Origin of the sequence: Pseudomonas sp. OF001 (assembly GCF_904426495.1) — a bacterium.
Classification (GTDB): Bacteria; Pseudomonadota; Gammaproteobacteria; order Pseudomonadales; family Pseudomonadaceae; genus Geopseudomonas.
Genome location: NZ_CAJGBM010000003.1, coordinates 1 through 112,751, shown reverse-complemented (window position 1 = coordinate 112,751; position 112,751 = coordinate 1). Strand labels below are relative to the sequence as shown.

Annotated in this window: 101 protein-coding genes and 1 tRNA gene (1 of these 102 running past the window's edge); 53 read left to right on the top strand and 49 right to left on the bottom strand. The window is 69.8% G+C overall.

The window, feature by feature from the left end; all coding sequences use genetic code 11:
* The 13 genes from metG to sstT all read left to right on the top strand — a co-directional run.
* Positions 1 to 1,567 carry the 3' portion of a methionine--tRNA ligase gene (gene metG / locus RA210_RS03475; protein WP_201485407.1) on the top strand. It extends 479 nt beyond the left edge of the window, so the window shows 1,567 of its 2,046 coding nt (coding positions 480-2,046); its start codon lies beyond the left edge, outside the window; it ends in the stop codon at positions 1,565 to 1,567.
* Positions 1,568 to 1,769: 202 nt separating this feature from the next.
* Positions 1,770 to 2,096, top strand: a complete 327-nt coding sequence (locus RA210_RS03470) for a hypothetical protein (RefSeq protein WP_136489231.1) — start codon at positions 1,770 to 1,772, stop codon at positions 2,094 to 2,096.
* Complete coding sequence (locus RA210_RS03465; protein WP_201485406.1) at positions 2,096 to 3,217, top strand: glutathionylspermidine synthase family protein; 1,122 nt, start codon at positions 2,096 to 2,098, stop codon at positions 3,215 to 3,217. The genes RA210_RS03470 and RA210_RS03465 overlap by 1 nt, the downstream gene beginning before the upstream one ends.
* A gap of 27 nt (positions 3,218 to 3,244) precedes the next feature.
* Positions 3,245 to 3,643: a DUF350 domain-containing protein gene (locus tag RA210_RS03460; protein WP_136489233.1), complete on the top strand. Its 399-nt coding sequence runs from the start codon at positions 3,245 to 3,247 to the stop codon at positions 3,641 to 3,643.
* A gap of 224 nt (positions 3,644 to 3,867) precedes the next feature.
* On the top strand, positions 3,868 to 4,452 hold the full coding sequence (rsxA, locus tag RA210_RS03455) for an electron transport complex subunit RsxA (protein ID WP_136489234.1): 585 nt from the start codon (positions 3,868 to 3,870) through the stop codon (positions 4,450 to 4,452).
* A complete protein-coding gene (gene rsxB, locus RA210_RS03450) occupies positions 4,449 to 5,024 on the top strand; it encodes an electron transport complex subunit RsxB (RefSeq protein WP_136489235.1) in 576 nt (191 codons plus the stop codon). The genes rsxA and rsxB overlap by 4 nt, the downstream gene beginning before the upstream one ends.
* Entirely contained in the window at positions 5,021 to 7,510 is a 2,490-nt protein-coding gene (gene rsxC, locus RA210_RS03445) for an electron transport complex subunit RsxC (protein WP_201485405.1), read from the top strand. Before rsxB ends, rsxC begins: the two co-directional genes overlap by 4 nt.
* 193 nt (positions 7,511 to 7,703) lie before the next feature.
* Positions 7,704 to 8,759, top strand: coding sequence for an RnfABCDGE type electron transport complex subunit D (locus tag RA210_RS03440; RefSeq protein ID WP_201485404.1), 1,056 nt, complete (start codon positions 7,704 to 7,706; stop codon positions 8,757 to 8,759).
* 4 nt (positions 8,760 to 8,763) lie between these two features.
* Positions 8,764 to 9,423: an electron transport complex subunit RsxG gene (gene rsxG, locus RA210_RS03435; protein ID WP_136489238.1), complete on the top strand. Its 660-nt coding sequence runs from the start codon at positions 8,764 to 8,766 to the stop codon at positions 9,421 to 9,423.
* Positions 9,420 to 10,136, top strand: a complete 717-nt coding sequence (locus tag RA210_RS03430) for an electron transport complex subunit E (RefSeq protein ID WP_136489239.1) — start codon at positions 9,420 to 9,422, stop codon at positions 10,134 to 10,136. Before rsxG ends, RA210_RS03430 begins: the two co-directional genes overlap by 4 nt.
* Entirely contained in the window at positions 10,133 to 10,771 is a 639-nt protein-coding gene (gene nth, locus RA210_RS03425; protein WP_136489240.1) for an endonuclease III, read from the top strand. Before RA210_RS03430 ends, nth begins: the two co-directional genes overlap by 4 nt.
* A gap of 108 nt (positions 10,772 to 10,879) precedes the next feature.
* Complete coding sequence (locus RA210_RS03420; RefSeq protein ID WP_136489241.1) at positions 10,880 to 11,065, top strand: PA3496 family putative envelope integrity protein; 186 nt, start codon at positions 10,880 to 10,882, stop codon at positions 11,063 to 11,065.
* Positions 11,066 to 11,302: 237 nt separating this feature from the next.
* Positions 11,303 to 12,526 (top strand): serine/threonine transporter SstT, encoded by a 1,224-nt coding sequence (gene sstT, locus RA210_RS03415; protein WP_201485403.1) that lies wholly within the window; start codon positions 11,303 to 11,305, stop codon positions 12,524 to 12,526.
* 44 nt (positions 12,527 to 12,570) lie between these two features.
* On the opposite strand, the gene RA210_RS03410 is transcribed toward sstT, so the two are convergent.
* Together RA210_RS03410 and RA210_RS03405 are read right to left on the bottom strand one after the other, a co-directional pair.
* A complete protein-coding gene (locus RA210_RS03410; RefSeq protein ID WP_201485402.1) occupies positions 12,571 to 13,938 on the bottom strand; it encodes a heavy metal sensor histidine kinase in 1,368 nt (455 codons plus the stop codon).
* Entirely contained in the window at positions 13,935 to 14,606 is a 672-nt protein-coding gene (locus RA210_RS03405; protein WP_201485401.1) for a heavy metal response regulator transcription factor, read from the bottom strand. The genes RA210_RS03410 and RA210_RS03405 overlap by 4 nt, the downstream gene beginning before the upstream one ends.
* A gap of 142 nt (positions 14,607 to 14,748) precedes the next feature.
* On the opposite strand from RA210_RS03405, the gene RA210_RS03400 reads away from it, so the two are divergent.
* The 3 genes from RA210_RS03400 to RA210_RS03390 all read left to right on the top strand — a co-directional run bounded on the left by RA210_RS03400 (position 14,749) and on the right by RA210_RS03390 (position 16,011).
* Positions 14,749 to 15,249, top strand: a complete 501-nt coding sequence (locus RA210_RS03400) for a GlcG/HbpS family heme-binding protein (RefSeq protein WP_201485400.1) — start codon at positions 14,749 to 14,751, stop codon at positions 15,247 to 15,249.
* Between the two features lie 33 nt (positions 15,250 to 15,282).
* Positions 15,283 to 15,693 (top strand): hydroxyisourate hydrolase, encoded by a 411-nt coding sequence (gene uraH / locus RA210_RS03395; protein ID WP_201485399.1) that lies wholly within the window; start codon positions 15,283 to 15,285, stop codon positions 15,691 to 15,693.
* 72 nt (positions 15,694 to 15,765) lie between these two features.
* Positions 15,766 to 16,011, top strand: a complete 246-nt coding sequence (locus tag RA210_RS03390; protein ID WP_201485398.1) for a DUF2790 domain-containing protein — start codon at positions 15,766 to 15,768, stop codon at positions 16,009 to 16,011.
* A gap of 59 nt (positions 16,012 to 16,070) precedes the next feature.
* On the opposite strand, the gene gloA is transcribed toward RA210_RS03390, so the two are convergent.
* The 4 genes from gloA to RA210_RS03370 all read right to left on the bottom strand — a co-directional run bounded on the left by gloA (position 16,071) and on the right by RA210_RS03370 (position 20,658).
* On the bottom strand, positions 16,071 to 16,463 hold the full coding sequence (gloA, locus tag RA210_RS03385; protein WP_201485397.1) for a lactoylglutathione lyase: 393 nt from the start codon (positions 16,461 to 16,463) through the stop codon (positions 16,071 to 16,073).
* A 113-nt stretch (positions 16,464 to 16,576) separates the two neighbouring features.
* Positions 16,577 to 17,632 (bottom strand): M48 family metallopeptidase, encoded by a 1,056-nt coding sequence (locus tag RA210_RS03380; protein WP_201485396.1) that lies wholly within the window; start codon positions 17,630 to 17,632, stop codon positions 16,577 to 16,579.
* Positions 17,629 to 19,089: a YjgN family protein gene (locus RA210_RS03375; protein WP_201485395.1), complete on the bottom strand. Its 1,461-nt coding sequence runs from the start codon at positions 19,087 to 19,089 to the stop codon at positions 17,629 to 17,631. Before RA210_RS03375 ends, RA210_RS03380 begins: the two co-directional genes overlap by 4 nt.
* A gap of 348 nt (positions 19,090 to 19,437) precedes the next feature.
* Complete coding sequence (locus RA210_RS03370; protein WP_201485394.1) at positions 19,438 to 20,658, bottom strand: argininosuccinate synthase; 1,221 nt, start codon at positions 20,656 to 20,658, stop codon at positions 19,438 to 19,440.
* A 158-nt stretch (positions 20,659 to 20,816) separates the two neighbouring features.
* Here RA210_RS03370 and pyrC point away from each other — a divergent pair, with 158 nt between their 5' ends.
* The 4 genes from pyrC (at position 20,817) to bfr (ending at position 23,520) form a co-directional block, all read left to right on the top strand.
* Positions 20,817 to 21,863, top strand: coding sequence for a dihydroorotase (gene pyrC / locus RA210_RS03365; RefSeq protein WP_201485393.1), 1,047 nt, complete (start codon positions 20,817 to 20,819; stop codon positions 21,861 to 21,863).
* Entirely contained in the window at positions 21,860 to 22,537 is a 678-nt protein-coding gene (gene rnt / locus RA210_RS03360; protein WP_136488832.1) for a ribonuclease T, read from the top strand. The genes pyrC and rnt overlap by 4 nt, the downstream gene beginning before the upstream one ends.
* 162 nt (positions 22,538 to 22,699) lie before the next feature.
* A complete protein-coding gene (locus RA210_RS03355; protein WP_136488831.1) occupies positions 22,700 to 22,918 on the top strand; it encodes a bacterioferritin-associated ferredoxin in 219 nt (72 codons plus the stop codon).
* A gap of 131 nt (positions 22,919 to 23,049) precedes the next feature.
* Positions 23,050 to 23,520: a bacterioferritin gene (gene bfr / locus RA210_RS03350; protein ID WP_136488830.1), complete on the top strand. Its 471-nt coding sequence runs from the start codon at positions 23,050 to 23,052 to the stop codon at positions 23,518 to 23,520.
* Between the two features lie 65 nt (positions 23,521 to 23,585).
* Here bfr and grxD read toward each other — a convergent pair whose 3' ends face one another.
* A complete protein-coding gene (grxD, locus tag RA210_RS03345; RefSeq protein WP_136488829.1) occupies positions 23,586 to 23,909 on the bottom strand; it encodes a Grx4 family monothiol glutaredoxin in 324 nt (107 codons plus the stop codon).
* A 307-nt stretch (positions 23,910 to 24,216) separates the two neighbouring features.
* Here grxD and argF point away from each other — a divergent pair, with 307 nt between their 5' ends.
* Complete coding sequence (argF, locus tag RA210_RS03340; protein WP_201485392.1) at positions 24,217 to 25,134, top strand: ornithine carbamoyltransferase; 918 nt, start codon at positions 24,217 to 24,219, stop codon at positions 25,132 to 25,134.
* Between the two features lie 20 nt (positions 25,135 to 25,154).
* Entirely contained in the window at positions 25,155 to 26,249 is a 1,095-nt protein-coding gene (locus tag RA210_RS03335) for an ABC transporter ATP-binding protein (protein WP_201485391.1), read from the top strand.
* A gap of 36 nt (positions 26,250 to 26,285) precedes the next feature.
* On the opposite strand, the gene glpK is transcribed toward RA210_RS03335, so the two are convergent.
* Together glpK and ybaK are read right to left on the bottom strand one after the other, a co-directional pair.
* Positions 26,286 to 27,779, bottom strand: a complete 1,494-nt coding sequence (glpK, locus tag RA210_RS03330) for a glycerol kinase GlpK (protein ID WP_201485390.1) — start codon at positions 27,777 to 27,779, stop codon at positions 26,286 to 26,288.
* 79 nt (positions 27,780 to 27,858) lie between these two features.
* Positions 27,859 to 28,329 (bottom strand): Cys-tRNA(Pro) deacylase, encoded by a 471-nt coding sequence (ybaK, locus tag RA210_RS03325; RefSeq protein WP_201485389.1) that lies wholly within the window; start codon positions 28,327 to 28,329, stop codon positions 27,859 to 27,861.
* A gap of 169 nt (positions 28,330 to 28,498) precedes the next feature.
* On the opposite strand from ybaK, the gene glpD reads away from it, so the two are divergent.
* Positions 28,499 to 30,109, top strand: a complete 1,611-nt coding sequence (gene glpD, locus RA210_RS03320) for a glycerol-3-phosphate dehydrogenase (RefSeq protein ID WP_201485388.1) — start codon at positions 28,499 to 28,501, stop codon at positions 30,107 to 30,109.
* Between the two features lie 57 nt (positions 30,110 to 30,166).
* Here glpD and mhpT read toward each other — a convergent pair whose 3' ends face one another.
* The 8 genes from mhpT to RA210_RS03280 form a co-directional block, all read right to left on the bottom strand.
* Entirely contained in the window at positions 30,167 to 31,414 is a 1,248-nt protein-coding gene (mhpT, locus tag RA210_RS03315) for a 3-(3-hydroxy-phenyl)propionate transporter MhpT (RefSeq protein WP_201485387.1), read from the bottom strand.
* An 82-nt stretch (positions 31,415 to 31,496) separates the two neighbouring features.
* A complete protein-coding gene (dmpG, locus tag RA210_RS03310) occupies positions 31,497 to 32,528 on the bottom strand; it encodes a 4-hydroxy-2-oxovalerate aldolase (RefSeq protein WP_201485386.1) in 1,032 nt (343 codons plus the stop codon).
* 11 nt (positions 32,529 to 32,539) lie between these two features.
* The gene (locus RA210_RS03305) at positions 32,540 to 33,475 is read right to left on the bottom strand and encodes an acetaldehyde dehydrogenase (acetylating) (RefSeq protein WP_201485385.1); all 936 of its coding nucleotides are present in this window, start codon (positions 33,473 to 33,475) and stop codon (positions 32,540 to 32,542) included.
* 38 nt (positions 33,476 to 33,513) lie between these two features.
* Positions 33,514 to 34,308 (bottom strand): 2-keto-4-pentenoate hydratase, encoded by a 795-nt coding sequence (gene mhpD / locus RA210_RS03300; RefSeq protein ID WP_201485384.1) that lies wholly within the window; start codon positions 34,306 to 34,308, stop codon positions 33,514 to 33,516.
* A 370-nt stretch (positions 34,309 to 34,678) separates the two neighbouring features.
* A complete protein-coding gene (locus tag RA210_RS03295; protein ID WP_201485383.1) occupies positions 34,679 to 35,542 on the bottom strand; it encodes an alpha/beta fold hydrolase in 864 nt (287 codons plus the stop codon).
* Positions 35,543 to 35,559: 17 nt separating this feature from the next.
* On the bottom strand, positions 35,560 to 36,117 hold the full coding sequence (locus RA210_RS03290) for a flavin reductase (RefSeq protein ID WP_201485382.1): 558 nt from the start codon (positions 36,115 to 36,117) through the stop codon (positions 35,560 to 35,562).
* A 70-nt stretch (positions 36,118 to 36,187) separates the two neighbouring features.
* Positions 36,188 to 37,384 carry an acyl-CoA dehydrogenase family protein gene (locus RA210_RS03285; RefSeq protein ID WP_201485381.1) on the bottom strand — a complete coding sequence of 399 codons (1,197 nt, stop codon included), beginning with the start codon at positions 37,382 to 37,384 and terminating at the stop codon, positions 36,188 to 36,190.
* A gap of 75 nt (positions 37,385 to 37,459) precedes the next feature.
* Positions 37,460 to 38,398, bottom strand: coding sequence for a 3-carboxyethylcatechol 2,3-dioxygenase (locus tag RA210_RS03280; protein ID WP_201485380.1), 939 nt, complete (start codon positions 38,396 to 38,398; stop codon positions 37,460 to 37,462).
* A 429-nt stretch (positions 38,399 to 38,827) separates the two neighbouring features.
* Between RA210_RS03280 and RA210_RS03275 the strand changes: the two genes are divergently transcribed.
* A complete protein-coding gene (locus RA210_RS03275; RefSeq protein ID WP_201485379.1) occupies positions 38,828 to 39,643 on the top strand; it encodes a DNA-binding transcriptional regulator in 816 nt (271 codons plus the stop codon).
* A 131-nt stretch (positions 39,644 to 39,774) separates the two neighbouring features.
* Here the strand turns inward: RA210_RS03275 and metE are convergent, their stop codons facing one another.
* Positions 39,775 to 42,078, bottom strand: coding sequence for a 5-methyltetrahydropteroyltriglutamate--homocysteine S-methyltransferase (gene metE, locus RA210_RS03270; RefSeq protein ID WP_201485378.1), 2,304 nt, complete (start codon positions 42,076 to 42,078; stop codon positions 39,775 to 39,777).
* 197 nt (positions 42,079 to 42,275) lie between these two features.
* On the opposite strand from metE, the gene metR reads away from it, so the two are divergent.
* Entirely contained in the window at positions 42,276 to 43,196 is a 921-nt protein-coding gene (metR, locus tag RA210_RS03265) for a transcriptional regulator MetR (protein ID WP_201485377.1), read from the top strand.
* 6 nt (positions 43,197 to 43,202) lie between these two features.
* Here the strand turns inward: metR and RA210_RS03260 are convergent, their stop codons facing one another.
* Positions 43,203 to 44,111, bottom strand: a complete 909-nt coding sequence (locus tag RA210_RS03260) for a prenyltransferase (RefSeq protein ID WP_201485376.1) — start codon at positions 44,109 to 44,111, stop codon at positions 43,203 to 43,205.
* A 165-nt stretch (positions 44,112 to 44,276) separates the two neighbouring features.
* Between RA210_RS03260 and RA210_RS03255 the strand changes: the two genes are divergently transcribed.
* On the top strand, positions 44,277 to 47,414 hold the full coding sequence (locus RA210_RS03255) for a transglycosylase domain-containing protein (RefSeq protein WP_201485375.1): 3,138 nt from the start codon (positions 44,277 to 44,279) through the stop codon (positions 47,412 to 47,414).
* 10 nt (positions 47,415 to 47,424) lie between these two features.
* Entirely contained in the window at positions 47,425 to 49,236 is a 1,812-nt protein-coding gene (locus RA210_RS03250) for a gamma-glutamyltransferase family protein (protein ID WP_201485420.1), read from the top strand.
* Here the strand turns inward: RA210_RS03250 and RA210_RS03245 are convergent, their stop codons facing one another.
* Both RA210_RS03245 and putP read right to left on the bottom strand, forming a co-directional pair.
* Complete coding sequence (locus RA210_RS03245; protein WP_201485374.1) at positions 49,237 to 49,461, bottom strand: VF530 family DNA-binding protein; 225 nt, start codon at positions 49,459 to 49,461, stop codon at positions 49,237 to 49,239.
* A 168-nt stretch (positions 49,462 to 49,629) separates the two neighbouring features.
* Positions 49,630 to 51,123, bottom strand: a complete 1,494-nt coding sequence (putP, locus tag RA210_RS03240) for a sodium/proline symporter PutP (RefSeq protein ID WP_201485373.1) — start codon at positions 51,121 to 51,123, stop codon at positions 49,630 to 49,632.
* 362 nt (positions 51,124 to 51,485) lie between these two features.
* Here putP and putA point away from each other — a divergent pair, with 362 nt between their 5' ends.
* The 6 genes from putA to cmoB all read left to right on the top strand — a co-directional run bounded on the left by putA (position 51,486) and on the right by cmoB (position 60,957).
* On the top strand, positions 51,486 to 55,421 hold the full coding sequence (gene putA / locus RA210_RS03235) for a trifunctional transcriptional regulator/proline dehydrogenase/L-glutamate gamma-semialdehyde dehydrogenase (RefSeq protein ID WP_201485372.1): 3,936 nt from the start codon (positions 51,486 to 51,488) through the stop codon (positions 55,419 to 55,421).
* A 180-nt stretch (positions 55,422 to 55,601) separates the two neighbouring features.
* Positions 55,602 to 58,004, top strand: a complete 2,403-nt coding sequence (gene lon / locus RA210_RS03230; protein WP_201485371.1) for an endopeptidase La — start codon at positions 55,602 to 55,604, stop codon at positions 58,002 to 58,004.
* 107 nt (positions 58,005 to 58,111) lie between these two features.
* On the top strand, positions 58,112 to 58,519 hold the full coding sequence (locus RA210_RS03225; protein WP_201485370.1) for a protease inhibitor I42 family protein: 408 nt from the start codon (positions 58,112 to 58,114) through the stop codon (positions 58,517 to 58,519).
* Between the two features lie 86 nt (positions 58,520 to 58,605).
* Complete coding sequence (locus tag RA210_RS03220; protein ID WP_201485369.1) at positions 58,606 to 59,175, top strand: hypothetical protein; 570 nt, start codon at positions 58,606 to 58,608, stop codon at positions 59,173 to 59,175.
* Between the two features lie 64 nt (positions 59,176 to 59,239).
* Positions 59,240 to 59,983 carry a carboxy-S-adenosyl-L-methionine synthase CmoA gene (gene cmoA, locus RA210_RS03215; RefSeq protein ID WP_201485368.1) on the top strand — a complete coding sequence of 248 codons (744 nt, stop codon included), beginning with the start codon at positions 59,240 to 59,242 and terminating at the stop codon, positions 59,981 to 59,983.
* Positions 59,980 to 60,957, top strand: a complete 978-nt coding sequence (gene cmoB, locus RA210_RS03210; protein WP_201485367.1) for a tRNA 5-methoxyuridine(34)/uridine 5-oxyacetic acid(34) synthase CmoB — start codon at positions 59,980 to 59,982, stop codon at positions 60,955 to 60,957. Before cmoA ends, cmoB begins: the two co-directional genes overlap by 4 nt.
* Before the next feature lie 123 nt (positions 60,958 to 61,080).
* Here cmoB and pdxJ read toward each other — a convergent pair whose 3' ends face one another.
* From pdxJ to rpoE, 11 genes are all read right to left on the bottom strand, one after another.
* Positions 61,081 to 61,827, bottom strand: coding sequence for a pyridoxine 5'-phosphate synthase (gene pdxJ, locus RA210_RS03205; RefSeq protein WP_136488802.1), 747 nt, complete (start codon positions 61,825 to 61,827; stop codon positions 61,081 to 61,083).
* A complete protein-coding gene (gene recO, locus RA210_RS03200) occupies positions 61,820 to 62,518 on the bottom strand; it encodes a DNA repair protein RecO (protein WP_136488835.1) in 699 nt (232 codons plus the stop codon). The genes pdxJ and recO overlap by 8 nt, the downstream gene beginning before the upstream one ends.
* A 94-nt stretch (positions 62,519 to 62,612) precedes the next feature.
* Entirely contained in the window at positions 62,613 to 63,515 is a 903-nt protein-coding gene (gene era, locus RA210_RS03195) for a GTPase Era (protein ID WP_136488801.1), read from the bottom strand.
* Positions 63,508 to 64,197, bottom strand: a complete 690-nt coding sequence (rnc, locus tag RA210_RS03190; protein ID WP_136488800.1) for a ribonuclease III — start codon at positions 64,195 to 64,197, stop codon at positions 63,508 to 63,510. Before rnc ends, era begins: the two co-directional genes overlap by 8 nt.
* Positions 64,194 to 64,571: a DUF4845 domain-containing protein gene (locus RA210_RS03185; protein WP_136488799.1), complete on the bottom strand. Its 378-nt coding sequence runs from the start codon at positions 64,569 to 64,571 to the stop codon at positions 64,194 to 64,196. The genes rnc and RA210_RS03185 overlap by 4 nt, the downstream gene beginning before the upstream one ends.
* A 33-nt stretch (positions 64,572 to 64,604) precedes the next feature.
* Entirely contained in the window at positions 64,605 to 65,459 is an 855-nt protein-coding gene (gene lepB / locus RA210_RS03180) for a signal peptidase I (protein ID WP_201485366.1), read from the bottom strand.
* A 4-nt stretch (positions 65,460 to 65,463) separates the two neighbouring features.
* Positions 65,464 to 67,263, bottom strand: a complete 1,800-nt coding sequence (gene lepA / locus RA210_RS03175) for a translation elongation factor 4 (RefSeq protein ID WP_136488797.1) — start codon at positions 67,261 to 67,263, stop codon at positions 65,464 to 65,466.
* A 156-nt stretch (positions 67,264 to 67,419) separates the two neighbouring features.
* Entirely contained in the window at positions 67,420 to 68,844 is a 1,425-nt protein-coding gene (locus tag RA210_RS03170) for a DegQ family serine endoprotease (RefSeq protein WP_136488796.1), read from the bottom strand.
* Between the two features lie 45 nt (positions 68,845 to 68,889).
* Positions 68,890 to 69,357 carry a SoxR reducing system RseC family protein gene (locus RA210_RS03165; RefSeq protein WP_136488795.1) on the bottom strand — a complete coding sequence of 156 codons (468 nt, stop codon included), beginning with the start codon at positions 69,355 to 69,357 and terminating at the stop codon, positions 68,890 to 68,892.
* Between the two features lie 7 nt (positions 69,358 to 69,364).
* On the bottom strand, positions 69,365 to 69,919 hold the full coding sequence (locus RA210_RS03160; RefSeq protein WP_201485365.1) for a sigma-E factor negative regulatory protein: 555 nt from the start codon (positions 69,917 to 69,919) through the stop codon (positions 69,365 to 69,367).
* Between the two features lie 29 nt (positions 69,920 to 69,948).
* The gene (rpoE, locus tag RA210_RS03155; protein WP_136488793.1) at positions 69,949 to 70,530 is read right to left on the bottom strand and encodes an RNA polymerase sigma factor RpoE; all 582 of its coding nucleotides are present in this window, start codon (positions 70,528 to 70,530) and stop codon (positions 69,949 to 69,951) included.
* Between the two features lie 330 nt (positions 70,531 to 70,860).
* Between rpoE and nadB the strand changes: the two genes are divergently transcribed.
* The gene (nadB, locus tag RA210_RS03150) at positions 70,861 to 72,480 is read left to right on the top strand and encodes an L-aspartate oxidase (RefSeq protein ID WP_136488792.1); all 1,620 of its coding nucleotides are present in this window, start codon (positions 70,861 to 70,863) and stop codon (positions 72,478 to 72,480) included.
* Here nadB and RA210_RS03145 read toward each other — a convergent pair.
* Both RA210_RS03145 and RA210_RS03140 read right to left on the bottom strand, forming a co-directional pair.
* Positions 72,465 to 72,935, bottom strand: coding sequence for a protein YgfX (locus RA210_RS03145; RefSeq protein WP_136488791.1), 471 nt, complete (start codon positions 72,933 to 72,935; stop codon positions 72,465 to 72,467). The genes nadB and RA210_RS03145 overlap by 16 nt on opposite strands.
* Positions 72,919 to 73,176, bottom strand: a complete 258-nt coding sequence (locus tag RA210_RS03140) for an FAD assembly factor SdhE (protein WP_136488790.1) — start codon at positions 73,174 to 73,176, stop codon at positions 72,919 to 72,921. The genes RA210_RS03145 and RA210_RS03140 overlap by 17 nt, the downstream gene beginning before the upstream one ends.
* A gap of 121 nt (positions 73,177 to 73,297) precedes the next feature.
* Between RA210_RS03140 and ygfZ the strand changes: the two genes are divergently transcribed.
* Positions 73,298 to 74,233 (top strand): CAF17-like 4Fe-4S cluster assembly/insertion protein YgfZ, encoded by a 936-nt coding sequence (ygfZ, locus tag RA210_RS03135; protein WP_136488789.1) that lies wholly within the window; start codon positions 73,298 to 73,300, stop codon positions 74,231 to 74,233.
* A gap of 113 nt (positions 74,234 to 74,346) precedes the next feature.
* Here ygfZ and RA210_RS03130 read toward each other — a convergent pair whose 3' ends face one another.
* Positions 74,347 to 75,741 carry a sensor histidine kinase gene (locus tag RA210_RS03130; protein WP_201485364.1) on the bottom strand — a complete coding sequence of 465 codons (1,395 nt, stop codon included), beginning with the start codon at positions 75,739 to 75,741 and terminating at the stop codon, positions 74,347 to 74,349.
* Positions 75,734 to 76,405 (bottom strand): response regulator, encoded by a 672-nt coding sequence (locus RA210_RS03125; protein ID WP_201485363.1) that lies wholly within the window; start codon positions 76,403 to 76,405, stop codon positions 75,734 to 75,736. Before RA210_RS03125 ends, RA210_RS03130 begins: the two co-directional genes overlap by 8 nt.
* Before the next feature lie 191 nt (positions 76,406 to 76,596).
* Between RA210_RS03125 and RA210_RS03120 the strand changes: the two genes are divergently transcribed.
* The 6 genes from RA210_RS03120 (at position 76,597) to RA210_RS03095 (ending at position 82,855) form a co-directional block, all read left to right on the top strand.
* Complete coding sequence (locus tag RA210_RS03120) at positions 76,597 to 77,862, top strand: OprD family porin (RefSeq protein WP_201485417.1); 1,266 nt, start codon at positions 76,597 to 76,599, stop codon at positions 77,860 to 77,862.
* Positions 77,863 to 77,901: 39 nt separating this feature from the next.
* On the top strand, positions 77,902 to 78,879 hold the full coding sequence (locus RA210_RS03115) for a Bug family tripartite tricarboxylate transporter substrate binding protein (protein ID WP_201485362.1): 978 nt from the start codon (positions 77,902 to 77,904) through the stop codon (positions 78,877 to 78,879).
* A gap of 89 nt (positions 78,880 to 78,968) precedes the next feature.
* Positions 78,969 to 79,409 carry a tripartite tricarboxylate transporter TctB family protein gene (locus RA210_RS03110; protein ID WP_136488784.1) on the top strand — a complete coding sequence of 147 codons (441 nt, stop codon included), beginning with the start codon at positions 78,969 to 78,971 and terminating at the stop codon, positions 79,407 to 79,409.
* Positions 79,410 to 79,413: 4 nt separating this feature from the next.
* Positions 79,414 to 80,931, top strand: a complete 1,518-nt coding sequence (locus RA210_RS03105; RefSeq protein WP_201485361.1) for a tripartite tricarboxylate transporter permease — start codon at positions 79,414 to 79,416, stop codon at positions 80,929 to 80,931.
* Positions 80,915 to 81,958, top strand: coding sequence for an AbrB family transcriptional regulator (locus RA210_RS03100; RefSeq protein ID WP_201485360.1), 1,044 nt, complete (start codon positions 80,915 to 80,917; stop codon positions 81,956 to 81,958). The genes RA210_RS03105 and RA210_RS03100 overlap by 17 nt, the downstream gene beginning before the upstream one ends.
* Positions 81,959 to 82,009: 51 nt before the next feature.
* Positions 82,010 to 82,855, top strand: a complete 846-nt coding sequence (locus RA210_RS03095) for a DUF6279 family lipoprotein (protein WP_201485359.1) — start codon at positions 82,010 to 82,012, stop codon at positions 82,853 to 82,855.
* Between the two features lie 2 nt (positions 82,856 to 82,857).
* Here RA210_RS03095 and ung read toward each other — a convergent pair whose 3' ends face one another.
* Positions 82,858 to 83,553 carry a uracil-DNA glycosylase gene (ung, locus tag RA210_RS03090; RefSeq protein WP_136488780.1) on the bottom strand — a complete coding sequence of 232 codons (696 nt, stop codon included), beginning with the start codon at positions 83,551 to 83,553 and terminating at the stop codon, positions 82,858 to 82,860.
* Between the two features lie 186 nt (positions 83,554 to 83,739).
* On the opposite strand from ung, the gene RA210_RS03085 reads away from it, so the two are divergent.
* From RA210_RS03085 to RA210_RS03070, 4 genes are all read left to right on the top strand, one after another.
* Positions 83,740 to 84,978: an ABC transporter substrate-binding protein gene (locus RA210_RS03085; RefSeq protein ID WP_136488779.1), complete on the top strand. Its 1,239-nt coding sequence runs from the start codon at positions 83,740 to 83,742 to the stop codon at positions 84,976 to 84,978.
* 200 nt (positions 84,979 to 85,178) lie between these two features.
* Positions 85,179 to 86,426 (top strand): ABC transporter substrate-binding protein, encoded by a 1,248-nt coding sequence (locus RA210_RS03080; RefSeq protein ID WP_136488778.1) that lies wholly within the window; start codon positions 85,179 to 85,181, stop codon positions 86,424 to 86,426.
* Between the two features lie 199 nt (positions 86,427 to 86,625).
* Positions 86,626 to 87,444 (top strand): enoyl-CoA hydratase, encoded by an 819-nt coding sequence (locus RA210_RS03075; protein ID WP_201485358.1) that lies wholly within the window; start codon positions 86,626 to 86,628, stop codon positions 87,442 to 87,444.
* A gap of 23 nt (positions 87,445 to 87,467) precedes the next feature.
* Positions 87,468 to 88,580: an enoyl-CoA hydratase/isomerase family protein gene (locus RA210_RS03070; RefSeq protein ID WP_201485357.1), complete on the top strand. Its 1,113-nt coding sequence runs from the start codon at positions 87,468 to 87,470 to the stop codon at positions 88,578 to 88,580.
* Between the two features lie 39 nt (positions 88,581 to 88,619).
* Here RA210_RS03070 and RA210_RS03065 read toward each other — a convergent pair whose 3' ends face one another.
* The gene (locus RA210_RS03065) at positions 88,620 to 88,850 is read right to left on the bottom strand and encodes a hypothetical protein (protein ID WP_201485356.1); all 231 of its coding nucleotides are present in this window, start codon (positions 88,848 to 88,850) and stop codon (positions 88,620 to 88,622) included.
* Between the two features lie 187 nt (positions 88,851 to 89,037).
* On the opposite strand from RA210_RS03065, the gene RA210_RS03060 reads away from it, so the two are divergent.
* Both RA210_RS03060 and RA210_RS03055 read left to right on the top strand, forming a co-directional pair.
* Positions 89,038 to 89,763, top strand: coding sequence for a pseudouridine synthase (locus RA210_RS03060; RefSeq protein ID WP_136488774.1), 726 nt, complete (start codon positions 89,038 to 89,040; stop codon positions 89,761 to 89,763).
* Between the two features lie 49 nt (positions 89,764 to 89,812).
* A tRNA-Gly gene (locus RA210_RS03055) sits at positions 89,813 to 89,886 on the top strand.
* Between the two features lie 134 nt (positions 89,887 to 90,020).
* Here RA210_RS03055 and RA210_RS03050 read toward each other — a convergent pair.
* Positions 90,021 to 90,758 carry an HPP family protein gene (locus RA210_RS03050; RefSeq protein WP_136488773.1) on the bottom strand — a complete coding sequence of 246 codons (738 nt, stop codon included), beginning with the start codon at positions 90,756 to 90,758 and terminating at the stop codon, positions 90,021 to 90,023.
* Between the two features lie 263 nt (positions 90,759 to 91,021).
* Between RA210_RS03050 and RA210_RS03045 the strand changes: the two genes are divergently transcribed.
* From RA210_RS03045 to RA210_RS03035, 3 genes are all read left to right on the top strand, one after another.
* On the top strand, positions 91,022 to 93,505 hold the full coding sequence (locus RA210_RS03045; RefSeq protein WP_201485355.1) for a heavy metal translocating P-type ATPase: 2,484 nt from the start codon (positions 91,022 to 91,024) through the stop codon (positions 93,503 to 93,505).
* 70 nt (positions 93,506 to 93,575) lie between these two features.
* Positions 93,576 to 94,253, top strand: coding sequence for a DUF4197 domain-containing protein (locus tag RA210_RS03040; protein WP_201485354.1), 678 nt, complete (start codon positions 93,576 to 93,578; stop codon positions 94,251 to 94,253).
* Between the two features lie 164 nt (positions 94,254 to 94,417).
* On the top strand, positions 94,418 to 95,284 hold the full coding sequence (locus tag RA210_RS03035) for a DUF2279 domain-containing protein (RefSeq protein ID WP_201485353.1): 867 nt from the start codon (positions 94,418 to 94,420) through the stop codon (positions 95,282 to 95,284).
* 218 nt (positions 95,285 to 95,502) lie between these two features.
* On the opposite strand, the gene RA210_RS03030 is transcribed toward RA210_RS03035, so the two are convergent.
* The 3 genes from RA210_RS03030 to RA210_RS03020 all read right to left on the bottom strand — a co-directional run bounded on the left by RA210_RS03030 (position 95,503) and on the right by RA210_RS03020 (position 98,979).
* Positions 95,503 to 97,002 carry a TAXI family TRAP transporter solute-binding subunit gene (locus tag RA210_RS03030; RefSeq protein WP_201485352.1) on the bottom strand — a complete coding sequence of 500 codons (1,500 nt, stop codon included), beginning with the start codon at positions 97,000 to 97,002 and terminating at the stop codon, positions 95,503 to 95,505.
* A 2-nt stretch (positions 97,003 to 97,004) separates the two neighbouring features.
* Entirely contained in the window at positions 97,005 to 98,195 is a 1,191-nt protein-coding gene (gene gltS, locus RA210_RS03025; RefSeq protein WP_201485351.1) for a sodium/glutamate symporter, read from the bottom strand.
* Positions 98,196 to 98,271: 76 nt separating this feature from the next.
* A complete protein-coding gene (locus RA210_RS03020) occupies positions 98,272 to 98,979 on the bottom strand; it encodes a cupin domain-containing protein (RefSeq protein WP_201485350.1) in 708 nt (235 codons plus the stop codon).
* Positions 98,980 to 99,259: 280 nt separating this feature from the next.
* Between RA210_RS03020 and RA210_RS03015 the strand changes: the two genes are divergently transcribed.
* From RA210_RS03015 to RA210_RS03005, 3 genes are read left to right on the top strand one after another with little or no spacing between them, the layout of a single operon-like run.
* Positions 99,260 to 101,887 (top strand): sensor histidine kinase, encoded by a 2,628-nt coding sequence (locus RA210_RS03015; protein WP_201485416.1) that lies wholly within the window; start codon positions 99,260 to 99,262, stop codon positions 101,885 to 101,887.
* 4 nt (positions 101,888 to 101,891) lie between these two features.
* Complete coding sequence (locus RA210_RS03010; protein ID WP_201485349.1) at positions 101,892 to 102,605, top strand: response regulator; 714 nt, start codon at positions 101,892 to 101,894, stop codon at positions 102,603 to 102,605.
* Positions 102,598 to 104,502: a potassium transporter Kup gene (locus tag RA210_RS03005; protein ID WP_201485348.1), complete on the top strand. Its 1,905-nt coding sequence runs from the start codon at positions 102,598 to 102,600 to the stop codon at positions 104,500 to 104,502. Before RA210_RS03010 ends, RA210_RS03005 begins: the two co-directional genes overlap by 8 nt.
* Positions 104,503 to 104,543: 41 nt before the next feature.
* Here RA210_RS03005 and RA210_RS03000 read toward each other — a convergent pair whose 3' ends face one another.
* The 7 genes from RA210_RS03000 to RA210_RS02970 form a co-directional block, all read right to left on the bottom strand.
* Positions 104,544 to 105,989 carry a PepSY domain-containing protein gene (locus RA210_RS03000; RefSeq protein WP_236574609.1) on the bottom strand — a complete coding sequence of 482 codons (1,446 nt, stop codon included), beginning with the start codon at positions 105,987 to 105,989 and terminating at the stop codon, positions 104,544 to 104,546.
* Complete coding sequence (locus RA210_RS02995) at positions 105,986 to 108,013, bottom strand: TonB-dependent receptor family protein (RefSeq protein WP_201485347.1); 2,028 nt, start codon at positions 108,011 to 108,013, stop codon at positions 105,986 to 105,988. Before RA210_RS02995 ends, RA210_RS03000 begins: the two co-directional genes overlap by 4 nt.
* A gap of 234 nt (positions 108,014 to 108,247) precedes the next feature.
* A complete protein-coding gene (locus RA210_RS02990) occupies positions 108,248 to 108,625 on the bottom strand; it encodes a DUF2946 family protein (RefSeq protein WP_201485346.1) in 378 nt (125 codons plus the stop codon).
* A 105-nt stretch (positions 108,626 to 108,730) separates the two neighbouring features.
* Positions 108,731 to 109,540: an ethanolamine ammonia-lyase subunit EutC gene (eutC, locus tag RA210_RS02985; RefSeq protein ID WP_201485345.1), complete on the bottom strand. Its 810-nt coding sequence runs from the start codon at positions 109,538 to 109,540 to the stop codon at positions 108,731 to 108,733.
* Between the two features lie 108 nt (positions 109,541 to 109,648).
* A complete protein-coding gene (locus RA210_RS02980; protein ID WP_201485344.1) occupies positions 109,649 to 111,046 on the bottom strand; it encodes an ethanolamine ammonia-lyase subunit EutB in 1,398 nt (465 codons plus the stop codon).
* Between the two features lie 55 nt (positions 111,047 to 111,101).
* Positions 111,102 to 112,550: an ethanolamine permease gene (eat, locus tag RA210_RS02975; protein ID WP_201485343.1), complete on the bottom strand. Its 1,449-nt coding sequence runs from the start codon at positions 112,548 to 112,550 to the stop codon at positions 111,102 to 111,104.
* Between the two features lie 74 nt (positions 112,551 to 112,624).
* Positions 112,625 to 112,751, bottom strand: a 127-nt coding sequence (locus RA210_RS02970) for an aldehyde dehydrogenase family protein (RefSeq protein ID WP_201485342.1), incomplete at its 5' end; no start/stop codon positions are given.

The following is a 112,751-nucleotide window of genomic DNA, read 5'->3' as shown; positions in this document are numbered from 1 at the left end:
GTGCGGCGCCACCTACGAGCCGACCGAGCTGAAGGACCCGCGCTCGGCGATCTCAGGCGCCACCCCGGTGCTGCGCGACTCCAAGCACTTCTTCTTCAAGCTCCCCGACTTCGAGGCGATGCTCAAGCAGTGGACCCGCGGCGGCGCCCTGCAGGACGCGGTGGCCAACAAGATCGCCGAATGGCTGGACGGCGGCCTGCAGGAGTGGGACATCTCCCGCGATGCACCCTACTTCGGCTTCGAGATCCCCGACGAGCCGGGCAAGTACTTCTACGTCTGGCTGGACGCGCCGGTCGGCTACATGGCCAGCTTCAAGAACCTCTGCGCGCGCCGCCCGGAGCTGGACTTCGACGCCTTCTGGAACAAGGATTCCAAGGCCGAGCTGTACCACTTCATCGGCAAGGACATCGTCAACTTCCACACCCTGTTCTGGCCGGCGATGCTGGAAGGCGCCGGCTACCGCAAGCCGACCGCGGTCAACGTGCACGGCTACCTGACCGTCAACGGCCAGAAGATGTCCAAGTCGCGCGGCACCTTCATCAAGGCGCGCACCTACCTGGATCACCTCAATCCCGAGTACCTGCGCTACTACTACGCCAGCAAGCTGTCGCGCGGCGTGGACGATCTGGACCTCAACCTCGAGGACTTCGTGCAGAAGGTCAACTCGGACCTGGTCGGCAAGGTGGTCAACATCGCCAGCCGCTGCGCCGGCTTCATCCACAAGGGCAACGCCGGGGTGATGGTCGACGCCAATCCCGAGCCCGAGCTGTGGGAGGCCTTCCAGGCCGCCGCGCCGAGCATCGCCGAGGCCTACGAGCACCGCGACTTCGGCCGCGCCATGCGCGAGATCATGCATCTGGCCGACCGCGCCAACGCCTGGATCGCCGACAAGGCGCCGTGGGCGCTGAACAAGGTCGAGGGCAAGCAGGCCGAGGTCCAGGAGATTTGCGCCTTCGGCGTCAACCTGTTCCGCCAGCTGGTGATCTTCCTCAAGCCGGTGCTGCCCAACCTGGCCGCCGCCGCCGAGGGCTTCCTCAACGTCGCCCCGCTGACCTGGCAGGACCACGAGCTGCGCCTGGCCAACCACCAGCTCAACCCGTTCACCCCGCTGATGACCCGTATCGAACCTGCGAAGATTGACGCCATGATCGAAGCCTCCAAGGAAGACCTCGCCGCCCAGAGCACCGAAGCCGCCGCCCCGACCGGCAATGGCGAGCTGGTCAAGGAGCCGCTGGCTGCGGAAATCAACTTCGACGCCTTCGCCGCCGTCGACCTGCGCATCGCCCTGATCGAGAAGTGCGAGTTCGTCGAGGGCGCCGACAAGCTGCTGCGCCTGACCCTGGACATCGGCGACGCCAAGCGCAACGTGTTCAGCGGCATCAAGTCCGCCTACCCGGACCCGAGCAAGCTGGAGGGCCGCCTGACCCTGTACGTGGCCAACCTGGCGCCGCGCAAGATGAAGTTCGGCCTGTCCGAGGGCATGGTGCTGGCCGCCGGCCCGGGCGGCGAGGAGATCTTCCTGCTCAGCCCGGACGCCGGCGCCAAGCCGGGCCAGCGCGTGCACTGACTGCTGGCACGTCAATGGTTCCCATGCTCCGCGTGGGAACCCCGCCTTGGACGCTCCGCGTCCAGCCGCAGGAGCGGCTCGGGCTGCATGCCCACGCAGGAGCGTGGGCATGATCGGAACCTCACGCGGGCACGCATCACCGATTTTTCCCGCCGCCGCGGTTAAACTTGGCGGCCTCGCTTTCTGAACCACGCAAGGACGCATGAAGAAATCCACCGTCGTATTCACCAGCGTGCTCACCGGCGGCGTGCTGATGTCCGTCCTCCACCACGACGCGGTCTACCGCGACCGCTACGCCAGCCAGGAGGAGTGCCAGGCCGACTGGGCCCAGCACGCCTGGGCCTGCGAGCCCGAGAGCAGCGGCGGCAGCGGTGGCTCCGGCTACGTCGGCGTCAGCCGCTATCTCGGCCCCAGCTACGAGGACGGCTCCCGCCCCTACACGGCCCGCCAGCACCTGGTGCAGACCCGGCAGATGGTCGCCCGTGGCGGCTTCGGCAGCTCCGGGGCGCGCTTCTCGGGGGGCGGCTGATGCAGCGCCGCGCCTTCACCCCGCGACCGCACTGGCGCGCCCAGTGCGAGCAGCTGGGTTTCACCTTCCACAGCATCGACGGCACCTACTGGGACGAGTCGGCCGCCTACGAGTTCTCCCTGGAGCAGATCGAGACGCTGGAAAGCGCCAGCGAGGACCTGCACCAGCGCTGCCTGGAGGCGGTGGACTGGATCGTCCGCCATGAGCACTTCGCGCCCTTCGCCCTGCCGCCGCGCGCTCGCGAGCTGATCGTCGACTCCTGGCAGCGGCAGGAGCCCAGTCTGTACGGACGCTTCGACTTCTCCTGGGACGGCACGGGCGCGCCGAAGCTGCTCGAGTACAACGCCGACACCCCCACCGGCCTGCTGGAAGCCAGCGTGGTACAGTGGTTCTGGCTGCAGGACGTGCTGCCGGACGCCGACCAGTTCAACTCGCTGCACGAGCAGTTGATCGAGCGCTGGCGGGCGCTCGATCCCGGCGATCCGGTGCACTTCGCCGCCCTCGCCGGCCATGAGGAGGACACCGGCAACGCCCTGTACCTGCTGGACACCGCGCACCAGGCGGGCCTGGCCAGCGACTACCTGCCGATCGAGCGGATCGGCTTCGATGCCGCGCGGCGCTGCTTCGTCGACGAGGACGGCCGGCCGATCCGCCACTGCTTCAAGCTGTATCCGTGGGAATGGCTGCTGGAGGACGAATTCGGTGCCCACGTGGCGACCAGCGGCATCCGCTTCCTCGAACCGGCGTGGAAGCTGCTGCTGTCGTGCAAGGCGCTGCTGCCGATCCTCTGGCGGCTGTTTCCCGAGCACCCCAACCTGCTGCCGGCCAGCTTCGGAGACGACCTGCCGCTGCCCCACGTGCGCAAGCCGCTGTATTCGCGCGAGGGCGAGAACATCCGCATCGTCAGCGAGGGCGGCATCCTGGCCAGCGACGGCCCGCATGGCCAGGCGCCGTGCATCTGGCAGGCGTATGCGCCGCTGCCGGAGTTCGCCGGCAACTACCCGGTGCTCGGCTGCTGGATGGTCGGCGAGCGCGCCGCGGGCCTGGGCATCCGCGAGGATGCCGGGCCGATCACCCGCGACAGCAGCCGCTTCGTGCCGCACTTCTTCCGCAACGCCTGAGCCCACCGAATCCAAGGAGATCCCGTCGTGGACCTGCTGCAAACCCTGCCCAGCTTCCTCGCCTACTTCGCCACTGCGCTGGCCCTGTTCGGCCTGTTCGCCAGCCTGTACATCCGCCTGACGCCCTACGCCGAACTGGAACTGATCCGTGCCGGCAACCTCGCCGCCGCCCTGGCCCTAATCGGCGCGCTGCTCGGCTTCGCCCTGCCGCTGGCCAGCAGCATCGCCCACAGCACCAGCCTGCTCGACATGCTGGTGTGGGGCTGCATCGCCATGCTGGTGCAGGCGCTGGTCTACCTGGCGGTCGCCCGGCTGCTCCCCGAGCTGCGCCAGGGCATCACCGGCAACTGCCTGGCCCACGGCCTGTTCCTCGGCGGCAGCGCCCTGTGCGCCGGCCTGCTCAACGCCGCCTGCATGGTCTACTGACATCCCGCAGGCGCCGGCGCCTCTGGCCCGCGCCTGCGACAAGGGCGCTCGCGACAATGGGACGCACCTCGCTCCGAGCCGGCTGCAAGCCACGCAAATAGCCGGACACGCAGTATTTATTCCAAAAAGAGCTTAAAAACGCCCAGCCCGCTCCGCTTGTACGCTATGAACGGGTTCACGATAATATGCGCCCCCTTTATCCACCGGCGCGAGTCTCCCTGCCCATGACCGAATTCGCCCTAATCCTGGTCAGCGCCATTCTGGTCAACAACTTCGTGTTGGTGCAGTTCCTTGGCCTCTGCCCGTTCATGGGGGTTTCGAAGAAGATCGAAACCGCCATCGGCCTGGCGCTGGCCACCACCTTCGTGCTGACCCTGGCCGCCATGTGCTGCTACCTGGTGCAGCAGTACGTGCTCAAGCCGCTGGATCTCGAGTTCCTCAAGACCATCACCTTCATCCTGGTGATCGCCGTGGTGGTGCAGTTCACCGAGATGGTGGTGAACAAGACCAGTCCCGTGCTGTACCGCGTGCTCGGCATCTTCCTGCCGCTGATCACCACCAACTGCATCGTGCTCGGTGTGGCCCTGCTCAACGCCAACAAGGCCGAGTTCACCTTCTTCACCGCCACCGCCAACGGCTTCGCCGCCGGCCTGGGCTTCTCCCTGGTGCTGGTGCTGTTCGCCGCCATGCGCGAACGCATCGCCATCGCCGACGTGCCCAAGCCGTTCCGCGGCGCGGCCATCGGCCTGGTCACCGCCGGCCTGATGTCGCTGGCGTTCATGGGCTTCACCGGATTGATCAAGCTATGAGTCTGGTCCTCATTGCCGTCGTTGCCCTGGCCGCGATCTGCCTGATCGCCGGCGCCATCCTCGGCTATGCCGCGGTGCGTTTCCGCGTCGAGGGCGACCCCATCGTCGAGCAGATCAACGCCCTGCTGCCGCAGACCCAGTGCGGCCAGTGCGGCTACCCGGGCTGCAAGCCCTACGCAGAGGCCATCGCCGGCGGCGACAAGATCAACAAGTGCCCGCCCGGCGGGCAGACCACCGTGCAGGCGCTGGCCGACCTGCTCGACGTCGAGGCCGAACCGCTCGACGCCGCCGGCGGCGAGAAGCCGCGCATGGTCGCCTTCATCCGCGAGGCCGAGTGCATCGGCTGCACCAAGTGCCTGCAGGCCTGCCCGGTCGACGCCATCGTCGGCGCGGCGCGGCAGATGCACACGGTGATCAAGGACGAGTGCACCGGCTGCGACCTGTGCGTGGAGCCCTGCCCGGTGGACTGCATCGACATGCTCGAGGTGGGCGGCAGCGTGCAGAACTGGAAGTGGGAGCGCCCGCTCCCTCCCGGCCAATTGATCGCCAGCGACCGGGAGCAGGCCGCATGAACGTACGCGCGAAGATCTGGGACATCCCCGGCGGCATCCATCCGCCGGAGCGCAAGGAACTGTCCAACCGCACGCCGATCCAGCCGGCGCCGCTGCCCAGGCAGCTGACCCTGCCGCTCAGCCAGCACATCGGCGCGCCGGCCGAGCCGTGCGTGGCGGTCGGCGAGCGGGTGCGCAAGGGCCAGAAGATCGCCGAAGCCACCGGCTTCGTCAGCGTCCCGGTGCATGCGCCGACCTCCGGCACCGTGACCTTCATCGGCCCGCAGCCCTACCCGCACGCCTCCGGCATGCTGGCACCGGCCATCGTCATCGAGGCCGACGGTCTGGACCAATGGTGCGAGCTGGCTCCCTGCGCCGACTTCCGCGCCCTGGCGCCCGAGGAGCTGCTGGAGAGGATCCGCGACGCCGGCATCAACGGCCTGGGCGGCGCCGGCTTCCCCACCGCGGTCAAGCTCACCGCGCGGCCGCAGCAGAAGATCCACACCCTGGTGATCAACGGCACCGAGTGCGAGCCGTACATCACCGCCGACGATGTGCTGATGCGCGAGAAGGCCGCCGAACTGGTGGTCGGCATCGACATCCTGGCCCAGCTGATCCAGCCGGACGAGGTGCTGATCGGCATCGAGGACAACAAGCCCGAGGCCATCGCCGCGGTGCGCGCCGCCCTCGGCGAGCGCAGCTACCAGCTGCGCGTGTTCCCCACCAAGTACCCGTCGGGGGGCGAGCGGCAGCTGATCCAGATCCTCACCGGCCGCGAAGTGCCGGCCGGCGGCCTGCCGGCGGACATCGGCATGCTCTGCCAGAACGTCGGCACCGCGGTGGCGGTGCACGACGCTGTGGTGCTCGGCCGGCCGCTGATCGCGCGGATCGTCACCCTCACCGGCGAGGCCCTGGCCCGGCCGATGAACGTCGAGGCGCTGATCGGCACTCCGGTCGGCGAGCTGCTGGCCTTCGCCGGCCTCGACGCGAACAAGATGGACCGCCTGATCATGGGCGGACCGATGATGGGCTTCACCCTGCCGGCGCTCGACGTGCCGCTGGTCAAGACCACCAACTGCCTGCTGGCGCCGACGAGCAAGGAACTGCCGCCGCCGCCGCCGGCCATGCCGTGCATCCGCTGCGGCGAGTGCGCCCTGGCCTGTCCGGCCAGCCTGCTGCCGCAGCAGCTGCACTTCTTCGCCCTCGGCAGCGAGCACGAGCAGCTCAAGGCGCACAACCTGTTCGACTGCATCGAGTGCGGCGCCTGCGCCTACGTCTGCCCGTCGAGCATCCCGCTGGTGCAGTACTACCGGGCGGCCAAGGCGGAAATCCGCGAACTGGAGCAGAAGCAGCAGAAGGCCGAGCATTCCAAGCAGCGCTTCGAGCTGCGCCAGGAGCGCCTGCGCCGCGAGGAAGAGCGCAAGGAAGAGGAACGCAAGGCGCGCGCCGAGAAGGCCGCACGCGCCAAGGCCGCCCAGGCCGAAGCCGCCGCCAAGCCCGAGGAAGCTGCCGCACCGGCCGCCAGCGCGGCGAGCGAGGAACTCAAGCGCCTGAAGATCGAGGCCAGCATGGCCCAGGTGGCGCTGAAGAAGGCCGAGAAGCAACTGGCCCAGCACGATACACCCGAACTGCACGCCCAGGTCGCCGAGCTGCGCGCCGCGCTGGAAGCCGCACAGAAGGCCCTCGCCGCAGCCCAGGCCTCCGCTCCGGCCGCGCCCGCCGCCGCCAAGCCGGCCGGCGACGAGGCGCTGAAGAAGGCCAAGATCGAAGCCGCCATGCTCAAGGCGCAGATCCGCAAGCTGGAGAAGCTCGAGGCCCCTGACGAGGCCCAGCAGGCCGAACTGGCGAAGCTGCGCGAGCAGCTCGCCGCCGCCGACCAGGCGCTGGCCGCCGCCGGAAGCGCCGCGCCCGCTCCTGCCGCCGCCAGGCCGGCCGGCGACGAGGCCTTGAAGAAGGCCAAGATCGAGGCCGCCATGCTCAAGGCGCAGATCCGCAAGCTGGAGAAGCTCGAGGCCCCGGACGCCGAACAGCAGACCGAACTGGCCAGACTGCGCGAGCAGCAGGCGCACGCGGAGAAGGCCCTGGCCGCGCTGGAACAGCAGGCCGCAGCACCGGCACCCGCGCCGGCCGAACCGGCCAGGGCCGAGATCGACCCGCTGAAGAAGGCCAAGGTCGAGCTGGCGATGAAGCGCGCCGAGCTGAAGAAAGCCGAGAAGGCCGGCGCCGACGAAAGCGAACTGGCCCGGCTGCGCGAGGCGCTGGCAGGCGCCGAGCAGGCCCTGCACGCCGCCGAGGACGCCTCGAACAAGCCGGCGCCGGAGCTGGTGCGCACCGACAAGCGCCCGGTCGACGAGGCCACCCGCGCCCTGAAGACCGAGGTCGCCTTCGCCCGCGCCGACCTGCGCAAGCTGGAGCGCGACGAGAACGCCGACCCGGCCGCGCTGGAGGCTGCTCGCGCGCGACTGGCCGAGGCCGAAGGCAGGCTGGCGGAGCAGCAGAGCACATGACCGTAGGGTGGGTTAGCCGCCTGCGGCGTAACCCACCGATGCCGGCGACAGCCGGCACACGCTGGCCGGCCTTGCAGCCGGGTGGTGGGTTACGGCCTTCGGCCTGACCCACCCTACGAACCCCAAGATCATCGCCGGTCACCACCGGCAGGCGGAGGGCAACCTCCCCAGGCAAGCCCACAACGGAGCACCCATGGCCCTGCCCCGCATCACCTCGCCCCACGCCACGGGCAGCAACCGCACCCAGAAGGTCATGCAGCTGGTGCTGCTGGCCACCGTGCCCGGCATCCTGGTGCTGACCTGGCTGTACGGCTTCGGCACCCTGATCAACCTCCTCTGGGCCAGCGCCGTCGCCCTCGGCTGCGAAGCCGCGGTGCTGCGCCTGCGCCGGCGCCGGGTGGCCTTCTTCCTGCGCGACTACAGCGCGGTGCTCACCGCCGTGCTGCTGGCCCTGGCCCTGCCGCCCTACTCGCCCTGGTGGCTGACCCTGGTGGCCACCGCCTTCGCCATCGTGTTCGGCAAGCAACTGTTCGGCGGCCTCGGCCAGAACCCGTTCAACCCGGCGATGCTCGGCTACGTGGTGGCGCTGATCTCCTTCCCGGTGGAGATGACCAGCTGGCCGGCGCCGCGCGGCTTCGAGGCGGTCAGCCCGACCCTCGGCCTGGTCGAGGGCCTGCAGCGCATCCTCGGCCTGACCTCCGGCCTGCCGGACGCCTGGACCCAGGCCACTGCGCTGGACGCGCTCAAGGTCAACAAGAGCCTGACCATCGCCGAGCTGTGGCAAAGCAACCCGGCGTTCGGCAGCCTCGGCGGCTACGGCGCCGAGGCGGTCAACCTGGCCTTCCTCGCCGGCGGCCTGTTCCTGCTGTACAAGCGGGTGTTCACCTGGCACGCGCCGGTCGGCATGCTCGCCGCCCTCGGCCTGATGAGCCTGCTGTTCTGGAACGGCTCGGGCTCCGACTCCAACGGCTCGCCGCTGTTCCACCTGCTCACCGGCGCCAGCATGCTCGGCGCGTTCTTCATCGTCACCGACCCGGTGTCCGGCGCCACCAGCCTGCTCGGCCGGGTGATCTTCGGTGCCGGCGTCGGCATCCTCGCCTACGTGATCCGCACCTGGGGCGGCTACCCGGACGGCGTGGCCTTCGCCGTGCTGCTGATGAACCTGGCCGCGCCGACCATCGACTACTACACCCGTCCGCGCACCTACGGCCACCGCAAGCCGGAACGCGGCTTCAAGCTGGGAGACTGAGGCCATGCTGCCGGAAATGCCGCGCTCGATGCTGCGCAACGCCCTGATCCTCGGCCTGTTCGCCGTCGCCACCGTCGGCGTGGTGGCCGTCACCCAGCAGGGCACCGCCTCGCGCATCGCCGCTGCCGAACGCGAGGCGCAGGTGCGTGCGCTGGCCGAGATCCTGCCGCAGGGCAGCTACGACAACCACCTGCTGGACAATCGCCTCGACCTCGTCGACCCGCTGCTCGGCAGCGACAGGCCGTTGCCGGCCTACCTGGCGCTGAAGGGTGGCCAGCCGAGCGCCATAATCCTCCAGGCCGTGGCCCCGGACGGCTACAGCGGCAGCATCCGCCTGCTGGTCGGCATCCACGCCGACGGCCGCCTGGCCGGCGTGCGCGTGCTGGCGCACAAGGAAACCCCGGGCCTGGGCGACAAGATCGAGCTGGCCAAGAGCCCCTGGGTGCTGGCCTTCAACGGCAAGTCGCTGGTCGACCCGGGCGAGGCCGGTTGGGGCGTGAAGAAGGACCAGGGCGTGTTCGACCAGTTCGCCGGCGCCACCATCACCCCGCGTGCGGTGGTCAAGGCGGTACACCACGCCCTGCAGTATTTCGACGGGCACAAGGCCGAGCTGTTCGCCCAGGCCGCCGCCCAACCGACGCCCGAACAGGAGCGCGCGCAATGAGCCAGAGCTACCGCGAAATCGCCGTCAACGGCCTGTGGAAGAACAACCCCGGCCTGGTCCAGCTGCTCGGCCTGTGCCCGCTGCTCGGCACCAGCAACTCGACGGTCAACGCCCTCGGCCTCGGCCTCGCCACCGCGCTGGTGCTGGCCTGCTCCAACGCCGCGGTGTCGAGCATCCGCAGCGTGACCCAGACCGCCGTGCGCCTGCCAGCCTTCGTGATGATCATCGCCGCGCTGACCACCTGCATCGAGCTGTTGATGCAGGCGTTCACCTACGAGCTGTACCAGATCCTCGGCATCTTCATCCCGCTGATCACCACCAACTGCGTGATCCTCGGCCGTGCCGACGGTTTCGCGGCGAAGAACGGCGTCGCCCGCTCGGCCTTCGACGGCCTGATGATGGGCACCGGCTTCGGCCTGGTGCTGCTGGCGCTCGGCGCCATCCGCGAGCTGCTCGGCACCGGCACGCTGTTCGCCAACATGGAGCTGCTGTTCGGCCCGATCGCCGCCAGCTGGGAACTCAACCTGTTCGGCAGCGACTACAAGGGCTTCCTGCTGGCCATCCTGCCGCCCGGCGCCTTCCTGGTGCTGGGCCTGCTGATCGCCGGCAAGAACATCCTCGACGAGCGCGCCGAAGAACGCGCCAGGGCCAGCCAGCCGGCTCCCGAGCCCGCACCGAGCCGCCGCGTGCGCGTCACCGGAGTGGTGGAATGAATGCGGCCAAGCGCGCGGAGATCTTCCGTCGCCTGAAGGAGGACAATCCCGAGCCGACCACCGAGCTGGAATACCAGAGCGTCTTCGAGCTGCTGGTGGCGGTGATCCTCTCCGCCCAGGCCACCGACGTCGGCGTCAACAAGGCCACCGCCAGGCTGTTCCCGGTGGCCAACACTCCGGAGGCAATCCACGCTCTCGGCGTCGAGGGCCTCGAGCAGTACATCAAGACCATCGGCCTGTACCGCAGCAAGGCGAAGAACGTCATCGAGGCCTGCCGCCTGCTCATCGAGCGCCACGACAGCGTGGTGCCGAGCACCCGCGAGGAGCTGGAGGCGCTGCCCGGGGTCGGCCGCAAGACCGCCAACGTGGTGCTCAACACCGCCTTCCGCCAGCCGGCCATGGCGGTCGACACCCACATCTTCCGGGTCAGCAACCGCACCGGCATCGCCCCCGGCAAGACCGTGCTGGAGGTGGAGAAGAAGCTGGTCAAGTTCGTGCCGAAGGAATACCTGCTCGACGCCCACCACTGGCTGATCCTGCACGGCCGCTACGTGTGCAAGGCGCGCAAGCCGCAGTGCGGCAGCTGCCGGATCGAGGATCTGTGCGAGTACAGGCACAAGACTTCCGATGATTGATCCGATATAGGATTCCTTCTCAGGCGATAAATAAATTCTTTTTTACCCTCCAGAATTTTGCCGCTATAAGGTGCGCCATACGGTCCTCTGATCTCTGGAGTAGCAGTCATGGCCCAAGCCAAACCCGACCTCGACCTGGATGAAGACTTCGTCGTCGACGCCGAAGCGGATGACACCGACGCCAAGGATGCACCGACCAGCAAGAGCAACCTGGCCAAGCGCCGCGTGATCGACAACCTGCTGGAAGAGCGCCGCCTGAAGAAGCGGCTCGCCGACTACGACTTCGATCTGTAACCGCCCTCGCGAGCGGTCCGCGCCGCGCCCCTACCCTTGTCCTGCTTGCCACCGCCCGGCCTCGCGCCGGGCGGGACTGTCCCTGCCGGCCGGCACTTTGCCGCGTCCCCTCGCGCGCCGTACAATCGCCCCCCTCTCGCACGAGGCCCCGCCCCGTGCCCTGCAGCATACGGACGGCGCTGCGCCGCCGTCGAAGACTGCAGCGCGGCGGTGTCCGGAACCACCGCGAGACAGTCCATGAGCAATGCCACCACCTCCCCACGCCTGCTACTGCAGCGGCTCGCCCGCACCAGCCTGGTCACCCAGATCGTCATCGGCCTGATCGCCGGCATCCTGCTCGCGCTGATCTCCCCGCAGGCAGGCCAGTCCGTCGGTTTCGTCGGCAACCTGTTCGTCGCCGCGCTCAAGGCCGTGGCGCCGCCACTGGTGTTCCTGCTGGTGACCTCGGCCATCGCCAGCCACAAGCGCGGCCAGCAGACCCACATCCGCCCGGTGCTGATCCTCTACCTGATCAGCACCCTGGCCGCAGCCCTGGTCGGCGTGAGCGCCAGCTTCCTGTTCCCCTCGACCCTGGTGCTGAACGGCACGGGCGCCGAGGCCAGCGCTCCCGGCGGCATCGGCGAGGTGCTGGCCGCGCTGCTGGGCAGCCTGCTCACCAACCCGGTGCGCGCCCTGCTCGACGCCAACTTCATCGGCATCCTGGCCTGGGCCATCGGCCTGGGCATCGCGCTGCGCCACGGCAGCGACACCACCCGTACCGTGCTGCACGACCTGTCCCACGGCGTGTCGGAGATCGTCCGCGTGGTGATCCGCTTCGCCCCGCTGGGCGCCTTCGGCCTGGTCGCCGCGGCGCTGGCCGAGGCCGGCCTCGACGCGCTGCTCGGCTACGCCCGCCTGCTGGCGGTGCTGGTCGGCTGCATGCTGCTGGTCGCCCTGGTGGTCAACCCGCTGATCGTGTACTGGAAGATCCGCCGCAACCCCTACCCGCTGGTGCTGACCTGCCTGCGCGAGAGCGGCATCACCGCCTTCTTCACCCGCAGCTCGGCGGCCAACATCCCGGTCAACCTGCAGCTGTGCGAGCGCCTGGGCCTGCACGAGGACACCTACTCGGTATCGATCCCGCTGGGCGCCACCATCAACATGGCCGGCGCGGCCATCACCATCAGCGTGCTGACCCTGGCCGCGGTGCACACCCTGGGCATCGCCGTGGACATCCCCACCGCCCTGCTGCTCTGCGTGATCGCCTCGATCAGCGCCGCCGGCGTCTCCGGCGTGGCCGGCGGCTCGCTGCTGCTGATCCCGCTGGCCACCAGCCTGTTCGGCATCCCCAGCGAGATCGCCATGCAGGTGGTGGCCATCGGCTTCATCATCAGCATCGTCCAGGATTCCACCGAGACCGCGCTGAACTCCTCCACCGACGTGCTGCTCACCGCTGCCGCCTGCATGGCGAAGCGGGACTGACCGCCCGCCCCCGTGCCTCCGCGCAGGCTGCACGGACTCCGAACTCAGGCGCCGGTCGAGGGGAACACCAGGACGAAGCGGGTACCGTCGGCATCGCTGCTCACCCGCTCGCTGCCGCCGTGCAGCTGCATGATCGAGCGCACGATGGCCAGGCCGAGGCCGCCGGTGTCGCCCGGCTGGGCGCGCGAAGGGTCGCAGCGGTAGAAGCGCTCGAACAGCCGCGGCAGGTGTTCGGCGCCGATCGGCTCGCCCGCGTTGTGCACGGCGATCTCCAGCGCCGTCGCCGTGCGCCGGCTGTCGATGCTCACCGCGGTGCCCGGCGTGGCGTGGCGCAAGGCGTTGGCCAGCAGGTTGGCCAGCGCCCGGCGCAGCAGCTGGGGATCGGCCTGCAGGCTGCCCTGCGCGCGGTTGACCAGGCGCAGCTCGCGCTCCTCGGCCATGCCCTCGAAGTACTCGCAGAGCTGCTCGGCCAGCCCGTGCAGGTCGACCGCCTCGCGACTGACCGAGGCCTGCGGCTGCTCGGTGCGGGCGAGGAACAGCATGCTGTCGATCATCCGCGCCAGCCGCTCGTATTCCTCCAGGCAGGAGGCCAGCAGGTTCTCGTACTCCTCCGCCGTGCGCGGCTGGCGCAGGGTCTGCTGGGTCTGGCCCATCAGGTTGCCGAGCGGCGTGCGCATCTCGTGGGCGAGGTCCTCGGAGAAGCGCGACAGCTGGGCGAAGCCGTCCTCCAGGCGGGCGAGCATGCGGTCGAGGGCGACGCTCAGGCCGCGCAGCTCGCTGACCTGCTCGCCGCCGGCCAGGCGCAGGTGCAGGTGCTGCACGTCGATGCCCTCGGCGCGCGCCGCCAGCCGGCGCAGCGGGCGCAGGGCGCGCTGGCTGACTGCCCAGCCGAGCAGGAAGGCCAGCAGCGCACCGACCGCCAGCGCCAGCCACAGCTTGAGGCGGTAGGCGGCGAGCATCTGCGCACGCTCGGCGAGCAGCTTGCCGGCGACCAGGGTCAGCGCGCCGCCGTCGCCGGCCACCTGCAGCCAGGCCAGCCGCGCGCTGCCGTCGGCGCTGTCGGCCAGGCGCACCTGCGGCGTCGCCGCCAGGCGCGGCAGCGCCAGCTGCGCCGGGTTGACCTCGATCAGCGCGCGGCCCTCGGCATCGAGCAGCCACAGCAGGCTGTCGCGGTTGCCGAGCATGTTGCCGTACAGCTGCGGACGCTGGCGCAGCGCGGCGATGCTGGCGCTGTCGTCGAGCAGCCCGCGCATGCGCTCGAGGCGGCCGAGCAGGGCCTGGTCGTCGCGCCAGGCGATCTCGCGCTCCAGCGAGGCGTACAGGTAGAAGCCGATGGCACCGAGCAGCAGCACGCCGACCAGGGCGAACAGCAGCGCCAGGCGCAGGCTGAGGGCGCGCGGCCACAGCCTCACTCCGCCACCTCCAGCACGTAACCCATGCCGCGCACGGTGTGGATCAGCTTGCACGGATAGGGATCGTCGACCTTGGCGCGCAGGCGGCGGATCGCCACGTCGACCACGTTGGTGTCGCTGTCGAAGTTCATCTGCCAGACCTGCGAGGCGATGAAGGCGCGCGACAGCACCTCGCCCTCGCGGCTGAGCAGCAGGTGCAGCAGGGCGAACTCCTTGTTGGTCAGGTTGAGACGCTCGCCGCCGCGGGTCACCCGGCGCCGCAGCAGGTCGAGCTCGAGGTCGGCGACCTGGAAGCGCTCGATCTCGCGCGGCGGGCCGCGGCGCAACAGGCTGCGTACCCGCGCCAGCAGCTCGGCGTAGGAGAACGGCTTGACCAGGTAGTCGTCGGCGCCCAGCTCCAGGCCGCGCACCCGGTCCTCCACCGCGTCGCGGGCGGTGAGGAACAGCACCGGCGTTTGCGCGCGGCGGCGGATCTCCTGCAGCAACTGCCAGCCGTCCAGGCCCGGCAGCATGACGTCGAGGATGATCAGGTCGAACTCGCTCTCGCGGATCAGGTGCAGGCCGTCCAGGCCGTCGCGCGCCACCTCGACCAGGTAGCCGTCCTCGCTCAGACCCCGGCCCAGGTAGTCCGCCGTCTTCGCCTCGTCTTCCACCACCAGTATGCGCATCGTCGCCTCCTCCTCGCTGGCGCATAGGCTAGGCCTTCGCGGGCGTTTCGCCCATTACAAAGCGGTAATCCGCCGGCAATCGGTTTGAGCGGCAGCGCCTGCGAGGATGGCGACCGTTCCCAGCACAGCCACGGAGAAGCCCATGTCCCAGCGTATCGCCCTGTTGTCCCTGCCCGGCCTCGCCCTGTGCGCCGCCAGTGCGCTGGCCGCGCCGGTCGGCGTCGCCGAGCGCGCCGACGTATCCCTCGAGCTGGCCAACCGCCTGCTCGACGCCACCCTCGCCGCCTGCCATGCCGACGGCCGCACCGCGGTGGCCGCGGTGCTCGACCGCGGCGGCAACCTGGTCGCCCTGCAGCGCGACGACAACGTCGGCCCGCACAACACCCTGGCCGCGCAGCGCAAGGCCTACACCGCGCTGTCGACCAAGACGCCGAGCGGCCTGCTCGCCGAGCGCGCCCGCAGCAACCCCGAGGCGGCCAACCTCAACACCCTGGACGAGCTGCTGCTGCTCGGCGGCGGCCTGCCGCTGAAGGTCGGCGACCAGGTGATCGGCGCCATCGGCGTGGCCGGTGCCGGCGGCGCGGCCAACGACGAGGCCTGCGCCCAGCAGGCCATCGACCGCGTCCTTACGCAAATCCTCTGAACCCTGCCAATCCACTGACCGAGGAGATCCTCCATGACCCTGTTCAAGCAACTCTGTGCCGGCGCCCTGCTCGCCAGCCTGTCCTCCCTGGCGCTGGCCGCCGGCAACCCGCTCAGCGTGCACGTGCTCAACCTGGAGAACGGCCTGCCCTCGCCGGGCGTCGAGGTGACCCTGGAGAAGCAGGCCGGCAACGCCTGGCAGGCGCTGAACAGCGCCACCACCAACGAGCAGGGCCGCATCACCGCGCTGTTCCCGGAAGGCCAGAGCCTGGAGAAGGGCACCTACCGGGTGACCTTCAAGACCGGCGAGTGGTTCGCCGAGCACCAGGCCGCGACCTTCTTCCCCGAGGTGCCGGTGATCTTCAGCGCCGATGGCAGCGTGCCGCACTACCACATCCCGCTGCTGCTCAGCCCCTACGGCTACTCGACCTATCGCGGCAACTGATCCCTTCCACCACCGCACCTGCCCCGTCGCACGCCGACGGCGGCAGGCGCCCCGCTTCATACAGGTTCGACCATGAACATGCGCCTCATCGCCCTGCCCCTGCTGCTGATCGCCGGCCTCGCCCAGGCCGAGGACAGCAACGTGCAGCCCTACCGATATGGCAGCCAACCGGACATCGCGCAGGTACTGCGGATCGACAAGCCGGCCAGCCCGCGCTGCGAGGTCGTCACCGCGGTGATGACCTACCGCGACTCCACCGACAGCCTGCGCCGGCTGTCCTACCTCACCACCTCCGAGGCCTGCACGCGGCAGAACTGAGCGGCAGCCCGAAACGACGAAGCCCCGCACGCTGGCGGGGCTTCGTCGTTTCACAGCGGTCAGTCCTTGCGCTGCGGCGACAGCAGCTCGATCTTGTAGCCGTCAGGATCCTCGACGAACGCCAGGATGCTCGAGCCGTGCTTCATCGGCCCCGGCTCGCGGGTGATCTTGCCGCCGCGGGCACGGATGTCCTCGCAGGCCTTGTAGACGTCCTCGACTTCCAGGGCGATGTGGCCGTAGCCGGTGCCCAGCTCGTAGCTGTCGACGCCCCAGTTGTAGGTCAGCTCGATCACGCTGTTCTCGGCCTCGTTGCCGTAGCCGACGAAGGCCAGGGTGAACTGGCCGTCCGGGTAGTCCTTGCGGCGCAGCAGGGTCATGCCCAGCACTTCAGTGTAGAAGGCGATCGACTTGTCCATATCGCCAACCCGCAGCATGGTGTGCAGCAGTCTCATCGGGATTCTCCTTGGTCGGTTGCGCAATATCCGGATTCTACCCTGTTGTCGCGCTGCCCATGCAGCGCCCGCCGGGGCGCGTTCGAGGCCTGCATCGAGACCGCTCCTCGGCGTCAGCGGCCGCCGAGCTGCCGCAGGCGCTCGGCCGTGGGCGGATGAGTGGAGAGGTAGCTCGACCAGCCATGCTCCGGCGCCTCGCAGCGCCCGGGCTGCGGGCATTTGCGCACGTCCTGCTCCAGGCGCATCAGCATGCTGCCCAGCAGGGCCGGATCGATACCCTGGCTGACCATAAGCTCGGCGGCGAAGCGGTCCGCCTCGTGCTCGAAATCGCGCGAGTAGCCGAGCTGGGTCAGGATCACCGGTATGCCGGCGATCAGCGACGATACCGAAGACAGGTCGCCGGTCACCGTCATCGCCAGCAGGCCGAGCGCCGAACCCTGCAGGACCTGGCGCAGGCCGTGGCGGCGCTCGATGTGGCCGATCTCGTGGGCCAGCACGCCGAGCAGTTCCTCGTCGCGCTCGGCCAGCCTCACCAGCTGGTCGGTGAAGACCACCGTGCCCGAGGGCAGCGCGAAGGCGTTCGCGCCCAACTCGGCGGCCGCCTTGCGGAACTCGAGGCGGATCGGCAGGCCGCCGCTCGCCATCATCGGCGCGAAGCGCTGGCGCAGCCGCGCCTGCTCCCCGGCAGGCAACTCGGAAGGAAACAGCAGCTCGTCGTCGAGCAGCTCAAGCACCCCCTCGCCGACCTGCCGACTGACCGTCGCCGGCAGGGCGAAGGCGGTGGCTTCGGCCAGCTGGGGGATGCCATGACGAACGCCGCCCCAGACGAAGCCGACGGTCACCAGCAGGCCGAGCAGCACGTAGCGCAGGCTGGACTCCAGGCGGTGCACCAGGCCATGCCGGCGGCCCTGGCCGGCGAGCAGCCGGTCGACGCCGGCGTTGTCGGCGGTCTCGAAGCAGGCGCCGTCGGCGAAGCGCAGCATGCGCGGCGTGCTGCCCAGCCGCGAACTGACCACCACCTCGGCCAGCGGCAGCGGCCCGGCCAGCAGCTCGTCGCCTGCGGTCACCCGCAGGCGACCGTCGGCGCACAGCAGCCTGGCCGCCACCGGCCGTGACGAGGTTCCGGCGAACCAGGTCCCGGCCAGCACGTACTCGGCCGCTGCGCTCACAGGGCCAGTTCCACGTCGAACATCTCGCCGAGCTCGCCGCCGAGGGAGGACACCTCCTCGCGCCGGGCGGCGACAAAGCCGTCGAGATCGTCGCAGGCGACCAGCGTCATGTGCTCGGCGGCGTAGCGCGCGGTGCGCACCCTCGCCCATGGATAGAACAGGCCCAGCGTCAGCAGCGTACCGAGCATGTTGCCCAGCATCAGGCGGATGAAGCTGCCCAGCTCGTAGCGCGCGGCCAGGCGGTTGTCGCCGAGCACCAGGTTGCCGTAGACGAGGTTGGTGAACCTGACGCTGAAGAAGGCGAACATCAGCAGATAGCCCGTCACCGCCACGACCGGCACCAGCACCGGCACCAGACCGCGTACCACGCCCAGCAGCAGAGCGGTCAGGACGCCGATGCCCAGCATCGCCAGGAAGGCCATGTAGAACGGACGCGCCCCGACGTCGAGCTCGAAACGCGCGGTGCCATAGCGGCTGTTGCCAGCGATGAAGCTCTGCTGCTTGTGCATGGTCAGCGGCGTCAGGATGCCCAGGGTCAGCGCGCTCAGCAGCGGCCACACCAGGAAGACCATCGCCGCTTCGCCATAGCGGCCATCGAAGCCGAAACGCACCCCGCGCCAGGCGCTGTTGCTGTTGCGGAAGCTCAGCCCGCGCACGACGATCCACGGCAGCGCGGCGATGAACAGCAGACTCACCAGCAGTCCGAGCGCCACCGAGAACTCGCCGACGACGGAGTAGATCAGCAGGCAGGCGAAGGCGATCAGCCGTCCCTTGAGGATCTTCAGCGGATCGGCCAGGTAATCGAAGCTGCTGCCGTCCAGCTGGGTGTTGCCGTAGAAGTAGCGCTGCGTGCGCACCTTGGCCCAGGCCGAATAGATGCCCAAGGTGACGATGGACAGCAGGATGTTGACGATCCAGATGCGGAAGAACTCGAAGCCGTTGCCGTTGAACTGGAAGGGCAGCTGCCGCCGCGCGGCCGGCCGGTCCGCCGGGGCATCCACGCCGGCCTTGAGCGGCGGAATGTCAGCAGCGCGTGGCGACACGCCATCGAAGACCACCCTTTCGCGCGGGCTGCCCGCCCGCCCAGACCCGGGCCGCTCGTGCGGAGCGTCGTCGTCCGGCCTGACGATCGCAAGCTGCACAGCCGCCGGCCGCGCTCCCGCGCCGGCGCCCTGCGCTGGCGGCGGCGCAGCGGGCCGGACTGCGCTCGGCGGCTGGGTGCCGGCCATGCGCTCCACGCCCGTGGCCGCACCGATGCGCTGCAAGGCACTGCTGTAGCGCCTGGCCTCGTCCTGACCGAGCCCCTTCTTCAGCACCACGCGTGGCTGAGCGAACAGTTGCTCCAGGCGCTCCCCGCTCAGCCCGAACAGGCGGGCGAAGCTTGCCTGCACCTGCTCCCTGCTGAACCCCTCGAGCACCTCGCCCTTGAATACGACTGCATAGACCGCGTCCGTCATCGGCACCTCTCCCCGGAGGCCAGATCCCTTGCCACTCATCGAGTGCCGGAAGAAGGCCGCCCCTCCCCAGTGCCGACGAGCGCGCCGCCCGGTCGGGGACTGCGTCGCATGTCGGGGGAAAAAGTCGGAAAGCTTCCATTCGACACCGATTCCTTGCTGGTGCGCTTGCGCCATTCGGCAGCCCGCACGCAGCGACGGCCCATCATACGGCCAGTGGCGCAGCCCTCCAATCACCGGGAGTTCAGCACAGGCAACCCCGTGGCGGCCAACCGCCCGGCCGGCCCCCCTGAAAACAAGAACCCCGGCACGGGGCCGGGGTTCTTGTGCAGCAGAGGCAGACGCAGTCGCTTAGTTCAGCGGGCTGCGGCCCTTGCCGGCGGCGATGCGCATGCGCAGCGCGTTGAGCTTGATGAAGCCCGCGGCGTCGGCCTGGTTGTAGGCGCCGGCATCGTCCTCGAAGGTGGCGATGTTGGCGTCGAACAGCGAGTCGTCGGACTTGCGGCCGACCACGATGACGTTGCCCTTGTACAGCTTCAGGCGCACCACGCCGTTCACGCTGGCCTGGGAGGCGTCGATCATCTGCTGCAGCATCAGACGCTCCGGGCTCCACCAGTAGCCGTTGTAGATCAGGCTGGCGTACTTGGGCATCAGCTCGTCTTTCAGGTGGGCCACTTCGCGGTCGAGGGTGATCGACTCGATGGCGCGGTGGGCCTTGAGCATGATGGTGCCACCGGGGGTCTCGTAGCAGCCGCGCGACTTCATGCCGACGTAGCGGTTCTCGACGATGTCGAGGCGGCCGATGCCGTTCTCGCCGCCGACCTTGTTCAGCTGGGTCAGCACCTGGGCCGGGGTCAGCTCGATGCCGTCGATGGCGACGATGTCACCGGCGCGGTAGGTCAGCTCGATGTAGGTCGGCACGTCCGGAGCCTTCTCCGGGGACTTAGTCCAGCGCCACATGTCCTCTTCGTGCTCGGTCCAGGTGTCCTCCAGCACGCCGCCCTCGTAGGAGATGTGCAGCAGGTTGGCGTCCATGGAGTACGGCGACTTCTTCTTGCCGTGGCGCTCGATCGGGATCTCGTGCTTGGCGGCGTAGTCCATCAGCTTCTCGCGCGACAGCAGGTCCCACTCGCGCCAAGGGGCGATGACCTTGACGCCCGGCTTCAGCGCGTAGGCGCCCAGCTCGAAGCGCACCTGGTCGTTACCCTTGCCGGTGGCGCCGTGGGAGATGGCGTCGGCGCCGGTGGCGTTGGCGATCTCGATCAGGCGCTTGGCGATCAGCGGACGGGCGATGGAGGTACCCAGCAGGTACTCGCCTTCGTACACGGTGTTGGCGCGGAACATCGGGAACACGAAGTCGCGCACGAACTCTTCGCGCAGGTCGTCGATGAAGATTTCCTTGACGCCCAGGGCCTGGGCCTTGGCACGCGCCGGCTCCACTTCCTCGCCCTGACCCAGGTCAGCGGTGAAGGTCACCACTTCGCAGTTGTAGGTATCCTGCAGCCACTTGAGGATCACCGAGGTGTCCAGGCCACCGGAATAGGCCAGAACTACCTTTTTCACGTCCGCCATTCGTTACTCCACGGGGGGTTGCTACGAAAAGAGGCATTCTAGCCCCGCCTCCGACGAATTTACAGGGGAACGGGCCGCCCGGCGGGGCGCCGCGTGACCGTCCGGCGGCTTTTCGGTAGCATCGTGCCCCACGAGTCATCCCGCCTGGAATTCCCCGCATGTCCGACCGCCTGACCCTGCTGCGTCCCGACGACTGGCACATCCACCTGCGCGACGGCGCCGCCCTGGCGCACACCGTGCCCGACGCCGCGCGCACCTTCGGCCGCGCCATCATCATGCCCAACCTGGTGCCGCCGGTGCGCAACGCCGAGCAGGCCGCGGCCTACCGCGAGCGCATCCTGGCCCAGCGTCCGGCCGGCAGCCGCTTCGAGCCGCTGATGGTGCTCTACCTCACCGACAAGACCAGTCCCGAGGAGATCCGCGCGGCCAAGGCCGGCGGCCTGGTGCACGCCGCCAAGCTGTACCCGGCCGGCGCCACCACCAACTCGGATTCGGGCGTCACCAGCATCGACAACATCTTCCCGGTGCTGGAGGCGATGGCCGAGGTCGGCCTGCCGCTGCTGGTGCACGGCGAGGTGACCCACGCCGACATCGACGTGTTCGACCGCGAGAAGCGCTTCATCGACGAGAACCTCAGCCGCGTGGTGCAGCGCTTCCCGACCCTCAAGGTGGTGTTCGAGCACATCACCACCGGCGATGCCGCGCAGTTCGTGCTGGAGGCGCCGGCCAACGTCGCCGCCACCATCACCGCCCACCACCTGCTGTACAACCGCAACCACATGCTGGTCGGCGGCATCCGTCCGCACTTCTATTGCCTGCCGATCCTCAAGCGCAACACTCACCAGCAGGCCCTGCTGGACGCCGCCACCAGCGGCAACCCGAAGTTCTTCCTCGGCACCGACTCGGCGCCGCACGCCCGCCACGCCAAGGAAGCCGCCTGCGGCTGCGCCGGATGCTACACCGCCTACGCCGCCATCGAGCTGTACGCCGAGGCCTTTGACAGCCGCGGCGCGCTGGACAGGCTGGAAGGCTTCGCCAGCTGCTTCGGCCCGGACTTCTACGGCCTGCCGCGCAACAGCGACCGCATCACCCTGGTCCGCGAGGACTGGGTGGCGCCGACCGAGCTGCACTTCGGCGAGCAGCAGCTGGTGCCGCTGCGCGCCGGCGAGAAGATCCGCTGGCGCGTGCTGGAGGGCGAGGCATGAGCGAGCAGATCGACTACGAGGACTACGAACAGGAACCCCACGCCGGCGGCTTCAAGCCGCCGATGGCGCGGCGCTTCCGCGGCTTCCTGCCGGTGGTGGTGGACGTCGAGACCGGCGGCTTCAACAGCGCCACCGACGCTCTGCTGGAGATCGCCGCCACCACCATCGCCATGGACGACGACGGCTTCCTCTATCCCGAGCACACCTACTTCTACCGGGTGGAGCCGTTCGAGGGCGCCAACATCGAGCAGGCCGCGCTGGACTTCACCGGCATCAAGCTCGGCCACCCGCTGCGCATGGCGGTGAGCGAGGAGCAGGCGCTGGGCGAGATCTTCAAGGGCGTGCGCAAGTCGCTGAAGTCCAGCGGCTGCAAGCGCGCCGTGCTGGTCGGCCACAACGCCAGCTTCGACCTCGGCTTCCTCAATGCCGCAGTCAACCGCACCGGGATCAAGCGCAACCCGTTCCACCCGTTCTCCAGCTTCGACACCGCGACGCTGGCCGGCCTCGCCTACGGCCAGACCGTGCTGGCCAAGGCCTGCCAGGCGGCGGACATCCCGTTCGATAACCGCGAGGCGCACAACGCCCGCTACGACACCGAGAAGACCGCCGAGCTGTTCTGCGGCATCGTCAACCGCTGGAAGGAACTGGGCGGCTGGATGGACTTCGAGGACTGAACCTCGAGTCCGCTGAAGAACCCGGCTGCGGCCGGGTTTTTCATGCCCGCAATCCGGATGCCAACCCGCTCGGGCGGGCGACAAATGGTCATCTCTCGTGTTTGACAATACTTCTCATTAAAACTAGGATCGACGCATCAACCACTTGCCGCAGGTAGCGCCATGTACGTCTGTCTTTGCTTGGGTGTGACCGACCACCAGATTCGCGACGCCATCTACGAGGGCTGCTGCAGCTACCGTCAGGTGCGCGAGGCGACCGGCGTCGGCACCCAGTGCGGCAAGTGCGCCTGCGAAGCCAAGAAGCTGGTGCGCCACACCATCCACGACGTGCACCAGGCCCAGCTCGCCCTCGCCCATCCGGTCGCCTTCGCCGCCGCCTGAGCGCGCCCGCTCCCGCCGCATCCCCTCCCGCGCCGCCGCCCGGCGGCGCTTGCAGACTCCTGCATTTGACAGCCCCCTGGAGCCGACACAGACTGATGCGTCAGTCATCACAGTCAAGGCGGACCACAGGCATGAAAGGCGACAAGAAGGTCATCCAGCACCTGAACAAGATCCTCGGCAACGAGCTGATCGCGATCAACCAGTACTTCCTGCACGCGCGCATGTACGAGGACTGGGGCCTGGACAAGCTTGGCAAGCACGAGTACCACGAATCCATCGACGAGATGAAGCATGCCGACAAGCTGACCAAGCGCATCCTGTTCCTCGAGGGCCTGCCCAACCTGCAGGACCTCGGCAAGCTGCTGATCGGCGAGAACACCAAGGAAATGCTCGAGTGCGACCTCAAGCTGGAGCAGAAGGGCCTGGTCGACCTCAAGGAGGCCATCGCCTACTGCGAGAGCGTCGGCGACTACGGCAGCCGCGAACTGCTGGAAGACATCCTCGAATCCGAGGAGGAGCACATCGACTGGCTGGAAACTCAGCTCGGCCTGATCGAGAAGGTCGGCCTGGAGAACTACCTGCAGTCGCAGATGGACGAGTGATTCCCTGCCCCAATGAAAAGGCCCCTCGAACGAGGGGCCTTTTCATTTCCGGATATGTCGGACGCTCACTCGCCCTTGTGCACCGCGGCCTTGATCAGCGGCTGCAGTTCGCCCTTCTGGTGCATCTCGAGGATGATGTCGCTGCCGCCGATCAGCTCGCCGTCGACCCACAGCTGCGGGAAGGTCGGCCAGTTGGCGTACTTCGGCAGGTTGGCGCGGATTTCCGGGTGCTGCAGGATGTCGACGTAGGCGAACTTCTCGCCACAGGCCATCACCGCCTGCGAGGCGCGCGCGGAGAAGCCGCACTGCGGCGCGTTGGGCGAGCCCTTCATGTACAGCAGGACGGGGTTGCTGGCGATCTGCTCTTTGATGGTTTCGATGATGTCCATGGTCTACCTCGGCTGAAGTTTCCCGGCCCGGGGCCGGCAGGATGGGCCGATTGTAACCAAATCCCGTGCACGGCGCTCGGTCTTGCGCGCCGGCGGCAACTGCGGCGAAATGCCCGTGAGTGGCGCATTGCACAAGCCATGCTGACGCCCCGTGCAGCCGGGCGTACCGGTTTGCGCAGCCGCGCAATTTCCTTATAAGATCGGTTTCTTTTCTCGAGTACCGCACAGTGCGGTCCCGCCGCAGTTCTCGTCCGTTTTTATTCGAAGTCGGTCATCTCTGCGGCCTGTCTTGACCAGGTAGTGAATAATGAGTGTACGGCACTTTCTCTCGTTGATGGACTGCACGCCCCAGGAGCTGGCCAGCCTGATTCGCCGAGGCATCGAGCTGAAAGATCTGCGCAACCGCAGCGTACTCTACGAGCCCCTGAAGAACCGCGTGCTGGGCATGATCTTCGAGAAGGCCTCGACCCGCACCCGCCTGTCCTTCGAGGCCGGCATGATCCAGCTCGGCGGCCAGGCCATCTTCCTGTCGCCGCGAGACACCCAGCTCGGCCGCGGCGAGCCGATCAGCGACTCGGCCATCGTCATGTCGCGCATGCTCGACGCGGTGATGATCCGCACCTACGCCCACCAGAACGTCCTCGACTTCGCCGCCCACTCCAGCGTGCCGGTGATCAACGGCCTGACCGACGACCTGCACCCCTGCCAGCTGCTGGCCGACATGCAGACCTTCCACGAGCACCGCGGTTCCATCCAGGGCAAGACCGTGGCCTGGGTCGGCGACGGCAACAACATGTGCAACACCTACGCCCAGGCGGCGGTGCAGTTCGACTTCCAGCTCAGGGTCGCCTGCCCGGAGGGCTACGAGCCCAAGCAGCAGTTCCTCGACCAGGCCGACGGCCGGGTGACCATCCTGCGCGACCCGCGCGAGGCGGTGGCCGGCGCCCACCTGGTGAGCACCGACGTGTGGGCCTCGATGGGCCAGGAAGAGGAAGCCGCGGCCCGCATGCAGCGCTTCGCGCCCTACCAGGTCAGCCGCCAGCTGCTCGACCACGCCGCCGCCGACGTGCTGTTCATGCACTGCCTGCCGGCGCACCGCGGCGAGGAGATCAGCGTCGACCTGCTCGATGACCCGCGCTCGGTGGCCTGGGACCAGGCGGAGAACCGCCTGCACGCGCAGAAGGCGCTGCTCGAGTTCCTGGTCGAACACGCCTACCCCGCCTAACGCACAAGGACCCGCCGGCGATGCCCCACAGACTGCTGCTTCAACTGCGCGACCTGGCCTGCGGCTACCACGGACAGCAGGTGGTGCAGCAGCTCAACCTGCACCTCAACGCCGGCGACATCGGCTGCCTGCTCGGCCCCTCGGGCTGCGGCAAGACCACCACCCTGCGCGCCATCGCCGGCTTCGAGCCGGTGCACGCCGGCTCCATCGAGCTGGCCGGCGAGGTGATCTCCAGCCCCGGCTTCACCCTCGCCCCGGAGAAGCGCCGCATCGGCATGGTGTTCCAGGACTATGCGCTGTTCCCGCACCTGACGGTGCTGGAGAACATCGCCTTCGGCATCCGCAAGCACCCCGAGCGCGAACGCATCGCCGCCGAGATGCTCGAACTGGTGCAGCTCGGCCCGCTGGGCAAGCGCTACCCGCACGAGCTGTCCGGCGGCCAGCAGCAGCGCGTCGCCCTGGCCCGCGCGCTGGCGCCCGAGCCGCGCCTGCTGCTGCTCGACGAGCCGTTCTCCAACCTCGACGTCGAGCTGCGCCGCAGCCTCAGCCACGAGGTGCGCGAGATCCTCAAGTCGCGCGGCACCAGCGCCATCCTGGTCACCCACGACCAGGAGGAAGCCTTCGCGGTCTGCGACCAGGTCGGCGTGTTCAACAACGGCCGCCTGGAGCAGTGGGACACCCCGTTCAACCTCTACCACGAGCCGCTGACACCCTTCGTCGCCAGCTTCGTCGGCCAGGGCTACTTCGTCCGCGGGCAGATGCTCACCCCCGACACGGTGCAGACCGAGCTGGGCGTGATCCGCGGCAACCGCGCCTACCAGTGGGCGCCGGGCAGCGCGGTGGACATGCTGCTGCGCCCGGACGACATCGTCCACGCGCCGGACAGCCCGCTCAGGGCGTGCATCGTCGGCAAGTCGTTCCTCGGCGCCGCCACCCTGTACCGCCTGCAACTGCCCACCGGCACCCGCCTCGAGGCGCTGTTCCCCAGCCACGAGGATCACCGCATCGGCGAGGACGTCGGCATCCAGATCGCCGCCGAGCACCTGGTCGCCTTCCCCGCCCAGGGCAGCATCGCCACCCAGCAGGCGCGCGCGGAAGCCTCCGCCCAGCTCTGACCCGCCAGGCAGTCCCGATTCCCGGCAGCGGCGCGCTCAGCCGGCGTCACCGCTGCGCACCCGGCGCACGGCATCCTGCCAGCCGGCGTACAGCGCCTGGCGGCGCTCCTCCGCCATGCCCGGGGCGAAGCGCCGGCTGGCCTGCCAGCGCGCCGCCAGCTCGTCGAGCCCCTGGTACACCCCGCTCTGCAGGCCGGCCAGGCTGGCCACGCCGAGGGCGGTGGTCTCGATCACCTGCGGGCGCTCCACCGCCACGTCGAGGATGTCGGCGAGGAACTGCATCAGCCAGTTGTTGGCCACCATGCCGCCGTCCACCCGCAGCGCGGTGAGCGCGCCGGCGCCGTCCAGGCGCATGGCCTCGAGCAGGTCGCGGCTCTGGTAGCACACCGCCTGCAGCCCGGCGGTGACGATCTCCTTGATCCCGGTATCGCGGGTCAGGCCGAGGATCGCCCCGCGCGCCTGCGGGTCCCACCAGGGCGCGCCGAGGCCGGTGAACGCCGGCACCAGGTACACGCCGCTGGCCGCGTCGGTCTGCTCGGCGAGCGCCTCGCTGTCGCTGGCGTGCTCGATCAGGCGGATGCCGTCGCGCAGCCACTGCAGCGCCGCGCCAGCGACGAAGATGCTGCCCTCCAGGGCATAGGTGGTCTGGCCGTGCAGGCGGTAGCCCACCGTGGTCAGCAGGCGATGGCGCGAGACCACCGGCGTGGCGCCGGTGTTGCGGATCATGAAGCAGCCGGTGCCGTAGGTGCTCTTCAGCATGCCCGGGGCGAAGCAGGCCTGGCCGAACAGCGCGGCCTGCTGGTCGCCGGCCATGCCGCGGATCGGGATGGCCGCGCCGAACAGCGCAGGATCGCTGCTGCCGAACTCGGCGGCGCAGTCCAGCACCTCCGGCAGCAGGCTCGGCGGGATGTCGAACAGCGCCAGCAGTTCGGCATCCCACTGCTGGCGGTGGATGTCGAACAGCAGGGTGCGCGCCGCGTTGCTGGCGTCGGTGCGGTGCACCCGGCCGCCGGTCAGGCGCCAGAGCAGGAAGCTGTCCACCGTGCCGAAGCGCAGCTCGCCGCGCGCGGCACGCTCGCGGGCGCCGGGCACCCGGTCGAGGATCCAGCGCAGCTTGGTGGCGGAGAAGTACGGATCGAGCAGCAGCCCGGTCTTCGCCGCCACCAGAGGCTCGTGGCCGGCGGCCCTGAGCGCGGCGCACTCGGCGGCGGTGCGGCGGTCCTGCCAGACGATGGCCGGATGGATGGGCACACCCGTGGCGGCGTCCCACACCAGGGTGGTCTCGCGCTGGTTGGTGATGCCGATGGCGGCGATCTGCCGGGCGTCGAGGCCAGCCTGGCGCAATGCCGCGCGGCACACCGCCAGCACCCCCTGCCAGATCTCCTCGCCGTCGTGCTCGACCCAGCCAGCGCCGGGAAAGTGCTGGCGGAACTCCTGCTGGGCCTGGGCCAGCACCCGGCCGGCGGCGTCGAAGACGATGGCGCGGCTGCTGGTGGTGCCCTGGTCGATGGCGAGCAGATGGGCGGGCATGGGGCTACCTCCGTGCGGGGCGGGCGCGGATCACCGGCGGGCGTGACACGCCCCTACAGCATCGCAGACAACCGGCGGTTCAGCCGCGGCCGATGGCGGCGAAGCTCGCCCGGGTGTGCTCGGCCAGCACCGCAGCGGCCAGCTCCACCTCCAGGCCGCGGCGGCCGGCGCTGACGAAGATGGTCGCAAAGTCCTGCGCCGACGCGTCGATGAAGGTGCGCAGGCGCTTCTTCTGCCCCAGCGGGCTGATGCCGCCGAGCAGGTAGCCGGTGGCGCGCTGCGCCGCCGCCGGATCGGCCATGTCCGCCTTCTTCACCCCGGCCGCCTGCGCCAGCGCCTTGAGATCGAGAGTGCCGGCCACCGGCACCACCGCCACCAGCAGCTCGCCCTTCTCGCTGGCGGCGAGCAGGGTCTTGAACACCCGCGCAGGCTCCAGGCCGAGCTTCTCCGCCGCCTCCAGGCCGTAGGACGGCGCCTTGGGGTCGTGGGTGTAACTGTGCACCGTGTGCGCGGCGCGAACTTTCTTCAACAGATCTATGGCCGGGGTCATGCTGGCTTCACGAAAAGGGTCGAGAATGAAATCGGGAGTGCACAGGAAAAGTTGCCGGAAACCAGCAGCTTGCGTGCCGAACCCACGATAACGCAAAAGCCAACAGTCGGGCATCCAGGCCCAGGAACGGGCGATGGATCAGGGACACACAAGAAAAGGCGCAACCATCATGACAGCATCCCAGCAAGGTACCGCACCCCTGGCCGAGGTCTACGACCTGGCGGTGATCGGCGGCGGCATCAACGGTTGCGGCATCGCCGCCGACGCCGCCGGCCGCGGCCTGTCGGTGTTCCTCTGCGAGCAGCACGACCTGGCGGCGCACACCTCCTCGGCCAGCAGCAAGCTGATCCACGGCGGCCTGCGCTACCTGGAGCACCACGAGTTCCGCCTGGTGCGCGAGGCGCTCGGCGAGCGCGAGGTGCTGCTGGGCATGGCGCCGCACCTGGTGCGGCCGCTGCGCTTCATCCTGCCGCACCGCCCGCACCTGCGCCCGGCGTGGATGATCCGCGCCGGGCTGTTCCTCTACGACCACCTCGGCGTGCGCCACAGCCTGTCCGGCTCCCGCCACCTGCACTTCGGCCCCGGCTGCCCGCTCAAGGCGGAGATCGAGGAAGGCTTCGAATACTCCGACTGCTGGGTCGACGACGCGCGCCTGGTGGTGACCAACGCCATCAGCGCCCGCGAGCACGGCGCGCACATCCACACCCGCACCCGCTGCATCGGCGCGCGGCGCAGCAAGGACCTCTGGCACCTGCAGCTGGAGCGCGAGGACGGCAGCCGCCTGTCGCTGCGCGCCCGCGCCCTGGTCAACGCCGCCGGGCCGTGGGTCGAACAGGTGCTCGGCGACTGCCTGCACCAGCGCAGCCAGCAGCACCTGCGCCTGATCCAGGGCAGCCACATCGTGGTGCCGCGCCTGCACGACGGCGAGCAGGCCTACATCCTGCAGAACAGCGACGGCCGCATCGTCTTCGTCCTGCCGTACCTGCAGCGCTTCAGCCTGATCGGCACCACCGACCGCGAATACCGCGGTGACCCGGCGGCGGTACGGATCAGCGACGAGGAGATCGACTACCTGCTCGGCGTGGTCAACGCGCACTTCCGCCGGCAGATCGAGCGCCAGGACATCGTCAGCCACTTCGCCGGCGTGCGCCCGCTGTACGACGACACCCAGGACAACCCGGCGGCGGTCACCCGCGACTACCGTCTGGTGCTGGCCGACGAGCACGGCGCCGCCCCGCTGCTGTCGGTGTTCGGCGGCAAGCTGACCACCTACCGCAAGCTGGCCGAGGCCGCCCTGACCCAGCTGGCGCCCTGGTTCCCGCACATGGGCCCGGCCTGGACCGCACACAGCAAGCTGCCCGGCGCCGAGGAGCTGGATTCGGTGAGCCAGCTGGCCGAGGCGCTGTGCGACGCCCACGGCTGGCTGGCCGGCGACCTGGCGCGGCGCTGGGCGGCCAGCTACGGCACCCGCGCCTGGCGCCTGCTGGAGGAGGTGCACTGCCTGATGGACCTGGGCGAGAACTTCGGCGCCGGCCTGTACGCCCGCGAGGTGGACTATCTGCGCGAGGAGGAATGGGCGGTCAGCCTGGAGGACATCCTCTGGCGGCGGACCAAGCTCGGCCTGCTGCTCGGCCCGATGCAGCAGCAGAAGCTGCAGCGCTACCTGCAGGGCGCGCAGGCGCCCGGTGCCGGCCCGATCATCCACGAACGCCTGGTCGGCAATCCCCTCGGCCGCCTGCCCTGCAGGGACGCCGGCACTCCGCAGCGCCCGGCGCGCTGAACGCCAGACAGCAAGCCCCCCCGACCGCGCGGCGGACGGGGGTTCCCGCCGGAGGCGTCAGGCCGCCTGGCGGCGCGAGCGCACGAACAGGTAGAACACCGCGATGCCGGCGACCACCAGGCCCGGGGCCGAGGCGGCCATCACGCCCACGGTGCCGGTGCCCAGGGCGAGCATCTTGCCGGCCACCAGCGGGCCGCTCATGGCGCCCAGGCGACCGACCGCCACGGCGGTGCCGACGCCGGTGGCGCGCACCTCGGTGCGGTAGAACAGCGGTGCCAGCGCATAGAGCACGCCCTGCCCGCCGGTGGCGAACACGCCGGCGGCGAAGCCGGCGAACAGCATGCCGACGAAGCTCTCGACGATGCCGAGGGCGGCCAGCGCGGCGAGCAGACCGCCGTAGATCAGCGCGGCGATCGCCAGCGGACGCAGGGTGTTCATCAGCACGCCGAGCATCAGGGTGCCGACGGTGGCGCCGATCTGCAGGGTGAACACCACCCAGCTGGCCTGCACGCCCGTGAAGCCCTGGCCGACCAGCAGGCTCGGCAGCCAGCTGATCAGCATGTACACCACCATCAGGGTGAAGAAGTAGGCGACCCACAGCAGCACGGTCGGCAGCGCCGCACCGTTGCGGAACAGGCCGTCGACCACCGGCACCTGCGGCTCCTGGCTGGCCGCGGACTTGCGCGCCTTGAAGGCGGCCGACTCCGGCAGCCACAGCACCAGCAGCGGCACCACCAGCAGCGGCAGCACGCCGCCGACGTAGAACGGCACGGTCCAGTCATCGAAGTAGCCGACGATGCCGATCATCGCCGCCAGCGCCGCGCCCAGCGGCACGCCGCAGTACATCAGGCTCACCGCGGTGCCGCGCAGGCGCGAGCCGGCGGCCTCCGAGCACAGGGCGATCAGGTTGGGCAGCGCGGCGCCGAGGCCGACACCGGTCAGCAGGCGCGCCAGCATCAGGCTGTACAGTTCCCAGGCGTGGGCGGTGGCGATGGAGAACACGCCGAACAGCGTCACCGAGGCGATCAGCACGCCCTTGCGGCCGATGCGGTCGGCCAGCCAGCCGCCGACCAGCGCGCCGGGCAGCAGGCCGAGGATGCCGGCGCTGAACACCCAGCCCATCTGCAGCTTGTCCAGGCCGAAGGCGAGGCCCATGCCCTTGGCGGCGATGCCCGGCGCCTGGAAGTCGATGCCTTCCAGCACGGCCACGGCGAAGCACAGGGCGATGGTCAGCCAGGTACGCCGGCTGTCGGGTGATGCTTGGGCAGCGGTTTGGGAAAGGGCTTCCGCAGTGCAGGTTTTCATATCGGTCTACCTGATTGTTTTCTTATTGGAGTGCACAAAAAGGCCAGTTACCCGAAGGAAACTGGCCGTTGCTCGGGACAGCTCAGTGGTTCTTGCCCGCTGCCAGCAGGTCGAGGGCCACGTCGACGATCATGTCTTCCTGGCCACCCACCATGCGCCGGCGTCCCAGTTCGACGAGGATGTCGAGGGTCTTCAGGCCGTACTTGGCGGCGGCCACTTCGGCGTGACGCAGGAAGCTCGAGTAGACGCCGGCGTAGCCGAGGCCGAGGGTCTCGCGGTCGACGCGCACCGGGCGGTCCTGCAGCGGGCGCACCAGGTCGTCGGCGGCGTCCATCAGGCGGTACAGGTCGGTGCCGTGGTTCCAGCCCATGCGTTCGGCGGCGGCGATGAACACCTCCAGCGGCGCGTTGCCGGCGCCGGCGCCCATGCCGGCCAGGGAGGCGTCGATGCGGTCGCAGCCCTCTTCCACCGCAGCGATGGAGTTGGCCACGCCGAGGGACAGGTTGTGGTGGGCGTGCATGCCGGTCTGGGTCGCCGGATCGAGCACAGCCTTGAACGCGCGCATGCGGTCGCGGATGTCGTTCATGTTCATCGCGCCGCCGGAGTCGGCCATGTAGATGCACTGCGCGCCGTAGCTTTCCATCAGCTTGCCCTGGGCGGCCAGCTGCTCGGCCGGGATCATGTGGCTCATCATCAGGAAGCCGACGGTGTCCATGCCCAGCGAGCGGGCGTACTCGATGTGCTGCTTCGATACGTCCGCCTCGGTGCAGTGGGTGGCCACGCGCACCGAACGGGCGCCGGCGTCATAGGCGGCCTTGAGGTCATGCACGGTGCCGATGCCGGGCAGCAGCAGCACGGTGATCTTGGCGTGCTTGATCACATCGGCGGCGGCCTCGATCCACTCCAGGTCGGTGTGGGCGCCGAAGCCGTAGTTGAACGAGGAGCCCTGCAGGCCATCGCCGTGGGTGACTTCGATGGAATCGACGCGCGCCTCGTCCAGCGCGCGGGCGATGTCCTGCACGTTCTGGATCGAGTACTGGTGGCGCACGGCGTGGCTGCCGTCGCGCAGGGTGACGTCGGAGATGTACAGCTTCTTGCTCGGGTCGAAGGTCATGGCGCGTCTCCTCAGCCGTTGATCATGGAAAGAGCCATGCGCTCGGCGGTGGCCAGCGCGGCGGAGGTCATGATGTCGAGGTTGCCGGCGTAGGCCGGCAGGTAGTGGGCGGCGCCTTCGACTTCGAGGAACACGGAAGTCTTCAGACCGGAGAAGGTGCCGTGGCCCGGGATGGTCAGCGGCTTGTCCGCGGGGATCACGTCGAACTGCACCTTCTGCTTGAGGCGGTAGCCCGGCACGTAGGCCTGCACGGCGGCGGCCATTTCCTCGACCGAAGCCTCGACCTTGGCCTGGTCGACCGCTTCGGACAGCACGAACACGGTGTCGCGCATGATCAGCGGCGGCTCGGCCGGGTTCATGACGATGATCGCCTTGCCCTTGGCAGCGCCGCCGATCACTTCGATGGCTTTCGAAGTGGTCTCGGTGAACTCGTCGATATTGGCGCGGGTGCCGGGACCGGCGGATTTCGAGGCAATGGAAGCGACGATCTCGGCGTAGTGCACCTTGGCCACGCGCGACACGGCAGCAACCATCGGGATGGTGGCCTGGCCGCCGCAGGTGACCATGTTGACGTTGGTCGCGGCGAGGTTTTCTTCCAGGTTGACCACCGGCACGCAGTACGGGCCGATGGCCGCCGGGGTCAGGTCGATCAGGCGGATGCCGGGCTTCAGGCTGCGCAGGAAGGCGTCGTTCTTCACGTGGGCGCCGGCCGAGGTGGCGTCGAACACGAAGTCGATGTCCTTGAAAACGTCCATGCGGGTCAGGCCCTCGACACCCTCGTGGGTGCTGGCCACGCCCATGCGCGCGGCGCGGGCCAGGCCGTCGGAGGCCGGGTCGATGCCGACCATGGCGCCCATTTCCAGGTTCTTGCCGTTGCGCAGGATCTTGATCATCAGGTCGGTGCCGATGTTGCCGGAGCCGATGATGGCGACTTTGAGTTTTTTCATGCTTGGTCTCACTGCTGTACCCGGGTGGGGCGAGGAATTCACTCGGCGCTGAAGCTGACGCCGACCTGGCCGATGCCTTCGATGATCGCCTCGAAGCGGTCGCCGGCGGCCACGCCCACCATCGGGCCGAGGGCGCCGGTGAGGATGACGTCGCCGGCCTTGAGCGGCTCGCCCAAGCGGGCCATGGTGCGGGCCAGCCACACCGCGGCATTCAGCGGATGGCCGAGGCACTCGGCGCCGCTGCCGCTGGAAACGATCTCGCCGTTGCGGGTCATGGACATGGCGGCCTGGCGCAGGTCGACGTCGGCGATGCGCCGCGCCGGGCCACCGAGCACGTAGCAGCCGCTGGAGGCGTTGTCGGCCACGGTGTCGACGAAGCGGATGTTCCAGTTCTGCACGCGGCTACCAACGATCTCCAGCGCCGGCAGCACCCAGCCGGTGGCCTCGACCAGCTCGGCGAAGGTGGTGTCGGCACGCGGCAGGTCCCTTTCCAGGATCAGGGCGATCTCGGCCTCGATCTTCGGCTGCAGCACGCGGCCGAACGGCACCACCTCGTTGTCGCCGTAGCTCATGTCGGCGAACAGGGTGCCGAAGTCCGGCTGGTCGACGCCGAGCTGGGCCTGCACCTTGGGGTTGGTCAGGCCGATCTTGCGGCCGACCACGCGGCGGCCGTTGGCCACGCCGTGGGCGACGTTGAGGCGCTGGATGGCGTAGGCCGCCGCGCCGTTGTCCTCGCCGATCAGCCCGCGCAGCGGCTCGACGGCCTCCCCGCTCGCCTCGGCGCCGCGCAGGGCGGCGGCCAGTTGTTCCAGGGTCTGTTGGGTCACGCTCATGACTTAACCTCGGGTGCGCGCAATTCGGGGGGCCGCCGGCGGTCCGCATGGGAAACAGGAGCCGGAAGCTGTCGGTGGCCGACAGGAAAGCCGCGGTCAGAACCTGCTCGGGTTGTCCGCAGCTGCCGTGGGGCCTTTGTTGTCGCGGCGAGTATAGGAACGGCCGAAAAACCCCGACAATGAAAAACCGCCCGAACGTGCACTATGTGCACATCGTTGTTTTTAAAGGATTTTTTCAAATAAAAAGCCTGTACCGGCCCGCGCTCCGGTGTGCCGGCGGACGGGTGGTACAGGCAGGAAACCCGGCTTCGGCCAGAGGCCGGGTAGACCGATAAACGGAGCCGGCGGCGAGGCGCCGGCCGCAAGCGGATCAGTGGTTCAGGAAGTCCAGCACCATGCGGTTGAACTTGTCGGCGTGCTCCCACTGCGCCCAGTGGCCGCAGCGGTTGAACACGTGCAGCTCGGCGTTGGGCAGGCCGGCGAGCAGGCGCAGGCCGGTATCCATCGGCACGAAGCGGTCGTTGCTGCCCCAGATGATCAGGGTCTGCGCCTTGATCTCGGCCAGGCGCGGGCTGAAGTCGGGGAACTGCTTGGGGTTGGCCGCCAGGCTCTTGACGAAGTTCTCCAGGTGATCGCGACGGTTGAGCATGTTGTCGAGACGGGCCTGGAACAGCTCCTCGGTGAGGTCGCTGGTGTCGAAGACGAAGACGTTCATCATCTTCTTCAGGTTGTCGATGGTCGGCTCGCGGTACAGGCCCTGCAGCAGCTTGATGCCTTCGGTGGGCATCGGCGTGAACGGGCTGGCGCCGCCGGTGCCACCGCCCATCAGCACCAGCTTGCCGACGCGCTCGGGGTTGGCCAGGGCGAAGGCGACGGCACTGTGGCCGCCCATCGAGTTGCCGAGGATGTGCACGCGGTCCAGGTCCAGCGCATCGACCAGGCCCTTGAGCACGCGGGCGTTGAGGTCGGAGCGCGAGCCGGTGCAGACGATCGAGTCGCTCTTGCTCCAGCCCGGGCAGTCCATGAGGATCACCCGGTAGCCGGCATTCACCAGCGGCTCGATGTTGCGGTTGAAGTTGGCCCAGCCGCTGGCGCCGGGACCGGAGCCGTGCAGCATGACCACGGTTTCGCTACCGCTACCGCAGTCGTTGTAGTGGATGTTGAGGTCGAGCTCGCCGTCCTGGATGCGCACGAACTTGCTGGTGGCGGCTTCGCTCAGGGGAGTACCGATCATGGATGCTGTCCTCGAATTCAGGCTTGGGGGGCGAGACGGCGGAAGGCGCCGTTCAGGTACAGGAGCGGCTCGCCGCCCTGCTGGCCGCGGGTGGCCAGGACCTCGCACAGGAAGGCGTGGTGGGTACTCTCGTCGAACACCTTGACCACCCGGCAATCGAAGTTGGCCAGGGCGCCGTCGAGCACCGGCACGCCGCTGGCCAGGTCGCGCCACTGGCCATGCTGGAAGCGCGCCTCGCCGTGCACGCCCTCGACCATGCCGGCGAACACCTTGGCCTCGTGCTCCTGCTCGGCGCTCAGCACGTTCACGCACAGCGCGCCGCTGCTCATGATCGCCTCGCTGGCAGCGACCTTCTTGTTGACGAACACCACCAGGCGCGGCGGCTCGGCGGTCACCGAGCACACGGCGGTGGCGGTCAGGCCCAGATGGGTCTCGCCGTCACGGGCGGTGATGATGGTCACGGCGGCGGCCAGGTTGCGCATGCCGACGCGGTGGTCGTCGGCGCTCACCACCGGCAGGCTGGCCAGTTCGGCGTTGGGCACCCAGTCCAGCAGTTGATTGATCTCTTTGCTCACGACAGTAGCTCTCACGCAGCGGGCAGAAGTGGGTGGGCTACGTGGCCCACCCATCGGTTCCGATCCGGAATCAGACCTTGACGCCGAACGGGTTGGCCGCCGGCATCGGGTTGCCGAGCAACTGGCCACCGAGCAGGTCGCCGATGTTGTCCTGGTTCTGGGTGATGTGGTTGGCGCCGACCAGGATGTCGCGCATCTGGCGCTGCATCGGGCTGCTCAGCCACACGCCGCGGGTGGCGGTCTTCTTGAAGATCATGTGCGCGGCATCGAAGCACTCGCCGCCGGTGAACTGGTTGGTGGCGAAGTGGCGCACGCGCACGTCCAGCGGCACCAGCTCGCCGCGCGAGGCGTACTGCCAGGCCTCGTCGGTGTTCTGCAGCACGCGTGCCTGGCAGGCGACGATCTTGGCGAAGGCTTCGCCCAGGCGGTTCTTGATGAACGGGTCGTTGACCGCAGCGCCGACCGCCTGGTTGAGGTTCTGACGCGGCATCATGTGCTCGATGTACAGGTCGACCATGCCGCGCGCCATGCCGATGATCACCGAGGACACGGCGGCGTAGAACACGAAGAAGAACGGCATCTTGAACAGGTTCTCGACGTGGCCGTGGGACTCCTGGTCGTAGGCCGCGATCACGTGGCTGCGGTACTCGGGAACGAAGACTTCCTTGATGATCAGCTTCTTGCTGCCGGTGCCGGCCAGGCCGACCACGTGCCAGTCGTCGACGATCTCGAAGTCGCTGCGCTGCACCCAGAACGAGCGGAACTCCATCTCGCCCTTGTCGTTGGCCACGCGGCCGCCGAGGAAGGCACCGCCGGCGGCGTGGTCGCAGCCGCTGGAGGTCAGCCACTCTCCGTTGAGCACGTAGCCGCCCTCTGCGCGCTTGACGGTGCCGAACGGCGCGTAGGAGGAGGACACCAGGCGGGTGTTGTCGTCGCCCCACAGCTCCTCGCCGCAGCGCGGATCGAGCAGGCCGACCTCGAAGGGGTGCACGCCGAGCACCATCACGTTCCAGGCGCTGGACGGGCAACCGCGGGCCAGTTCCATCAGCACCTTGTTCAGCACGTTGGGGCTCATCTCGTAGCCGCCCCAGCGCTTGGGCTGCAGGATCTTGAAGAATCCGGCTTCCTGGAAATCGGCGATGGTTTCCTTCGGCACCATGCGCGCCTTCTCGCAGGCCTCGGCACGCTCGCGCAGGCGCGGGATCAGCGCTTCGGCGCGGGCGACGATTTCGGCTTCGCTGGGGATCTGGGTTTCGATGTGGCTCATGTCTCTGACCTCTTTCACGCCGCGGCACGCACCGCGGCTGACGCACTCTTGTTGTGGATGGCGTTGACCCGCGGGTCAGGCCTGCTCGGCGCTCACCACGCCATAACCGGCAATCCATTCGTTGATCGCCCGGTAGTAGTCCAGGCGGGCGGTGTAGGCACCGGTGGCGGCCAGTGCGCTGAAGGCGGCGACCCAGGTGCGCACCTCGTGGGCCGAACGGCCGGCGGCCTTGGAGATCTCCTCGATCTTGAATTCGTCGATTTCGTCGAGGCGGCCACTGAGCAGCAGGTCGACGAAAGCGAGGTCCCACTCGGCGTTCAGCGGGGTCTGCGCCGACAGTTCGGTGCCGTAGATCTTGCCGGCGGCGATGGTGCGCTCCTGGCGGGCGGCGCGCGCTTCCGGCGTCGGGTTGCGCCCGGCGATGAGGAACTCGGCGATGGCCTCCGGGGCGCTGTCCAGCAGCGGGACCGGCGGCTCGTGGGACAGACCGCCGGTGCCGAGGATCAGCACCCGCTTGTTCAGCGTGGCGAGGAAACGGCCGACCACCTCACCGAGCTTGCGCACGCGACGGTAGGGGGCGAACGGCGGGGCCACCGAGTTGACGATGATCGGGATCACCGGGTAGCGGTCGATGGCGCCGGTCATTTCCTCGAGGGTCTGGGTGCAGCCGTGGTCGACCTGCAGGCGGTGCGACAGGGCGATGTCCACGTCGTTGTCGAGGATGAAGCGGGTCAGCTGCATGGTCAGATCGCGCGGGATCGACAGCGGACCGGCGAGGCTCTGATAGTCGCCCACGCCTTCGGCGGCGGTGGCGATCACGAACGGAGGCATCAGGTCGTAGAACAGCCCGTTGTAGTGATCCGGGGCGAAGATCACGATCAGCTCGGGATCGAAGGCCTCGACCTCGGCGCGCAGCTTGGCGGTCACCGCATCGACTTCAGCGACGACCTCGGCACCCGGGTCATTCAGACCGCGCAGGGGGGTATGCGACAGGCATTTGAGTTGTACAGTCATGAAACCTCCGAAACCTGGAGAGACGAACGGCGGCTCTGTCGGCCAGGCGTGTCGTGTCAGGGAATGCGCCTTGGCTCGACCTCTGGCGCAGCGTCGCGGCGGTGCCTTGCACACGCCAGCAGCCCGGCTCATCCCCTGGTTGTTTTTTGTTCAGAGCGGACGCTGGCCATTCTAGGGGCAGGCTTCGGGAAGGAAAAAAACTATCTGCCCTTTCGTGCACTATGTGCACGTCATTGTTTTTAAAGGATTTTTCACGAATCGACTGGAGATTTCGGGGGGTACGGCCCGGGCCACGGCGCCTGCCAGCGGCGCAAAAACCCTTTTCTGGCTGGGGAAATCCGCCGGCGCGGCGCGCCCGGACGCTGGGCCGGCAAGCAGCCGGCGTGGTTGAATATCGGCAAACCGGACCGGCCTCCTGGTAAGCGCACGATGAGCAGCACCCGCGAAACCGAATACAAGACCGTCCGCGGCCTGACCCGCGGCCTGCAGATCCTCAACGCCCTCAACCGGGTGGACGGCGGCGCCAGCCCGGCGAAACTGGCCGAGCTGACCGGCCTGCACCGCACCACCGTGCGCCGGCTGCTGGAGACCCTGCAGGACGAGGGCTACGTGCGGCGCAGCGAGTCGGACGACAGCTTCCGCCTCAACCTCAAGGTGCGCGAACTGAGCGAGGGCTTCCGCGACGAGCAGTGGATTTCCGAGCTGGGCGCGCCGCTGCTGGCCGAACTGCTGCAGGAGGTGCACTGGCCAACCGACCTGTGCACCCTGGACGTCGACGCCATGGTGGTGCGCGAGACCACCCACCGCTTCAGCCGCCTGTCGTTCCACCGCTCGATGGTCGGCCGTCGCCTGCCGATGCTGATCACCGCCACCGGCCTGGCCTACCTGGCGTTCTGCCCGGACGCCGAGCGCGAGCGCATCGTCGAGCTGCTGGCCAAGCGCGACGACGAGGAGAGCCACCTGGCGCGCAACCCGCTGGCGCTGGACAACCTGCTGCGCCGCACCCGCCACCGCGGCTACGGCGAGAACTTCGGCAGCTGGAACACCGAGGAGCGCATCGCCTCCATCGCCGTGCCGATCTGCGGCGAACAGCGGGTCTACGGCTGCCTCAACCTGGTCTACGTGCTCAAGGCGATGACCATCGAGCAGGCCGCCCAGCGCTACCTGCCGGCGCTGCAGCGGGTCGCCGCCACCATCGAGCAGGGCATCCGCGAACGCGAGCAGGCCGGGCCGGTGCTGTCGTGAGGCGTCGGGTGGACAACCACGCAGCGTTGTCCACCATCAGCCGGCGCGCGGGACTGTCGTGATCGACCGGGGCGCAGGAGCGCCCGGCATGGCGTTCCCACGCCGGAGCGTGGGAACGATCGAGTCGGCTCCTACGCCGCCGCCCGTGCCTTGCCGCGCAGCTGGCGCGCCGCACTGACCATGTGCTCCAGCGCCCTGAGAGTCTCCGCCCAGCCGCGGGTCTTCAGGCCGCAGTCGGGGTTGACCCACAGCCGCTCGGCAGGAATGCGCTCCGCCGCCTTCTCCAGCAGCGCGACCATCTCCGCCACGCTCGGCACCCGCGGCGAGTGGATGTCGTAGACGCCCGGGCCGATCTCGTTGGGGTACTCGAACGCCTCGAAGGCCTCCAGCAGCTCCATCTGCGAGCGCGAGGTCTCGATGGTGATCACGTCGGCGTCCATCGCGGCGATGGCCTCGATCACGTCGTTGAACTCGCTGTAGCACATGTGGGTGTGGATCTGCGTGGCGTCATCCACGCCGCTGGCGCACAGGCGGAAGGCCTCCACCGCCCAGTCCAGATAGTGCTGCCAGGCTCCGCGGCGCAGCGGCAGGCCCTCGCGGAACGCCGCCTCGTCGATCTGGATGATCCTGATGCCGGCCGCCTCCAGGTCCTGCACCTCGTCGCGGATCGCCAGCGCCAGCTGGCGCGCCTGCTCCTCGCGGCTGACGTCCTCGCGCGGGAACGACCACATCAGCATGGTCACCGGCCCGGTCAGCATGCCCTTCATCGGCTTGGCGGTGAGGTTCTGCGCGTAGCGTATCCACTCCACGGTCATCGGCCGCGGCCGGCTCAGGTCGCCATAGATGATCGCCGGCTTGACGCAGCGCGAGCCGTAGCTCTGCACCCAGCCGAAGCGGGTGAAGGCGTAGCCGTCGAGCTGCTCGGCGAAGTACTCGACCATGTCGTTGCGCTCGGCCTCGCCGTGCACCAGCACGTCCAGCCCCAGCTTCTCCTGCACGCTCACCGCATGGCGGATCTCGGCCTGCATGGCCTCGGTGTAGTCGGCCTCGCCGAGCTTGCCCAGCTTGTACGACTGGCGCGCCAGACGGATCGCTGCGGTCTGCGGGAAGGAGCCGATGGTGGTGGTCGGGAACGCCGGCAGGTCGAGGCGTTCGCGCTGAACGACGATGCGCTCGGCGAACGGGCTGGCGCGGCGGCTGTCGGCCGGCACCACCCGGGCCAGACGCGCCTGCACCGCCGGATCGTGGATGCGCGGCGACTGGGCACGCGCCTGCTGAACCGCGCGGCTGTCGGCCAGCGCGGCCTGCATCAGGGCATCCTCGGGATGGTTCAGGGCGCGGGCCAGCAGCGCCACCTCCTCGCACTTCTGCACGGCGAAGGCCAGCCAGCCCTTCAGCTCGGCGTCCAGGCGGTCCTCGCGGTTCAGATCCACCGGACTGTGCAGCAACGAGCAGGACGGCGCCACCCACAGGCGCTCGCCCACCCGCGCCTGCGCCTCGCGCAGCACGTCCAGGGCCTGCTCCAGGTCGCAGCGCCACACGTTGCGGCCGTTGACCACGCCCAGCGACAGCACCTTGTATGCCGGCAGGCGGTCGAGGATCGCCGGGAACTGCTCGGGCGCGCGCACCAGGTCGAGGTGCAGGCCGGCCACCGGCAGGTTGGCGGCCAGCCCCAGGTTGTCCTCCAGGCCGGCGAAGTAGGTGGTCAGCAGCTTCTGCGGAGTCGGCGCCTGCAGCAGGTTGTAGGCGCGCTCGAAGGCGCTCTTCCAGTCCTGCGGCAGGTCGAGGCCGAGGATCGGCTCGTCGATCTGCACCCAGTCGACACCGAGGCCGGCCAGGCGGCCGAGCACCTCGCCGTACACCGGCAGCAGGCGCTCGAGCAGTTCCAGCTTGTCGAACTCGTCGCCGCGCACCTTGCCCAGCCACAGGTAGGTCAGCGGGCCGATCAGCACCGGCTTGACCGCATGGCCCAGTTCACGGGCCTCGGCGACCTCCTCGAACAGCTGATCCCAGCTCAGGCGGAACTGCTGGTCGCGGCTGAACTCGGGGACCAGGTAGTGGTAGTTGGTGTCGAACCACTTGGTCATCTCCAGCGCCTGCGCACCGCCACCCCCGCAGCAGCCGCCGCTGGCGCCGCGGGCCATGGCGAACAGGGTGTCGAGGGTGACGCGGCCGTCGGCGCCACGGAAGCGCTCGGGCACCACGCCGAACATCAAGGAGTGGTTGAGCACCTGGTCGTACCAGGCGAAGTCGCCGACCGGCAGCAGCTCGATGCCGGCCTCCTGCTGCAGCTGCCAGTGCGCGGCGCGCAGCTGGCGGCCCACCGCGCGCAGCCCGGCCTCGTCCAGCTCGCCCTTCCAGTAGGCCTCTAGGGCCTTCTTCAGCTCGCGGTCGCGGCCGATACGCGGGAAGCCGAGGGTGTGCGCCAATGCCATTTGTCTGTCTCCGTGTTGGTGATGGCGGTCATTGTCGACAGCCGCCACCACATGAGACAAACTCAATATATTCGTGATGATCTACAATTTTACTCACGACACACACAGGTCAGACTGGTGCGCATGGTGCACCCTACGCCCAACGCCGCCACCCTGTAGGGTGCGCCGTACGCACCTCCCACCCCGCCGAGGCCGCCATGATCGAACTGCGCCACCTGAAGACCCTGCACGCCCTGCGCGAATCCGACAGCCTGGTGGAGGCCGCCGAGCGCCTGCACCTGACCCAGTCCGCCCTCTCCCACCAGTTCAAGGAGCTGGAGGAGCGCCTCGGCCTGCCGCTGTTCGTGCGCAAGACCAAGCCGGTGCGCTTCACCAGCGCCGGCCTGCGCCTGCTGCAGCTGGCCGACGCGGTGCTGCCGCAGCTGCGCAGCGCCGAACGCGACCTGGCGCGTCTCGCCGGCGGCACCGCCGGAAGGCTGCACATGGCCATCGAGTGCCACAGCTGCTTCCAGTGGCTGATGCCGACCATCGACCAGTTCCGCGACGCCTGGCCGGAGGTGGAGCTCGACCTCGCTTCGGGCTTCTCCTTCGCCCCGCTGCCGGCGCTGGCGCGCGGCGACCTCGACCTGGTGGTGACCTCCGACCCGGTGGAGCTGGCCGGCATCACCTACGTGCCGCTGTTCACCTACGAGGCGCAGCTGGCGGTGGCCAACCAGCACCCGCTGGCGGGCAAGCCGTATGTCACCGCGGAGGACCTGGCCGACGAGACGCTGATCCACTACCCGGTGGAGCGCGACCGCCTGGACATCTTCACCCGCTTCCTCGACCCCGCCGACGTCGAGCCGGCCGGACTGCGCACCGCCGAGCTGACGGTGATGATGCTGCAGCTGGTGGCCAGCGGCCGCGGCGTGTGCTGCCTGCCCAACTGGGCGCTGCACGAGTACAGCTCGCGCGGCTACGTGACGGCGAAGAAGCTCGGCGAAAAGGGCCTGTACGCCACCCTCTACGCCGGCATCCGCGCCGACATGCTGGATGCGCCGTTCATGCGAGACTTCCTCCTCACCGCCAAGGACACCTCGTTCGCCACCCTCGAGGGGGTGAGTGCGGCGCGGGGCTGAGGCGGATCAGAAGGCCAGCATCCCCACCGCCATCAGCAGCGGCGTCGCCACGCTGACCGCCACGTTCAGCCCCATCGCCGGCAGCAGGCTGTCCGGGGACTCGCCATCGCGGCGCAACAGGCGCCAGGCGCGCAGCGCCGGCAGGGCGCCGAGCAGGCCGAGGGCGGCGCCGGCCGGCACCCAGCCGGCGAGGACGAACAGCAGCAGGCCGGCGAAGGCCAGCAGCCACTGCGCACCGAGCACGCCGACCGCGCGCTCCCGGCCGAGCAGCATCGGCAGGGTCAGGCGGCCGACACTGCGGTCGGCGTCGATGTCGGGGAACTGGTTGAGCAGCAGCAGGTTGTTGCACAGGCCGAACGGCACCAGCGCGAGCAGCGCGGCGCTCGTGCTGAGCTGTCCGGCGAGGACGCTCTGGGTGCCGAGCACCATCAGCGGGCCGAAGCCCAGGCCCGGCGCCAGCAGGCACAGCCAGGGCCGGCGGGTCAGCCAGGGCGTGTAGGCGACCACCAGCAGCAGGCCTGCGGCACCGAGCGGCGCCAGCTGCCAGAGCAGCGCCGGCTGGCGCAGCAGGAAGTACAGGCCGATGGCGGCGGTGAGCGCCACGCCGCCGAGGCCGAGGCCCAGCGCTCGGCCCAGATGTTGCGGAGCGGCGACCAGGGTGCCGCTGCCGCCGCTGAACGGCGTGCGCTCGGTGCGCAGGTCGAGGCCGCTGCGGTAGTCGCCGTACTCGTTGAGCGCGTTGACCGCGGCATGCGCGGCCAGGGCGCCGAGCAGCACCAGCAGCGCGTCGGCGACGAAGGCGCCATCCAGCGCGCGCGACTGCAGCGCCACGGCGATGCCGAGGGCCACGCAGGTCAGCGCCAGGACCAGGAAGCGCCCGCGAATCACCCCCAGCCAGTCCCACCTGCCTGCCATCCCTGCCCTCCTGTCGGTCGATAGGCTCCCGGCCAGGCGAGGCCGCCCGGGATGCCCGAAGGCCGGCATCATAGCGTGCTGTGCCGCACCTCGCAGGCGCATGGTGGCGAATGCGACTAAGCTTTTGCTCGTACGCGATATAACCTCTTCACGGACAGTACCGCCATGGGTGCCCCCGAGCAGTCCTCATCCGCAGTTGCTGAAGTTGCAGACGCGGTGGCGCCGCCTCAGCGTTACCGGGCCCCGGCGGCGAGCAGACGCCGCATCTGGCGCGTACGCGCAGGCTTTTCCGTGCTGCTGCTGGCCGCGGCTGTGGGTATCGGCTGGCTGGCGGCGCGCGAGGCGCGCACCTCCGAATGGCAGGCGCGCCTGCTCGGCGACTGGTCGGCGCGGCTCAAGTATCAGGTCGAGCCCGGCCCCAGCGACGCCATCCGCTTTCCCTCGCAAGGCCCCTTCGACCAGCGCCTGGGCTACGTCGGCCTGCCCGAGTTCATCCGCCGCCTGAGCGCCCAGGGCTTCGTGGTGGAGCGCCAGGCACGCTTCTCGCCGGCGCTGCTGGACTACACCGACCGCGGCCTGTACCCGCCCTACCGCGAGAAGACCCACGCCGGGCTGGACATCACCGACTGCCGCGGCCAGCCGATGTTCGGCTTCCGCCACCCGCAGCGCCACTATGACCGCTTCCGCGACATCCCGCCGCTGGCGGTGGCCAGCCTGCTGTTCATCGAGAACCGCCACCTGCTCGATACCGACCAGCCGCAGCAGAACCCGGCGGTGGACTGGCCGCGCTTCGCCATGGCGGCCTGGACCCAGTTGGCCAGCCGGCTGCATGCCGACACCGACAGCGCCGGCGGCAGCACCCTGGCCACGCAGATCGAGAAGTTCCGCCACTCGCCGGAAGGGCGCACGCCCAACGCGCCGGAGAAACTGCGCCAGATGCTCTCGGCGAGCATCCGCGCCTACCGCAACGGCAGCTCGACCCTGCCGCTGCGCCGGCAGATCGTCCACGACTACATCAACAGCGTGCCGCTGTCCGCCGCCGCCGGCTACGGCGAGGTGCACGGGCTGGGCGACGGGCTGTGGGTCTGGTTCGGCGCCGACTTTGCCCAGGCCAACCGCGCACTGGCCGGCGGCGAGGACGTCAGCCTCGCCGAACAGGGTCTGGCCCTGCGCCAGGTACTGGCCCTGATGATCGCCCAGCGCCGGCCATCCTGGTACCTCACCGACGGCCGCGCCGAACTGGCCGAGCTGACCGACAGCCACCTGCGCGTGCTGGCCGGCGCCGGGGTGATCACCCCGGCGCTGCGCGATGCCGCGCTGGGCCAGCAGCTGAGCTTCCGCAATCCGGCCACCGACCCGGCGCTGCCGCCGGTGGCCTCGGACAAGGGCATCAACGCCATCCGCACGCGCCTGGTGCGCAGCCTCGGCCTGCCGCTGTACGACCTCGACCGCCTCGACCTGTCGGTCGACGCCACCCTGAATCAGCCGCTGCAGCAAGCGGTCAGCGACTACCTCGAGAAACTCGCCGACCCGGCCGTCGCCGAGCAGGTCGGACTGTTCGGCGAGCGCCTGCTCAGCCCCGAACTGACCGCCGACGTGCGCTACAGCTTCACCCTGTTCGAGCGCAGTGCCAACGGCAACCGCGTGCGCGTGCAGACCGACACCACCGGCCAGCCGTTCGACATCAACGAGGGCAGCAAGCTGGAGCTGGGCTCCACCGCCAAGCTGCGGGTGCTCGCCACCTACCTGGAGATGGTCTCCGAACTGCATCAGAAGCACTCCGGCAAGACGCCAGCCGAGCTGCGCCGGCTGTACCAGGAAGCCAACGAGCGCGACAACCTCAGCCGCTGGGCGCTGGACTGGCTGCGCGCCAACCCGCAGGCCAGCCTGACGCAGATGCTCGACGCCGCGCTGGATCGCAAGTACTCGGCCAGCCCCGGCGAGACCTTCTTCACCGGCGGTGGCGCCCACACCTTCAGCAACTTCCGCAAGGAGGACAACGGCCGCATGGCCTCGGTGCGCGAATCGCTGCGCGAGTCGCTCAACCTGCCATTCGTGCGCATCCTGCGCGACGTGGTGCGCTACAGCACCTACCAGATGCCCAACAGCGTGCAGATGCTCACCAACGACCAGTACCCGCCGCGCCAGGAATACCTGACCCGCTTCGCCGACAAGGAGGGCACGGTGTTCCTGCTGCGCTTCTGGCGCAAGTATCGCGACAAGGCGCCCCAGGAGATGTTCGACACCCTGATCGAGGGGCTCAGCCTGTACCCGTCGCGCCTGGCCGCGATCCACCGCTATCTCTATCCCGACGCCAGCCTGGAGGAGTTCCGCCAGGTGATGAAGACCCACCTCGGCAAGCAGATGCCGCCGCCGAAGAAACTCGAGGAACAGTACTACCGCTACGGTCCGGACGCCTTCAACCTGCCGGACCAGGGCTACATCGCCCGGGTGCACCCGCTGGAGCTGTGGCTGATCAGCTATCGCATGCAGAACCCGCAGGCCAAGTTCGACGAGGTGGTCGCCGCCAGCCGCGACGAGCGCCAGGAGGTCTATGGCTGGCTGTTCAAGAGCCGCCACCGCAGCGCCCGCGACAGCCGCATGCGCACCATGATTGAGGTCGAGGCGTTCACCGACCTGCACCAGCGCTGGGCCAGGCTCGGCTTCCCGTTCGACCACATGGTGCCGTCGCTGGCCAGCGCGCTGGGCAGCTCGGGCGACCGCCCGGCGGCGCTGGCCGAACTGATGGGCATCATCCAGAACGACGGCATGCGCCTGCCGACCGTGCGCATTGACAACCTCGACTTCGCCATCGCCACGCCCTACGAGACCCGCATGGAGCGCCAGCAGACCAGCGGCGAACGGGTGATGCGTCCGGAAGTGGCCGCCGCCCTGCGCAGCGCACTCGCCGACGTGGTGGAGAACGGCACCGCTCGCCGGCTCAAGGGCGTGCTGCAACAGCAGGATGGCCAGCCGATGGTGCTCGGCGGCAAGACCGGCACCGGCGACAACCGCATCGAGACGGTGACGCGCAGCGGCTGGGTGACCAGCTCGACGGCACGCAACCGCACCGCCACCTTCGTGTTCTTCCTCGGCCCGCGCCACTTCGGTACCCTCACCGCCTATGTCGCCGGCGAGAAGTCCGCGCGCTTCCGCTTCACCTCGGCGCTGCCGGTGCAGGCCCTCAAGGGCATGCTGCCGCTGCTGCAGCCCTACCTGCTGGCCGAGGCCACCGCCTGCCACGCACCGGAGCGAGAGGCCAGCGTCGAACCGCGCCTGCACGCCCTGCAGAACCACCGATAAGGAAGCCTCCGTGATCCCCAGCCTTCCCGGGCTGCGCCGCGCGCTCGGCCTGAGCCTCGGCCTGCTCGTCGCAGCCTGCACCCACCAGCCGAGCCCCGAACCCTTGCCCCGCCCGTCCCAGCCGGAGGCGGCCAGCGGCTGGCAGGCCAAGCCGGGCTGGCAGCTGCAGCGCCAGGCGGTGGCCGCCGCCAACCCGCTGGCTGCCGAAGCCGGCCGGCAGATCCTCGCCGCCGGCGGCAGTGCGCTGGACGCGGCGATCGCCGTGCAGATGGTGCTCGGCCTGGTCGAGCCGCAGTCCAGCGGCCTGGGCGGCGGCGCCTTCCTGCTGCACTGGGACGGCCAGCGGCTGGACGCCTGGGACGGCCGCGAGACCGCCCCGCAGGCCGCCGACGAGGCGCTGTTCCTCACCGCCGAGGGCCGGCCGATGGCCTTCATGGAGGCGGTGGTCGGCGGCCGCGCGGTGGGCGTGCCCGGCGTACTGAAGATGCTCGAGGCGGCGCACCGCGCCCATGGCCGCCTGCCCTGGGCAACCCTGTTCGCGCCGGCCATCGAGCTGGCCGAGCAGGGCTTCGCGGTCAGCCCGCGTCTGCACCAGTTGCTCGCCGCCGACGCGCACCTGCGCCGCGATCCGGCCGCGGCAGCCTTCTACTACCGGGCCGACGGCTCGCCGCTGCCGGTCGGTCACGTCCTGCGCAATCCGGCACTGGCGGCGGTGCTGCGCGACATCGCCCGCGACGGCAGCGCGGCCTTCTACCGGGGGGCGGTCGCCCGCGACATCGTCCGGCGGGTGCGCCAGCATCCCGGCAACCCCGGCCGCCTGCAACTGGCCGACCTGCAGGGCTACCGGCCGCTGCGCCGCGAGGCGCTGTGCCAGCTGTGGCTGGCGCAGTACCGGGTGTGCGGCTTTCCGCCGCCCTCCTCCGGGCTGATCACCCAGATGCAGATCCTCGGCCTGCTCGAACAGTTGCCGAAGCCCGTTCCGCCGCTGGAAGACGGCCGCCCCTCTGCCGAATTCCTGCACCGCTACAGCGAGGCGGCCAAGCTGGCCTTCGCCGACCGCGCCCAGTACCTCGCCGACCCCGACTTCGTCGCGCCGCCGGCCGGCGACTGGCGCAGCCTGCTGGCCCCCGCCTACCTCAAGCAGCGCGCCAGCCTGATCGGCGAGCGCAGCATGGCCAACGCCAGCCACGGCGTGCCCGGCGGCGCGCCGCTGGCCTGGGCGCCGCAGGCGGATCAGGAGGAGTACGGCACCAGCCACATCAGCATCGTCGACGCCCGCGGCAACGCGCTGGCGATGACCAGCAGCATCGAACAGGCCTTCGGCGCGCGCCTGCTCAGCGACGGCGGCAGCGGCCTGCCCGGCGGCTTCCTGCTCAACAACCAGCTCACCGACTTCGCCCTCGCCCCGCGCGACGACCAGGGCCGGCCGGTGGCCAACCGGGTCGAGCCGGGCAAGCGCCCGCGCTCGAGCATGAGCCCGACCCTGGTGTTCGACGCGAAAGGCGGCCGACTGCTGGCCAGCCTGGGCGCACCGGGTGGCGCGGGGATCATCCACTTCAACGCCAAGACCCTGCTCGGCCTCTACCAGTGGCAACTAGACGCCCAGCGCGCCATCGACCTGCCCAACTTCACCAACTTCAACGGTCCAACCGTGCTGGAGGCCGGGCGCTTCCCCCCGGCCACCCTCGACGCCCTGCGCGCCAGGGGCCACCAGGTCAGCGAAGGCGAGCTGCCCAGCGGCCTGCAGGCCATCCAGCGCAATGCCCGCGGCTGGTTCGGCGGCGCCGATCCGCGCCGCGAGGGCGTGGTGCTGGGCGAGTGATCAGCCCTTCTGCCGGCGCAGGCGCACGTAGAGCGCCTCGACCTTCTCCCGCGCCCAGGGCGTGCGGCGCAGGAAGGTCAGGCTCGACTTGATGCTGGGATTGGCCTTGAAGCAGCGGATGTCGATGCGCTGGGCCAGGCCGTCCCAGCCGTAGTGCGCCACCAGCTCGGTGAGCAGGGCTTCGAGGGTGACGCCGTGCAGCGGATTCTTCGGGGTATCGGTCATGGTCGGCCTGTGCTGGGGAAAGGAGCCGCGCAGCATAGCTGCAGAGGCCTTGCGGCCAAATAAAAAAAGCCCGCGTCTGCCATAACGCGGGCTGAAAACACGGACAGGGTCCGTGCCTGGTTGACGGTTCCGGCCGCACTGAGGGGAGCGGCCGGGTCCGCTAGCTAATCAGATGTGGGCGTCGCGGTATTCCTTCTCGGCCTCGTCGAAGCGCTTGAGCATGGCGGCCGACGGCGCGTTGCCGACGCGACTGAAGATCAGGATGCCCAGGGTGCAGAGGATGAAGCCCGGGATGATCTCGTACAGGCCGGTCCAGCCGAAGAAGTTCTTCCACAGCACCACGGTCACCGCGCCGAGCAGCATGCCGGCCAGCGCGCCGTTGCGGGTCATGCCCTTCCACAGCAGGGAGAAGATCACCACCGGGCCGAAGGCGGCGCCGAAACCGGCCCAGGCGTAGGACACCAGGCCGAGCACCTTGCTCTCCGGGTTGGAGGCGATGGCGATGGCGATCACCGCGACCAGCAGCACCATGGCGCGGCCGACCCAGACCAGTTCGGTCTGGCTGGCGCCCTTGCGGAAGAAGGCCTTGTAGAAGTCCTCGGTCAGGGCACTGGAGCAGACCAGCAGCTGGCAGCTGAGGGTCGACATCACCGCGGCGAGGATGGCGGAGAGCAGCACGCCGGCGACCCACGGGTTGAACAGGATCTTGGCCAGTTCGATGAACACGCGCTCGGGGTTCTCGTTGACCGCCACGCCCAGCTCCGGATGGGCGGAGAAGTAGGCGATGCCGAAGAAGCCCACGGCCACCGCGCCGGCCAGGCAGAAGATCATCCAGGCCATGGAGATGCGACGGGCGTTGGGGATCGACTTGACCGAGTCGGCAGCCATGAAGCGCGCGAGGATGTGCGGCTGGCCGAAGTAGCCCAGGCCCCAGGCCATCAGCGAGATCACGCCGATGAAGCTGGCGCCCTTGAGCATGTCGAAGCTGGTGGCGTCCTTCAGCTCGATGGCGGCGAAGGTCGGATCGATGCCGCCGGTGGCGACCATCACGATGATCGGGGTGAGGATCAGCGCGAAGATCATCAGGCTGGCCTGCACGGTGTCGGTCCAGCTCACCGCGAGGAAGCCGCCGACGAAGGTGTAGGCGATGGTGGCGGCGGCGCCGGCCCACAGCGCGGTCTCGTAGGAGATGCCGAAGGTGCTCTCGAACAGGCGCGCGCCGGCGACCACGCCGGAGGCGCAGTAGATGGTGAAGAACACCAGGATCACCACCGCGGAGAAGATGCGCAGCACGCGGCTGTTGTCCTCGAAGCGGTTGGTGAAGTAGTCAGGCAGGGTCAGGGCGTTGCCGTTGTGCTCGGTCTGCACGCGCAGGCGGCCGGCGACGAACAGCCAGTTGAGATAGGCGCCGATGATCAGGCCGATGGCGATCCAGCTCTCCGACAGGCCGGAAAGGTAGACGGCGCCGGGCAGGCCCATGAGCAGCCAGCCGCTCATGTCCGAGGCGCCGGCGGACAGCGCGGTGACGAAGCTGCCGAGGCTGCGCCCGCCGAGGATGTAGTCGGAAAGGTTGTTGGTGGAGCGATAGGCGATGAAACCGATCAGCACCATCGCCGCGATGTAGATCACGAAGGTGATCAGGGTCGGGTTGGTCATGCTCATGAGGGGGGATCCCATGCGGTTGTTATTGGTCTGTAACTCGTTCGACTGCCACCCTGAACAACCGGGTTGCACCTTCGATGGCGATAATCTAGGCAAAGCCCGGCAAAAGGTGCAACCAATTTCCGGCAAAAGGTTTTTCTTTTTTACCTGTTAGCGGAAGAAAACCCTCAAATGCTCCTTTTTGTAGCATTTTCCTCCCGATTCGCCACGCCGCAGTGCAGAAAAGTAACACTCCGCACCCCACCAACCACTACGCTCGTCGCCTTGATAGGTCACTAGGTTTCACCGGGTTGCACCTTGCATTTTTTCGTGTTTAATCTTCCATGTGCTTTGCAGCGCTTCACACAAATATAGGACAAGCCATGGCCACCACCACTCTCGGCGTCAAACTCGACGAAGCCACCCGCGAACGCCTCAAGCAGGCCGCCCAGCGCATCGACCGTACCCCGCACTGGCTGATCAAGCAGGCGATCTTCAGCTACCTCGAGCAGATCGAGAGCGGCATGACTCCGGCCGAGCACAACGGCCTGGCGGTGGCCGCCGGCGAGGAGCCGCTGGAAGCGCTGACCGAGCAGGGCCTGCAGGTGTTCCTCGACTTCGCCGAGAGCATCCTGCCGCAGTCGGTGCTGCGCGCCTCGATCACCGCCGCCTACCGCCGCCCGGAAACCGAGGCGGTGCCGATGCTCCTCGAGCAGGCGCGCATGCCCCGCGAGCTGTCCGAGGCCAGCCAGAAGCTGGCGCTGAACCTCGCCGAGAAGCTGCGCAACCAGAAGAGCGCCGGCGGCCGCCAGGGTCTGGTGCAGGGCCTTCTGCAGGAGTTCTCGCTGTCCTCGCAGGAGGGCGTGGCACTGATGTGTCTGGCCGAAGCGCTGCTGCGCATCCCGGACAAGGCGACCCGCGACGCCCTGATCCGCGACAAGATCAGCAACGGCAACTGGAGCCAGCATCTGGGCCAGAGCCCGTCGATGTTCGTCAACGCGGCGAGCTGGGGCCTGCTGATCACCGGCAAGCTGGTGTCCACCCACACCGAGAGCGGCATGACCGCCGCCCTGAACCGCATCATCGGCAAGAGCGGCGAGCCGGTGATCCGCAAGGGCGTGGACATGGCCATGCGCCTGATGGGCGAGCAGTTCGTCACCGGCGAGACCATCGCCGAGGCGCTGGCCAACGCCGCCAGCCTGGAGGCCAAGGGCTTCCGCTACTCCTACGACATGCTCGGCGAGGCGGCGCTGACCGAGGAGGACGCCAAGCGCTACCTGGCATCCTACGAGCAGGCCATCCACGCCATCGGCAAGGCCTCCCACGGCCGCGGCATCTACGAGGGCCCGGGCATCTCCATCAAGCTGTCCGCGCTGCACCCGCGCTACAGCCGCGCCCAGTACGAGCGGGTGATGGAGGAGCTGTACCCGACCCTGCTCGGCCTGACCCAGCTGGCCAGGCAGTACGACATCGGCATCAACATCGACGCCGAGGAGGCCGACCGCCTGGAGCTGTCGCTGGACCTGCTTGAGCGCCTGTGCTTCGAACCGTCGCTGGCCGGCTGGAACGGCATCGGCTTCGTCATCCAGGCCTACCAGAAGCGCTGCCCGTACGTGATCGACTACGTCATCGACCTGGCCAAGCGCAGCCGCCACCGCCTGATGATCCGCCTGGTCAAGGGCGCCTACTGGGACAGCGAGATCAAGCGCGCCCAGGTCGAGGGCCTGGAGGGCTTCCCGGTGTACACCCGCAAGCCGTACACCGACCTGTCCTACATCGCCTGCGCGCGCAAGCTGCTGGCCGTGCCGCAGTCGATCTACCCGCAGTTCGCCACCCACAACGCCCACTCGCTGGCGGCCATCTACAACCTCGCCGGGCAGAACTACTACCCCGGCCAGTACGAATTCCAGTGCCTGCACGGCATGGGCGAGCCGCTCTACGAGCAGGTGGTCGGCAAGGTCGCCGACGGCAAGCTGAACCGTCCGTGCCGCATCTACGCGCCGGTGGGCAGCCACGAGACCCTGCTGGCCTACCTGGTGCGCCGCCTGCTGGAGAACGGCGCCAACACCTCGTTCGTCAACCGCATCGCCGACCACAGCATCTCGCTGAAGGACCTGGTCGAGGACCCGGTAGTGCAGGTCGAGCAGATGGCCGCCCAGGAAGGCACCCTCGGCCTGCCGCATCCGCGCATCCCGCTGCCGCGCACCCTGTACGGCGAGGCGCGGGTCAACTCCAGCGGCATCGACCTGGCCAACGAGCACCGCCTCGGCTCGCTGTCCTCGGCGCTGCTGGCCAGCGTCAACAACGAGTACCGCGCCCAGCCGCTGCTCGGCTGCGACGCCGCGGCGCCCGGCGAGGCGCAGCCGGTGAGGAACCCCGCCGACCACCGCGACGTGGTCGGCCAGGTGTTCGAGGCCAGCGTGGCGGACGTGCGCAGCGCCGTGCTGTGCGCGGTGTCCAGCGGGCAGATCTGGCAGTCCACCCTGCCGGCCGAGCGCGCCGCCGTGCTGGAGCGCGCCGCCGACCAGATGGAGGCCGAGATCCAGCAACTGATGGGCCTGCTGGTGCGCGAGTCCGGCAAGACCTTCGCCAACGCCATCGCCGAGGTGCGCGAGGCGGTCGACTTCCTGCGCTACTACGCCGCGCAGGCGCGCAACCACTTCTCCAACGACAGCCACCGCCCGCTGGGCCCGGTGGTGTGCATCAGCCCGTGGAACTTCCCGCTGGCGATCTTCAGCGGCCAGGTGGCCGCGGCGCTGGCCGCCGGCAACACCGTGCTGGCCAAGCCGGCCGAGCAGACTCCGCTGATCGCCGCCCAAGCGGTGCGCATCCTTCTCGAGGCCGGCGTACCGGCCGGTGCCGTGCAGCTGCTGCCGGGCCGCGGCGAGACCGTCGGCGCCGCGCTGATCGCCGACGAGCGCATCCGCGGGGTGATGTTCACCGGCTCCACCGAGGTCGCCGGGATCATCCAGCGCAACCTCGCCGGCCGCCTCGACGCCCAGGGCCGCACCATCCCGCTGATCGCCGAGACCGGCGGACAGAACGCCATGATCGTCGACTCCTCGGCGCTCACCGAGCAGGTGGTGGTCGACGTGATCGCCTCCGCCTTCGACAGCGCCGGCCAGCGCTGCTCCGCCCTGCGCGTGCTGTGCGTGCAGGAGGACGTCGCCGACCGCGTGCTGTCGATGCTCAAGGGCGCCATGGCCGAGTACAGCCTGGGCAACCCGGAGCGCCTCGACACCGACATCGGCCCGGTGATCGACGAGGAGGCCAAGGCCAACATCGAACGGCACATCCAGGCCATGCGCGACAAGGGCCGCAAGGTGCACCAGCTGTCGCGCGCCAACGGCGCGGACATCCGGCGCGGCACCTTCGTGATGCCGACCCTGATCGAGCTGGAGAGCTTCGACGAGCTCAAGCGCGAGATCTTCGGCCCGGTGCTGCACGTGGTGCGCTACCCGCGCGCCGAGCTGGCCGCCCTGCTCGATTCGATCAACGCCAGCGGCTACGGCCTGACCCTCGGCGTGCACACCCGCATCGACGAGACCATCGCCCAGGTGGTCGACTCGGCCCGCGTCGGCAACCTCTACGTCAACCGCAACATGGTCGGCGCAGTGGTCGGCGTGCAGCCGTTCGGCGGCGAGGGCCTGTCCGGCACCGGCCCGAAGGCCGGCGGCCCGCTGTACCTGTACCGCCTGCTCGCCACCCGTCCGCAGGACGCGGTCAGCCGCCAGCTGCAGGACGGCGAGGGGCAGCGCGCGGACGCCCGCGGCCCGGCCTTCCCGGCCCTGCTGGAATGGGCGCGCAAGCAGCAGCCCGAACTCGCCGCGCTGGCCGAGCGCTACGCCAGCCTGGCGCAGAGCGGCCTGACCCAGGTGCTGACCGGCCCGACCGGCGAGCGCAACACCTACAGCCTGCTGCCGCGCGAGCGGGTGCTGTGCCTGGCCGACGACGAAGGCGACCTGCTCGCCCAGCTGGCCGCCGTGCTCGCGGTGGGCTGTCGCGTGCTGTGGGCGGACAACGCCGCCAGCCGCAAGCTGCTCGCCCAGCTGCCCCTCGCGGTCCAGCAGCGCATCCAGCTGGTCGGCGACTGGGCCTCCTGCGAGCTGGGCTTCGACGCCATCATCCACCACGGCGACTCCGACCAGCTGCGCGAGGTCTGCCAGCTGGCCGCCAAGCGCCCGGGGGCGATCGTCGGCGTCAACGGCCTGGGCCGGGGCGACACCGACATCCCGCTGGAGCGCCTGCTGATCGAGCACGCTCTGAGCGTCAACACCGCCGCCGCCGGCGGCAACGCCAGCCTGATGACCATCGGCTGATCCCACCCCGCCCCTACGACCGCCGGCCTTGCGCCGGCGGTCGCACTTCCAGCCCGGCTCCGCACCCTGCACCGGCGCCCTCCGCCCCTCCCCCATGCCCCGCGCCGCCCGGCGGCACGGTTGAAATGCCCTCCCGCGGCCCCATGTAGGCACAAATCCCGACTGTGCAGGAACCCCTTCATGAGCGAGCAGGATATCCCTCACGAGATCGTCGACGCCGACGAGGGCGCGAGCAACACCGGTGTGGTGCTGCAGGGCCAGACGCTGCCGGACAAGCTGTACATCATGCCGGTGCACAACCGGCCGTTCTTCCCCGCCCAGGTGCTGCCGATCATGGTCAACCCCGAGCACTGGGCGGAAACCCTCAAGCGCGTGGCGAAGACCGACCACCACTGCGTGGCGCTGTTCTACATGGACAATCCCCCGGAGAGCGCCGAGGACTTCGACCCCGACAGCCTGCCCGAGCACGGCACCGTGGTGCGCGTGCACCATGCCAGCAAGCAGGACGACAGCCTGCAGTTCGTCGCCCAGGGCCTGGCGCGGGTGCGCATCCGCGGCTGGCTGAGCCGCAAGCCGCCCTACCTGGTGGAGGTCGACTACCCGCGCACGCCGGCCGATCCCAGCGACGAGGTGAAGGCCTACGGCATGGCGCTGATCAACGCGATCAAGGAGCTGCTGCCGCTCAATCCGCTGTACAGTGAGGAGCTGAAGAACTACCTGAACCGCTTCAGCCCCAACGACCCGTCGCCCTTGACCGACTTCGCCGCGGCGCTGACCACAGCGCCGGGCAGCGACCTGCAGGCGGTGCTGGACACCGTGCCGGTGCTCAAGCGCATGGAGAAGGTGCTGCCGCTGCTGCGCCGCGAGGTGGAGGTGGCGCGCCTGCAGAACGAGATCAGCGCCGAGGTCAACAGCACCATCGGCAAGCGCCAACGCGAGTTCTTCCTGCGCGAGCAGCTCAAGGTGATCCAGAAGGAGCTGGGCATCACCAAGGACGACAGGAGCGCCGATGCCGAGGAGTTCCGCAAGCGCCTGGAAGGCAAGACCCTGCCGGCGCAAGCGCAGAAACGCATCGACGAGGAGCTGAACAAGCTGTCGGTGCTGGAGACCGGCTCGCCGGAGTATGCGGTGACGCGCAACTACCTGGACTGGGCCACCAGCGTGCCCTGGGGCGTGCTGGGCAAGGACAGGCTCGACCTGGCGCGCGCGCGCAAGGTGCTGGACAGGCACCACGCCGGCATGGAGGACATCAAGCAGCGGATCATCGAGTTCCTCGCCGTCGGCGCCTTCAAGGGCGAGATCGCCGGCTCCATCGTCCTGCTGGTCGGCCCGCCCGGGGTGGGCAAGACCAGCATCGGCAAGTCGATCGCCGAATCCCTCGGCCGGCCGTTCTATCGCTTCTCGGTCGGCGGCATGCGCGACGAGGCGGAGATCAAGGGCCACCGCCGCACCTACATCGGCGCGCTGCCCGGCAAGCTGGTGCAGGCGCTCAAGGAAGTCGAGGTGATGAACCCGGTGATCATGCTCGACGAGATCGACAAGATGGGCGCCAGCTACCAGGGCGACCCGGCCTCGGCGCTGCTGGAGACCCTCGATCCAGAGCAGAACGTCGAGTTCCTCGACCACTACCTGGACCTGCGCCTGGACCTGTCCAAGGTGCTGTTCGTCTGCACCGCCAACACCCTCGATTCGATCCCGGCCCCCCTGCTCGACCGCATGGAGGTGATCCGCCTGTCCGGCTACATCGCCGAGGAGAAGCTGGCCATCGCCAAGCGCCACCTGTGGCCGCGCCAGCTGGACAAGGCCGGCGTGCCGAAGCAGCGCCTGGCGATCAGCGATGCCGCACTCAAGGCAGTGATCGAGGGCTACGCCCGCGAGGCCGGGGTGCGCCAGCTGGAGAAGCAGCTCGGCAAGGTCGTGCGCAAGGCGGTGGTGAAGCTGCTGGAGGATCCGGCGGCCAGGGTCAGGGTCGGCCCGAAGGATCTCGAGGACTACCTGGGCATGCCGCTGTTCCGCCGGGAGAAGCACCTGGAAGGCGTCGGGGTGATCACCGGGCTGGCCTGGACCAGCCTGGGCGGCGCCACCCTGCCGATCGAGGCGACGCTCATCCATACCCTCAACCGCGGCTTCAAGCTGACCGGCAAGCTCGGCGAGGTGATGAAGGAGTCGGCGGAGATCGCCTACAGCTACGTCAGCTCGCACCTGAAGAAGTTCAAGGGCGACCCGACCTTCTTCGACCAGGCCTTCGTCCACCTGCACGTGCCGGAGGGCGCCACGCCCAAGGACGGCCCCAGCGCCGGCATCAGCATGGCCAGCGCCCTGCTCTCGCTGGCGCGCCACCAGCCGCCGAAGAAGAACGTGGCGATGACCGGCGAGCTGACCCTCACCGGCCAGGTGCTGGCCATCGGCGGGGTGCGCGAGAAGGTGATTGCCGCGCGGCGGCAGAAGATCTGGGAGCTGATCCTCCCCGAAGCCAACCGCGGCGATTTCGAGGAGTTGCCGGACTACCTCAGGGAAGGCCTGACCGTGCACTTCGCCGAGCGCTTCGCCGACGTCGCCAGGGTGCTGTTCCCCGCCGAGTGAGCCCTGCCGCGGCGCGGTTGCACGCCACCGCGCCGCGATGCCCGCAAGCGGAAGTGCATATCCATCGGCTAGGCTATGCCCAAGCACACTGCCACGGGAACCTGCCCATGCCGCCCCGCTTCTCCCTGCACCTGCTGCCGCTGGCGGCGACCACCCTGCTCGCCGCCTGCGCGCACCAGGCGCCGGGCACCCTGGAACTGGACGACCAGCAGCGCCACTGCGATCCGCTCGAACTGCACGCCGGCCAGACGTTCGACCTGCGCCTGCCGAGCAACCCCACCACCGGCTTTCGCTGGGTACTGCGCGACAGCGGCGCTCCGGCGCTCCGCCTGCTCGGCCCGGAGGTCTACACCACCCCCGAGGACGCCGGCCTGGTGGGCAGCGCCGGGGTGTCGACCTGGCGCTTCCGCGCCGTCAGCCGCGGCGAGGGCCAACTGACCCTGGACTACCGACGGCCCTGGGAAGAAGGCGTGGCCGCGGAGCGGACCTTCGCCTGCCGGATCAGCATCCGCTGACCTTCGCCGCTCGTCCCGCCAGGCAGCGCCCCCCTGCCAGATCGCCTATAGGAATAGGGACAGGCTTCATCATGTGGGGGTGCAATATGAACCTGTACGGGCGGCCGCATGCACTGGCCCTGCTGGTGCTGCTTTCCGGTTGCAGCGGCCTGCTTCCCAGCGAGCGCGCCGAGATCGTCTCACCGTTTCGCGACTATCTGGATGCCGAGGGGCGCTACCAGCAGGCGCAGCCCGGAGTCACCAGGCGTCCCGAACTGTTCTCCCTCGGCTTCGACCCGGTGATCAACGGCAACGGTCGCACCCTGTCGTTCCTCGACGTGCGCATGATGTTCGTGCAGCCGAACGTGCCCATCGATTACCTGCCGGACAGCCTGGTGACCTGCCTGCAGGCCAAGGAGCGCTGCAGCGGCTACGCCTTCGAGTTCAACCAGACCGACACCCAGCGCACCGGCAGCTTCTGGGCCGACGTGCTCAACTTCCGCAAGAACCGCGAGGTGCGGGGCTGGGCGTTCCGCGCGGTGTTCGTGCTGGTGGACGACACCCTGGTGCACAAGGTCAGCAACGGCGAGCCGCAGATCCGCCGCCTGCAGGTCGAGCGCAACCCGCTGGGACCGCTGCAGGGCGCCGGCGAGTACTTTTCCGACCAGCTGAGGTGACGGGGCTGCGAGCGACCCGGCCGCTCCGCTAGAATGGCCGGCTTTCCCATGCCGGAAGCCTGCCGTGAAGCAGACCCCAGACCGCATCTACGCCACCCCCCAGGAACAGGTCGCCGACTTCGTGTTCAACGAGGCGGTGGTGCGCGTGTTCCCCGACATGATCAAGCGCTCGGTGCCGGGTTATCCGACCATCGTCGAGAACCTCGGGGTGATCGCCGGGCAGTTCGCCCAGCCGCACAGCGCCCTCTACGATCTGGGCTGCTCGCTCGGCGCAGTCAGCCAGGCGCTGCGCCGCCACGTGCAGGCCGAGGGCTGCCGGGTGGTCGCGGTGGACAACTCCAGCGCCATGGTCGAGCGCTGCCGCGAGTACCTGCACGCCCAGGACTCGATGTTCCAGGAACTGCTGCCGGTCGAGGTGCTCGAGGCCGACATCTGCCAGCTCGAGTTCCAGAGCGCCTCGGTGGTGGCACTGAACTTCACCCTGCAGTTCATCCCGCGCGAGCAGCGCCTCGACCTGCTCACCCGCATCCGCCAGGCGCTGCTGCCCGGCGGCGCGCTGATCCTCTCCGAGAAGCTGCGCTTCGAGGATGCCGAGGAGCACGCCCTGCTCGGCGATCTGCACATCGCCTTCAAGCGCGCCAATGGCTACAGCGAGCTGGAGATCGCCCAGAAGCGCAGCGCCATCGAGAACGTGATGAAGCCGGACAGCCTCGCCGAGCACCGCGAGCGCCTCGCCGCTGCCGGCTTCTCGAAAGTCATTCCCTGGTTCCAATGTCTCAACTTCGCCTCGCTGATCGCCCTGCCATGACCGACCTCGCCACCCGCGCCGACCTTCCCGCCCTGCTCGACCGCCTGCGCGGCACGCCGCTGGCCGCCTGGGCCGCCACCCTGCCCGACCTGCTGGCCGCCAAGCTGGCCGCCGGCCATGGCGACCTGCCGCGCTGGCAGGCGGCGGTGGATGCCCTGCCGCCGCTGGCGGTCGAGCGCCGCGAACTGGCCGAGGCGTTCTTCCTCGACGGCACCTGCAGCGCCGGGCAACGCGCCATGCTGGAACAGGCGCTCAGGGGCCTGATCCCCTGGCGCAAGGGGCCATTCGAGCTGTTCGGCGTGCACGTCGACACCGAGTGGCATTCGGACTGGAAGTGGACGCGCGTGGCCCCGCACCTGGACCTGGCCGGCAAGCGCGTGCTGGATGTCGGCTGCGGCAACGGCTACTACCAGTGGCGCATGCTCGGCGCCGGCGCCGACTGCGTGGTGGGCGTCGACCCCAACTGGCTGTTCTTCTGCCAGTTCCTGGCGATGAAGAACTACCTGCCCGAGCTGCCCGCCTGGCATCTGCCGCTGGCCCTGGAGGAGCTGCCGGAAAAGCTGGAAGGCTTCGACACGGTGTTCTCCATGGGCGTGCTCTACCACCGCCGCTCGCCCATCGACCACCTGCTGGCGCTCAAGGACTGCCTGGTGCGCGGCGGCGAGCTGGTGCTGGAGACCCTGGTGGTGGACGGCGACGTGAACACCGTGCTGGTCCCCGAGGACCGCTACGCGCAGATGCGCAACGTCTGGTTCCTGCCCTCGGTGCCGGCGCTGGAGCTGTGGCTGCGCCGCGCCGGCTTCAGTGAAGTGCGCGGCGTCGACGTCAGCGTCACCAGCGTCGAGGAACAGCGCTCCACCGAGTGGATGAAGTTCCAGTCGCTGCCCGAGTTCCTCGATGCGCAGGACCGCAGCCGCACCGTGGAAGGCCTGCCGGCGCCGACGCGCGCCGTGCTGCTGGCGCGCAAGCCGTAGAAGAGGTTGATGGTTCCCACGCTCCCGCATGGGAACCCGGGCCTGGGCGCTCCGCGCCCATGAGACGCAGAGCGTCCCCGGATGCGTGCCCACGCCGGAGCGTGGGCACGATCAACCCAGGTCTCAGCGACGCTCAGCCGCCGCGACGATCAGCGCCTTCATCTCCGCCACCGCCTGCTTGAAGCCGACGAACAGCGCATGGGCGACGATGGCGTGGCCGATGTTCAGCTCGTTGATGCCACGGATGGCGGCGACCGCCTCGGCGTTGTGGTAGTGCAGCCCGTGGCCGGCATTGACGATCAGGCCGTGACTCAGGCCGCACTCGACGCCGTCGCGGATGCGCGCCAGCTCGGCGGCCATCTCCGCCTGCGTGTGGGCATCGGCGTAGCGGCCGGTGTGCAGCTCGATGGCCGGCGCGCCGATGCGTGCGGCCGCCTCGATCTGCCGCGGGTCGGCGTCGATGAACAGCGACACCTCGCAGCTGACCGCCGCCAGGCGCTCCACCGCCGCCCTGATGCGCGCCTCCTGGCCGAGCACGTCGAGACCGCCCTCGGTGGTCAGCTCCTGGCGGGTTTCCGGCACGAAGCAGGCGTGCGCCGGGCGGATCTGCTCGGCGAAGGCGAGCATCTCCTCGGTGACGCCCATCTCGAAGTTCATCCGCGTCTGCAGCACCTCGGCCAGCACGCGCACGTCGCGGTCCTGGATGTGCCGGCGGTCCTCGCGCAGGTGCACGGTGATGCCGTCGGCGCCGGCTTCCTCGGCGTCCAGCGCGGCCTTCACCGGGTCCGGATAGCGGGTGCCGCGCGCCTGGCGCAGGGTGGCGATGTGATCGATGTTGACACCCAGCAGGATGCGGTTGGCTTCAGTCACGACGGGACTCCTTGCGATTGATGAACAGCTCGCGGCTGGCCAGCGGCCGACCGCCCAGATGCGGCGCCAGCGCCTGGCGCATCAGCCGCTTGGCCGCGGCCAGGGCGCCCGGCGTCTGCCAGTCGGCCGCCGCCAGCGCCAGCAGCTCGCGGCCGTGGAACAGGCCGGGCTGCCACTGCGCGATGACCTGGAAACCGACCTCCGGCAGCCACTGGTACAGCGCCGCGGCCTCGACCGGCTGCCCCCGGCAGTCGCGGTCGAGGGCGAAACCATAGCCCAGATCGTCCAGCAGACGCCATTCGAAGGCGCGCAGCAACGGCTCCAGCGGCCGCCCGGCAGCCAGCGCGGCCAGGGTCGCGGCATAGTGCTCGAACAGCGCGGGATGCGGATCTTCCGCCGGCAGCAGGCGCACCAGCAGTTCGTTGAGGTAGAGGCCACTGAACAGCGCGTCGCCGCTCAGCAGATGGGGAATGCCGCCCGCCTCCAGGCGCGCCACCGTCTTCAGCTCGCCCAGCCCGCGCAGCTCCAGCTCCAGCGCCAGGAACGGCCGCGCCAGGCTGCCGCTCTTGCCGCGCGCACCGCGCAGCACCGCGCGCAGGCGGCCCTCGGCGGTGAGGAAGTCCACCAGGGCACTGGTTTCCTTGTAGGGGCGGGAGTGCAGGACGAAGGCGGGACGAGAGGCGGCGATCATGTCGACCGTAGGGTGCGCCATGCGCACCGGCGAAAGCGAGGACAACGGCACGGGTGCGCAGGGCGCACCCTACCGGAACGGTGGCAATCGTCGGTCAGAGATCGCCGTAACCGAGAGAACGCAGGGCGCGCTCGTCGTCGGACCAGCCGCTCTTCACCTTGACCCACAGGTTGAGCATGACCTTGCTGCCGAACAGCTCTTCCATGTCGCGGCGGGCGTCCTGGCCGATGCGCTTGATGCGCTCGCCCTTGTCGCCGATGATGATCTTCTTCTGCCCGTCGCGCTCGACCAGGATCAGCGCGTGGATGTGCAGCACGCGGCCCTGCTGCTGGAACTGCTCGATCTCCACGGTGACCTGGTAGGGCACCTCGGCGCCGAGCTGGCGCATGACCTTCTCGCGTACCAGTTCGGCGGCGAGGAAGCGCGAGCTGCGATCGGTCAGCTGATCTTCCTCGAAGAAGTGCTCACCTTCGGGCAGGTGCTTGGCCACCAGTTGCTCAAGGGTGTCGAGGTTCTGCCCGTGCTGCGCGGAGATCGGCACGATCTCCGCGTTGGGCAGCTGCTCTTCCAGCCACTTGAGGTGCGGCAGCAACTCGGCCTTGTCCTCGAGGCGGTCGATCTTGTTGACCACCAGCAGCAGCGGGCCTTCGACGAACTTGACCCGGTCGAGCACCATCTGGTCCTCGTCGGTCCAGCGCGTACGGTCGACGACGAAGATCACCACGTCCACGTCCTTGAGCGCCGCGCTGGCGCTGCGGTTCATGTAGCGGTTGAGCGCCTTGTCGTTGTCCTTGTGCATGCCGGGGGTGTCGACGTAGATCGCCTGCACCGCCCCCTCGGTCTTGATGCCGAGCAGGGTGTGGCGGGTGGTCTGCGGCTTGCGCGAGGTGATCGCCAGCTTCTGGCCAAGGATGTGATTGAGCAGGGTCGACTTGCCGACGTTCGGCCGGCCGACGATGGCCACGTAGCCGCAGCGGCTGGCCTGGGATTCAGTCATTGCCATTCTCCACGCCCAGGGCCACCAGTGCTGCCGCGGCCGCCACCTGTTCGGCGATGCGGCGGCTGGCACCCTGGCCACGGGTCTTTTCATTGAGCAGGGCAATTTCGCATTCGACGAAGAAGGTACGACAATGCGGTTCGCCCTGGATATCCACCACATCGTAGCGCGGCAGTTCGCAGCCACGCGATTGCAGGAATTCCTGCAGGCGGGTTTTCGGATCCTTGTTGGTGTCGACCAGGGTCAGCTCGTCGAAGTAGGGCTCCAGCCAGGCCAGCACGCGGTCGCGCGCCGAATCCATGCCGGTGTCCAGGTAGATGGCGCCGATCAGCGCCTCGGTGGCGTCGGCGAGGATCGACTCGCGACGGAAACCGCCGCTCTTCAGCTCGCCGGAGCCCAGGCGCAGGTACTCGCCCAGGTCGAAGGCCCGGGCCAGCCGGGCCAGGGTCTCGCCCTTGACCAGCCGCGCGCGCAGGCGCGACAGCTGGCCCTCGCGAGCCTGCGGGAAACGCTTGAACAGCGCCTCGCCGACCACGAAGTTGAGGATGGCATCGCCGAGGAATTCCAGCCGCTCGTTGTTGCGGCCGGCGAAACTGCGGTGGGTCAGGGCCACGACCATCAGGTTCTGGTCCTGGAATTGATAGCCGAGCTGGCGCTCGAGTCGTTGCAGAGGGTTACTCACTGGGCACGGACACGGTATTCGCGGTCGAAGTGGACGACCAGGTCAAGGTTCTCGATCAGCGGTTCGCGCTTCTCGTATTTGAGATGGACATAGAACTCGTTGTTCTCCATGCGCACGTCCATCACCTCGCGCAGGTCGAGATCGCGGATGTTGTTGACCTGGGTGCCGCGGCTCACGTGTGCATAGAAGTCGCCGGGCGAGCGGATATCCAGAGCCGTTTCGCTCTCCACCCCGGTGACGATCTTCTGCAGGGAAAGGAAGTCGAAGTAGTGCGGCAGGACCTTGAACGCCACGCTGGCGAAGAACGCCGCCACGCAGAAGACCACCAGCCAGCTCACCATCGACAGACCTTTCTGCGAACGCGCAAATCCCATGATCAACCTCGTATCCGTGAACTGTTCAGTGCATCAGTGGATCAGCCCGACACGCTCGAAGGTCGGCAGATGGCCGACCTTGGGAGCTGGCCAGCTCATCCACACGGCGAACGCCTTGCCGACGATGTTGCGGTCGGGAACCATGCCGTGCAGCTCGGGCGCGATGGCCGGATCATCCCAGTAACGGCTGTCGTTGGAGTTGTCGCGGTTGTCGCCCATCATGAAGTAGTGCCCTGCGGGCACCACCCACTCGCGGTCCGGTTCGATACGGTAGCGGCGCATTTCCTTGCGGATCAGGTGCTCCGCCGCACCCAGCTTCTCGCTGAACAGGCGGGCGCTGCCGAGGCTGCCCGGCTCGTCGCCGATCAGCTGCTCGGCCACCGGCTGACCGTTGACGAACAGACGCTTGTCGCTGCTGTAGCGCACATGATCGCCGGGCAGGCCGACCACGCGCTTGATGTAGTTCACGTTGGGATCGCTGGGGAAGCGGAACACCATCACATCGCCGCGCTGCGGCTCGCCGATCTCGATCACCTTGGTGTCCACCACCGGCAGGCGGATGCCGTAGGAGAACTTGTTGACCAGGATGAAGTCGCCGACCTCGAGGGTCGGCTTCATCGAGCCGGAAGGGATCTGGAACGGCTCGACCAGGAACGAGCGCAGCACCAGCACCAGCGCCAGCACCGGGAAGAACGACTTGCCGTATTCCACCAGCACCGGCTCGCGGGCCAGCTTCTGCAGCACCTGCGGGTCGGTCTGGCTCACGCTGCCCTGGTAGGCGGCGATGGCGGCACGGCGACGCGGGGCGAGGAACAGCAGGTCGAGCAACGCCAGCACGCCGCACACGGCGACGGCCAGCACCAGCAGCAACGGAAAGTTCAGAGTCATGTCCTCAGCTGTCCACCTTGAGCACGGCAAGGAAGGCTTCCTGCGGAATTTCCACACTGCCCACCTGCTTCATCCTTTTCTTGCCGGCCTTCTGCTTCTCCAGCAGCTTCTTCTTGCGGCTTACGTCACCGCCATAGCACTTGGCCAGCACGTTCTTCCTGAGCGCCTTGACCGTCGAGCGGGCCACCACCTGACCGCCGATGGCCGCCTGGATCGCCACGTCGAACATCTGCCGCGGGATCAGTTCCTTCATCTTCTCCACCAGCTGGCGGCCCTTGTAGGCCGCGTTGTCGCGGTGGACGATCAGCGCCAGGGCATCGACCCGCTCGCCGTTGATCAGCACGTCCAGGCGCACCAGGTTGGCTGCCTGGAAGCGGTCGAAGCCGTAGTCCAGCGAGGCATAGCCGCGGCTGGCCGACTTCAGGCGGTCGAAGAAGTCGAGCACCACCTCGTTCATCGGCAGATCGTAGCTGACCTGCACCTGGCTGCCGAGGAAGTGCATGTCGCGCTGCACGCCGCGCTTCTCGATGCACAGGGTGATCACGCTGCCCAGGTGATCCTGCGGCACCAGGATGTTGGCGCGGCAGATCGGCTCGCGCATCTCGGCGATCGACGCCAGGTCCGGCAGCTTGGACGGGTTGTCGACGTAGACGATGTCGCCGTTCTTCAGCACCACCTCGAACACCACGGTCGGCGCGGTGGTGATCAGGTCCAGGTCGTACTCACGCTCGAGGCGCTCCTGGATGATCTCCATGTGCAGCATGCCGAGGAAGCCGATGCGGAAGCCGAAGCCCAGCGCGTCAGAGCTTTCCGGCTCGTACTGCAGCGCGGCGTCGTTGAGGGTCAGCTTCTCCAAGGCGTCGCGGAAGTCCTCGAAGTCGTCCGAGCTGACCGGGAACAGGCCGGCGTAGACCTGCGGCTTGACCCGCTTGAAGCCCGGCAGGACGTCGACGTCCGGGGTGTTGGACAGGGTCAGGGTGTCGCCTACCGGCGCGCCCTGGATGTCCTTGATGCCGGCGACGATGAAGCCCACTTCGCCGGCCTTGAGGTCGGCGGTGGCGGTGTGCTTGGGGGTGTACACGCCGACGCTGTCGACCTGGTGGACCTTGCCGGTCGACTTGACCAGGATCTTGTCGCCCTTCTTGACCCGGCCGTGGCGCACGCGCACCAGCGACACCACGCCCAGGTAGTTGTCGAACCAGGAGTCGATGATCAGCGCCTGCAGCGGCGCATCGATCTCGCCCTCGGGCGGCGGAATGACCTCGACCAGGCGCTCGAGCACGTCGACCACGCCCATGCCGCTCTTGGCGCTGCAGGCCACGGCGTCGGTGGCGTCGATGCCGATGATGTGCTCGATCTCTTCCTTGACCCGCTCCGGCTCAGCCTGCGGCAGGTCCATCTTGTTCAGTACCGGCATCACCTCGAGACCCTGCTCGATGGCGGTGTAGCAGTTGGCCACCGACTGCGCCTCGACGCCCTGGCCGGCGTCCACCACCAGCAGCGCGCCCTCGCAGGCGGCCAGCGAGCGGCTGACCTCGTAGGTGAAGTCGACGTGGCCGGGGGTGTCGATGAAGTTCAGCTGGTAGGTCTTGCCGTCCTGCGCCGGGTAGTGCAGGGTCACGCTGTGCGCCTTGATGGTGATGCCGCGCTCGCGCTCGAGATCCATGGAGTCGAGCACCTGGGCTTCCATCTCGCGATCGGACAGGCCGCCGCAGATCTGGATGAAGCGGTCGGCGAGGGTCGACTTGCCGTGGTCGATGTGGGCAATGATGGAGAAGTTGCGGATATGGCTCAGATCACTCACGGGCTCAACACTCAAAAGGAGAGCGCGGGCTGTGCCCGCCGAAAATAGCCGTGAATTCTAGCGTATCGCCTCGGCGGGCGTCACCCACGGCTTGACACCCGGCAGCACATACGCAACGGGGGCGCCGAAGCGCCCCCGCAGCCACTGCAGTGTCGATCACTCGGACAGCTTGAAGGTGATGAAGCTGGCGCGACCCTGGCGCAGCACGCGCATCGACACGCTGCGATTCTTCGGCAGCGCCTCGGCGACCTTGGCGAAGGTCTTCGCCGAGTCGATCGACTCGTTGTTCAGATGGGTGATCACGTCGCCCGGTCGCAGCCCGATCAGCGCCGCCGGGCCGTTCTGCACCTCGCGGATCAGCGCACCGCCCTCCACTTCCAGGGCCTTCTTCTGCTCGGCGCTGAGGTCGACCACGGTCACCCCCAGGCGGTTGCTGCTGCGCGCTGCATCGTCCTTGCCCGTGGAGGCGATCGCCTCGCCCTCTTCCGGCAGCGCGCCGACGGCCAGCTTCAGGCGCTTGCGCTCGCCTTCGCGGACCACGTCCAGCTCCACCTCGGTGCCCGGCTTGAGGGTGCCGACCAGGTGCGGCAGGTCGGCGGACACCACGATCGGCTGGCCGTTCAGCGCCAGGATCACGTCGCCCACCTGCAGGCCGCCCTTGGCGCCCGGGCTGCCTTCCAGCACCTGGGCCACCAGCGCACCGGCCGGTTTGTCCAGACCGAAGGACTCGGCCAGGTCCTTGTTCACTTCCTGGATCACCACGCCCAGCCAGCCGCGACTGACCTTGCCCTCGGCCTTGAGCTGCTCGGCCACGTTCATCGCCACGTCGATCGGGATGGCGAACGACAGGCCCATGAAGCCGCCGGAGCGGGTGAAGATCTGCGAGTTGATGCCGACCACCTCGCCGTCCAGGTTGAACAGCGGACCGCCGGAGTTGCCCGGATTGATCGCCACGTCGGTCTGGATGAACGGCACGTAGTTCTCGTCGGGCAGGCTGCGCCCCTTGGCGCTGACGATGCCGGCGGTCACCGAGTGGTCGAAGCCGAACGGCGAGCCGATGGCCACCACCCACTCGCCGACCTTGAGTTCGTCCGACTTGCCGAGCTTGACGGTCGGCAGGCTCTTGCCCTCGACCTTGAGCAGGGCCACGTCGGTGCGTGGATCGGCGCCGACCAGCTTGGCTTCCAGCTCGCTGCGGTCGGACAGGCGCACGATGATCTCGTCGGCGTCGGCCACCACGTGGTTGTTGGTCAGCACGTAGCCGTCACTGGAAATGATGAAGCCCGACCCCAGCGACTGCGCCTGACGCTTGCGCGGCGCCTGTCCCGGCGGCACCTGCGGGATGCTGCGCTCGAAGAATTCACGGAACATCGGCGGCAGGCCTTCCAGGTCCGGCATCATCTGCGGCGGCAGGCCGGCGGCCTGGGCCGGCATGCTCTGCCGGGTGCTGATGTTGACCACGGCCGGCGAGGCCTGCTCGACCAGCTCGGTGAATTCCGGCAACTGCGCATGGGCCACCAGTGCCTGGGCCATCGCCAGCAGCGCAGCCAGCGACAGCATGGCGCGTTTCAGGGTACGCATGAATCTTGGACTCCCTTTGAGATCAACCTTCAAGACCAACCGGGATCAGCCGTTCTCCGCCGGCGGCACCGCACAGACCGCCAGCTCGGCACGCAGCACGACCGGCTGTCGGGCCGGATCGTCCACGTCCTGCCGGCTGTGCCTGCGCACCAGCCACCAGACCGCGAGGAATCCGCCCAGAGCGGCGAGAATGACAAAAGACTCGGCCAGCGCCAACCACTGTGCCAGCATTGCACCGGCAAACAGCCCCAGCAACGGCAGCAGGTAGACCCGCAGGGAGCTCTGTACCAGCAGATCCTCGCGAATGCCGATCACCACCCCGTCACCCACCGCCAACCGCAGATCGGTCAGTGCGCGCACGTAGCCGCGCTTCTGGCCGACCCCCAGCTTTTCCATCAGGCCCTGCCCGCAGCCGGCGTTCGCCGAGCACGCGCTGCAGGTGCTGCGGCGCAGGGTCTCCACCCACACCGCTCCGTCCTCGACCGCGACGACCCGCCCCGGCTCCTCGAGCATGCCGACCTCAGCGCCCGGCGCCCGCAGCCTCGGCAGCCGGCTGCGGCGGCACGCTGCGAATCAGGTCGTCCGGCTGGGCCGGCTTGGCGGGCTCGGCCTGCACCGCGCCGGCCGGGTAGCTCACCAGCTGCGCGTCCGTCGGCGCTGCGGCGATCGGCGCCAGCTTCTGCTGGGACGATTGTACCGGCACGCTCTGCTCGGCCATCTGCGGCGCCATGCCGGTTTCGTCCTGGCTGTTGTAGAAGCGCACGCCGGCCAGCACCGCCAGGGTCACCGAGGCAGCCACGGCGAAGCGGCCCAGATGGCGCCAGGAGCGCGCCGGCCTGGCGACCGGTGCCGCGGCGTCTTCGGCGTCGATGGCCGCCGACACCGCGGCTGCCAGATCCAGCTTCGGCAGCACGGCCTGCCTGTGCATCACGTCACGGGCCAGCTGGTAGCGCGCCCAGCGCTCGCGCAGGGCCGCATCCTCGCCGGCTGCCGCGAGCACGCGCCGCAGTTCCAGCTCATCAGCCTCGCCATCCATGACGGCGGACACCGACTCATCCAGGACTTCACGACTCATGGTATTACCCTCTTGGCTTTCGCCGGCTTTCAGCCCTCGTGCAGCAGCGGCTGCAGGGCCTTGTCGATCGCTTCACGCGCGCGGAAGATCCGCGAGCGCACCGTACCCACCGGACATTGCATGGCGGTGGCAATGTCCTCGTAGCTCAGCCCCTCGAACTCGCGCAGGGTCAGCGCCGTGCGCAGGTCCTCGGGCAGCTGCTGGATGGTCCGGTGCACAGTGGCCTCGATCTCATCGCGCAGCAGGGCGCGCTCCGGCGTCTCGAGATCCTTGAGGGCGTGATCGCCTTCGAAGAACTCGGCATCCTCGGCGCTGACGTCAGTGTCCGGCGGGCGCCGCCCGCGCGCCACCAGGTGATTCTTCGCCGTGTTCACGGCGATGCGGTACAGCCAGGTGTAGAAGGCGCTGTCGCCGCGGAAGTTGCCCAGCGCGCGATACGCCTTGATGAAGGCCTCCTGCGCCACGTCCTGGGCTTCCTGGGGATCGTGCACGAAGCGCACGATCAGCCCGAGAATCTTGTGCTGGTACTTGAGCACCAGCAGATCGAACGCGCGCTTGTCACCACGCTGGACCCGCTCGACCAGTTGCTGATCCGGTTCCTGGGTTTGCATTCAAGCTCCTTCAAACGTCCGCGGAGAGCTGTGCGGCCCAGTACATCCGGTCTGGTTGAATAGACCCGGGCCCTGCACAAAAGTTCGCCTTCGCGGACACCTTTCCCGCGACCGCTCGGCCCGGGGACGAAAAAAACGGACGCGGCGCCGATGGCGCCGCGCACGGCTGACTCTGCCACGCGAGGAACGCAGGCCCAGGCAGCGACAGCCAGTGGCGCGCGCGGGCAGGGCAACCTCGGTAAGAACGCAGATGATTGCTCAAGTTCACTTATATTGTGCCGCCGGGGGCTTCTATATACTAGGGAGCGATCTACCAGCGGAACGGCGCACATGAGCCAACACTTTCAGCACGACGTACTGGTCATCGGCAGCGGCGGCGCCGGCCTGTCCCTCGCCCTCAACCTGCCGGACCACCTGCGCATCGCCGTACTGAGCAAGGGCGACCTCGCCGGCGGCTCCACCTACTGGGCCCAGGGCGGCGTGGCGGCGGTACTGGACGACAGCGACGACATCGAGTCGCACGTGCAGGACACCCTGACCGCCGGCGCCGGCCTGTGCCGCGAGGACGCGGTGCGCTTCACCGTCGAGCACAGCCGCGAGGCGATCCAGTGGCTGATCGACCAGGGCGTGCCCTTCACCCGCGACGAGGAGCACCACGACGGCGAGCGCGGCTTCGCCTTCCACCTGACCCGCGAGGGCGGCCACAGCCACCGGCGCATCATCCATGCCGCCGACGCCACCGGCACGGCGATCTTCAACACCCTGCTGGCCCGCGCCCGCCAGTGCCCGAACATCGAACTGCTCGAGCAGCGCGTGGCGGTCGACCTGATCACCGAACGCAAGCTCGGCGGCAAGGGCCGCCGCTGCCTCGGCGCCTACGTGCTCAACCGCAACAGCGGCGAGGTCGACACCTACCGCGCACGCTTCGTGGTGCTGGCCACCGGCGGCGCGGCCAAGGTCTACCTGTACACCAGCAACCCGGACGGCACCTGCGGCGACGGCATCGCCATGGCCTGGCGCGCCGGCTGCCGGGTCGGCAACCTGGAGTTCAACCAGTTCCACCCCACCTGCCTGTACCACCCGCAGGCGAAGAACTTCCTGATCACCGAGGCGCTGCGCGGCGAGGGCGGCCTGCTGCGCCTGCCGGGCGGCGAGCGCTTCATGGACCGCTTCGACGCCCGCGGCGAACTGGCGCCGCGCGACATAGTCGCGCGCGCCATCGACCACGAGATGAAGCGCCTCGGCATCGACTGCGTGTACCTGGACATCAGCCACAAGCCGGCCGAGTTCATCAAGACGCACTTCCCCACCGTCTACGAGCGCTGCCTGGGCTACGGCATCGACATCACCCGCCAGCCGATCCCGGTGGTGCCGGCGGCGCACTACACCTGCGGCGGCGTGGTGGTCGACAGCCGCGGCCACACCGACGTGCCCGGCCTGTACGCCATCGGCGAAACCAGCTTCACCGGCCTGCACGGCGCCAACCGCCTGGCCAGCAACTCGCTGCTGGAGTGCTTCGTCTACGCCCGCGCGGCCGCCGCCGACATCGTCAGCCAGCTGGAACGGGTCGGCATGCCGCATGCGCTGCCGAGCTGGGACGCCAGCCAGGTCACCGACTCCGACGAGGACGTGATCATCGCGCACAACTGGGACGAACTGCGGCGCTTCATGTGGGACTACGTCGGCATCGTGCGCACCAACAAGCGCCTGCAGCGCGCCCAGCACCGCGTGCGCCTGCTGCAGAGCGAGATCCACGAGTTCTACAGCAACTACCGGGTCAGCCGCGACCTGATCGAGCTGCGCAACCTGGCGCTGGTCGCCGAGCTGATGATCCAGTCGGCCATGCTGCGCCGCGAGAGCCGCGGCCTGCACTACACCCTCGACTACCCCGGCCAGTTGCCCAAGGCCGGCGACACCATCCTGGTGCCGCCGGGCTACCTGCCCGACTGAGCCTCGCCCACCGGCGCCCAGCGCCGGCGGGCGAACTTCAGGCGCACGCGCAGACGGCGATGCCGGTCGCGGCACAGGCTGTCGGCCGGAATGCACAGACCGCGGGCGAACCACTGTCCCGGCCGGCGGAACTGCAGCACCACCGCCTGCGGCAGCGCCAGGCTGCCCGGGCGCAGCTGCACCGCCACCCAGCCCTCGGCGGCATTGCGCAGTTGCCAGCCACGCCCGTCATGGCGCAGGGCGGTGAAGGCACTCGGGTGGCTGAGCAGGATGGCGCGCGGCAGGATCCAGGCGGCGTGGACCAGGCAGAACAGCAGGCCGGCGGCCTGCGCCCAGCCCGGGATGGCGGCGAGCGCCAGGGCCAGCACGGCCAGCCCCAGGCTCAGCAGATAGAGCGCCAGCAGGCGCCGCGACGGGCGCCAGTGGCACTCGAAGGGCTCACTTCGGCTGGACACGGTCCAGGATCATGCGCACCATGCGCGCGTGGTCGGCGTCCTCGGGCTGGCTGTAGCCCATGAACCAGCTGAACAGGTCCGGGTCCTCGCACTTGAGCAGGTTGCGGAAACGCTCCTGGTCGACCGCCTCCAGCTGGGCGTAGGCCTCGTCGAGGAACGGCTTGAACAGCACGTCCAGCTCCAGCATGCCGCGGCGGCATTCCCACTGCAGTCGTTTCAGTTCGATGTTTTCTTCGGTCATCTCGGCCTCCTCGGCAATCGCGGCATTATAGCGAGGGCCTCCGATGCCGCCAGCCCGCTGACAAGAGTCGGCGGGGCGCTCTATGATGGCCGCCCCGACCTTCGCACCGGCAACCGACACGATGTCCGCATTCTTCTGCTCGCTCGACCACGAGGGGGTTCTCGCCGTCCACGGCGTGGATGCCGCCAAGTTCCTCCAGGGTCAGCTGACCTGCAACCTCAACTACCTGAACGCCGAGACCAGCAGCCTGGGCGCGCGCTGCACGCCCAAGGGCCGCATGCTGTCGAGCTTCCGCATCGTGCCGCTGGCCGACGGCTTCGCCCTGGCCATGGCCCGCGAGCTGATCGAGCCGCAGCTGGCCGACCTGAAGAAGTACGCGGTGTTCTTCAAGGCCCAGCTGGCCGACGAGAGCGCGGCCTGGGTGCGTTTCGGCCTCAGCCGGGGCGACGGCGCCCTGCTCGCCCTCGGCGTCGACCTGCCGAGCGCCGACGGCAGCGTCGCCCGCCACGGCGAGCTGCTCGCCGTGCGCCTGCCGGGCGAACGCGCCGAGCTGTGGGTGCCCGTCAGCGCGGCCGACGGCCTGCACCAGCGCCTTGCCGCCCACCTGCCCGAGGGCAGCCTCAACGACTGGCTGCTGAGCCAGGTGCGCGCCGGCGTCGCCCAGGTGTTCGGCGCGACCCGCGAGCTGTTCATCCCGCAGATGCTCAACCTGCAGAGCCTCGGCGGCGTCAGCTTCAAGAAGGGCTGCTACACCGGCCAGGAAATCGTCGCGCGCATGCAGTACCTCGGCCGCCTCAAGCGCCGCCTGTACCGCCTGCGGCTGGACGGCGGCGAACTGCCGGCGCCCGGCAGCGAGCTGTTCTCGCCGGTGCACGCCAGCTCGGTGGGCGAAGTGGCGCTGGCCGCGCGCAGCGACGGCGGCATCGAGCTGCTCGCCGTGCTGCAGGACAACGCCGTCGAGGACGGCCGCCTGCACCTGGGCAGTCTGGAAGGCCCGGCGCTGCAGCTGCTCGAGCTGCCCTACACGATCGACGCCGACCGCGACATCCAGCGCTGAGCCGCCCAGGCCGGGGCCAGAGGCTTCGCTGCAGCGGGCGATCCCTGTAGGGGCGAATTCATTCGCCTGACATGGCCGCGTTGGCGAATGAATTCGCCCCTACAGGTCAACCACTAGGCGGCCGCTGCGAACTCCACCCGCACGCGCAGCCCGCCCGCCGCGCCGTCCTCCAGGCTGATGCGTGCGCGGTGGGCGCGGCAGATCTCGCCGACGATCGCCAGGCCCAGCCCCGCCCCCGTGCCGCCGGCGCTGCGCCGGTAGAAGCGCTCGAACACCTTCTCGCGCTCCTCCGGCGGAATGCCCGGACCGTCGTCCTCCACCTCGAGGATCGCCGGTGCCAGCACGCGCAGGATCACGTTGCCGCCCGCAGGGGTGTGCGCCAGGGCGTTGTCCAGCAGGTTGCACAGCAGCTCGCTGAGCAGGGTCGGCTCGCCGTCGATCCACACCGCCTCCTCCGCCTCCAGCGCCAGGGCCACGCCGCGGCCATGGGCCAGCGGCGCCAGCGCCAGGCCCAGCTCGCGGGCCAGCGCGCCCAGCTCCAGGCGCTGCGCGCCGCCCTCGGCGATGGCCCGCGCACCGCTCTCGATGCGCGCCAGCGACAGCAGCTGGTTGGCCAGCTGGGTCAGCCGCTCGGTGCTGCCGGCGGCCTCGTCGAGCGCCTGGCGCCACTGCGCGGCATCCTCGCTGCGCCGGCCCAGCTCCAGGCGCGCCTTGAGCGCGGCCAGTGGGGTGCGCAGCTCGTGGGCGGCCTCGGCGATGAACTGCGCCTGGCGCTCGAACAGCCCGCGCAGGCGCGCGTTGAACTGGTTGAGGGCGTCCACCAGCGGACGCAGCTCGCGCGGCAGGCCGGCCTCCGGCAGCGGCTGCAGGTCGTCGCTGTCCCGCGCCGCCACCGCCTGGCGCAGCTGCTCCTGCGGGCGCAGCGCCAGGCTGACCGCCAGCCACACCAGCCCCAGGGCGGTGAGCGCCAGCAGGCCCATGCGCCACAGGGTGCCGACCAGCAGCTCGCGGGCCATGCGCTCGCGGGCGCCGCGGGTCTCGGCCACGCGGATCTCGGCCATGCCCTCCAGCTCCGCTTCGCTGACCGGCTGCAGCAGGCTGACCACGCGCACCTCCTGCCCGCGGTAGACGCCGTCGTAGAAGCGCGCCAGCGCCGGGTAGTCGTCGGTGCGCTTCACCTTCGGCCCCGCCGCCGGCAGCGCCTCGTAGCCGGAGACCAGGCCGCCGTGCGGGTCGAGCACCTGGTAGTAGATGCGCCCGGCGCTGTCGTAGGCGAAGGTGTCCAGCGCCACGTAGGGCACGTTGGCGCGCAGCTTGCCGTCGCTGCTGTACAGGCCGTCGGCCACCGCCCGCGCCGAGGCCAGCAGGGTGCGGTCGTAGGCGGTATCGGCGGCGCGCCGCGCGCTCCAGTAGCTGCTCAGCCCGCCGAACGCCAGGATCAGCGCCAGCAGCACGGCCAGGCGGCGCAGCAGCCGGCCGCGCAGGCTGCCGCCCGGCAGCTCAGCCATCGCAGGCCTCCAGCAGGTAGCCGAGGCCGCGGAAGGTGACGATGCGCACGCCGCGCCCTTCCAGCTTCTTGCGCAGGCGGTGGATGTAGATCTCGATGGCGTCCGGACTGGCTTCCTCGTCGAGGCCGAACACCTGGTCGGCCAGCTGCTCCTTGCTCATCACCCGTCCGGGGCGGGCGATCAGCGCCTGCAGCACCGCCTGCTCGCGCGAGGTCAGCGCCAGCGGCTCGTCGCCGAGGCTGAAGCGCCGGGTGCCGAGGTCGAAGACCAGCGCGCCGCAGCGCTGCTGCTGCTCGCCGCCCTGCACGCTGCGACGCAGCAGGGCCTTGACCCGCGCCTCCAGCTCGGACAGCTCGAAGGGCTTGGCCAGGTAGTCGTCGGCGCCGAGGTTGAGGCCGTGCACTCGGTCGGCCACCTCGCCGCGCGCGGTGAGCATCAGTACCGGCAGGGTCTTGCCGCGCTCGCGCAGGCGCGCCAGCACCTGGAAGCCGTCCAGGCGCGGCAGGCCGACATCGAGGATGGCCAGCGCGTAGTCCTCGCTGGCCAAAGCCAGGTCGGCGGCCACGCCGTCGGTCAGCAGGTCCACGGTCCAGCCGGCGCCACGCAGCGCCTGGGCCACGCTGGCGGCCAGCGGGGGATGGTCTTCGACCAGCAGGATTCGCACGGGGAAGTCTCCGAAGTCTTGTCGTTATGCGCCGAGTGTAACGGCAGCCGCCGCGCAGCCAATGCGCCGGAAACTTTCTTTCAGGCTGAAAGCCAGGCGAAAGCTTCGCCTCCTAGCATCGCACCTGGGCCCTCCCAGCCCCCACGGCAGCCCGACTGCCGACGACAACAACAATGACTGGAGATACCGCGATGCCGACTGCCGCCTGGCAGGCCCTGCCGCCTGTCCGCCGCCTGGCCCTGGCCATCACCGCCTGCACCCTCGCCCCGCTGGCCCACGCCGAGTTCGTGGAAGGCAGCAGCGCCAGCCTGACCGCCACCAACATCTACCTCAACCGCGACTTCCGCGAAGACGTCGGGCAGAACAAGCGCGAGGAATGGGGCCAGGGCTTCCTGCTCGACATCAGGTCCGGCTACACCGAAGGTGGCGTCGGCGTCGGAATCGACGCCCTGGGCATGCTCGGCGTCAAGCTCGACTCCGGGGGTGGGCGCACCGGCACCAACCTGCTGCCGGTACAGGACGACGGCGGCACCCCGGACCAGTTCGGCCGACTGGGCCTGACCGCCAAGGTCAAGGTGTCCGAAACCGAACTGCGCTACGGCTCGCACATCCCCGAGCTGCCGGTGGTCAAGGCCAGCGACAGCCGCCTGCTGCCGCAGGTGTTCGAGGGCGGCCTGCTCACCTCCAGGGAGATCGCCGGCCTGACCTTCACCGGCGGGCGCCTGAACCAGATGATCGACCGCGCCTCGACCAACTCCGAGGACCTGATCCTCAACAGCAAGAACCGGCGCTTCCCCGGCGGCGTCACCAGCGACCACCTCGATCTCGCCGGCCTCGACTACCAGTTCGGCAAGAGCCTGAGCGGCCGCTACTTCTTCGCCGACCTCGACGACGTCTACCGCCAGCACTACTTCGGCCTGCTCGCCAAGCAGCCGCTCGGCGCCGGCACCCTCAGCGCCGACCTGCGTCTGATGCTCAGCGACGACAGCGGCGCCGCCCGCGCCGGCGAAATCGACAACCGCGCCCTGAACGGCATGCTCACCTATGGCCTGGGGGCCCACAAGTTCGGCCTCGGCTACCAGCAGATGAGCGGCGACACCGGCTACGCCTACATCGACGGCAGCGACCCGTTCCTGGTCAACTTCGTGCAGATCAACGACTTCGCCAACGCCGACGAGCGCTCCTGGCAGGCGCGCTACGACTACGACTTCGCCGGCCTCGGCGTGCCCGGCCTGAGCTTGCTCGCCCGCTACGTCAGCGGCGATGACGCCGAGATCGCCGGCAGCAGCGCCAAGGGCAGCGAATGGGAGCGCGACCTCGAGCTCAAGTACGTGGTGCAGAGCGGCCCGCTCAAGGACCTCTACGTGCGCCTGCGCAACGCCAGCTTCCGTTCCGACTTCGCCCGCGACGCGGACGAGAACCGAGTGATCGTCGGCTACAGCCTGCCGATCTGGTAACCCCTGCCGCACAATAAGAATCGACCGGAGAAACACGTCATGAACACTGCTATCACCCGCATCGCCCTCGCCGCCGCCGGTCTCGCCTTCGCCGGCCAGCTGCTCGCCGCCGAGCCCAAGCGCCCGGAGTGCATCGCCCCGGCCAAGCCCGGCGGCGGCTTCGACCTGACCTGCAAGCTGGCGCAGAGCGGCCTCAAGGACGGCGGCCTGCTCAAGGCGCCGATGCGCGTCACCTACATGCCCGGCGGCGTCGGCGCGGTGGCCTACAACGCGGTGGTCGCCCAGCGGCCCAAGGACGCCGGCACCATCACCGCCTTTTCCTCGGGCTCCCTGCTCAACCTGGCGCAGGGCAAGTTCGGCCGCTACGACGAGAACGCGGTCAAGTGGCTGGCCGCCATCGGCACCGACTACGGCGCCATCTCGGTGCGCGCCGACGCCCCGTGGCAGACCCTCGGCGAACTGGTCGAGGCGGTGAAGAAGGACCCGGCCAGCGTGGTGTTCGGCGCCGGCGCCACCATCGGCGGCCAGGACTGGATGCAGACCGCGCTGATCGCCCGCGCCGCCGGCGTCGATCCGCAGAAGCTGCGCTACGTGGCCTTCGAGGGCGGCGGCGAGACCCTCACCGCCATGCTCGGCGGCCATGTGCAGGTCACCTCCAGCGGCATCGGCGAGATCACCCCGCAGCTGGCTGCCGGCAAGATCCGCGTGCTCGCCGTGCTGTCCGACGAACGCCTGCCCGGCAAGCTGGCCGGCATCCCCACCGCCAAGGAGCAGGGCTTCGCCATCACCTGGCCGGTGATCCGCGGCTTCTACATGGGCCCGGAGGTCAGCGACGAGCAATTCGCCTGGTGGCAGGGTCAGTTCGACAAGATGCTGGCCGGCGAGGACTTCGCCCGGCTGCGCGAGCAGCGCGACCTGTTCCCGCTGGCCATGACCGGCGACGAGCTGCGCACCTTCGTGTTCCAGCAGGTCGAGCAGTACAAGCAACTGGCCGGCGAGTTCGGACTGGTCCAGTAAGGCGTCAGGCCGGCGGGAATCCCCCGTCCCGCCGGCCGGCTCTTCTCCCGCGCGGGAGAGACTTCTTCCCCCCACCCAGGTACTTCGCCATGTATGACCGCCTGTTCGGCTCGGTCTGGCTGCTGCTGTGCGCCTGCCTTGCCGTGATCGCCTGGGGGTTCCAGGCCCCCTTCTCCTACGACCCGGTGGGGCCACGCGCCTACCCGCTGCTGCTGCTCGCCCTGCTCGGCGCCGGCGCGCTGTGGCTGGTGATCCGCCCGGCCCTGCACGCACACCTGCTGAGCCGCCCGCAGAGCCTGCGCGCCCTGCTGTGCGTCGCCGGCCTGCTGGCCTACGCCCTGCTGTTCGAGCCGCTCGGCTTCGTCCCCGCCACCGCCCTGGCCGGGGCTGGCCTCGGCCTGCTGTTCGGCGGCCGCCCGCTGCCCTGCGCGCTGTCCGGCGTGCTGATGGGCGTGCTGCTCTACGTGCTGTTCGACCTGCTGCTGGACGTGCCCCTGCCGCTGGGCGTGTTCGAATTCCTCGTGGAGTGACGCCATGGAAACCTTCAACTTCCTGATGCAGGGCTTCGACGTCGCCCTGCGCCCGATGAACCTGCTGATGGCGCTGTTCGGCGCCTTCGTCGGCACCATCGTCGGCATGCTGCCGGGCCTCGGCCCGATCAACGGTGTGGCGCTGCTGCTGCCACTGGCCTTCGCCCTCGGCCTGCCGCCGGAGACCGCGCTGATCCTGCTGGCCGCCGTGTACCTGGGCTGCGAGTACGGCGGGCGCATCTCCGCCATCCTGCTCAATGTGCCGGGCGACGCCGCGGCGATCATGACCACCATGGACGGCTACCCGCTGGCCAAGCAGGGCAAGGCCGGCATCGCCCTGTCGCTGTCGGCGATGAGCTCGTTCATCGGCAGCACCATCGCCACCCTCGGCGTGGTGCTGTTCGCCCCGCTGCTGGCGAAATGGGCGGTGGCCTTCGGCCCGGCCGAGTACTTCGTGCTGATGGTGTTCGCCATCACCTGCCTGGGCGGCATGGTCGGCGACAAGCCGGTGAAGACCCTGATGGCCGCGCTGATGGGCCTGGCGCTGGCCACCGTCGGCGTCGACGCCACCACCGGCGTGTATCGCTTCACCTTCGACAGCGTCAGCCTGTCCGACGGCATCCAGTTCGTCATCGTGGTGATCGGCCTGTTCAGCGTCAGCGAGATCCTGCTGATGCTCGAGCAGACCCACAGCGGCCAGCAGGCGGTCAAGGCCGGCGGGCGCCTGCTGTTCAACTTCCGCGAGTTCTGCCAGGTCGGCTGGACCTCCGTGCGCAGCGCCCTGAGCGGCTTCGTCATCGGCACCCTGCCCGGTGCCGGGGCGACCATCGCCAGCGCCATGGCCTACATGAACGAGAAGCGCCTGGCCGGCGCCAGCGGCCGCTTCGGCGAGGGCGACCTGCGCGGCCTGGCCGCGCCGGAGGCGGCCAACAACGCCTCGGCCTGCGGCTCGATGATCCCCATGCTGACCCTCGGCGTGCCGGGCTCGGGCACCACCGCGGTGATGATCGGCGCGCTGACCCTGTACAACATCACCCCCGGTCCGCTGCTGTTCGAGCAGCAGCCCGACGTGGTGTGGGGCCTGATCGCCTCGCTGTTCATCGGCAACGTCATCCTGCTGGTGATGAACATCCCGCTGGTCGGCCTGTTCTCGCGCATGCTCAGCGTGCCGAACTGGATCCTGGTGCCGGCGATCATCATCGTCAGCCTGGTCGGCGTGTGGGCGGTGCACAGCACCACCTTCGACCTGGTGCTGATGATCGCCCTCGGCGTGTTCGGCTACCTCCTGCGCAAGCTGGACTTCCCGCTGTCGGCGCTGATCCTCGGCTTCGTCCTCGGCGAGCTGATGGAGGACAACCTGCGCCGCGCCCTGTCGATCTCCAGCGGCGAGCTGGGCATCCTCTGGTCCAGCCCGATCACCCTGGTGCTGTGGGCGCTGGTCGCCTTGATGCTGGCCCTGCCCGGCATCCGCTGGTGGCGCGCGCGCAACAAGGCGTCGGCGGCCGATGCGTCTGCCGCCTGATGCCCGCGGCATCCTGAGCGGCGTGCTGGCCGGGCTGGCGGGGGGCTACCTCGCCAGCCTGGCCGGCTGGCCGCTGCCGTGGATGATCGGCTCCCTGCTCGGCGTGGCGCTGACGCGCTGCGCCGGCCTCCCCGCCGCCCCCCTCACCGCCGGCCGCCAGGCCGGGCAATGGCTGGTGGCCAGCGCCGTCGGCCTGCACGTCTCCCGCGAGGCCGCCCTCGCCCTGCTCGACCACCTGCCGCTGCTGCTCGCCGGCGCCGTCGGCACCCTGCTGCTGACCCTGATCGGCATCGCCGTGCTGCGCCGCGGCGGCGTCGACCCGGCCACCGCCTTCTTCGCCAGCCTGCCGGGCGGCGCCAGCGAGATGGTCAACCTGGCGCGCCGCCACCGGGCCGAGCCGGCCCAGGTGGCCGCGGCGCACAGCCTGCGCCTGCTGCTGGTCCTGCTGCTGGTGCCGGCCGCCTTCGCCTGGGGCCTGCCACCCCCGCCCGTGCCGACTTCTGTGCCCACCGACTGGCCTCTGCTGGCCCTGCTGCTGGCCGGCGGCCTGCTCGCCGCGCGGTTGTGGCGCCGCCTCGGCCAGCCCAATCCGTGGATGCTCGGCCCGTTGCTGCTGTGCGCCGGCGCCAGCGCCGCCCTCGACCTGCAGCTGGCCCTCCCCGACGGCCTGGCGCGCTTCGGCCAGTGGCTGCTCGGCTGCGCCCTGGGCATGCACTTCGACCGCGCCTTCTTCCGCCGCGCGCCGGGCTTCCTCGCCCGCGTGCTGCTGTTCAGCCTGCTGGCCATGCTGGCCGCCGCGCTGCTCGGCGCCGGCCTCGGCCTGCTCGCCGGCGGCCACGGCCGGGCGCTGATGCTCGGCAGCATGCCCGGCGGCATCACCGAGCTGGGTCTGACCGCGCAGACCCTGCAGCTGTCGGTGGCGCTGGTCAGCGCCCAGCAGCTGCTGCGCCTCTTGCTGGTGATGCTGCTGGCCGAGCCGCTGTATCGGTGCTGGCGGCGCCTGGGGGCAGACGGGCGCCGTTCCTGAGGCGCCGCGCTGGCCTATCCTCAAGCCAGTTCGCCCCGTAGCGGAATGCCCATGACCCGCCTCGCCCGTCTCTTCGCCCTGCTGCTCGCCCTGCTGGCGCTGGCGGCCTGCAGCCGCCTCGAGCTGGTCTACCGCAACCTCGACTGGCTGATTCCCTGGAAGCTGGACGACTACCTGAGCCTCGACGCCACGCAGAGCGCCTGGCTCGACGCGCGCCTCGACGAACACCTGGCCTGGCACTGCCGCCACGAATTGCCGCGCTACCTGGACTGGCTCGAGCGCCAGCGCCCGCTGCTCGCCGGCAGCCCCGGCGCCGACCGGCTCAAGGCGCCGCTGCTGGAGGCGCGCAGCCTGCTGCAGCCGACCCTCGAGCGCGTCGCTCCGGACACCGCCCATCTGCTCGCCGGGCTCGACGCCGTGCAGGTCGACGAGCTGGACGAAAACCTCGCCGCCGAACGGGCCGAACTGCACGAGCGCTTTCTCGGCGGTACGCCGCAGGAACGCCTGCAGCGCCGCGTGGAGCGCATGGAGCAGCGCCTGGAGAACTGGCTGGGCCCGCTGCATCCGCAGCAGCGCGCCTACCTGCGCTTCTGGGCCGCGCGCCAGGAAGCCGGCGTGCGCCCCTGGCTGGAGTTTCGCCAGCGCTGGCAGGCGCAGTTGCTGACCGAGCTGCGCCGGCCGTCAGGCGACCGCGCCGCACGCCTCCTGCCGCTGCTGGGCGACCCCGAGCGCTACGGCGGCGAGGATTACCGCCGAGCGGCGGAGCGTGCCCGACAGGCGCTGGCCGATCTGCTCAGCGAACTGTGGGCCAGCGCCACCACGGACCAGCGCGCACACCTCACGCAACGGCTGGACCGCCTGCGCGACGACCTCGCCGGGCTGCCCTGCCGAAGCTGAACTCAGAGCGCCGGCAGGCGCCAGTCGATCGGCGCCAGGCCGTGCTGCTCGAGGAACTTGTTGGTGCGGCCGAAATGGCCGTTGCCGATGAAGCCGCGGTGCGCCGACAGCGGCGAGGGATGCGGCGAGCGCAGGATCAGGTGCTTGGTCGGATCGATCAGGCGCTCCTTGCTCTGCGCGTGGGCGCCCCACAGCAGGAACACCAGGTGCGGCCGCTGCTGGCTGACCACCTCGATCACCCGGTCGGTGAACGGCTGCCAGCCTGCCGCGGCGTGCGAGCCGGCCTTGCCCTGCTCGACGGTCAGCGAGGTGTTGAGCAGCAGCACGCCCTGCCCCGCCCAGTGCTGCAGGCAGCCGTGGTTGGGCGGATCGATGTTCAGGTCGCGCTTGAGTTCCTTGAAGATGTTCAGCAGCGACGGCGGCACCGGTACCCCCGGCTGCACCGAGAAGCACAGGCCATGGGCCTGGCCCGGGCCGTGGTAGGGATCCTGGCCGATGATCACCACCTTGACGCGCTCCAGCGGGGTGGAGTTCAGCGCGTTGAAGATCAGCCCGCCGGGCGGAAATATCTGCTTGCCGGCGGCCTTCTCGCGGCGCAGGAACTCGCCCAGCGCCTGCATGTAGGGCTTGTCGAACTCCTCGCCGAGGGCCGCCTTCCAGCCCGGTTCGAGTTTGATGCGATCCTGCGCGGCGCTCATGCCAGCCCCCTGTGTGCGAAACAAAGCGGCACCGTAGAGAGCGCTCCCCGGCAAGTCAAGGCACGACCTTGGTGGCGGGCGGGGATGACGACCGAAGTCGCGCTCCTTCCCGCGCAAAGGTGCATGGGCGCCTGCTCCCTGCGGGCGTACAAAGCCCGCTTCCCCCAGCCACAAGGAAAGGTGTCCATGCGTCGACTCGTCTGTCTCGGCCTGCTGCTCGCAGGCTTCGCCGTCCACGCCGCGCCGGCCGGCGATCCGCTGAAGATCGGCCTCAGCTATCCGCGCACCGGCAACGACAAGGCCGAGGGCCTCGAGCAGATGCGCGGCGCCCTGCTCGCCGTCGCCCAGGTCAATGCCGAAGGCGGCGTGCTCGGCCGGCCGCTGCAGCTGGAAACCGGCAACAGCGCCTCGCGCGCGGAAACCGCCGTGAACACCGTCGACCGCCTGCAGGCCAAGGGTGTGGCCATGGTCTTCGGCGGCGCCACCAGCGAAGAGGTGGTCGCCGCCAGCCGGCGCGCTCGCGAGCACGGCCTGCTGTACTTCGCCACCCTCGCCTATGCCAACGAGGTCACCGGCCAGCACGGCCACCGCTACCTGTTCCGCGAGTCCGGCAGCGCGCACATGAGCGCCCGGGTGCTCGGCGAGTACCTGGCGATCCACCAGCCGCGCCGCCGCTACTTCCACATCACTCGCGACGATGCCTGGGGCAACAGCATGGAGCGCGCCCTGCGCGACAGCACCGCCACCCAGGACAAGGCCCGCCACGGCCGGCGCAGCCTGGCCGCCAGCGGCGCGCGCCTGGTCGACATGCGCGCCGCCCTCGAGGCGGCGGCGAAGAGCGAGGCGGACGTGCTGGTGCTCAACCTGCTCGGCAACGACCTGGTGCAGATCATGAGCCTGGTCGACCAGCAGGGCCTCAACCGCCGCCTGCAGATCATCGTCCCGCACCTGACCAAGCCGCTGGTCGAGCAGATCGGACCGTCGATCATGGCCGGGGTGATCGGCACCGAGACCTGGACCTGGCGCATTCCCCGCCTGGAGAACAGCCCGGCCGGCGCGGCCTTCGTCAGCGACTTCATCGCCCAGCACCAGGAGTACCCGGGCAGTACCGCGGCCTCCACCTACGCCATCGTCCGCGAGTGGGCCGACGCCGTGGCGCGCGCCGGCAGCAGCGACAGCGAGGCGGTGATCGCCGCACTGGAGGGGCACCGCTACCAGCTGCTCAAGGGCGAACAGGAGTGGCGCGCCTTCGACCACCAGAACGTGCAGGGCGTCTATGCCGTGCGGGTGCGCCCGCGCGAGGAGATCATGCAGGATGCGCTGAAGCAGGACTACTTCGAGATCATCCACCGCATGGGCGGCGAACAGGCCGCCGTGCCACAGGAGGACTGGGAGCAGGAGCGCGACAGCCTGACCCTCGAGTGATCCGCCGCCCGGTGCCGACGCTGCCCGCGGGAGCGGCGCCAGGGTCGCCGCCGGCACGGGGCGCGCATCAGCCGGCATTTCCCCGCGCTTGCGAACTGGATCACAAAACGATGACGCCGCTAGACCAAGAGCTAATGCCCGTCAAACACGCCGGCGCGTAAAACAAGCTCGGGCAAACATAACAATGACCAGGAGGCCCCATGAAGCGCACTCTCACGGCTCTGGCCCTGTGGGCCGGACTTTGCACTACTGCCAGTGCTGTCGATCCGATCACCCTCGGCCTGAACTACCCCCGCACCGGCAGCTACAAGGAAGAAGGGCTGGCACAGATGCGTGGCGCCCTGCTGGCCATCGACGAGATCAACGCCGAGGGCGGCGTGCTCGGCCGCCCCCTGCGCCTGATCAGCCGCGATACCGCCTCGCGTCCGGAGAAGGCGGTGAACAACGTCGACCGCCTGGTCGGTGACGGCGCGGTGATGCTGTTCGGCGGCGCCTCCAGCGCCGTGGCCATCGCCGCCAGCAAGCGCGCCAAGGAGCGCGGCGTGCTGTACTTCGGCACCCTCACCTACTCCAACGACACCACCGGCAAGAACGGCCACCGCTACATGTTCCGCGAGTGCAACAACGCGTGGATGAGCGCGCGCGTGCTCGGCGAGTACCTGGCCAAGGAGCTGCCGAACAAGCGCTACTTCTACGTCACCGCCGACTACACCTGGGGCCACACCAGCGAAAGCTCGCTGCGCCAGACCACCCACAGCACCGACGCCAGCAAGCATCCGGGCCTCAAGGTGCCCTTCCCCGGCGCGCGCCTGGCCGACTACCGCGATGCGCTGACCCAGGCCGCCGGCAGCGACGCCGAGGTGCTCGCCCTGGTGCTGTTCGGCGAGGACCTGGTGCGCGCCATGCGCATCGCCGAGGACCTCGGCCTGACCAAGCGCATGCAGATCGTCGCCCCCAACCTGACCCAGAGCATCGTCGAGCAGGCCGGCCCCGGCCTGATGGAAGGCGTGATCGGCACCGAGCCGTGGACCTGGCGCGTGCCGGAGCTGGAGAAGTCCGAAGCCGGCATGACCTTCGTGAAGAACTTCTCCGAGCGTTACGAACTGATGCCGTCGAGTTCGGCCGCCTCGGCCTACAGCATCGTCCACCAGTGGGCCGACGCCGCCGAGCGCGCGCGCAGCCTGGACAGCGAGAGCCTGATCAAGGCCCTGGAAGGCCACAAGTACCAGCTGCTCAAGGGCCCGCAGGAGTGGCGCACCTTCGATCACCAGAACGTGCAGACCGTCTACGCGGTGAAGGTCAAGTCGCGCGACGAGATCATGAAGGACCGCTCCAGGCAGGACTACTTCGAGATCGTCGGCCGCCTCGACGGCACCCTGGCCGCACCGACCCTCGACGAGTGGAAGCAGGAACGCCTGACCGCCGGCCAGCCGCCCCAGCTGCAGTAAACCCCTCCCACCTCCCGGCGGGGCTGGACAAGCCCCGGTCGGGACGGCTAAAAGAAGTTCATCCCGGCGGCCCGCGGGTCCGGTCAGACGACCGGCACGGGCCTCCACTGACGTACCAGACTGAGCATCCGCCTGCCGGGTGGGCGCGGCTGGAGACTCCGGCAGAGCGCGGCCACCCGCCCGAAGCCCGAGGACCGTCATGAGCAACGCCGTCGAACCCTACAAGTCCGCCCCCTTCGACCTCACCCACAAGCTGACCGTCGAGAAGCACGGCCACACCGCGCTGGTCACCATCAACAATCCGCCGGCCAACACCTGGGACCGCGACTCGCTGATCGGCCTGCGCCAGCTGGTCGAGCACCTCAACCGCGACGACGATATCTACGCCCTGGTGATCACCGGCCAGGGCGCCAAGTTCTTCAGCGCCGGCGCCGACCTCAAGCTGTTCGCCGACGGCGACAAGGCCCGTGCGCGCAGCATGGCGCGGCTGTTCGGCGAAGCCTTCGAGGCGCTGCGCGACTTCCGCGGGGTGAGCATCGCCGCCATCAACGGCTACGCCATGGGCGGCGGCCTGGAGTGCGCGCTGGCCTGCGACATCCGCATCGCCGAACGCCAGGCGCAACTGGCCCTGCCCGAGGCCGGCGTCGGCCTGCTGCCCTGCGCCGGCGGCACCCAGCACCTGGCCTGGCTGGTCGGCGAGGGCTGGGCCAAGCGCATGATCCTCTGCGGCGAGCGGGTCGATGCCGAGACCGCGCTGCGCATCGGCCTGGTCGAGCAGGTGGTCGACAGCGGCGAGGCGCGCGGCCACGCCCTGCTGCTCGCCGCCCGCGTCGCCCGGCAGAGCCCGGTGGCGGTGCGCGCGATCAAGCCGCTGATCCAGGGCGCCCGCCAGCGCGGCCCGAGCAGCTGGCTGGCCGAGGAGCGCGAGCGCTTCGTCGACCTGTTCGATGCCGACGATACCCGCGAGGGCGTCAACGCCTTCCTGGAGAAACGCGACCCGCACTGGCGCAACCGCTGAGGCGCGCTGCGCCGGAGGCCCGCATGAACCTGATCTTCGAAGAGCGGCCATGCCGCCACGGCTTTCGCCTCGGTCTCGCCAGCCTCGACGCCGGGGCGAGCCTCAACGCCCTGTCGCTGCCGATGATCGAGGCGCTCGCCCACCGCCTCGCGATCTGGCAGGACGATCCGGAGATCGCCTGCGTGGTGCTGCGCGGCAACGGCGCCCGGGCCTTCTGCGCCGGCGGCGACGTACGCGCCCTGGCCGAGGCCTGCCGTGCCGAACCCGGCACGGTGCCGGCGCTGGCGCGGCGCTTCTTCGCCGACGAATACCGCCTGTTCCACCGCCTGCACCACTACCGCAAGCCGCTGCTGGGCTGGGCCCACGGCTACGTGATGGGCGGCGGCATGGGCCTGCTGCAGAGTACCGGCCTGCGCATCGTCACGCCCTCCAGCCGCCTGGCCATGCCGGAAATCGGCATCGGCCTGTACCCCGATGTCGGCGCCAGCTGGTTCCTCGGCCGCCTGCCCGGCCGGCTCGGCCTGTTCCTCGGCCTCGGCGCCAGCCAGCTCAACGCCCGCGATGCCCTCGACCTCGGCCTGGCCGACCGCTTCCTGCTCGACGAGCAGCAGGAAGCCCTGCTGCACGGCCTGGCGCAGCTCAACTGGAACGAGCAGAGCGCCAGCCAGCTGCACAGCCTGCTGCAGGCCCTGGAACGCGAGGCCCTGGCCCGGCTGCCCGGTGCCGAACTGCTGCCGCGCCGCGAGCGCATCGACCGCCTGCTCGACGTCGCCGACCTGCCGGCCGCCTGGCACGCTCTCACCGCCCTGCAGGGCGACAGCGATCCGCTGCTGGCCCGCGCGGCCGCCACCCTGGCCAGCGGCTGCCCGCTCACCGCCCACCTGGTCTGGGAACAGCTGCGCCGCGCGCGCCGGCTGTCGCTGGCCGAGGCGCTGCGCATGGAATACGCGATGAGCCTGAACTGCTGCCGCCACCCCGAATTCGCCGAGGGGGTGCGCGCCCGGCTGATCGACAAGGACAACCGCCCCCGCTGGCACTGGCCGCAGGTCGCCGCCATCCCGCCGAGCGTGGTCGAGGCCCACTTCGCCCCGACCTGGGAAGGCGAGCACCCGCTGGCGCAGCTCGGCGACAGCTGAGTACCGCCGCCGGAGCGCTACGGGGTGCCGGCGACGGAATCAGTCGTCGTAGTAGCGATAGCCGTCGCGTCGATCCTCCCAGCGCTCACGGCGCTGGCCGCGGTCATCCCAATGATGGTGACGATGGCCGCGTCCCTCCCACTGGCGATGCCGATCGCCGCCATCCCAGTGACCATGCCCGCCGCGGTAGCCGTGGTCATGGTCGTCATCGTAGACCACGCACCCGGACAGCCCGAGCAGCATTCCCAACAGCAACACGGCAACACGCATGGATCGATTCCTCCGCGGCACGGGCCCGATTGGCCCATTGCTGAGACGCCGAAGCGCCTGCACAAGTTCAGCGCGCCAGGCGAACGCGCACCGGCACCTGCGGCGCTGCCCCGCGCGCGCTAACATGCCACGCCACCCGCCCGAACGGGCTGGCAACGACCGCCCCGCCACATCGAGAGCCTTCCCCATGCGCCTGGACCGCTTCCTCAGCAAGCGCCCCGAACTCAATCGCCAGCAGGTCCGCCAGTTGCTGCTCGCCGGCCGGGTGCAGGTCGACCGCCTGGCCGAGTGCGACGGCCATCGCGAGATCAACGGCTTCAACCGCATCGAGCTGGACGGGCAACTGCTGCAGGCCGGCCAGACCGCCCGCTACCTGATGCTGCACAAGCCGGCCGGGGTGGTCAGCGCCACGAGCGATCCGCAGCACCGCACCGTGCTCGACCTGCTGCCGGCAGCCGAGCGCGCGGGGCTGCACATCGCCGGGCGCCTGGACGGCAACACCACCGGCCTGCTGCTGCTGACCAACGACGGTCAGTGGTCGCGGCGCCTGACCCTGCCGGGCAGCAAGCTGCCCAAGGTCTACCGGGTGGAGACCGCCGAGCCGATCGGCGCCGAGTACGTCGACACTTTCGCGCGCGGCATCTACTTCGCCTTCGAGGATCTCACCACCCTGCCCGCGCACCTGGAGATCCTCGACAGCCACAGCGCCCGTCTCACCCTGGTCGAGGGCCGCTACCATCAGGTCAAGCGCATGTTCGGCCACTTCCGCAACCGGGTGACCCGCCTGCACCGCGAGAGCATCGGGCCGATCCGCCTCGACCCGATGCTGCAACCCGGCCAGTACCGCCCGCTCGATGCCGCGGAAATCGCCTGCTCCGGCCCCTTGCCGGCGGCTCAGAGCGATTCGGCATAAAACGAGCTTCACCTCGTTCGCATCTTCTGGTAAAAAGACGGCCTGAAAAGCGGGCGTCGTATAATGGTAATACCCTAGCTTCCCAAGCTAGAGCCGTGGGTTCGATTCCCATCGCCCGCTCCAGATCTCGAAAGGCCCTCGGAAGAGGGCCTTTTTCTTTGCCGCCGAGCGTTGCGGCTTCCCCGCGCGGTGCTACGCCGCGCCCACGCGCGATCATCGACCCTCCCCGCCGCCCGGCAACACCCGGTTCCGCTCGCTCAGCCCGGTTCGCGCTCGGCGAACACCTCGGCCATGCTGCGCTGGCGGGCATGGCGCTCGCTGCGCCGGACGATCTCCTCGAGATCCTCCGCCGTCACGTCGACGAACTCACCGAACTCCTTCAGGGCCTGTTGCAGGTCGGCGGCAGTGATTCCGGCCTGGATCTCGGGCGGCGACACGGCGAGCGATACCGGCTCCGCGCTGGCTGCCTTGGGGTAGCGCACGCCGGTCAGGTTGTTGAACAGCAGCGCGCAGACGAGCAGGCCCACGGCCGCCAGCAGCACCGGCGCCAGTATGCCGAAGCCCAGCGCGGACACCTGCGGATGTCCCTGCACCAGGCACAGCGCCAGCGCCGCACCCGGCGGATGCAGGCAGCGCAGCGCGCACATCGTCAGCAGGGTGCCACCGAGGGCCAGCAACGCCGTGGCCAGGACCGGCAGGTGCAGCAGGCCGACCGCGGTCGCCACCAGCGCCGCGCACAGGTAGCTGCCGAGGATCGACCAGGGCTGCGACAGCGCCCCGGACGATACCGCGAACAGCAGTACCGCCGAGGCGCCGAGCGGGCCGAGCATGCTCAGGGCCAGCTCGCGGCCGAACAGGGCACCGCACAGCAGCAGGGGCAGCAGTACGCCGAGCCCGGCGCCGAGCGCGGCGCGCGTCCATTCGAGGGGGTGGGTGTGCAGGGCGGGCGGGAGAAGGCGGGCAACCCGCGCAACGAGTTGTCTGGCAGGAGTCATGGCAGTTCCGGAGGGACAAGGTTGTTCGCCCCGCCACCGTCCACCGCAGCGGCTTCCCTCTGGCGGGGCATGCGCGCTGCCGGCTTCGTCCGGCGCACAGGGCGGATACAGTCTGTCCGCCCCCGAGGGCCGGAACAAACGAATAATCCTGCAGCATCGGTGCAATTTTATTGATTGATGGGCGCGGCCGGTGCCGGGGCTTGACCTTGCCACCATTGGAAGCCCTAAGGTGGCGGCATGCCTCAGCCGGATCAGGAGCCCCCATGAACACGCCCGCCCCCCTCCGCCAGGACGGTCCGCCGCCGCTCACCCTGAGCATCGACGGCATGACCTGCGCCTCCTGCGTCGGCCGCGTCGAGCGCGCCCTGCGCAAGCTGCCCGGGGTGACGGACGCCAGCGTCAACCTGGCCACCGCACGCGCCGAGGTCAGCTTCGCCGGCGCCCCCGACGTCGCCGCCGCCATCGCCGCCGTGCAGCAGGCCGGCTACGCGGTGGCCGAGGAAACCGTCGAGCTGGACGTGCGCGGCATGACCTGCGCCTCCTGCGTGGCGCGGGTCGAGCGCGTGCTGGGCAGGGTGCCCGGGGTGACCGAGGCGCACGTCAACCTGGCCAGCGAGCGCGCCCAGGTGCGCGTGCTGCGTGGCGTGCCGGTCGGCGCGCTGGTCGCCGCCATCGAGCGCGCCGGCTACGCCGCCGAGCCGCTGGCCGCCGCCGGTGCCCAGGCCGACGCCGAGGAGACGCGCCGCGCGGCCGAGCTGGCCGAACTGCGGCGCTCGCTGCTGCTCGCCGCCGTACTCACCCTGCCGGTGTTCGTGCTGGAGATGGGCGCGCACCTGATCCCCGCCCTGCACCACTGGATCCTCGCCACCCTCGGCCAGCAGGCCAACTGGCTGGTGCAGGGCCTGCTCACCACGGCGGTGCTGTTCGGCCCCGGCCGGCGCTTCTTCCGCCTCGGCGTGCCGGCGCTGCTGCGCGGCGCGCCGGACATGAACTCGCTGGTGGCGGTCGGCACCAGCGCCGCCTGGCTGTTCTCGCTGGTCGCCACCCTCGCCCCGGGCCTGCTGCCGGCCGGCACCGTGCACGTCTACTACGAGGCGGCGGCGGTGATCGTCAGCCTGATCCTGCTCGGCCGCTTCCTCGAGGCACGCGCCAGGGGGCGCACTTCGGAGGCGATCCGCCGGCTGATCGGCCTGCAGCCGCGCACCGCCAGGGTGCGCCGCGACGGCCAGGCCCTGGAAGTGGCCATCGACGCGGTGCGCGTCGGCGACCTGGTCGAGGTGCGCCCCGGCGAGCGGGTGCCGGTGGACGGCGAGGTGGTCGAGGGCGACAGCTTCGTCGACGAGTCGATGATCACCGGCGAGCCGCTGCCGGTGGCCAAGGCACCCGGCGCCGCGCTGGTCGGCGGCACCGTAAACCAGAACGGCGCGCTGACCCTGCGCACCACGCGCATCGGCGGCGACAGCGTGCTGGCGCAGATCATCCGCCTGGTCGAGCAGGCCCAGGGCGCCAAGCTGCCGATCCAGGCGCTGGTCGACCGCGTCACCCTGTGGTTCGTGCCGGCGGTGATGCTCGCCGCCCTGCTGACCTTCGTCGCCTGGCTGCTGTTCGGCCCGGCGCCGGCACTGACCTTCGCCCTGGTCAACGCGGTGGCCGTGCTGATCGTCGCCTGCCCGTGCGCCATGGGCCTGGCCACGCCCACCTCGATCATGGTCGGCACCGGCCGCGCCGCCGAGCTGGGCGTGCTGTTCCGCCAGGGCACCGCCCTGCAGTCGCTCAGGAACGCCCGCGTGGTGGCGCTGGACAAGACCGGCACCCTGACCCGCGGCAAGCCGGCACTGACCGACCTGCTGCCCGCCGAAGGCTTCAGCCGCGAGTCCGTGCTGGCCGCGCTCGCCACGGTCGAGGACAGGTCCGAGCACCCCATCGCCCGCGCCATCGTCGCCGCGGCGCAGGCGGAGGGCCTGCCGCTCGGCCGCCTGGAGAACTTCGAGGCAGTCACCGGCCACGGCGTGCGCGCCACGGTGGACGGCGTGCGCGTGGAGATCGGCGCCGACCGCTTCATGGCGCAACTGGGCCTGGACGTCGCCATCTTCTCCGCCGCGGCGCAGCGCCTGGCCGACCAGGCCAGGACCCCGCTGTACGCCGCCATCGACGGCCGCCTGGCGGCCATGCTGGCGGTGGCCGACCCCATCAAGGACGGCACCCCCGAGGCGATCCGCGCGCTGCACAGCCTGGGCCTCAGGGTGGCGATGATCACCGGCGACAACCGCCGCACCGCCGAGGCCATCGCCCGGACGCTCGGCATCGACGAGGTGATCGCCGAGGTGCTGCCGGACGGCAAGGTCGCCGCGGTCGAGCGCCTCAGGGCCGCCCACGGCCAGTTGGCCTTCGTCGGCGACGGCATCAACGACGCTCCGGCACTGGCCGCCGCCGACGTCGGCCTGGCCATCGGCAGCGGCACCGACGTGGCCATCGAGGCGGCCGACGTGGTGCTGATGTCCGGCGACCTGCGCGGCGTGCCGGGTGCCATAGCCCTGTCGCGGGCGACCCTCGGCAACATCCGCCAGAACCTGTTCTGGGCCTTCGCCTACAACACCGCGCTGATCCCGCTGGCCGCCGGTCTGCTCTACCCCTTCAACGGCATGCTGCTGTCGCCGGTCTTCGCCGCCGGCGCCATGGCGCTGTCCAGCGTGTTCGTGCTGGGCAACGCCCTGCGCCTCAAGCGTTTCCGACCGCCGGCGCTGTAGCGGCGGTCGCAGCGTGACGGCTCGCCGAGCTGCTAGGATGAAGAACACTCACCAGCCAAGGATCGCCCCCATGCGCCGTATCGCCACCCTGCTCGCCGGCCTCGCGCTCAGCGCCAACGCCCTCGCCCTGTCCCTCGCCGACCTCACCCAGCAGGACGCCAGCGGCGGCCTCAAGGACGCCCTCAGCCAGGGCGCGCGGATCGCCGTGCAGCAGCTCGGCAAGCCCGGCGGCTTCAGCAACGATCCCGACGTGCGCATCGGCCTGCCGGGCAACCTCGGCAAGGTGGCCAAGACCATGAAGATGATGGGCATGGGCACCCAGGTCGAGCAGCTCGAACTGACCATGAACAAGGCTGCCGAGGCCGCGGTGCCCGAGGCTCAGGCGCTGCTGCTGGATGCGGTGAAGAAGATGACCATCAGCGACGCCAAGGGCATCCTCGCCGGCCCGCAGGACGCCGCCACCCAGTACCTCAGCCGCACCAGCCGCGAGCAGATCCGCGCGCGCTTCCTGCCTATCGTCAAGCAGGCCACCGACAAGGTCGGCCTGGCCCAGCAGTACAACGCCTTCGCCGGCAGCGCCGCCAATTTCGGCGTGCTGGACGCCAAGAGCGCCAACCTCGAGGGCTACGTCACCGAGCAGGCCCTCGACGGCCTGTTCGAGGTGATCGCCGAGCAGGAAGCCGGCATCCGCCAGAATCCGGCCGGCGCCGCCACCAGCCTGGCCAAGAAGGTGTTCGGCGTGCTCTGACCCGCGCCAGCCGACGCGCCGCTCCCGCAGGAAACCCACAGGAAGCCCGCCCCGTGCGGGCTTCCTGCCGTCCGGGCTGTGCCGCGCCGCCGACACCGCGACTACGCTTGGAGGACCTGGCGCAGCCGCGCCAGCCGCATCCTGCCCAACGGGGAGGCACCGAGTTGCCTGCATCGTCCACACCGCCTCGCCTGCTGGCCTGCCTGCTCGGCGCGCTCGCCACCTCGTCGCTCGCAGCCCAGGCCACGCCGCCCGACGACAGCGGCGAGCGCACCGCGCACGGGTGGAGCCGCGAACGCAAGGCCCAGGCGCTCAACTTGGGCATCGTCGCCGGCGTCACGGCCTACGGCTTCGCCAAATGGGACTGGGGCGAAACCTCGTTCCGCAGCTCAAGCGAGGGCTGGTTCGGCAGCCACACCGACTACGGCGGCGCCGACAAGCTCGGCCACGCCTACACGGGCGCGGTGGCCACCGCGCTCACCGCCGGCCTCTATCGCCGCTGGGGCTACGACGAGGCCCAGGCGGCACGCCTCGGCGCGTTCAGCGGCCTGCTGCTGACCAGCGCAGTGGAACTGGGCGACGGTTTCTCGCCCGAGCATGGCTTCAGCTGGGAAGACCAGGTCGCCAACCTGGCCGGCGTGGGCCTGGAGTATCTGCGCCAGCGCCATGCCGGCTGGCGCGAGCGCGTGCAGTTCCGCTGGGAGTACTTCCCGTCGCCCGCCGTGCGCCACGGCCAGCACAGCGACCTCACCACCGACTACTCCGGCTCGCGCTGGATGCTCGCCTTCACGCTGCGCGCCTGGGGTGCGCGCGACTCGGCGCTCAGGCATTTCGACCTGCTGGTGGGCTATGGCACCCGCGGCTATGGCGACGACGACCGGGAGTTCTTCGACGACACCGAGCGGTATCCCTTCATCGGCGTCGGCATCGACCTGTCCCTGCTGCTCGACACCCTGGGCGCCTCGCCATCCACGCAACGGCTGTTCGAGTACCTGCAGATCCCCGGCACCGCTCTGCCGCTGCCACCGTAGAGACGACGGGCCTGCCACCACGCCCCCGCTTGCGGGCATGGCGCACGCTCGGCGACCGCTGCACCTGGCCGCCGGTCGGCGGCGGCGGAGCGCCCCGGGCTCTTCACGCTTTTTTCACCTCGGCCCCTGCACTATCGAACCAGCTGAAGGACCAGCGCCCCAGTGAGAAGCCCGCCATCGGCGGGCTTTTTGCTGTCCGGGCGACGCCCCAGGCCTAGCTAGCGCGCCTCGGCGCCTGCCGGGCCAGCGTCGAGGGCGCGCAGCGCCCCCTCGTGCAGGGGCACGGTGAGGGCTCGCCGGGCGTTGGCAGGCGACAGCTGCTCGCCCTGGATGCTGCCCCACGCCAGCCAGCGATTGCTCGGGGCGAACAGCGCCCGCACCAACTGCTCGGCCTCCGCGGCACTGAACTGCTGGTCGCACAGCAGCAGGCTGCTCACCGCCAGGGTGGCGACAGGGGCCGGCTGGCGGGGATAGCTGCCGGCAGCCAACGACATGGCGAAGGTGCCCGGGCGGCTGGTCACCAGCTGGCGGACGGCCTCAGCGTCGAGCGGCAGCAGGCGCAGGTCGAGCGACTCGCTGGCGGCGCGGATCTGGTCGGCCGGCGCGCCTATCACCTGGATCAGCGCGTCCAGGCGGCCGTCGCGCATCGCCGCCAGGGCCTGCTGCAGGTCGAGACTGGTCGCCTCGCCGAGATCCGCCGGCGCCAGGCCGTGGGCCGCCAGCACCGCCAGCGCGGTGTCCCGCGAGGCCGAGCCCGGCTGGCCGAGGTTGACGCGCTGGCCGCGCAGGCCGGCGATGGCGCGGATCGGCCCGGCGCCGCGCACCAGCACATGGAGCGGCTCCGGGTAGAGGCTGGCCAGGGTGCGCAGCTGGCTGTACGGACCTTCCCCGGCGAAGGGGCCGCTGCCGGTGCTGGCGTAGTGCACCGCGTCGCTCTGCGACAGGGCCAGCACGACATCGCCGCGGCGCAGCATGCGCAGGTTGGCCACCCCGCCCTCGGTGGTCAACGGCACGACGTGCAGGCCCCGCTCCCCGAGCAGGCTGCCCAGGGCCACGGCGAAGCGTGCGTACTGTCCGCCGGCGGGACCGCCGGCCAGCGGATAGCCGTGGTGCAGGCGGCTCAGTCGTCCCTGGATGCTGGCCAGCGAGCGCTGCATCTCGTCGCGGATGATCTGCCGCTCGCTCACGCCTGCGCCGGTGGGCGAGAGTTTCAGGGCGGTGCCGACCGCGGCGATCAGCAGCTCGTCGGGCGAGCCGGTGCCGCCCTCGCCGGGCTGCGGGGCGCGCGGCGCGCTGAAGCCCTGCGGCACCACAACCTGCCAGCCGCCCTCGACCTGCCGGTAGATCAGGCTGCCGTGCGCCTTGAGCCGGTCGCCTCGGCGGTTGCCGCCGCTCTGCACGCCGGACAGCCCGCGCGGCCCGGCGCCGAGGGCGCTGATCAGGCTGGCCACCCCGGGCGACTCCCAGGAACCGAAATCCTGGTCGCGCAGCAGCTCCAGCTCGCTGTCGAAATACACCACCACGCGCGTTTCCTCGGGCGGCGCCTTGGCATCGCTGGCCGAGCCGCGCCGCTGCAGCTCGGCGATACCCAGGACGCCCTCGCCGAACGCCTGGGTCAGGCGTCGCTGCAGGTCGCCCTCCAGCGTCGCCTGGTCGGGGCCGCGCGAACAGGCGCCCAGCAGCAGGGCCAGCACGACGACCAGCAAGGTGCGCAACATGATCAGCCCCCCATCCACGGCAGCGTCAGGAATCCGGTCAGCACCAGGGCGTTGAGCAGATCGATGAGGAAGGCGCCGACCAGCGGCGTGACCACCATGGCCTGCGGCGCCGCCCCGTGCTTGCGGGTGATGGCCTGGATGTTGGCCATCGCGGTGGCGGTGGAGCCGATGGCAAAGCCGCAGAAGGACGCCGAGAGCACCGCGCTCTCGTAGTCGCGGCCGACGAGGCGGTACACCACCCAGGCGCCGTAGAGCACGGCCAGCACGGTCTGGGCGACCACCATGAGCAGCAGCGGGCCGGCCAGGCCGACCACCTGGGCGAGGTCCAGGGCCATCATGGTCATCACCAGGAACAGCGACAGGGTCAGCGACGCCATCAGGTCGATCGCCCCGTCGTTGAGGCGCAGCCCCAGCAACGGCGCCAGGTTGCGGATCGCCACGCCGAGCAGCAGGCACCAGAGAAACCCCGGCACGGTCACCGTGCCCTCGCCGACCCAGGCGGCCAGTTGCTGCCCGCCGACCAGCGCCAGCAGCGTGGCGGCCAGCACACCGAGAAAGTTGGCGAGGTTCACCGGCGCCTCGGCTGAGCCGCCGTCCGCCTCGGTCGCGTGGTCATGTGCGCCGCCGGCCAGCCGGTGGCGACGGATCAGCCACTGGGCCAGCGGACCGCCGACGATGCCGCCGAACACCAGACCGAGCGTGGGCGCGGTCATCGACAGTTCCATGATCGACTGCAGGTTGTTCACCTCGGCGAAGCGCTCGGCGTAGGCCGCGCCGGTGCCATGTCCGCCGACCAGGGTTATGGTGCCGCCGACCAGTCCCATCAGGGGGTGCATGTCCAGCCCCAAGGCGATCAGCAGGCCGAGGATGTTCTGCAGGAACAGGAAGGGAATCATCACGATGACGAACTGCACCAGGCGCCTGCCGCCCTGCCTGAGCATGCCGAGGTTGGCCGACAGCCCCACCGCGGCGAAGAAGGCCAGCAGCAGGCCGGGCTTCATCACCGTGTCGAACTGCGGCTGGAAGGCGGCGAGGTGGCCGAACAGGGTCAGGCCGATGGCGAACAGCAACCCGCCGGTGATCGGGTCGGGAATGTTGTAGTGGGACAGTACCGGGATCAGGCGGTTGACCAGGCGGCCGAGCAGCAGCGCCAGCACCGCGACCAGCAGGGTTTCCAGGGGTTGCAGGGTCACTTCGGTGCTCCTCCGCCAAGAACGGGCAACGACCGATGGCGCGCACCGGTCGAGGCGGGACGGCGCGCAAGCGCCCTCAGGAGAGGATAGTCGAAGACAGCTCCTTGCCCGCCACATCCCAGCAGGTCGGCGCGCCGACATGCCCGGTCTTGACGAAGACCACCGCGCCCTCGCGGGAATGGCGCCGCACGCAGCTGCCACGCGGATTGCGCAGCCAGGTGCCGGCCGGGTAGTCGCCGGCCTCGTCGCTCAGCTGGCCGAACAGCACGAACAGCTCTTCGCCGCCCGGGAAGCACTGCTGCGGACACTCCGTGCCGGGCTCCAGGCGCTGCAGGGCGGTGCGCACGCCGCCATGCTCGTGCAGCGCCAGTTCGGCCAGGCCATCGACCGCGCTGCGCTGCCAGGGCAGGCGTCGGGTATCGAGGCTGACGCTGGCCTGGTCGTCCGGGGCGAACTGCCAGAGCTTGACCAGCAGGGTGCAGCCCTCGACCGAGGCCGGCGCGTGCCGGCTGCCCGGCGGGTTGCGCAGGTAGCAGCCGGCCGGATAGTCGCCGCTTTCGTCGCTGAACACCCCGGCCAGCACGAGGATCTCCTCGCCGCCACCATGCACATGGGCGGGGAAGTGGCTGCCGGCGGCGAAGCGCACCAGGCTGGTGGCGCGCGCCACCTCGTCGCCGACGCGATCCAGCGGGATGCGCTGCACGCCTGGCTGCGGCGAGTCCTGCCAACGCGCGGTGGCGGTGTGCAGCACCACACGCTGTTCGAAATCGTCATTCAGGTTCATCGCCGCCACCTCAAGACAGGCCCCGGGGCACCCGCGGCGCACCCCGTGCGCCGGGTCGGATGTCCATCATACGTCCGCCGCCGCCCCGCGGCGACCACCGCTCGGCCGCGCGCCCGCCCGCGGTCTAGACTGGACGGGCCGCGAGCTGCTCGGCGGCTGAGCCCCGGCGTTTTTACTGATTCTTTACGCCCTGCCGCTGCCGGGCAGAGGAAAATCGCTCCTGCCGGGCTCCCCTTGTACAGGCAGCGATTTCCCCATGACTTCCAGCGATGGTCTTGCGATGAACGACAGCGGCGCGACCGCCAGCCGGGCCGGCAACCCGCCCGGCCGGGAAGGACGCGGCCAGGCCGGCCGCCTCAAGGTGTTCCTCGGCGCCCCGGGGGCGGGCCAGACCCTGGCCATGCTGCAGGACGCCCAGGCGCAACTGCGCAGCGGCATCGCCCTGCGCGCCGGGCTGGTCGTCCCCCGTGACGCCGAGAGCGCGGCCCTGCTCGCCAGCCTGCCGCAGCAGCCGCCGCAGCGCGACGGCGCCCAGCGCGCCACGCTGGACCTCGACGGCCTGCTGGCCGCCCCGCCGGCGCTGACCCTGATCGACGACCTCGCCCAAGGCAATCCCCCCGGCAGCCGCCATGCCCGGCGCTGGCAGGACGTGCAGGAGCTGCTCGCCGCCGGCATCGACGTGTACGCCACGCTCGATGTCCAGCACGTGGAAAGCCTCAGCAGCCAGGTGCGCGAACTCACCGGCCTGCAGGTGCACGAGACGCTGCCCGACTGGCTGCTGCTGGAGGCCGACGAACTGGTGCTGGTCGACCGCCCGCCGCGCGAGCTGCTGGAGCGCCTGCAGCACGGCGAGGCCCGCCTGCCGGACAGCCTCGCCAGCCTGGAGCGCCTCACCGCGCTGCGCGAGCTGGCCCTGCAGTTCGCCGCCAGCCGCGTCGACGCCGACCTGCAGCGCTGCTACCGCCAGCACGGCCAGGAAGCGCCGGCCGTGCTCGGCCGCCTGCTGGTCGCAGTCGACGGCAACGCGCTGGCCGAGCATCTGGTGCGCCATGCCTGCCGTCTGGCGCAGCGCCGCCAGCTGCCGTGGAGCCTGGTGCATGTGGACACCGGCGCGGTGCTCGACGAGACCGCGCGCCGCCAGCTGCAGGCGGCCCAGCAGCTGGCCGAGAACCTCGGCGGCGAGGTGGTCAACCTGCGTGCCGGCGATGTCGTCGGCACCCTGGTGCAGCACGCCGTCGAGCGCCGCGCCAACGTGCTGCTGGTCGGCCCCAGCCGGCCCTGGCTGCTGCGCCCCGGCTTCTCCCGCGGCGTGGTCGGCCGTCTGCTGCGCCTGGGCCGCAACCTGGAGATCAGCATCCTCAACACCGGCGGCGAGCCGTCGCCGAGCGCGCCGCTGCCACGGGCGGGGCGCCTGACCGACTACCTGCTCGCCGCGCTGGCCACCCTGCTCGCCACGGCGGCGGCCTGGAGCGTCTCCCACGTGCTGGCGCTGCCGAACATCTCCCTGGTGTTCCTGCTCGGCGTGCTGCTGGTCGGCGTGCGCAGCAGCCTGGGCCCGGCGCTGCTGTGCGCGGCGCTGTCGTTCATCGCCTACGACATCCTGTTCATCTCGCCGACCTTCTCGCTGACCATCCACCGCCAGGAGGACATCCTCACCCTGCTGTTCTTCCTGGTGATGGCGGTGCTCACCGGCAACCTGGCCGCGCGCCAGCGCCGGCAGATGGACGCCCTGCGCGATGCCCAGGCGGAAACCGCCACGCTGCTCGAACTGTCGCGCAAGCTCGGCGCCGCCACCGAGCGCCAGGCGGTGCTCGACGCCGCCCTGCAGCAGCTCGCCGGCTGGCGCGACCTCGAGTTCTGCCTGCTCGGGCGCAGCGGCAGCGGCGCGCTGCAGACCGAGGCCGGCAGCGCGGCCCGCCTCGACGAGCAGGAGCGGAATGCCGCCGAATGGGCCTGGCGCCACGACCAGCCGAGCGGCCTGGGCACCCACACCCTGGCCGGCGGACGCTGGTGGTGGCTGCCGCTGTCCAGCCATGCGGGACCGCTGGCCCTGCTCGGCGTGCGGGCGAAGGCCGGCGGCGCCGTGCCGGCCGCGCGCCGGCGCCTGCTGGCCGCCCTCGGCCAGCCGCTGGCCCAGGCCCTGGCCCGCGTGCAGCTGGCGCGGGAACTGGAGGCGGCGCGCCTGCAGACGGAGACCGAGCAGCTGCGCAGCGCCCTGCTCGCCTCGGTGTCCCACGACCTGCGCACGCCGCTGACCGTGATGCACGGCGCCATCGACAGCCTGCTCACCCTCGGCGAGCAGATCGGCGCGGCGGATCGCCGCGAGCTGCTGGAAGGCACGCGCAACGAGGCCGAGCGGCTCGACCGCTACATCCAGAACCTGCTCGACATGACCCGCCTGGGCCACGGCGACCTCAAGCTGGAGCGCGACTGGGTGGCGCCGGCCGACATCGTCGCCAGCGCGCTGCAGCGCCTGCACCCGGTGCTCGCGCCGCTGCGCCTGGAGACCGTGCTGGCCGACGAGCTGCCGCTGCTGCACGTGCACGCCGCGCTGATCGAGCAGGCGCTGGTCAACGTGCTGGAGAACGCCGCGCGCTTCTCGCCGCAAGGCGGCCGCCTGCGCCTGACGGTGGAGGCCGACGCCCACGAGCTGCGCCTCGCGGTCAGCGACGAGGGGCCGGGGATTCCGCCGGACGAGCGGGACAGGATCTTCGACATGTTCTACACCGCGGCGCGCGGCGACCGCGGCGGCAAGGGCACCGGCCTGGGGCTGGCGATCTGCCAGGGCATCCTCGGCGCCCACGGCGGTGCAGTGACGGTGGGCGACGGCCTGGACGGGCGCGGCGCGACCCTGTGCCTGCACCTGCCGCGGCAGGCGCAGCCGGGCGAGGCCGATGGGGAGGGGTGACGGCATGCCGGGAACACAACAGAGCATCCTGATCATCGACGACGAGGCGCAGATCCGCATGATCCTGCGCATCAGCCTGGCCGCCCAGGGCTACCGGGTGCTCGAGGCCGGCAGCGGCCGCGCGGGCCTGGCGCTGGCCGCCGAGGCCCACCCCGACCTGCTGGTGCTCGACCTCGGCCTGCCGGACATGGACGGCAAGGAGGTGCTGGACGAGCTGCGCCGCTGGTCGCCGATGCCGGTGCTGGTGCTGTCGGTACGCGCCGGCGACAGCGAGAAGGTGCTGTGCCTGGACGGCGGTGCCAACGACTACGTGACCAAGCCGTTCAGCATCCCGGAATTCCTCGCCCGGGTGCGCGTGCTGCTGCGCCCGCCGCTGCTCGCCGGGCAGGTCGCCGGCCCGGTGCACTGCGGGGCGCTGCAGATCGACGCCGGCGCCCGGCGGGTCAGCCTGCACGGGCAGGAAATCGCCCTGACGCCCAAGGAGTACGCCGTGCTGGCCGCCCTCGCCCGCCAGCCGGGCCGGGTGGTCACCCAGCAGCAGTTGCTCAGGGACATCTGGGGGCCGACCCACCTCGAGGACAGCCACTACCTGCGCGTGGTGGTCGGACACCTGCGCCAGAAGCTCGGCGACGACCCCGCCGCACCGCAATTCATCGTCACCGAGGCCGGCATCGGCTACCGGCTGCGCGAACATCCCCCGGAGCCGTTCCATGCCTGACACCACCCTGCCCGCCAGCCACGAGCAGCCGCACGCGCCGTCCTCGCAACTCGGCCTGCTGGTCGCCGCCACCGGCGTGGTCTACGGCGACATCGGCACCAGCCCGCTGTATACGTTGAAGGAAGTGTTCGCCGGCCACTACGGCGTGCAGGTCAACCACGACGGCGTGCTCGGCATCCTCTCGCTGATCTTCTGGTCGCTGCTGTGGGTGGTGTCGCTCAAGTACGTGCTGTTCATCCTGCGCGCCGACAACGACGGCGAAGGCGGAGTGATGGCGCTGACCGCGCTGGCCCGCCGGGCGACGGCGGCGCATCCACGGCTGAGTTCGGGTCTGGTGCTACTCGGCCTGTTCGGTGCCGCGCTGTTCTATGGCGACAGCATGATCACTCCGGCGATTTCGGTACTGTCAGCCATCGAAGGCCTGGAAATCGCCTACGAGGGCGTCAGCCATTGGGTGATTCCCCTGTCGGTCGCGGTACTGGTCGGCCTGTTCCTGATCCAGAAGCACGGCACCGCGCGCATCGGCATCCTGTTCGGCCCGGTGATGGTGGCCTGGTTCTTGGTGCTCGGAGCGCTGGGGGTGTACGGCATCAGCCGCAACCCCGAGGTGCTGCAGGCGCTCAATCCCTGGTGGGCACTGAACTTCTTCCTCGCCCACCCGGGCATCGGCGTGGCCATCCTCGGCGCCGTGGTGCTGGCACTGACCGGCGCCGAAGCGCTGTACGCCGACATGGGCCACTTCGGCCGCAAGCCGATCGCCCGCGCCTGGTTCGCCCTGGTGCTGCCGGGGCTGGTGCTCAACTACTTCGGCCAGGGCGCACTGCTGCTGGGAACCCCCGAGGCGGCACGCAACCCCTTCTACCTGCTGGCACCGGAGTGGGCGCTGCTGCCGATGGTCGCCCTGGCCACCCTGGCCACCATCATCGCCTCGCAGGCGGTGATTTCCGGGGCCTTCTCGCTGACCCAGCAGGCCATCCAGCTCGGCTATGTGCCGCGCATGCAGATCCAGCACACTTCCCATGCCGAGCAGGGACAGATCTACATCGGCGTGGTGAACTGGGCGCTGATGGTCGGCGTGGTGCTGCTGGTGGTCGGCTTCGAAAGCTCCGGCGCGCTGGCCGCCGCCTACGGCGTGGCGGTGACCGGCACCATGCTGATCACCACGCTGCTGGTGGCGGCAGTGATGCTGATGCTGTGGCGAGTCCCGCGCGGGCTGGCGATCCCGCTGCTGCTCGGCTTCCTGCTGGTCGACAGCCTGTTCTTTTCCGCCAACATCGCCAAGATCTTCCAGGGCGGCGCCTTCCCCGTACTGGCCGGTATCGCCCTGTTCACCCTGATGACCACCTGGAAGAGCGGCAAGAAGTTGCTGTTCGCGCGCCTGGACGAAACCGCCCTGCCGCTGCCGGTGTTCATCGACAGCATCTGCCTGCAGCCGCCGCACCGGGTCGACGGCACCGCGGTGTTCCTCACCGCGCGGCCGGACGCCGTGCCGCATGCCCTGCTGCATAACCTGCTGCACAACCAGGTGCTGCACGAGCAGGTGATATTGCTCACCGTGGTCACCGAGGACAGCCCGCGGCTGCCCGAGGATCGCCGCTTCGAGGTGGACAGCTACGGCGAGGGCTTCTTCCGCATCATCCTGCACTTCGGCTTCATGGAGGAGCCCGACGTGCCCGCCGCCCTGCGCCAGCTGCGCCGCGATGGCCTGGATTTCAGCCCGATGCGCACCACCTACTTCCTCAGCCGGGAAACCGTGATCCCCAGCAAGCGCATCGGCATGGCCAACTGGCGCGAGAAGCTGTTCGCCTTCCAGCAGCGCAACTCCAACAGCAGCATGCGCTACTTCAAGCTGCCGGTGAACCGGGTGATCGAGCTGGGCACCCAGGTGGAGATCTGACGGCGACCTGCCGCGCCGCACGGCGCGGCAGGTCCGCCCCCTCAGCCGGGCCGGCGCCGGCGCAGCAGCCACAGGCCGAGCCCGGCCAGCAGCAGATGGGCCAACGCCAGGCCGCTGACCAGAACGTCCTTGGCCGGCTTGCCGAAGCGCCCCAGCACCTCCCACTTGTGCAGGTAGGCGAAGCTCCAGCCTTCGGCGCGGTCGCCGTCGGCCACCCGCGCCGCCAGCGCGCCGTCGAGCGGATCGACGTACAGCGCGGTGCGCGCTCCGTCGGCATAGCGGGCCCTGAGCACCGGCAGGCGCTTGAAGACGAAGCCGTAGTCGTGGTCGAAGCGCTCCTGCACCTCGACCGCCTGCGGCTGGCCGAGGCCCAGCGCTGCGGCGTAGTGGCCGAGGCGCTGCTCGCCGTAGCGGCGCGCAGCGCCGTCATCCAGCGCCTGTCCCGCACCGCTCAGGTAGCGCACGCCAACCATGCCGTCGGCGGACAACTGCTCCAGCCGCCAGGCCGGCGCCCCGTCCAGCAGCACCAGATCGAGCCGGCGCGCGCCCGCGCCGTAGTCCGGCCAGCCTGCCTGCGGCGCCGCGTCCAGCCCGGCGACCGGGTAGCTCGGCTGGAACGGCGCCGGCAGCGGCACCGCGTTGACCTTGTGCCACAGATGCCAGCCGCCGCTGACCGCGAAGCTGCCGGTGACCAGCGCCAGCAGCAGGCCGAGCCAGCCGTGCGCCCGCCGCCGCCACGGCGCGCGGGACTGCCGCGGGCGGGCGAGGAACAGCGCGACGCCCAGCGCCGCCGTGGCCAGCAGCGCCGCCAGCAGCAGGCTCATCAGCAGCGGGCGCAGCAGGCCGGCGCCGTCCAGCCAGCGGAAGCTGTGCACGGCCTGGAACAGCCGGCCGAACCAGGCCTTGCGCTCGTCCACCAGGGTGCCGAGGCGGTCCTGGTAGAGATCCAGATACAGACGCAGGCCATCCTCGCGCGCCGTATCCACCCGCGCCACCGGCAGCAGGCGGTTGACGAAGGCGTACTCGCCGTCGAACCCGCTCAGGCTGCCGGCATAGCGCAGCGGCTCGGTCGTCCCCAGATAGTGCTGCGCCAGGCGCTCGGCATGGCGGGCCAGCAGATCGGCCGGCGCCCCGCTGCGCGCGTGCCAGTAGCGCGGCTCGGCGGCGCCGGGCAGGCGCGCCTGATAGTAGGGTTCGCCATCCAGCACCAGCAGGCGCAGGGCCTGCACTTCGCCGAGGCCCGCCGCGCCGAGCACCGTGGCCGGTGCCTGCAGCCCCTGCAGCGGCAACAGGTCTGCCGGCGGTAGGAACACCGCCGGGCGCGGCTGCAGGTTGCTCATCAGCGGGTGCAGCACGCCACTGGCGGCCCAGCCGAGCACACCGAGACAGGCCAGCAGCGCCAGGCGCCGGTGCCACGGCAAGAGCCGTAGCACGCGCTGGCGCCAGCTCGGCCGCAGCCTGCGGCCGATCCCCTGCGCGGCGGTCACAGCCGCCACTCCAGGCCGACGTACAGGCTGCGGCCGTCGCCGGGGAGGAACTGCGCGCTGTCCTGGCCACGGGCGTCGGCGATCACCCCGGTGGTGGCGGCATAGGTCTTGTCGGAGAGGTTGCGGCCCTCGACGAAGAAGCCCCAGCCCTCGCCCGCCCGGTAGCCGCCCTTCAGGCCCCAGATCGCGTAGCTGTCGGCGTACAGGCTTTCTGCCTGGTCGACGTTGTAGTGCGTCGGCACCCACTCGAAGGTCGGCCCGGCGTACCAGCCGCCCTGCTGCCACAGCGCCTCGCCCTTGACGAACTGGCGCGGCGCGCCGGCCAGGCGGTTGTCGCCGTAGACGGCGTCGTCGTCGAAGCGGAAGTCGTTGAACAGGTACTGGCCGCGCAGGACGAACTCGCCGAGCGTCCAGGCGCCGCCCAGCTCGATGCCCTGGTGGATGGTGCGCTCGGCGTTGACCGTGCCCAGCGGCTGGCCGTTGCCGTCGTTGAGCGCCAGCAGCTCGTCGCGGATCTCGCTGCGGTAGACCGCCAGGTCCAGGTCGAGGTCGCCGCGCGCCCAGCGCAGGCCGGCTTCCCAGGTGTTGGCGCGCTGCGCGTCGTTGTGGGTCACCACCTGGCCGCCGGTCAGCTCGCTGAAGGTCGGCGGCTCGTAGCTCTGGCTGAGGTTGGTGAACAGCTGCACATCCGCACTCAGGTCGTGGCGCAGGCCGAGGCGAGCGATGCGGCCGACGTAGGTGGCATCAAACGACTCGTCGCGCGCGGCGACCAGGCGGTCGTCCACCTCGCGCTGCTGGTGCAGCCAGGCGACCCCGCCGATCAGCGCCCAGCGCTCGGCCAGCGGCACCTCCAGCTCGGCGAAGGCGTTCAGGTTGCGCGCGGTCTGCTGCAGTTCGTTGACCTTGCTGCCCTTGTGGCCGCCGACGTTGAGGTAGCGCGAGTCCCGGTTGCGCCCGTGGCTGGCCTCGATGCCGCCGATCCAGCGCCAGCCGTCGCCGCTCGCCCACTTGTGGCTCAGGCGCAGACCGTAGTCCTCGCTATCGATATCCAGCACCTGGAAGATCGGGTGCAGCAGCGACTTCTCGCTGTAGTAGCTGGCCAGCTCCAGACGGTGGCCGTTGCCCAGCTGCAAGGTGCTGATGTTGCCGATCCGGTCGAGGGTGAAGTCACGACGCTGGTCGCCGCTGATGTTGCCCGCCGCGGCCTGCTCCGGATTGCGGCGCATCTGCGCCCTGGTCAGGCTGCCGGGCAGCTCCGAGTCGGTTTCCACATGGGTCAGGTAGAAGCGGGTGGCCAGGCGCTCGCTGATCTGCCCGCCGAGGTTGGCGAAGTAGCGCCGGTTGTCCTGGCGGGCGTGGTCGCGGAAGCCGTCCTGGGCGTAGTCGTTGACGCTCAGGTAGGCGTCGGCATCGCCGAAGTCCTCGGCCACGGCGCCGAACAGCCGGCGATAGCCGAAGCTGCCACCCTCGACGCGCAGGTCGAGCGGCGCGGCCGTCTGCCCGGTGGGGGCGACGAAGTTGATCGCGCCGCCGAGGTTGGCCGCACCGTAGCGCCAGGCGTTGGCGCCGCGCAGCACCTCGATGTGGTCGGTGGCCAGCGGCTCGATGGTCTGGAAGTCGAAGCTGCCGTCGGCCAGATTGACCGGCGCGCCGTCCTGCATCAGCAGCAGGCCGCGGCCATGGAAGGTGCGCTGCAGGCCGGAGCCGCGGATCGACAGGCGCGCCTCCTCGGCGCCGAAGCGCGGCTGGACGAACACCCCGGGGGCCAGGCCCAGGGCGTCCTGCAGGGTGCTGCTGCGCCCGCTCTTGTAGGTCTCGGCGTCGACGACCGTGGCGCCGCCGGGAATCTGCGCGAACTCGACGCGCTTTTCCGTCAGCGTGGGCGCGGTCGGGTCGGTCTTCCGGCCCTTGCTGATGACGATGGGCTGCAGCTCGACTTCCTCGGGCCGGGTTTCCTCGGCATGGGCGGTCGAGGCCAGTGCAATGGCGAGGGCGAGCAGACTCGGAATGGGATAATGGCGCATGGCGATCTCCTGATGCTTGTTCTTCTGGTTCCATGGACTTGCGTGGCCTTCCCCGGCGAGCGGGCGGCGGATCATCCGCGCGCCGGCACTCCCCGGCCGGGGCAAGGCGGTCAAGCTGGGCAAGGACTTGCAGGGCGGCGGCACAGACGGCGCACAGGCCCGCCGCGGCTCAGCCCGAGGCTGGTCCGCCCGAGGCTGGTCCGCAGGGGAAACGGTGGCGTCTGTGCGCGGAGATCAGGGCGCGCGGGGATTGGCCGGGGGCCAGGTGTGACGGGGTGCGGGTCGTTCGTCGCGGCTCGCCGGGCGCAGCCAGTGGCGCTGCGGCCGCAGCCACTGGCCGAGGGCGAACAGCAGGGGCAGTACGACGAGGACGAAGGAGCTGCAGCAGGAGCAGCCGAAGACGCCGAGCGCGTCGCCGGGCGCGGGGTCGCTGAAACCGCTGTCCAGCGTCGGGCCGGCATTGTCCTGCAGCGAACAGAAGGCGCCGCCGAGACCGTTGAGCTTGAGGCCGGCCATCTGCCCGTGGCCCAGGCTGCAGGCGAACACGCCCAGCAGGAGGCTGCAGTACAGCACCCAGGCGGTCAGCATGCGGTCGGTCGGCGAGAGTTTCATGAGTTCCAGAATAGCCCGGCGGGCCAGTCGCAGCGCGCTGGCGGCGCGCGATTATCCGGAGCTCGGCGAAACCGGCGAATGCGACAAGGCGCCGCACCCGGAACCTCAGCGCCCGCCTTGCAGCAGGAAGTTGCCCCGGCCGCCGCCGTCCAGGCTCGGCACCTCGGCCTCGTCCTTGAGATCGACGCCGGAGAGCTGGCGGCGGCAGGCCTCGCGCATCAGGTACAGCAGGCGGAAGGCGGCCATGCCGTAGCTGAGGCCCTCCAGGCGCACGTTGGAGATGCAGTTGCGGTAGGCATCGGTGAGGCCGATCTTCGGCCCGTAGGTGAAGTACAGGCCGAGGCTGTCCGGCGAGCTGAGCCCCGGGCGCTCGCCGATCAGGATCACCGTCATCCGCGCGCCGAGCAGCTCGCCGACCTCGTCGGCCACCGCCACCCGCCCCTGCTCGACCAGGCACACCGGCGCCAGCGTCCAGCCCTCGGCGTGCACCTGCTCGAGCAGGCGGTCGAGGAATGGCAGGCTGTGGCGCTGCACTGCCAGCGCGGACAGGCCGTCGGCGATGACGATGGCCAGATCGCAGCCGCCGCCATGCGTGGCGGCGTGCTCGCGCAGGAGCTGCGCGGAGTCGGCGTGCAGGCGCCGACCGAGGTCGGGGCGCTGCAGGTAGGTGTCGCGGTCCCTGGCGGCGCTGCGCAGGTGCAGGCAGTCGAGACCGAGCGAGCCGAGCGATTCGCCCAGCGCCGCGACGTCGAGCGGGGTATGCACGGCGTCGCGCGCCTGGGCGTGGGCGAACTGGAAGTCCAGCTGCGCGGCAGTCGGCAGGCTGGTGCCGGCGCGGCCGAGGGCGATGCGCGCCGGGGTCAGGCCACGCAGCTGCTGCCAGGGGTTTTCGGTGGCGGGGGATTTTTCGGGCATCGGAAACCTCCGGGTGCCGTTGTATTGGGTAGTCCACCTGTAGGGGCGAATTTATTCGCCTTGACGGGTGGCATGGCGAATGAATTCGCCCCTACGGGCATGGAACGGTCAGGGACCGAGCTGCGCCAGCGCCTGGCGAAACGCCGGCGGCAGCTCGTCGCCCAGGCGTACGCGGCCGCCCTGCTGGTGCAGGATGCCCATGCGCGCCAGCCACTCCTCGAACTCCGGCGCGGCGCGCAGGCCGAGCACCTGGCGGGCGTAGAGCGCGTCGTGGAACGAGGTGGTCTGGTAGTTGAGCATCACGTCGTCGGAGCCGGGGATGCCCATGATGAAGTTGATCCCCGCCGCGCCGAGCAGGGTCAGCAGCATGTCCATGTCGTCCTGGTCGGCCTCGGCATGGTTGGTGTAGCAGATGTCGCAGCCCATCGGCACGCCGAGCAGCTTGCCGCAGAAGTGGTCCTCGAGGCCGGCGCGGATGATCTGCTTGCCGTTGTACAGGTATTCGGGGCCGATGAAGCCGACCACGGTGTTGACCAGGAACGGCTTGAAGTGGCGCGCCACCGCGTAGGCGCGGGTCTCGCAGGTCTGCTGGTCGACGCCGTGGTGGGCGTTGGCCGACAGCGCGCTGCCCTGGCCGGTCTCGAAGTACATCAGGTTGCTGCCGAGGGTGCCGCGCTTGAGGCTGAGGCCAGCCTCGTAGCCCTCCTGCAGCACCTTCAGGTTGATGCCGAAACTGGCGTTGGCCGCCTCGGTGCCGGCGATCGACTGGAACACCAGGTCGAGCGGCGCACCGCGCTCGATGGCGGCGATCGAGCTGGTGACATGGGTCAGCACGCAGGACTGGGTGGGGATCTCGTAGCGCTGGATCACCGCGTCGAGCATCTCCAGCAGGGTGCAGATCGAACCCATGCTGTCGGTGGCCGGGTTGATGCCGATCATCGCGTCGCCGTTGCCGTAGAGCAGGCCGTCGAGGGTGCTGGCGGCGATGCCGGCCGGATCGTCGGTCGGGTGGTTGGGCTGCAGGCGGGTGGACATCCGCCCGCGCAGGCCCAGGGTGTTGCGAAAGCGGGTGACCACGCGGATCTTCTGCGCCACCAGGATCAGGTCCTGCACGCGCATGATCTTCGACACCGCGGCGGCCATCTCCGGGGTCAGCCCCGGCGCCAGCGCGGCCAGCGCGGCCTCGTCGGCTTGCTCGCCGAGCAGCCAGTCGCGCAGGCCGCCGACGGTCAGGTGGCTGACCGGCGCGAAGGCGATCACGTCGTGCGTGTCGATGATCAGCCGGGTGACCTCGTCGGCCTCGTAGGGGATCAGCGCCTCGATCAGGAAGTGCTTGAGCGGCACCTCGGCCAGCGCCATCTGCGCGGCCACCCGCTCGGCGGCGCTGCTCGCGGCGACGCCGGCCAGGTAGTCGCCGGAACGTGCCGGGGTGGCCTTGGCCATCAGCTCGCGCAGGCTGTCGAAGCGCCAGGTCTGGCCGCCGACGGTGTGGACGAATTGAGCCATCTGTTGGTTCTCCTCGCGGCGACCGCCGGCTGGCGGCCGCCGTCTCCTTCAAGCGTTAGCGCAGGGCTTTCTCGGCGGCCTGGATCGCCGCGAATTCTTCCTCCGGCGTGCCGGACACCAGGTGGTGGCGGCTGTACAGGGCGAAGTAGGCGATGAACAAGGCATAGATCGCCGCGGCGCCGATCACCACCCGCGGGTCGACCAGGAAACCGGCGACCAGCGCCACCGCCGCCAGCAGCAGGGCCACCGCCGAGGTGACGATGCCGCCGGGCGTGCGGTACGGGCGCGGCATCTCCGGACGACGCAGGCGCAGGGTGATGTGCGCGGCCATCATCAGCACGTAGGACAGGGTCGCGCCGAACACCGCCACCAGGATCAGCAGGTCGCCCTGGCCGGTCAGCGACAGGCCGAAGCCGATGATCCCCGGCACCACCAGCGCGGCCACCGGCGCCTTGTTGCGGTTGGTCACCGAGAGGCTGCGCGGCAGGTAGCCGGCGCGCGACAGGGCGAAGATCTGCCGCGAATAGGCGTAGATGATCGAGAAGAAGCTGGCGATCAGCCCGGCCAGGCCGACCAGGTTGACGAACTGGCTCATCCAGGTCGAACCCTGGTAGGCCGCCTCCAGCGCCTCGACCAGCGGGTTGCCGGAACCCATCAGCGCCTTGGCGCCGGCGGCACCGGGGCCGACCAGCAGGATCAGCCCGGCGAAGGTGAGCAGCACCAGCATGGCGCCGATCAGCCCGCGCGGCAGGTCGCGCTTGGGATTCTTGGTTTCCTCGGCGGCCAGCGGCACGCCCTCGACGGCGAGGAAGAACCACATGGCGTAGGGAATCGCCGCCCAGATGCCGACGTAGCCGAACGGCAGGAAGGCGCTGGCGCCGGCGGCCTCGCCGACCGGGATGTCGAACAGGTTGGCCGCCTCGAAGTGCGGCACCATCGCCACGATGAACACGCCGAGGGCGATGGCCGCCACCGCGGTGATGGCGAACATCAGCTTGAGCGCCTCGCCGGCACCGAGCACATGGATGCCGATGAACACCACGTAGAAGGCCAGGTAGACCATCCAGCCGCCGACGCCGAACAGCGACTCGCAGTAGGCGCCGATGAAGCAGGCGATGGCCGCCGGGGCGATGGCGTACTCGATGAGGATCGCCGTGCCGGTGAGGAAGCCGCCCCAGGGGCCGAAGGCGGTGCGGGTGAAGCCGTAGCCGCCGCCGGCGGTGGGGATCATCGACGACAGCTCGGCCAGCGAGAAGCACTTGCACAGGTACATGGTGGCCATCAGCAGGGTGGCGACGAACATGCCGCCCCAGCCGCCCTGGGCCAGACCGAAGTTCCAGCCGGCGTAGTCGCCGGAGATCACGTAGGCGACGCCGAGGCCGACCAGCAGCACCCAGCCGGCCGCGCCCTGCTTGAGCTGGCGGTGGGCGAAGTAGTCGGCATCGACGCTTTCGGTTTCCACGCCCTGGGCGTGGGAAACGATGTGGGATTGTTGAGTGGACATGCGCAAGGCCCCTTTCCCCGCCACCCCTGCCGAGACAGGGGTGGCGTCATGTGGATGGAATCATTTATGGCAGATCAGAAGAAGCCCAGCGGCTTGATGTCGTAGCTGACCAGCAGGTTCTTGGTCTGCTGGTAGTGGTCGAGCATCATCTTGTGGGTCTCGCGGCCCACGCCGGACTTCTTGTAGCCACCGAAGGCGGCG

Excerpts from the sequence above, each read along its gene's own strand:
- RA210_RS03470 (WP_136489231.1), top strand. The coding sequence starts at position 1,770 with ATGAAGAAATCCACCGTCGTATTCACCAGCGTGCTCACCGGCGGCGTG.
- RA210_RS03465 (WP_201485406.1), top strand. The coding sequence starts at position 2,096 with ATGCAGCGCCGCGCCTTCACCCCGCGACCGCACTGGCGCGCCCAGTGC.
- rsxA (WP_136489234.1), top strand. The coding sequence starts at position 3,868 with ATGACCGAATTCGCCCTAATCCTGGTCAGCGCCATTCTGGTCAACAAC.
- rsxB (WP_136489235.1), top strand. The coding sequence starts at position 4,449 with ATGAGTCTGGTCCTCATTGCCGTCGTTGCCCTGGCCGCGATCTGCCTG.
- rsxC (WP_201485405.1), top strand. The coding sequence starts at position 5,021 with ATGAACGTACGCGCGAAGATCTGGGACATCCCCGGCGGCATCCATCCG.
- RA210_RS03440 (WP_201485404.1), top strand. The coding sequence starts at position 7,704 with ATGGCCCTGCCCCGCATCACCTCGCCCCACGCCACGGGCAGCAACCGC.
- rsxG (WP_136489238.1), top strand. The coding sequence starts at position 8,764 with ATGCTGCCGGAAATGCCGCGCTCGATGCTGCGCAACGCCCTGATCCTC.
- RA210_RS03430 (WP_136489239.1), top strand. The coding sequence starts at position 9,420 with ATGAGCCAGAGCTACCGCGAAATCGCCGTCAACGGCCTGTGGAAGAAC.
- nth (WP_136489240.1), top strand. The coding sequence starts at position 10,133 with ATGAATGCGGCCAAGCGCGCGGAGATCTTCCGTCGCCTGAAGGAGGAC.
- RA210_RS03420 (WP_136489241.1), top strand. The coding sequence starts at position 10,880 with ATGGCCCAAGCCAAACCCGACCTCGACCTGGATGAAGACTTCGTCGTC.
- sstT (WP_201485403.1), top strand. The coding sequence starts at position 11,303 with ATGAGCAATGCCACCACCTCCCCACGCCTGCTACTGCAGCGGCTCGCC.
- RA210_RS03405 (WP_201485401.1), bottom strand. The coding sequence starts at position 14,606 with ATGCGCATACTGGTGGTGGAAGACGAGGCGAAGACGGCGGACTACCTG.
- RA210_RS03400 (WP_201485400.1), top strand. The coding sequence starts at position 14,749 with ATGTCCCAGCGTATCGCCCTGTTGTCCCTGCCCGGCCTCGCCCTGTGC.
- uraH (WP_201485399.1), top strand. The coding sequence starts at position 15,283 with ATGACCCTGTTCAAGCAACTCTGTGCCGGCGCCCTGCTCGCCAGCCTG.
- RA210_RS03390 (WP_201485398.1), top strand. The coding sequence starts at position 15,766 with ATGAACATGCGCCTCATCGCCCTGCCCCTGCTGCTGATCGCCGGCCTC.
- gloA (WP_201485397.1), bottom strand. The coding sequence starts at position 16,463 with ATGAGACTGCTGCACACCATGCTGCGGGTTGGCGATATGGACAAGTCG.
- RA210_RS03375 (WP_201485395.1), bottom strand. The coding sequence starts at position 19,089 with ATGACGGACGCGGTCTATGCAGTCGTATTCAAGGGCGAGGTGCTCGAG.
- RA210_RS03370 (WP_201485394.1), bottom strand. The coding sequence starts at position 20,658 with ATGGCGGACGTGAAAAAGGTAGTTCTGGCCTATTCCGGTGGCCTGGAC.
- pyrC (WP_201485393.1), top strand. The coding sequence starts at position 20,817 with ATGTCCGACCGCCTGACCCTGCTGCGTCCCGACGACTGGCACATCCAC.
- rnt (WP_136488832.1), top strand. The coding sequence starts at position 21,860 with ATGAGCGAGCAGATCGACTACGAGGACTACGAACAGGAACCCCACGCC.
- RA210_RS03355 (WP_136488831.1), top strand. The coding sequence starts at position 22,700 with ATGTACGTCTGTCTTTGCTTGGGTGTGACCGACCACCAGATTCGCGAC.
- bfr (WP_136488830.1), top strand. The coding sequence starts at position 23,050 with ATGAAAGGCGACAAGAAGGTCATCCAGCACCTGAACAAGATCCTCGGC.
- grxD (WP_136488829.1), bottom strand. The coding sequence starts at position 23,909 with ATGGACATCATCGAAACCATCAAAGAGCAGATCGCCAGCAACCCCGTC.
- argF (WP_201485392.1), top strand. The coding sequence starts at position 24,217 with ATGAGTGTACGGCACTTTCTCTCGTTGATGGACTGCACGCCCCAGGAG.
- RA210_RS03335 (WP_201485391.1), top strand. The coding sequence starts at position 25,155 with ATGCCCCACAGACTGCTGCTTCAACTGCGCGACCTGGCCTGCGGCTAC.
- glpK (WP_201485390.1), bottom strand. The coding sequence starts at position 27,779 with ATGCCCGCCCATCTGCTCGCCATCGACCAGGGCACCACCAGCAGCCGC.
- ybaK (WP_201485389.1), bottom strand. The coding sequence starts at position 28,329 with ATGACCCCGGCCATAGATCTGTTGAAGAAAGTTCGCGCCGCGCACACG.
- glpD (WP_201485388.1), top strand. The coding sequence starts at position 28,499 with ATGACAGCATCCCAGCAAGGTACCGCACCCCTGGCCGAGGTCTACGAC.
- mhpT (WP_201485387.1), bottom strand. The coding sequence starts at position 31,414 with ATGAAAACCTGCACTGCGGAAGCCCTTTCCCAAACCGCTGCCCAAGCA.
- dmpG (WP_201485386.1), bottom strand. The coding sequence starts at position 32,528 with ATGACCTTCGACCCGAGCAAGAAGCTGTACATCTCCGACGTCACCCTG.
- RA210_RS03305 (WP_201485385.1), bottom strand. The coding sequence starts at position 33,475 with ATGAAAAAACTCAAAGTCGCCATCATCGGCTCCGGCAACATCGGCACC.
- mhpD (WP_201485384.1), bottom strand. The coding sequence starts at position 34,308 with ATGAGCGTGACCCAACAGACCCTGGAACAACTGGCCGCCGCCCTGCGC.
- RA210_RS03295 (WP_201485383.1), bottom strand. The coding sequence starts at position 35,542 with ATGATCGGTACTCCCCTGAGCGAAGCCGCCACCAGCAAGTTCGTGCGC.
- RA210_RS03285 (WP_201485381.1), bottom strand. The coding sequence starts at position 37,384 with ATGAGCCACATCGAAACCCAGATCCCCAGCGAAGCCGAAATCGTCGCC.
- RA210_RS03280 (WP_201485380.1), bottom strand. The coding sequence starts at position 38,398 with ATGACTGTACAACTCAAATGCCTGTCGCATACCCCCCTGCGCGGTCTG.
- RA210_RS03275 (WP_201485379.1), top strand. The coding sequence starts at position 38,828 with ATGAGCAGCACCCGCGAAACCGAATACAAGACCGTCCGCGGCCTGACC.
- metE (WP_201485378.1), bottom strand. The coding sequence starts at position 42,078 with ATGGCATTGGCGCACACCCTCGGCTTCCCGCGTATCGGCCGCGACCGC.
- metR (WP_201485377.1), top strand. The coding sequence starts at position 42,276 with ATGATCGAACTGCGCCACCTGAAGACCCTGCACGCCCTGCGCGAATCC.
- RA210_RS03260 (WP_201485376.1), bottom strand. The coding sequence starts at position 44,111 with ATGGCAGGCAGGTGGGACTGGCTGGGGGTGATTCGCGGGCGCTTCCTG.
- RA210_RS03255 (WP_201485375.1), top strand. The coding sequence starts at position 44,277 with ATGGGTGCCCCCGAGCAGTCCTCATCCGCAGTTGCTGAAGTTGCAGAC.
- RA210_RS03245 (WP_201485374.1), bottom strand. The coding sequence starts at position 49,461 with ATGACCGATACCCCGAAGAATCCGCTGCACGGCGTCACCCTCGAAGCC.
- putP (WP_201485373.1), bottom strand. The coding sequence starts at position 51,123 with ATGAGCATGACCAACCCGACCCTGATCACCTTCGTGATCTACATCGCG.
- putA (WP_201485372.1), top strand. The coding sequence starts at position 51,486 with ATGGCCACCACCACTCTCGGCGTCAAACTCGACGAAGCCACCCGCGAA.
- lon (WP_201485371.1), top strand. The coding sequence starts at position 55,602 with ATGAGCGAGCAGGATATCCCTCACGAGATCGTCGACGCCGACGAGGGC.
- RA210_RS03225 (WP_201485370.1), top strand. The coding sequence starts at position 58,112 with ATGCCGCCCCGCTTCTCCCTGCACCTGCTGCCGCTGGCGGCGACCACC.
- RA210_RS03220 (WP_201485369.1), top strand. The coding sequence starts at position 58,606 with ATGAACCTGTACGGGCGGCCGCATGCACTGGCCCTGCTGGTGCTGCTT.
- cmoB (WP_201485367.1), top strand. The coding sequence starts at position 59,980 with ATGACCGACCTCGCCACCCGCGCCGACCTTCCCGCCCTGCTCGACCGC.
- recO (WP_136488835.1), bottom strand. The coding sequence starts at position 62,518 with ATGATCGCCGCCTCTCGTCCCGCCTTCGTCCTGCACTCCCGCCCCTAC.
- era (WP_136488801.1), bottom strand. The coding sequence starts at position 63,515 with ATGACTGAATCCCAGGCCAGCCGCTGCGGCTACGTGGCCATCGTCGGC.
- RA210_RS03185 (WP_136488799.1), bottom strand. The coding sequence starts at position 64,571 with ATGGGATTTGCGCGTTCGCAGAAAGGTCTGTCGATGGTGAGCTGGCTG.
- lepB (WP_201485366.1), bottom strand. The coding sequence starts at position 65,459 with ATGACTCTGAACTTTCCGTTGCTGCTGGTGCTGGCCGTCGCCGTGTGC.
- RA210_RS03170 (WP_136488796.1), bottom strand. The coding sequence starts at position 68,844 with ATGCGTACCCTGAAACGCGCCATGCTGTCGCTGGCTGCGCTGCTGGCG.
- RA210_RS03165 (WP_136488795.1), bottom strand. The coding sequence starts at position 69,357 with ATGCTCGAGGAGCCGGGGCGGGTCGTCGCGGTCGAGGACGGAGCGGTG.
- RA210_RS03160 (WP_201485365.1), bottom strand. The coding sequence starts at position 69,919 with ATGAGTCGTGAAGTCCTGGATGAGTCGGTGTCCGCCGTCATGGATGGC.
- rpoE (WP_136488793.1), bottom strand. The coding sequence starts at position 70,530 with ATGCAAACCCAGGAACCGGATCAGCAACTGGTCGAGCGGGTCCAGCGT.
- nadB (WP_136488792.1), top strand. The coding sequence starts at position 70,861 with ATGAGCCAACACTTTCAGCACGACGTACTGGTCATCGGCAGCGGCGGC.
- RA210_RS03140 (WP_136488790.1), bottom strand. The coding sequence starts at position 73,176 with ATGACCGAAGAAAACATCGAACTGAAACGACTGCAGTGGGAATGCCGC.
- ygfZ (WP_136488789.1), top strand. The coding sequence starts at position 73,298 with ATGTCCGCATTCTTCTGCTCGCTCGACCACGAGGGGGTTCTCGCCGTC.
- RA210_RS03130 (WP_201485364.1), bottom strand. The coding sequence starts at position 75,741 with ATGGCTGAGCTGCCGGGCGGCAGCCTGCGCGGCCGGCTGCTGCGCCGC.
- RA210_RS03120 (WP_201485417.1), top strand. The coding sequence starts at position 76,597 with ATGCCGACTGCCGCCTGGCAGGCCCTGCCGCCTGTCCGCCGCCTGGCC.
- RA210_RS03115 (WP_201485362.1), top strand. The coding sequence starts at position 77,902 with ATGAACACTGCTATCACCCGCATCGCCCTCGCCGCCGCCGGTCTCGCC.
- RA210_RS03110 (WP_136488784.1), top strand. The coding sequence starts at position 78,969 with ATGTATGACCGCCTGTTCGGCTCGGTCTGGCTGCTGCTGTGCGCCTGC.
- RA210_RS03105 (WP_201485361.1), top strand. The coding sequence starts at position 79,414 with ATGGAAACCTTCAACTTCCTGATGCAGGGCTTCGACGTCGCCCTGCGC.
- RA210_RS03100 (WP_201485360.1), top strand. The coding sequence starts at position 80,915 with ATGCGTCTGCCGCCTGATGCCCGCGGCATCCTGAGCGGCGTGCTGGCC.
- RA210_RS03095 (WP_201485359.1), top strand. The coding sequence starts at position 82,010 with ATGACCCGCCTCGCCCGTCTCTTCGCCCTGCTGCTCGCCCTGCTGGCG.
- ung (WP_136488780.1), bottom strand. The coding sequence starts at position 83,553 with ATGAGCGCCGCGCAGGATCGCATCAAACTCGAACCGGGCTGGAAGGCG.
- RA210_RS03085 (WP_136488779.1), top strand. The coding sequence starts at position 83,740 with ATGCGTCGACTCGTCTGTCTCGGCCTGCTGCTCGCAGGCTTCGCCGTC.
- RA210_RS03080 (WP_136488778.1), top strand. The coding sequence starts at position 85,179 with ATGAAGCGCACTCTCACGGCTCTGGCCCTGTGGGCCGGACTTTGCACT.
- RA210_RS03075 (WP_201485358.1), top strand. The coding sequence starts at position 86,626 with ATGAGCAACGCCGTCGAACCCTACAAGTCCGCCCCCTTCGACCTCACC.
- RA210_RS03070 (WP_201485357.1), top strand. The coding sequence starts at position 87,468 with ATGAACCTGATCTTCGAAGAGCGGCCATGCCGCCACGGCTTTCGCCTC.
- RA210_RS03065 (WP_201485356.1), bottom strand. The coding sequence starts at position 88,850 with ATGCGTGTTGCCGTGTTGCTGTTGGGAATGCTGCTCGGGCTGTCCGGG.
- RA210_RS03060 (WP_136488774.1), top strand. The coding sequence starts at position 89,038 with ATGCGCCTGGACCGCTTCCTCAGCAAGCGCCCCGAACTCAATCGCCAG.
- RA210_RS03050 (WP_136488773.1), bottom strand. The coding sequence starts at position 90,758 with ATGACTCCTGCCAGACAACTCGTTGCGCGGGTTGCCCGCCTTCTCCCG.
- RA210_RS03045 (WP_201485355.1), top strand. The coding sequence starts at position 91,022 with ATGAACACGCCCGCCCCCCTCCGCCAGGACGGTCCGCCGCCGCTCACC.
- RA210_RS03040 (WP_201485354.1), top strand. The coding sequence starts at position 93,576 with ATGCGCCGTATCGCCACCCTGCTCGCCGGCCTCGCGCTCAGCGCCAAC.
- RA210_RS03030 (WP_201485352.1), bottom strand. The coding sequence starts at position 97,002 with ATGTTGCGCACCTTGCTGGTCGTCGTGCTGGCCCTGCTGCTGGGCGCC.
- RA210_RS03020 (WP_201485350.1), bottom strand. The coding sequence starts at position 98,979 with ATGAACCTGAATGACGATTTCGAACAGCGTGTGGTGCTGCACACCGCC.
- RA210_RS03015 (WP_201485416.1), top strand. The coding sequence starts at position 99,260 with ATGAACGACAGCGGCGCGACCGCCAGCCGGGCCGGCAACCCGCCCGGC.
- RA210_RS03010 (WP_201485349.1), top strand. The coding sequence starts at position 101,892 with ATGCCGGGAACACAACAGAGCATCCTGATCATCGACGACGAGGCGCAG.
- RA210_RS03005 (WP_201485348.1), top strand. The coding sequence starts at position 102,598 with ATGCCTGACACCACCCTGCCCGCCAGCCACGAGCAGCCGCACGCGCCG.
- RA210_RS02995 (WP_201485347.1), bottom strand. The coding sequence starts at position 108,013 with ATGCGCCATTATCCCATTCCGAGTCTGCTCGCCCTCGCCATTGCACTG.
- RA210_RS02990 (WP_201485346.1), bottom strand. The coding sequence starts at position 108,625 with ATGAAACTCTCGCCGACCGACCGCATGCTGACCGCCTGGGTGCTGTAC.
- eutC (WP_201485345.1), bottom strand. The coding sequence starts at position 109,540 with ATGCCCGAAAAATCCCCCGCCACCGAAAACCCCTGGCAGCAGCTGCGT.
- RA210_RS02980 (WP_201485344.1), bottom strand. The coding sequence starts at position 111,046 with ATGGCTCAATTCGTCCACACCGTCGGCGGCCAGACCTGGCGCTTCGAC.
- eat (WP_201485343.1), bottom strand. The coding sequence starts at position 112,550 with ATGTCCACTCAACAATCCCACATCGTTTCCCACGCCCAGGGCGTGGAA.